We start from the raw sequence: 115,343 nt of genomic DNA on the forward strand, positions 1-115,343 counted from the left end.
TTAACCAGATTAATACTCATGTTCGAGGTCACCTCCTTCCCACATCAGGCGAAGCAGCTTCGTCATCCGTGGCTTTCGTTTTGATTCTACCTTTTCTACGCATGTAGCGCCCAACAAGTTTCAGAGAATTTTGGCGAAACGTATAAAGATTTTATAAAGGGAAGAATGTACTGGATTAACATGTCATTTATTTAGAATAATTGTTTTTCTTTCGCTTCTTTAAGCCATGTCGGAAACTCAACAAGCAAGCTGTCATACAAATCGTCATCGGAAATTTTATCGAGGTTTTTCACCTTGAGGAAATTTGCATTGTCGATATAACGACCATCCAGATTGTCCAGCTCGTCCAAGAAATAGAAACGCTCATTGCCTATGCCGACAAACTGAAAGAAGATCCCAAGTCTTGACAAGCCGCGAATCAGCTCGCGCGTCTCCTCTTTGTCGGAGTTGTCCCCATCTGTGAAAAATAGGACATACACGGGCGGGTCATTTTTAATCTTGGATGCATCAATTTCATATTCCGTCCGGCCGCCCAAGCCGAGAAAACCGCCCTTGCGGGTAAGCTTCAGCGCCCCTGGATAATAAAAATCTGCGATCTGCTTCATGACACCCGCATATTGCGTGCCCATCTCAAGCTTATGCTTGCTCGTAATTTCCCGCTCTACAAATTGATAAAAATTCGCTTGATAAATTTCCCCAATTTCATGATTGCTCAGTCCAAAAGCGAATACATCCGCCGCACCGTTATCATCAAAATTCATCGCAAGCGCAAGCGCGCGCTCCGCTGTTTTTTGAATAATGCCGCTTCTGTACAAATTCGTCATCGAACCGGAAATATCGAACACGGCTGCTACTCGGGCAACCTGCCCATTCAGCCCCCGCTTGGTTAAGGAAATCGTTGCTTTCTTCTTCAAATCGATCAAATTATCTTCCGCTTGCTTCCTTAGATCAATACTCAAAGAGATCCCTCCTTAGCTTGATACTGTTAACTATATCAAATCTAATATAAAATGACAAAAATCCCAAAGTGCATTGCTAGTTTTTTACTTTTTTCGACATAACGCATACCCGCTATCATTACCCATTTTTTGCTTCATTTAATCAGCTCAAGCGAATACTTTGCCCCGCGAATGGCGATACAGCTCTTCGTAGTACCCATGCCGTCTCACCAGCTCTGCATGCGTGCCCTGCTCGGCAATTTCGCCCTTGCGCATCACAATAATGCGATCAGCCTTCATGACGGTAGAAAGGCGGTGTGCGATAATAATCGTCGTCCGTCCTCGCGAGACGATCGCAAGCGCCTGCTCCAGCAGCTGCTCGCTATACGAATCCAGATTCGCCGTCGCTTCGTCAAGAATGAGAATTTTCGGCTGAAATACGATAATTCGTGCAAAGGAAATCAACTGCCGCTCGCCAGCAGACAAGCCGCTTCCCCGCTCGGACAACCGCGTATTATAGCCCTCGCTCATCCGCTTGATAATAGCATCTGCCCCAACTAGGCGGCACGCCTCCATAACCGTTTCCTCATCAATGTCCATATCGAACAGCCTCACATTATCCAGCACGCTGCCAGAATAAAGATAGGGCTCCTGTTGAACGAGGCCGACAATGCGGTGCAGCTGCGCTTGCTCGATATCGCGTACATCCGTGCCGTCGATCCTCACGCCGCCAGAGCGAACATCGTAGAAACGGCAGAGCAGGCTAATCAGCGAGCTTTTGCCTGCCCCTGTCGTGCCGACGATGCCAATTCGCTCCCCTGACCGGATATGCAGCGACAAGCCCTGAATGACAGGCGTCCGATCGCCGTAACCAAATACAACATGATCAAATTCAATATCGCCACGTACTTGCGCTTTCGCAAGCGTACGCGGCTTCGCCTTGTTTTCCACCTCCGGCTTAAGCGCAAATATGCCCCAGATACGGGACACCGCAACCGTTGCCGATTGCAGCGTATTCCACTGCTGCGTAATCGTATTAAGCGGCTGGAAAAACTGGCGAATATACGTAATGAATGCGTAAAGGACGCCGAACTCGATTTGCTTGTTCAGCACCGCCATGCCGCCAAGCCACGTAACGAAAGCAATAGACAGATTACTTAATATATCGAAGGAGCAGCGAAACCATACCTGCGTCTTTACTTCCTTCATATTAGCCCGGAAATAACCTTCATTGCGCTCCGTAAATTCTCGCTGTTGCTCCTTCTCCTGATGAAAAACCTGGATCAGATTCATTCCGGCTAAGTTCTCAGCAGTAAAAGCTATGAGCCGGGAGAGCTGCGTCCGCGCCCGCTGATAGGTCCGGCGCATATAAGAACGGAAACCGATGGCGATGCCCGCAATAATCGGCAGCAGAAGCAAGCAATAAAGCGCCAGCTGTGCGTCCAATTGGAACATCAAAAATATAATGAACACCAGCGTCATGCCATCGCGCAGCACGCTCATCAGCACTTGGCTGAACAGCTGATTCAGCGATTCCGTATCGCTGGAAACGTGGGTAATCAAGCTGCCGCTTGAGGTGCGGTCAAAATAAGACATCGACAGCTTTGAAATGTGCTCGAACAGCTGCTTGCGGACCTTCGCCACAATGCTTTGCCCTGTGTATTGCAGCATATTGTTTTGCAGGTAGGTAAACAGCAGGCTCATAGCTGCTAAGCCCAAATACAAGGCTCCTATACCGATAATGGAGCGATACTCCCCCTTGCCCGCCATCAAATGATCGTCAATAATCACTTTCACTAGATAGGGCTGGAGCAAATCCGCCGCTATAGCAAGCAGCGTACAGAAGAAGATTAGCGTAAAGCTCCATTTATGGGGTTTAGCAAAGGCGGATAATGCCCGAAATGCCGACATATATTTTATATCTGGCTTCGGCTGGTTTGGACCCATTTGCTGATCAGCCCTCTGGTCAGCTTCCCAATTGCGAATGGAATTAGCCATCTGCTTCTCCCTCCTCCTGAATCGCGCACAGCGATGCGTATAAGCCCGGCTTCGCCGACAGCTCGGCATGGGTTCCTTGCTGTGCAATCGTCCCTTCCTTCATGACGATAATTTGATCGGCATGCTTGATCGCACTAATTCTATGGGCTACAATAATCGTCGTTTTCCCTTTGCGCATCCTGCGTACCGTATTCATAATTTCCGTCTCGGTTACAGCATCGACAGCGCTGACACTGTCATCCAAAATCATAAGCGGCGCCTGCTTAATGAAGCCTCTCGCAAGACTCGTTCGCTGGCGCTGCCCGCCGGACAGCGTCACCCCGCGTTCCCCAAGCTTCGTCTCGAACTGCTCGGGAAATGCCATAATATTTTCAAATATTTGCGCCTGCCTTGCCGATTCCTCAACAGCGTCCATTTCACGCCCCCGATCCGAAAAAGCAATATTATCGCGAATGGAGGTGCTGAATAAAAAGCCATCCTGCGGCACGTAGCCAATTTGGCTGCGCAGGCTCTCAAGCGTAATGTCGCGAATATCGGTCCCATCAAAACGAATGGTGCCCATCGGCGCTTCATATGTGCGCAGCAGCAGCTTCATAAGCGTCGTCTTGCCGCTGCCGGTCGCTCCCACGATGCCAATCGTCATGCCTGGCCGAATGTCCAGCTGAATATCGCGCAGTGCCGCTTCGCGAGCCCCCGGATAAGTAAAAGACAGTCCCGCAACATGAATGCTCTTGCCATGCAAATCAAGCGAAGCAGCCGCCTTGCTTTCCTGAATATCCGGCGTTTCTGACAGCAGCTCGTTCAGCCGCTCCAATGAGGCCCGCGAACGCTGCATCGTATTAATCACAGTGCCGATTTGCTGAAGCGGATTCATGAGCATCCGTATGTAAAGCGTCAATGCTACAAAATGCCCCAGCGACAGCTCGCCATTCACCGTTAAGTAGCCGCCTAACGAAATGGCTATAATTAAAGACAAAGCGCCGAGAAAGGGGATAATCGCCTGAAAAATCGAAGAAACCCGGACCAGACGAAGCTGGTTGTCCTTGATTTGATCTACGGTTGTGAAAAATCGCTCATTCATTACCGATTCAACAGCAAACTTCTTCGTGACGCGTATGCCCCCGAACTGCTCCTCCGCTGACTCGGTCATCGTAGCGAGCGAGGCCTGCACTTTTTTGGAGCGCTGCATAATAACTGGCCCGAATCTCGTTACGATGAACGGGATCAGCAGCAGCGGCACGATGGACGAGGCTAGCAAGAACAGCGGAATGCCGCTGTAAAGCATCATTGTCACGACGGCGAAAAACAGCGTCACCGCACTAGCCGTCTGATTGACGCCCATCGAGATCGACTCCCTCACTCCAGTGACGTCATTGACGACATAGCTCAGCAGCTTGCCGACGCCATTTTTCGAATAAAAACGTTCGCTAAGTCCGGTAAAATGCACAAACAGCTTGCCGCGTGTCAATCGCTCAAAACGTCTGCCAATGTACATAATGAGAAATTGCGCCACACAAGCCAGCACAACATAGCTCGCGCCAATGGCGAGCAGCAGCAGGCTGTAGTTTTGAATAAGCCCGCTCGATAAACCGTTATTTTGCAGCGCATCCGTAAACCTTCCCAGCACCTGCGGGAAGAACACCTGAATGATACTGGATGCGACATGCAGCAGAACGGCAACTGCATACAAAGGCCAGCTTTGTCTTAGAAAATCGACTAAAATCCGCCCTTTTTTCATTCTGCACATCACTCCTTTGCCGGCTAACTATTTACTGCTATAGTATCCATTGTAACAGTTTATTCCCCTTTTGGGTCGAAAATGACGAAAAGACGGCTCGCTTGAGCCGCCTTCGCTCTGCGCTCAGCCTCTGCCTGCCGCCTACAGCAGCCCTTTGCGATACAGCACAGTCAGCACGCGATAAAAGTCTAGCGATCCGCCTTCCGGCGTGTCGATGACTCCAGCTGCTGCCGCAGCCGCAACCGCTGCTTTCGCCCATGCTGGCACCGCCATGCTGTGCTTTGCTTCTAACTCGGTTACCCGCTTCACCACCGCATCAAACTGCTGGCGCTCCGCATCTGTCATGGGCTCCCCCTCCTCTTCCGGCTTTTCCGGCTCTGGTTCTGGTTCTGGTTCTGGTTCTGGTTTTGGCTCCACTGGATCGCCCAGCAGCGCTTTAATTTGCTGCAAAAAGCTTTCCCAACCGCCCGGCCGGCTCCGAAACGTATGCGGACAGTTTTTGCCGCTCCAGTGGTTATGCTGGACGACTGCCGTAATCGGCAGTCCGAGCTGGCGCAGCAATCCGACAATGAGTGCCGCTGCATTCGCCTCCGCCTTGCTGCGGATGCCATCGGCATTTTCACAAATTTCGATGCCGATTGAGCTGCGGTTGCCCGGCCCATTGCCATCGCCTGCATGCCAGCCATGCTCGGCCACTGGCAAATGCTGCACGACCCTCGTATCATCCACCGTAAAATGCCAGGACACGGGCAAAGCTGCGGCGGCACTGCCTTTTAAATATTTGGCATGCGAAAGCGCATCCGCTCCCTTCGAGCTGTTCGCTGTATCATGTACCGTCACATATTTCGGACCTTGAATGGCGATGCCGGGACGATTGTTCCTGCCCGCTGGAATAAAATCCTGTATCCTTTCAGCCATCGTTCACCCTCCCTTCGGGTGCAAGCATCATTCGCTCGCTCCTATTAGGAAGTGCAGCAGCACCACAATTGGTTTGTACACCTGCCTGAGGACGACAAAAAAAGGCGGGGAGAAGAGTGCTGCTCTTCCCCGCCTCGTTATTCAGCCACAAGCTGGCTCTTTATTTGCCAAGCAATATTTTCGCATATGGCGAGTCGATTGGCAGCATGATGACCGGCTCATTTTTGAGCGTCGTCACATAGCTGTCCAGCGTCCGGTAGAAATTATAGAACGCCGGGTCCTGCCCGTATGCTTTATTATAGATTTTCGCCGCCTGCTGCTCACCCTCGGCAATGATTTTTTTCGCGTCAGCCTGTGCTTGCGACATCAGCTCGCTTGCGGTACGGTCGGCCTTCGCCGTAATTTTGCGCGACTCCTCATCGCCCTCGGACAAATAACGCGCCGCGATGGATTGACGGTCGGAAATCATCCGATTGTACACGCTTTGCTTATTGCCTTCAGGCAAATCCGTACGCTTAATACGCACATCGATTACCTCAACGCCATAATCGTCACGCTTCAGCGCCTCGGCTACGTCGCGCGTAATCTCATCATTAATATTGCCGCGCTCCGTCTGCTCGCTAATAATATTATCGTAATTCACCTCAGACAGCTTGCGTCGCACCGAATTGTACACCGCTTCATCAATACGCTGGACACCAGCGCTTACCGTCTGTGCCGTTTTCAAAAACTGCTCCGGATTCGTAATGCGCCAAACGGTATAATTGTCCACGATGATCGGCTTCTTATCCTTCGTCAAAATCGACGTTGGATTGCTCTCGTACGTCATCTGGTATTTCGGCAATGGCGATACATTTTCGATAAATGGAATTTTCAGCTTGAGGCCCGGCGTTTCGGCAACCCGTACCGCTTCGCCAAACTTCAGCACGACCTTGTATTCGCCTTCCTTTACGATATACATCGAGCCTGCGCCCAAAATGACGATGAGCACAAGGCCAACTAGCAGCATCAACTGGTTTTTCTTCATGGCGTTACGCCCCCTTCCGCCTGCGGAGCAGGGGTTTGCGAATTGCTGGAGCTGCTAGAAGCGCTTTTGCTGCGGAGCAGCTCATTAAGCGGCAAGTAATTCACCGTATCTCCATTGCTGTTTGTAATGAAAATTTGCGCGTTCGGCAATATTTTTTCCAGCGTCTCAAGGATAAGACGGCTTTGCGTAACGTCTGGATTATTTTTATATTCGGCAAAAATCGCATTGAACTTCGCCACGTCGCCCTCGGCGTTCAAAATCCGCGACTTTTTCTCTGCCTCGGCATTTTCGAGCAGTGCCTGTGCTTCGCCGCGCGCCTTCGGAATGCGATCGTTTTCATATTTTGCCGCGTTGTTGATCTTTGTATTTTTCTCCTCGCGGGCATTCGTGACTTCGCGGAACGCTTCCTCTACCTGGCCGCTCGGCGGCTCAATATCCTGGAACTTAATGTCCATAATTTGAATGCCGGTTTGATATTTCGTCTGCAGCTCCAGCAGCTTCTCCCGCACCTTATCCTGAATAACGGTTTTCCCGTCCGTAATCGCATAATCGAGCTTCTCGGAACCGATAACCGAACGAATGGAGGAGCTTGCCGCATTGCGCAGGAAACGCTCCGGATCATCAATATTGTACAAATAATCATGCAAATTGCTTATTTTCCACTGGACGACGGCGTCGGCCGATACGATGTTTTCATCCCCGGTAATCATAAGCGCTTCGTCGTCAACGGGAGTCACGCTATCGCCATTTTGGCGGTACCCGATATGAATGCGCTGCACCAGCTCAGCTGGCACCGTAACAACTTGCTGAATCGGATATGGAAACTTAAAATGCAGCCCCGCCGTCGACTCCCCCGTATACTGTCCAAATGTCAAAATCGCCGCCCGCTCCTGCTCCTGTACCGTATAAAAAGATGAAAATCCGAGCGTAACGGCTACGATGCCGATGGCTGCTCCGATGATCGCCTTTTTTACCGTTTTTGGATTAAGCGGCTTCTGGCTTCCTTGCGGTCTGTTTATTTCAGTGTTCAATTAAACCTCTCCCTTCTATTTATATGAACAAAATGAGAACAAACCTAATCTGTTCATACGTGAAGGGAGCCTATTAGGTGACAGTTTTTTCCCAGCGATTATAAATCCGCACGACGATGATCTTCACAAGCAAATAAACCGGGATCGCAACCATGATGCCGATGATGCCGCCGAGCGCCCCTGAGACGAGAATAAGCAGCAGCGTTGTAATGGGATGAACGTCCAGCTTTCGCCCATAAATATACGGGGACAAAATGTTGCCTTCAATCTGCTGGGCCAGCATAATGACGACGACAACCCAAATGACCGACGAAGGCTCATCGATAAACGCCACGATCACACAAGGGATAAGCCCCAAAATTTGCCCAATATACGGAACCATATTCATGAAAGCAATGAGGAGCGCGAGAACAAGCGGATACGGCACGCCGATTAGAAGGAAGCCAACGAGCACCATTCCGCCAAGCAGCAGGCAAAGCGTAACCCGGCCGACAATAAAGCCGCTCAACGCTTTGTCCATCTCCTGAAGCGTCTCTTTCAAACCGTTTTTATATCGCCCAGGGACCCGATCCAGCAGCTTATGGACCGCGGCCCGGTCATCCATCAGCATGTAATAAAGCAGCAGTGGCGCCGTAGATACGACAATTATAAAATTGGAGAGCACAGAAAAGGCATTTTTCATATAGTCGGTTGCCGATGCAATGCTTTTCGTTAAATAGGGCCCCGCTTTATCCATTAAATTAAAGCCAGCAAAATCAAATTTCGACAGATCAATCCCGAACAAGATTTGATTTTTCTGAAGCTGGTCCAGCTGCCTTCGAAAATCATCCGCCAGCTTTGGCAGCTGCTCAAGCAAACCCGTCAGCTGGCGCTGCAATATCGGCCATACGACGATGCCGAGCAGCGTAATGAGCGCAGCCGCGAGCACATATAGGAGCAAAATGCATAGCGGCTTCGGCAGCTTCCAGCGATGCAGGCGCGCGACCAATGGGCGGAGCAAATAATACAAAAATACCGACAGCACGATCGGTACAAAGATGATTTTCAGCGCTAGCATAATCGGGTCAAAAAAGGCGGAGTTGCGCGCAAACAAATACAAAATAAGCAGCACCAATACGATGCTGACAAAAATTTGATTCAATCGGGTTAAACGCATAATAAAGCTTCCCCTCTGTCGCTTAGTCGTGCCTATCATCTATGCTTACCCATTCCCCTGCTCCTGAAACCAAATGACAAGCTTGGCTTGCGCGTTCGGTAAATAGACCGTCTATCGAAAAAGCCGCATTTTTCGCGGCTAAAACAACATGTGAGGTAATGATTATTGCTGGAATCGCTTTCATTCCTTACGATGTGTCCAAGGAGGTTAATTGGAATAAAATACAATTTAAGCGATTACAAAGGAGGAACTTAATGTAATGTCCACTACTATGCTATTTAAGAAAAAGGGGATCAAACCACTCGCCTTCCTGCTCTGCTTCTGTCTCGCGCTTCCTTTTACATCCATGCTCGGTAAAGTTCAGGCGGCTACGCTTTACAGCGCTGATTTTGAAACGGGCACAGCATCCGGCTGGACGTCGACAAGCGGTACATGGTCGGTCGTACAGGATAGCGGCTCCTACACCTATGCCCAAACAAGCTCCGAAGAGGGCCGCACTTCCGCAGGAAATCAGGCCTGGACGGATTACAGCGTTGAAGCCAAAGTGAAAATTGATAATTTTAATGGAACAAACCGTACTTATGTAGCCGGACGCTACCAGGATGGCAATAATTTTTATGCGGCATCGCTTTATAACAGCGGCAGCGGCAAGCTTGAACTGCGCAAAAAAGTAAGCGGTTCCACAACTACTCTTGCAACCGTCGATTATCCCATTGCTGCCGGTACATGGTATACGGTTAAACTCACGATGTCTGGTTCAGCAATCACCATGCATGTGAATGGCACGCAGGTGCTGACGGCTACTGACTCCAGTTTGACCTCAGGTGCTGTTGGTCTCGTCAGCTTTAAGACGGCTGCTAAATTCGACAATGTCATCGTGTCGGATTCGGCATCGACGCCAACACCGACAGCAACTCCAACTCCAACGCCAACACCAACAGCTACAGCAACTCCGACACCTACAGCTACACCAGCACCATCCGCTACACCAACGCCAGCTACGGGCGATCTATTCGTAGCAGCGAATGGCTCTGCTAGCAACAGCGGCACGATCAGCAGCCCGCTTACGCTTGCAGCAGCACTTACGCAAATTCAACCGGGCAAAACGATCTATATGCGCGGCGGCACCTACGCTTTTTCCGAAACGGTAACAATTGAGCGCACGAATAGCGGAAGCTCTGTTAGTGCACGCAAAGGACTTGTCGCTTATGGCAGCGAGAAGCCTGTGCTGGACTTTTCCGCACAAGCTTTTGCCTCTACGAACCGCGGTCTGCAAATTAACGGCCATTACTGGTTTGTGAAAGGACTTGAAGTGAAGGGTGCTGGCGATAACGGCATCTATATTGGCGGCAATTACAACCGCATTGAAAATGTAGAAACCCATCATAACCGCGATACGGGTCTGCAGCTTGGACGATATGTATCCACGGCCGGCTACAGCGAGTGGCCAGCTTACAATGAAATTATTAATTCTTATTCCCACGACAACTATGATCCGGATAACGGGGAAGATGCAGACGGCTTTGCCGCGAAGCTGACTGTTGGCCCGGGCAATGTTTTCGACGGCTGTATTGCGGCGAATAACGTGGATGACGGCTGGGACCTCTACTCAAAAACCGATACTGGAGCCATTGGCGCTGTAACGATTCGCAACAGCATCGCCTATCAAAATGGCCAAACGTCCGACGGTACATCGACAACTGACAGCGATGGCAATGGCTTCAAGCTGGGCGGCGAAAAAATTGCTGTAAATCACATTGTAGAAAACAGCATCGCTTTCCAAAACAAAAAGCATGGCTTCACCTATAACAGCAACCCAGGCTCCATTTCCATGAAAAACAATACTTCGTGGAGCAATGGACAAAGCAATTTCGCTTTTGATTTAGGCACACACACCTTCACCAACAACTTGAGCTTCAGCGGCAGTTCTAGCGATAAAACTAGCGGCACTGACGTTTCCAATACCAATGTTTGGTGGAAAAGCAATGCAAGCGTGAACGGCAAAGGTCTGCTCGCAAGCGCTGCTGACTTCGTGAGCTTGACCCCAACCGTTACCCGAAATGCAGACGGATCGCCGAATCTTGGCAACTTCCTCAAGCTGGCCACTGGCAGCGATTTAATCGGCTCCGGCACGCCGTCTGGTACAAATATCGGTGCCCGCTAGACATAAATAAGAGCAGGAATTTACGGCCGCCCCTTGCCTGAATGCTTCAAAACCGCTACCATGGTAAGGGTGCATAAGTGAATGCTGCCCCTTGTGGCTCCTTATGTGCGATTAACTTTTTGCCTAAGGAGACTTAACATGTTAAAGCCAGGAAGAAATGATGTATGCCACTGCGGCAGCAGCCGTAAATATAAAAAATGCTGTATCGAGCTTGATCGCGAGGAAGAGCGCCGCTTGGCGGCGGCGCAAGCTTCCGGGGGGTTGCAATCGTACGCGGATATCGAGCGCCTGCTGGATCAAGAGCTCGTGTGGGAAGCACCGTCCTATGGAGAGCTTGCCCGTGAGCTGGCTGGACAAATGAAGGACGGCTACACGCCTGCCCAAATTAGCCTTGCTCTGTTTATGTGGAAAGAGTATACGGATGCGAATAAACCTTCCTTCCGTAAATCCGGCGTTTACTGCGCGGCTTTGGAATATTTGATTTGCGAAATTCAAAGCATTCCAAGCTCGAAAGCCGAGCTTGCCGAGAAGTACAGCGTATCCGTATCTACTCTATCGAAAAAATGCACCGAGCTGACCAGCTTCTTTATGGAGCAATATGCAGAGCTGCAAGCGGAGCAGCCTGAAGCTGCAGCCGCTGGCGATGCTGAGCGCGCGGAGCAGGCGCAGCAGGAAGAGCTTGTGAAGGCTTAAGCAAGGGCCCCCGGATTTCGGCTTAAGCAGCCAGCTTTTTCACTTCTAGCTACGGATCGTCTATTGCAGCAAAAGAGCCCGCCGCCTTCACATGAAAGTGAAAGCAGCAGGCTCTTTTCGTTTGTTTTTTTCCTGTGCATAGCCTAGTTAATTGCTCGTGTTATTTGATGCTATTGCAGCCACACCTTGGTCTCGCCACCGTCGCTCGAGTATTCAATATACTCCGGGAACGCTTCTATAATAATGTATTCCGGATCGTGAGGTCCATCAAACCACTGCTTAAAGTTTTCATTCCATAGCTTCTCACGCAGCTTGTCGTCCGCACATAACTCGGCACGAGCCTGAATTTGAACAATATCGGTAGATGGCTTGCCATCGTATCCGACAAGAATGTGAACATTCGGGTTAGCCCGCAGCTCATCAACCTTGCTCGTATCGCGATTTGTCGCCAAATATAAGTTAAGTCCATCATGGAAAAGTGCCATATAACGCACCATCGGCTTATCGCCATTTACGGTAGCAAACGAGCAAACATGGTTCGCTTGCAGCACATCAATAATTTCCTGCTCCAATTGTTTTGTTGTATTCGGCATCGGTATCTCTCCTTTAAAGGTTCATCTTTTGCCAGACTTTCTGGCATCGCGCTTGCCATAGATTACCCCTTTTGCCGTTTTTTTAATCGGAGCTCTGTTTTGGCATGGCACCGTTAGATAAGCTGCTTTTCTTTATCCTCCAACCAGCGCCAGCCGTATAGCAAACGTGCAGAAAACGTACATCAATCGTAAAGCAGACGCATGAATACGCCTGCTTGTTTTTAATCAAGAATATTTATGTTTTACTATTATTTATATTTCAACGACATCATTTGCCGTGAAGCGGTAAGGCTTCTTGGAATGCCGATTCGCATAGGAAGAAGCGACAATTGCTTCCGGTTTCAGACGAGCTTTCATCCCCATAGCTTCCACACGCAGTACCATTTCCGCCACATAGGCAGCTGTCTTGCTGACAGCCGGATCGGTTCCGGCATCGACGTCAATATACGCTTCAAAGGACGCGCCCTTGTAAACAAAAGGAAGCACAATATCCTCCATTTGCGCCCTGCGTTCGCCACCGAAAAACAGCGCTACCTCCTCGCTATATGACGTCTCCAGCGACAGCTTCTCCTTAATGGATTTCAGTTCCCGCGGAATGACGACCTGCCGATAGCAGGCCCATGCCCCTTTGCCCTCACGCTGGATAACGACGCCGGTAATCATCGTCGTATGTCCTGCATGCACCTGGCAGTCGGTACCGATCATGAAATTGTAATTTGCATGTGGATCAAGCGACATAAAACGGACAATGCGATCATGCACCTGCTCCAGATTTAGGCGTCTTTCCGATACATTGTGAAACTCCATGTCGTGAATCAATTGAAGATGTTTTCTTATTTTCATCATCGTCACCTGTAAAGCAATTAGGCTTCTTCCCTTCTTTAGTTGGATTAGTGTGCTTCAAGGGACTCGAACCCTTAGTTGTCCAATGAACAGCGGATTTTAAGTCCGCCGCGTCTGCCAATTCCGCCAGAAGCACAAAGTGATGGTGACGCATGGGGGATTCGAACCCGCCGTATCCACGAGTGAAAGTCGTGTGGCTTAGCCGCTTGCCGAATGCGCCTTAATTAAATAATCGCTTTAAAACAAGGGGCGCGGGTATCGAACCCGCCTCATTCGGATTTGGACTCCGAATCGCCTGCCTTGGACATGTCCCCCTCTATCGAATTGGCTGCCCCTCTTGGAATCGAACCAAGACGCACGGTGTCAAAGACCGTTGCCCTACCGTTAGGCGAAGGGGCATTATTGGGGAGATTAACCGGACTCGAACCGGTACTTATCAGGACCACAACCTGACGTGTTTGCCTTTTCACCATAATCTCCATGGTGACGCATGGGGGATTCGAACCCGCCGTATCCACGAGTGAAAGTCGTGTGGCTTAGCCGCTTGCCGAATGCGCCTTAATTAAATTACTACTGAATCAAACCAAAAAAGGAACGTTTGTTCTTGTTTTTGCAATAAAAAAACTACTTTCTCCCTCTCGGCTCCGCCTTGCCTCCTCGACTTCAGCCTACTTCAGCTAAGTTACGAGAAAACACAAACGGACCACTCACCAAGGGTGCAAGTAGTCTTCACGTATACAGATAATGAATCATCGGAATTATTCTACCCCGTGCTTCAAGATCAGGCTGCCACTTCTCCCCCTTTGTTCAGGATGGAGCAGTCCGGCTGCGATACGCAAAAACAACGAATATTCGGTTCGATGCAGGCAACATGTAGGTTTTCATTCATCTCTTCTAAAGCTGGATGCTGCTGTTCATCCGCCTGATGCTTAACTGTTCCGCTCTGCACTTGCTCATACTGATGTAAATCAAGCTCCGCTTGCCAATTCATAAGCTGTTCTGCTGTGTTTTTCATTTCCTGCACCTTCCTTTCCTCTTCGTTATTGGTCTCGCAATGGAATCGGCTTACCGATCACGCATTTCACTTCAATGCTTTAACGCTTTAATTCATGTTCGACTTGATGCTTCTCATACTAGCATATCGACTTTTAACAAGTCAACCCTTTTTATTTTAAAAAATGAAAATAGTTTATATTATTGATTTTATTACCTTATATTCATGAATGACACACGGAAAATCGAATCATTTTTCGTTAATGAATGATTTTCTCCATCTGAAATATTCCTTTAGCAAATAAAAAAAAGGACTACTGCTCAGCGGCAGTAGTCCTTCATCTCCCCTTCAATAGCCTACCCATCCAGGGGCTCAGGCGAATACCTGGTTCCCTTCCGGTTGGCGTCGAAAGCATATAGGAGAAAGGCTGCTGCACGGGCTGTTCGCATTTTCGGCCTGCACAAAAAGATGGCTGCTCTGTTCAGAGCCCCACGGTTGTTCAAGCTTGCTATCATGATTGAATAATAAAATGGTTAACATGCGCCGTGCACTTCCTTTCCTTCGATTGATTATGTTAAATGGATTAAGTTAATATGGAGTCAACAACATCCGTTAATATTGCATTTAATCCTCGTCAATTGTTTCCCATCTTATAGCAAATAATCCTATGCTGTCAACAGTAAATATTTATTCGACTGTATAAAGGATATCCGCTGCTTACAGGGTATATTCAACGAAAACGCAAGTAAACTGCCGCAATCGAACGAAAAAACGCATTTCACAAAAAAATATAAGGCATTCTACAGGTGTTCAGCTGATTCGTTTTTATATCGGAAAAGTTTTTTGCAACCTTTTTGGTCATGTCTCGTCTGATACGGTATAAACGGCAACAAAAATTTCACATAGAGGTGATATACAATGAGAATCAAACATAAATTTGTGATGTTATCCGCTACTGCTCTGCTGGCTCTGTCTTTTGCTGGCCATAGCTTCGCGGCTTCCACTCCGTTCACCGACGTTAATCAGTCTTCTGTTAAAGATAAAATCGCTTCACTCCAGGAAAGGGGAATCGTTAAAGGCGTGAGTAACGACGAGTTTAAACCGGATGCATCCATCACAGCTGCCCAAGGTATTCAATTGATTGTGAATGCACTGAATTTGAACATCGATAACATCAGATTTTTCAAAGCGCCGCTAGCGACTGACTACTTCGCTAAAGCTAACAATGACGCCTGGTATGCAGACGCTTTAATCATTGCTGCGAATAATCGACTTGAGCTGCCAGCCGATCTTGACCCCGCCAAGCCATGGACAAAAGAAGAATTTATCCACTATTTGATGAAAGCCGCCGAAGTGACAAACAACCTGCCGCTTATCAACATTAAGCCTTTGGAATTCGCCGATGAAGCCGATCTGGACGTACAGTATCAAGGAACTGTTCAACGGGCGCTTGTGTTGAAAATCGCGGATCTTGATGCGGACGGCAAGCTCAATCCAAAGGAGGAAATTTCTCGCGCAGAAGCAGCGGTTTTGACCTATAATGTGCTAGAGTATATTGCTGCGCATCCAGCTCCAGCTCCAGTCGAGCCGGAAACGGGAGCCGCCGAGTAGACGCAAGCCCGCTACCCGCCCATCCCGTTAAATTCCTGGTGCCTGCCACAATGCTGCATCGAAACAAACACAAAAGCAGCCCACTCTTCAAAGGGAGTGGGCTGCTTTTGTGTTTGTTTGAATAGTTGATTATAGCAAGTCAATATTGAAACATTTCCTCCAGTTCAACAATTAGGAAAAAAGATATATACTCTTATTCGTATATCCTATATAATCAAAAACAGATAATAGTTCTTTATAACTGCATAATTAGGATTAAATTCTCATTATTCTTCGTCATATAGTTCTATTTGTCTATACATTCATATTTAGGGGGATATAAAGTGTATATTAAAAAATCTTTTTTTGTATCATCTTTAGTAGCATGCGGCTTGGTATTTGGAACAGTAGGTATTTTTGCAGCAAGTGGTGTCGAGAAAATCCAAGTATTTCTCAATCACGATATTAAATTCCTTGTTAATGGTTCTTCTTGGACACCTAAAGATAACAATGGCAAAGTAATGGCTCCTATTGTGTATAACGGCTACACCTATTTGCCGGCAAGAGCGGTATCCGAGGCTGTAGGTGCCAGCGTCAAATACGAAAGCAGTTCACAAACGATTCAAATTACAGCTAGTGGAACTTCTTCTTCAAACGAAGGTGTTCCATATAATGACGATACTGACAGTACAAGTACTAGTCCAGCTGCTACACCTGCTCCTACTGCAAAACCGACTGCAACGCCTGCTCCTACTGCGAAGCCGTCTACAACGCCTACTCCTAGCAGCACATCGTCATCCAGCTTTAAAACAAATTGGCCAGCAAATGTGACTCTGAGCAGTGTAAGCAAAGAAAACAAAACACAAGTAGTGCAGCTACTCAAATATTTCTCAGCTGCTTTGGAAACAAATGATTACAGTCAGTTTAATAGCTACGTAGATAAATATGTTGAAGATAAAACCGAAACTAACAAGTACTTCGAGGGTAAAGATTATTCAAAAAAATTATTCAAGGAAACAGTAGAAGGTCTTCAAAAAGCCAATGATAAAAACACGATCAAAAAATATGCAGCCGCTCTGAAAAATGCAACTGTTTCTGATATTAAAGATGGTATTTCTCCTTATAAAAGCGTTTATAGTATGGATGTAAGCTTTAACTTTATACCCGAAGATTTTTCTGCATACAGTAGCACCTATGTATATTTTAAATATCAAACTTTCGCTGACGGATCGTTTGGCTTAAGCAGCATTGATATTCATTAAGATTTTACTTTAAGATTAGCTAAAAACTGAGCCTGGATGATTGACACTCCTTTCCTTTTGATAAGGAATGTCAATCACCCAGGCTTTTTTCTGCTTAATATTAATAATGTTGTCTTCGCAAAACGATGTCTGGCTCCACCGTAATTTCAAAAGCGCGGTCCCAAATAAATTTTGGATTATCCCGCTTCAAAACGACACGGGTATATGGCGCAAGCGACCATCTTCCATCACAGATTTGACGGATCGCGCAGGCCGGGGACGCTGAGCCAATGCCGAAAGCCTTTTGCTGGGCAAGAGTTGTCGTATTCGTCTGCATGCGGCCCTGCAAAAGCGCAGTCAACAGCTCAAAATCGCTGGTGGAATTGAACAGCCGCATATTTTGATCCGCAGTCACATTCGTATATGGCGAGCGTCCGCGAGACTCCGTGCGTACTTCCGCGATTGTAACAACCTTGTAATAATAGTCCTTCAGAAAACGCTTGAACAGCAGCGAGCCGTGTGCATCCATGGCCGCATCGAGCACAGCCGCATGCGTCTCCATCGTCAGGCAGGCATAACGTGACTGAGCCATGCCAAGTGCCATGCCGATTTTATTGCCGGCCGTATTCCAGCCGCTATAGCCAAGCAGGCTGCCCGTGTATTTGCTGCCTAGCAGCGCCGTCGTAACAGCCGCATTTGCCGCGCCGCCGCCTGTAAAATCAATCACAATCGTCGGCCGCATATTCGCCGCATTTTCAGCCTCACGGCTCACCGCATTTCCCGCTTGGTCAACCGCCGTAATCGCAATGATTTCTATATCGCTCTCGATGCCTTCGCAGCTGTCCACCGCTTCCCCGCCCACAATATCGATATGGCGCAGCAGGTTTTGATGAACATCCATATATTCATAGGGATTCACAATCGCCCGGCCATCCGGGCCAAAATATCGGATTGCAAAGCGCGGCTTGCCGTTCACACAATATAGTTTTTTCGCCATGCGAGCCAGCAAGGAATGTCCTAATCCATCAGCATCCGGCAAAATAATAGCCCGCTCTGGGTTTTGTCCATCCGTGCCGCCAAGCCACTCATTAATCCGATTTTCCACAAAAGCGATCTCATTCGCCTGAATCCCGTCAATATAGGCATCGTCAACGCCAATGGCGACAAAATCAATATAGCCCTCCCTTGCGAGCTGATTCAGCATGTAATACGTCGTCGTCAATTTATGGCGCTTCGCATTATAATATTGCTCCTTATCCACGTAGACGGTATCAGGGAAGCTCGTTCCATCCGGCTGAATATCGTAGCCATTCAAAATAGCCAGCAGCTCCGTCTCCGGCTTACGCGGCTTTTGCATGAGCGTACGCGTCTCGGTATAGGCTGGCATCGCCAGACCGTCTACGAAGACGGTAGAGGCAAGCCGCATAATCGTATCGAGCACATAAATAGGCTTATACGGATAAGCCTGCTTGACCTCGCGAATAACATCAAGCAGCTCAGTCGTCTGCGAGTCATATGCAGGATATGTACCTTCAGCAGTAGCGCGCAAGCGCCTGCTCCCAATAAGCCCGCCATACACAAGCATATCCAGAGAAATAATAAAACCGTCCACCTTGGAAGCATGATGAAAAATAAAACGGCGAATATGCTCCGGCTTGCCGAACGTCGGGCCAGAGGTACCGGTCACAAGCGTTCCATCTGTCGTCATGTGGAAATCGAGGCGGTTGCGAATATCTCCTACTGGCGGCACAATTACTTGAATACCAGCGGCTTTGCCTTGCAAAATAATATCGTCCAAATTCGCTGGACGGTCGTCGAGCGGAATGTATAATACTTTTTTCATTTCAATCACTCCATGAAGTAAGGGTAGGCACTTCTCATTGAAATATCTTGTACCTTCACTTATGTAGGTAACCTTTTCGTTAGAATAACAACCATAAAAATATTTTAATTCTTCAATACAGTTCTCAATCACCTCGAGAGGACACTTGAAAACCCGCATCTGAAAGTGCGGCTGCTCCAAAAAGTAGAAGAGCGCGCGCCTTTTGCTGCGTTTGAACAGCCATCTGATGTTAATGTGAATGAGATAATCGTCAGGCCTAAGGCAAGCTTGGCTTAAGTCAAGCCATTTTTAAATTTAACTTAGGGCGTGTATGCAACGAAAGCGAGCCAGATTAGGATAGAAGCCAGCATCAATTATATTCCTTCTATATAATGGGAATGTCACAGCTCATAAATGTGAACATATGTGCCAAAAGGCTGTTCTATGTTCTTCGTAACAGGGGGTAACCCGTTACCCCATCATAAAGATAAAATTGGCGGACTCAGGAGCCGCTATTTTAACAAAATCATGTTTAAGACATAGTCTGCGGACTCAGGAGCCGCTAATGCGCAGCAAATAGCCATTTTGACGGGATAATGAGAGCGATAACGGTTTTCCTGTCCGCTTACGGCATGAAATCGATTTAAAAGCCAGAATAGCGGAACCTCAGTCCTCCAAAAAAAAGAAGTGAATGTCCCTCGTTTCCTGGCCTCACCAACAATCACAGACTGCGGTTCCCCTGCCCTTGTCAGATGAAATTGCTTTCGAATATGCACTATGCAAGGTGCAGCAGACCGATTCCAGCTTGCTTACACATCCCCTAAATAACTGTAAAATAAAAAAGCTATTTTCCCCTAACGGAAAAAGCTTCATTATTTCATTGAAAACCTTTATAATTGCAAAAAAAAAGAATTGATCATAAAAAAACAACATCCTCTTGGACATCTCGAACCAATAAGTTAGTTAAAATAAAAAGAAGCCTTGAATATCAAGGCTTCTGGAAGTTTTAAGTTATGGTGCGGTAGACAGGATTTGAACCTGCACGTCCATTGGACACTACCCCCTCAAGATAGCGTGTCTGCCGTTCCACCACTACCGCACATTTAGGGAAGTCTTAAAAGAAAAGATGGTGAGTCATGTAGGATTCGAACCTACGACACCCTGATTAAAAGTCAGGTGCTCTACCAGCTGAGCTAATGACTCGCACTAACAAAAAAATAAATGGTGACCCGTAGGGGACTCGAACCCCTGTTACCTCCGTGAAAGGGAGGTGTCTTAACCACTTGACCAACGGGCCTTAAATGTCGCACACTGTGATATTAGGCGTAAAAAAAAGACCGGCATGTTGAACGGCCTTCCGTTACAATCACTTTTGAGAAAAAATATGGCGGAGAGAAAGGGATTCGAACCCTTGCGGCTGTTACACCCTAACGCTTTAGCAAAGCGCCCCCTTCGGCCTCTTGGGTACCTCTCCATGTGTGGCTCCCCGAACAGGACTCGAACCTGTGACAACTCGATTAACAGTCGAGTGCTCTACCAACTGAGCTATCAGGGAATATTTTGTTTTTTCTCAGTGTTGCCTGTGAACCGCGGCGACAAGTAATAATTTATCATGTATCTGAATTTAAGTCAAGCGTTTTTAAAAATAATTTTCCACGACATTTTCCGCACGCATATTTTGCAGGATTTATCCGCCTTTTTCTCATGTATTCCATCCCGCATTCCTTGCATACAAGCTTGTACCGAAATGGCTCTACACGGCGCTCCGGCAGCGATTGGCAGTACCTCGAACCGCCCACCTGAGCAAGCAGCCGCTTAAAATCCTCATCCCGGTGACGATAGCCTCTTTTCAAAATATGTAGATGATAATGGCACAGCTCATGCTTAATTATTTTTTCTGTTTCGTCCACTCCGAACGTCGATAGTTGATAAGGGCTAATTTCAATATTATGCGACTTCATAAAATATCGTCCGCCCGTTGCCTTCAAACGACCGTTAAAAGTTGCCAGATGTTTGAATGGCCGTCCAAAGCTTTCCAAGGACACCCGCTCCACCCATTGCTGAAGCTCCTCGTCTTTCATCGTCTGCACCATAAATCTTGATTCTCCCTTGTTCATTTGTTCTCTTGCACTCTAGTTTGCCAAATAAAATAACAACCGTAAAGAGGGCCAAAAAAGTGCAGCAAATTCCGACTCGTTTTTCTGGCATTTTTGCAGCCCATACGCTACACTGTCAAGTAGTGATGCACTTTTATGGCACAGCAGCAATAAACAGCTGCATGATGCAGCGAATGTTTTGAGGGGAGAATCCAATCATCTTATGCCAACGATGCGTTTTGTACTAATGAAAAACAATGATCAGGTCTTCTTTGTAGAAATGCCTGATACGCATGCCTATCAATTAAGCGCCCTTAACTTGCGCCTGCACAAGGAGCTGGACAAGCTTACTGCTGAGCAGGTGCCTGCGCTTCCATATGCGATTGCTGAATGTGACCGCGTAGAGCTCCATGACAGCTCGATTCGCATTGCTTCGGGCTTAGACTACATTAACGAGTTGGAACGCGAATTTGCGGCTGTTAAAGAGTCTGCTTACCCGCTTATTGCGCTGCTCACGGAAATTCGTGCGCTGCAAGCTCAGCTTGAGCAATGGTACGAAGATGAAATCGGCTAAATAGGACCTGCACGGACATTCGCCCTTCCCCATATGGTAGTAATACATCAGGGATGACCGGGAGGAGGGCGATCCACTATGCCGCAGTGGCTGTGCAATCAAATGATGCGTGCGTTTCATAAGAAAGATCGCAGGCAAATTAAGCTGCTAAATGAATGCTGGTATTTTTATCGCAGCAAGCAAAGCACCAAGGATACGGACAATAACAACGAATTGACGATTCGCCATTGAGCGTCATAGCAAGCGTAAACGGCTGTCGCTGTCCTCTGGCGGCAAAGCTGCCGTTTCTAGGGTGAAAGATAAGAATTTATAAGGGTGCAGCTTATACATTCTTATCTTTTTTTAAAAAAAGAAGCCTCCGGCTCCCACTAATTGCAGTGGCTGCCAGAGGCTTCTTCGTTTATGATTATGAATTACATTTTGTTGAAAAATGCAATGTCGTTGATCGGCAGACGCGTACTCGGATGTCCGGTTTGGGAAGCTTTGCCGATTGGCAGCAAAATGTTCAATGCATAACGCTCTGGAATGTTCAGCAGCGCTCTTACTTTATCGCGATCGTAGCCGCCCATAGGCACGGTATCATAGCCTTTGGCTTTTGCTACTTGCATAATTTGCATCGATACGAGGCCTGCATCAAATACAGTCACTTCATGCAGACGTTCCTTTGGAATGGATGTGTACAGCTTTTGCGAGTTGGCAGCGAACGATTCGCTCATCTCTTTGGTCATAAGGCCAGCTTCCGCCATTGAACCGTAAATCTTTTCAGCATTCTTATACATTTCCAGGTCGCCCAACACGACGATAACAGCTGCTGCGTCCACAACCTGCTGCTGATTGTTCGAGATAGGCAGCAATTGCTGTTTGAGCTCCTCGTCCGTTACAACTAGAAAACGCCAAGGCTGCATGTTCGACGATGACGGTGCTTTAGCGGCAATTTCCAAAATTTCCGTAATTTCCGCTTCTGTCATTTTTGCAGTATTGTCATAGTGGCGCACCGAGCGGCGATCGCTTAATACTTGATAAAAAGATTGATCCAGCTGTGTTTGTACAGTCATGATAATTCCCTCCGAATATCGTTTATATAAGTGCAATTCTTACTGTGCGTAATATAACACAGTTGATTTCAAAAAAAACATCTGCTACACAAGCAATAGTATAGTCCTCCATCTACTCACTTGTCAATCGTATATTTCTAACTATTTTATAGTTGGTTATCTGTTACCTTTTTAAGGTCGCAAACCCGTCTCGTCAGCTGTTCAATTGTCCCTTGACCAAGCATTTCGAGCGCGCTATTTTTGACTCCTTCAGAAATTTCACCAAATGCCTGACGCATTTCCTGTCCAAATTCATGCTCTCCAGTCGTCTGCTCCAGCCCTTTGCATAAAGGCTCGCCTAGTTGAAGCGCTAAATACACATCTGCGAGCGTAATTGCGCCTGCAGAACGGCTTAGCTTGTAGCCTCCGTCCTTGCCTTCCTTCGTTGCCAAAAGCCCCTCGCGGGCAAGCTCCGCCATCACGCGACGCAGCAGCGTTGGCTCGACCTGGAGCCGTTTTGAAATTTCTGCGCTTGTGCATGGCTGATCCTTATGAGCAAGCACAACGAGCGCCTGAAGCGCTATGCCAAACCATTTATGATGGGGAAAAGTGCTGCATTTCTCGGCTTGCATAGATAGTCATCCTCTCTGTCACATAACAGGGTCATTCATTATATTCCCTGTTAAGTATGACGGACTTGCCGGCAATCGGCAAGTCCGTCTTTCAAGCTTTTATTAACCTGGCTTGCGCATCGTAAGGCCAACGCGCCCTTTTTTCACATCTACGGTCAGTACCCAGACGGTAACGGTATCCCCTACAGAAACAACGTCCATCGGATGCTTCACGAATTTATCGCTTAATTGGGAAATATGGACGAGCCCGTCATTTTTAAGCCCAATATCGATAAAAGCGCCGAAATCGATGACGTTGCGAACCGTGCCCTGCAGCTCCATGCCCGCTGTCAAATCCTCCAGATTCAGCACCTCGGTATGAAAAATAGGAGCGGGAAGCTCCTCCCGCGGATCGCGTCCGGGACGCAGGAGGCTGTCCACAATGTCGCGCAGCGTTGGAACCCCGACGCCAAGCTCAGGAGCAACGGAAGCCACATCAAGCTCTGTCAGCTTCTGCTTCAGCTCTTCCGAGCCAAGCTGGTTCAGCTTAACGCCCAGATGGGCAAAAAGCTTGTCCACGACCGCATACGACTCGGTGTGGATTGGTGTCGCATCCAGCGGATTGGCCGCTTCAGGAATGCGCAGGAAGCCGATACACTGCTCGTACGCTTTCGCACCAAGACGCGGCACCTTTTGCAGCTGCGCCCGCTTCACGAAACGGCCATTTTCCTCGCGGTATTTGACGATGTTGCGAGCTGTTGTTGCATTAATGCCTGCCACATAGGACAGCAGCGACGCTGAAGCCGTATTAACGTCTACACCAACATGGTTAACCGCTGACTCCACGACAGCGCCCAGGCTTTCATCCAGGCGCTTCTGGCTCACGTCATGCTGGTATTGGCCGACGCCGATTGCCTTTGGCTCAATCTTGACCAGCTCGGCCAGCGGGTCCTGCAGCCTGCGTGCAATGGACACGGCGCTGCGCTCGGCAACGTCAAGCGAAGGGAATTCCTCGACTGCCAGCTTGGAAGCCGAATACACGCTCGCCCCTGCCTCGCTGACAATAATATATTTCAGCTCGAGACCAGGCGCAGCTTGGCGGGCTTTAATCAGGTTCGCAATAAATTGCTCCGTTTCCCTTGAGGCCGTCCCATTGCCAATGACAATCAGCTCGACTTTATATTTATCAATCAGGCCATTAATTAAACGCTCCGCTTCCACTACTTTATGATGCGGGGCAGTCGGATAGGATACAGCCACCTCCAGCAGCTTGCCTGTATCGTCTATGACCGCCAGTTTGCAGCCTGTGCGGAAGGCGGGATCGACGCCAAGCACGACATTGCCGCGAACAGGCGGCTGAAGCAGCAGATTGCGCAGATTTTCCGAAAAAATCGAAATCGCGTGCTCCTCCGCTTTATCCGTCAGCTCACCGCGAACCTCGCGCTCAATGGACGGCGCTATCAAGCGTTTATACGAATCCTCAATGACGGCAACGAGCACGCTTCGCACCGCTTCAGCTGTATGTTTCCGTAAAATTTTACGACCAACATGCTCATGAATCCGCTCTGTGGACAATTCGAATGCTACCTTCAGCACATCCTCGCGCTCGCCGCGATTAATCGCCAGCACGCGATGAGGAGGCAGCTTGCGCAGCGGTTCATTGTAGCTGTAGTACATTTCGTATACAGACTCCGCTTTCGCATCACGTGCCTCGGTACGAATAAGCGAATGATCAAACGTATGCTTTCGCACCCAAGAGCGAATCGACGCGTCATCCGCTATATTTTCAGCCAAAATATCCATTGCCCCTTGCAGCGCTTCCTGAGCGCCGGGAACACCTTTGGCCTCATCGATATATTTAACTGCCTCGGCGAGCGGCTCTCCTTGACGGGGCTGCGACCAAAGCCACTGGGCAAGCGGCTCTAATCCACGCTCCTTTGCCACGCTCGCCCGCGTCTTGCGCTTCTGGCGATAAGGCCGGTATAAATCTTCGATCTCCTGCAGCTTTACGGACGCATTGATGGCTAAGCTCAATTCCTCGGTTAGTTTGCCTTGCTCGTCGATAAGCCGGATTACCTCACGCTTGCGCTCTTCCAAATTACGCAAATATTGCAATTTTTCCTCAATCGCTCTAAGCTCGGTTTCATCCAGCTCGCCCGTCATTTCCTTGCGGTATCTGGAGATAAACGGAATCGTATTGCCTTCATCCAGCAAGGCGACAGCCGCTTTCACTTTAGTAACCGGGATAGACAGCTGGGCAGCTACGCCTTTAATAATCCGTTCATTTTCCGCAGCTATTTGCTCCGCTGTCCGTTCCACCTTGCCAGTTGGTTCATCGAGCGCTTCACTCGTTATATTCGTCGTCGTATTTGCCAAGCGGTACGCACCGTCCTTTTGCATTTTCATAGCCTGCTTGTTTTGCCGCAGGTGGGCTTCTCCCTATTTTACCATTATGTTGGGCAAGTGTTCAAAATCATTGAACCGCCTATACATTTCAAATGTGCACAGCTACCGGATTCAGCACAAAAAACCGCCAGCCGCAGGCGGCAAATGCCACGCTGGCTGACGGTTATATTGCTTGTAAAAGCCTAAGCGATTATCGCGTAAAAGGATTATTCGCCTTCTCAAAGCCAATCGTCGTCCGCGGGCCATGCCCCGGATATACTTTAACCTCATCAGGCAGCTTGTAAAGCTTGCCCTGAATAGAATCGTATAAATCCCGCTCGCGGCTGCCCGGCAAATCCGTACGTCCAACGGAAAGCCTGAACAGCACGTCGCCGGAAAAAAGATCGTTGCCGCGCAAAAAGCTCACGCTGCCTGGGGAATGCCCCGGCGTATGCATAACGCGAAATTTCTCGCCCAGCAGCTCCAGCGTCATTCCTTCATCCAAGGCGTATTCCGCCGGATCGGTCGTCAGCGGCGGCGTTACTTCCTGCCAGCGCATGGAACCATTTTTCCCAGCATCCGTCAGCCAGTCGGCCTCCAGATCGTGAATATAAACTGGGCAGCCTGCCGCTTTGCGAACCTCATCCACACCGCCCATATGATCGAAGTGGGCATGCGTCAGCAAAATCGCCTCAATATGCGTATCGGCAATCCGCTTCAGCACACCTTTCGGGTTCATGCCCGGATCAATGATGAGGCCCCGTTCCTTGCCTGTTTCCTCATCCTTTACCGTGAGCAGGTAACAATTTGTCTGGAGAGGTCCCAGCGCAAATGACTCAACTCGCATTTCACTCATGATCAGCGCTCCTATTCTTCTGTTTAGAACGACTCCAGCAGATCGCGCAGCTCTTTCACAATAACCGAATGATAGCCTGTGCCTTCGCCGTAACGGCGGCCCATTTCTTGGCGAACAAGTCCAAGCTTGTCTTGATAATCCGCTGCTTCACGGTCTGGATTTTCCAGCTTGAATGCGGTCATCGCTTCTTGAACATGCTTAGGACGCGGTCCCCATTGTCCGAGCACATGGCCGCCTGTATCTGCAATAATAACGATCGGCACCGCGCGGCCGCCCATGGTCAAAAACTGCTCCATCGTATCGAGATGCTCCTCCATAATGAGCACCTCTGTTGGAACGCCGCTATTTTCGAGCGCACGGAATACAACCGGAATATTGCGAATGACATCGCCACACCATTCTGCCATTAAAATCAAGCAGCGCAAATCGTCGCGGTTGTTCAGCGATTCGAAAAATTCACGATCGCTTTCATCCGTCCATGCAAACTGATTGTACCAGTCTTGAAAAGCCTCTTTATTTTTCTCCATGCCGTCGATGAATTGCTGCGGGCTAATGCCTTTATTCAATTTCTCTGCTACGCTTTTGCTCATAATTAATTACCCTCTTTCTCCTGTTATATGTATCGTAGGTTCATGCGGATCAGGCTGCATTACGCCGATTTCTTACGTGATTTTCTAAATTTATAAAGCGAATAAACAATGATTAACAATACTGCGAGAATAATAGCTGGAAGCACATAATCCTTCGCCTGCTCATGAATATTTTCCCAATTTTCGCCAAGCGAGCGGCCCAAATGGACGAACAATAGCGCCCATGGCAGGGAAGCAGCTGCGGTAAGTGCAGTAAACAGCCAGAAATTCATCTTCGCCATGCCTGCAGGAATCGAGATGACCTGACGCATGACGGGAACGAAACGGGCTGTAAATACAATGCCGGAGCCATATTTTTTGAACCATTCTTCGGCTAGGTCGACATGCTTCTTTTTAATTTTAATATATTTTCCGTATTTCTCCACCAGGGGACGTCCGCCGAATCTGCCGAAAGCATACAAAATCCAGTTTTGCCCAACCGCGCCGAGCGTTCCAAAAAAGACGGCGCCCGCGTAGGAAATTTCGCCTTTGTACACCAAGTAGCCGCCAAAGCCGAGTACAATCTCGCTTGGAATGACCTCCATCAGCAAACCGATCAAAATCCCAAAGTAGCCAAGGCTTTCAATCCATAAAAGCAGGGTATGCAAAATCTCCGAAATGCTATCCATCACGCTTGCCTCTCACATCCTCTCTAAACTACTGCTTCGTTTGTTATTCTACCACACCGAAGGAAGGCTCATCCAGTCGAAACCGTGCAGGTGACGTTCATGCGGGCGGAAGCATACATATAGAGGAAAGAGAGGAGCGGGTCTGCCATGAAGCCTACTGCCCAGAAGCATGACTCAAGCCTGCCTACCGCTCGCAAAATACGGCGTGCCTGCAGCAATGAGCTGTACCGTACGGCCAAACGTTTGAAGCTGTGGGTGTCCAAAGAAAAGCTTGATCAGGCGGAAAATTTGTATTTTAAGAAGGTAGCAGTCAATCTGCTGTGGATTCACGAGCATAAAAGCAATCGCAAGCTGCTCGCGGATTGGTGGGATGAGAACGTCTCCGCTGAAATCGCCGAGCTATGGGAGACGGACCGAGCGAAGCTAAGCGAAGCCTTCCGCGAGTCGTTTGGCGGGTAAGATGCCCGGCCTGTGGGCATACGAAAAAAGCAGGGTTTTTCTATGGGCCGCTGGCCTGAGAAAATACCCTGCTTTTCATGATATGCTTAGGCTGCGCCTCTTAAAGCGGGAATTACTCTTCCCGCAGCCGCTCCACCGATACCGTTTCCGTATTTAATGGATTGGAGCCCACCTGTACGGTTGCCATGCTGTTCGCTACGTCTACATGCTCGATCCATACGGCTTTCCCATCGAGCTGCACTCTAATTGTTTGCGATGAATCATAGATCTGCTTGGCGCGCGAAACGTCCATCAGGATCCCTCCTTAAGCTTAATTGCTATCTGCCCTCTTCCTCCATCGTATCGGTCGTCGATTCATCAATAAGGCCGTTATGAGGCGTTACATTGCCTCCTCCAAGCCCTTCGTTCACCATACGGTCAATATCCATAAAATAATCGGAGCGCCCTTCATGCTGGGCGTCAACGCCTGTACCATTAGTTATGTTTTCGCCTGCTGGTTGATCATTCATATCTGTCATTGCCATCCCTCCTTTCTTTAAACAGCTCCTTGCCTACTTGCAAAATATGCCCGATCGGACACTTGTTCATTCATTCCTGCCGTTCAAGTGCCCGCTTATAATAATGGAGACAGCAGATGCGCAGCAGCTTCCGCCATTTTCTGAAGGACTGGCCGCTCCGAAAAACGGTTCAAGCTCAGCTCCTCGCTATCCCGCTCATCCTGCCGAAAATCCCGCTTCAACTGCGAAATAGATCCCGCATCAAATAAAAGCGCATTTTGCTCATAATTGTTGTAGAAGCTGCGCATATCCATATTCGCCGTTCCCACTGACGCCAGCATGCGGTCAATGATGAGCACCTTGGCGTGTATAAATCCTTTTCGATAGCGAAACACCTTAATCCCCGCCTTAAGCAGCGGCTCTACATAGGAGAGCGTAGCCCACAATACAAGCTGGGAATCCCCTTTGCCCGGAATAATAATTCGCACATCGACGCCGCTCAGCGCCGCTACGCGAAGCGCCATCAGCAATCCCGGATCAGGTATAAAATAGGGCGTCGACAAGCATATGCTTTCTTTCGCAGCCATTACCGAAGCAACGACTGATTCCAAGATCGGCTCCCCGATTTGATCAGGGCCTCCAGGCGTAATCAATACGGGATCGTTGCCTTCACAATGATGCAGCGGCATATAGAGCGCTTCGCTCAGCTCTTCTTTTGCAGCAAAAGCCCAATCGCTCCTGAACAGCTGCTGTAAAAAATAAACCGCATCTCCCTCCAGCTGCACATGGGTATCCCGCCAAAACCCAAGCTTTGGATTTTTACCCAAATACTCATCGCCAATATTAATACCTCCAACGAAGCCGATTTTGCCATCGATGACTACGATTTTACTGTGATTGCGGTTGTTCAGCCTCCGCTCGTACCAGGCATGGCGCGGCGGCAAAAAACAGCTTGTCTGAATGCCAGCCGTATTAAGCTCGTGAATATAGGCCTGGCTTAGATTCATGCTGCCGATGCCGTCATACAGCACGCGAACTTTTACCCCCGCCCTTGCCCTCTCGATCAAAGCTTGCTTGAAGCGCTGTCCGATTCTATCATCCCGTATCGTATAATAATCAAGATGAATAAAGCTTTGTGCCCGGCTAATCGCCGCCAAAATCGCTTCGTAGGTATCGTGCCCATTTTGGAGCACATGGACCTTGTTGCGCAGCGTAATACAGTGGCCTTTCGATGCCGTCAACAGCCGGAATAGCTGTTCTTGCCCACCAAGCTCCGGACTTGCCTTCAAATCAGCAAAGCTTTGCGCATTGTGTGTCAGCTCCCCGGCTTGGAGAAGCTTCTCTTGAGCCAGCCGTTTATGTGTATGGCTGCTTTGGCGATTAACTGGCCGCGCAAGCAGCAAGTAAAGCGCAATCCCCAAAATCGGCAGCAGCATCGTAATCGTCAGCCAAGCAGCTAGGCGTGCAGGCCTACGATATTCCATTGTGAAGATAAATACAAATTGCAGTAAATAAAGCCCTAGAACGACGGCTAGAGCAATTATAATCAACCAAACGGACATGAAGGTCCCCCTTGTTGTGACGCGTGCTGAAAGCGCCACATAACCTACTATTTTTTGCAATGTCATGCAAACAAGCAACTTGCGGCTAGAAACCTGCTTATCTAGTGTCCGCGGTTCATCGTTCCATTATGCGCATGTTTCCTTATAGGCAAGCTGATTTGATATGCAGCAGATTAAATACACATAACAAAACAGCATGTGCCCCCGAATCGGGAGCACATGCTGTTCATTGCTTAACAATGCTGTATGCTTGAAGGTTTACAAAGTAAGCTACAATTGCCACCATCATAAGCTACAACATCCATAATTATAGAATATCTTCATCTGCTAATTAGGCTAGCCTGTACGTTTCATAGGAGTCGACGAATCGTTAACACGATGCATTCGGTCCCAAATCAGCTTATGCATGCTAAAATACCTGCATAAAAACACCGGAAGTCGTTTATGTTTGATACCCAGCTTGTAACCGATAAGCTTCGCTGCCGATTCTGCAAAAAGCACAGGAATTAAATGATAACGACGCTCCTTCAGCAAGCATTGGAGCTGGGTTTTGACCAGCTTAAAGCCGGGTTTTCCTACTTTGCTAAAAGGGATAATCCATTCATTACGGCACATCGATACTCCATTGTCAAAAAAACGCCTGAACTGCTGCATCAGCGTATAATCATGGGAATGATAAACGCCTGCTTCCGCCGCATAAGCAATGCTGTATCCGTTCATGACACAGGTTGCGGCCATAAACATATCCTCATTAAAAATAACAGGAGCATCAAAGCTGCCCATCTCATAAAAGGTTTCTCTGCGATAGGCCGCGCATACATTCGAACAAATAAACGTTTGAATGCCCATTTGATCAATATCTGCTTTAGATTTCAATCGCGGCTCAGGCGGATAATTGGATGCTCTTGCCAGCCGCTCTAATATGCCTGCATGGGGATACGGTATTTGCCTTGCGTAGGAGCAGGCAGTTCCGGGATCATCAAGCAGCGGCTGGACAAGTTTTTCAAGCAGCTGTTCATCATAGGGCAGCGCATCCTGCGTCATAAATACGAAAAAATCGCCTTTTGCCTGGGAAGCAGCCGTATTGCGCGTACCGCCATGATCAAATTCACTGCGCAGCACCGACAGCACACGCGTTCCGAGTTGACGCGCCCGCTCGGGTGTACCATCCTCCGAGGTGGAGTCCATAACGATAATTTCGTAGGGCAGCAGCGTTTGTTTCTGCAGCCTTTGAATAAGCTCTACGAACTCCAACCCTGCGTTTAATGTAGGAATTATTACCGAAACCTTCACATTTGTACTGCTATCAGTAAGCATTTTTATTGACAAACCCTCTCACAATCGTCATTACGATGATTTTCAAATCCAAAATAAAAGTCCAGTTTTCAATATAAAATAAATCATGTACGATCCGATCCTCAATGGAAGTATCACCGCGCAGCCCATTCGTCTGCGCCCAGCCAGTAATGCCGGGACGAATCTGATGCTTGATCATATACTTCGGAATCTCTTCTTTGAACTGGCTAACGAAATACGGACGCTCTGGGCGTGGCCCGACAACGCTCATATGTCCGAAAAGCACATTAAAAAACTGCGGCAGCTCGTCAAGGCTCGTGCGGCGCAGGAAGCTGCCAAACTTCGTACGGCGAGGATCATTTTCCACCGTCCACTGGGTATTGGATACTTCACCTGTCGAGACGCGCATCGAACGGAATTTATACATGAAGAAATTTTTGCGGTTCAACCCCATCCGTTCCTGTTTAAACAGAACTGGTCCAGGCGAGGTCAGTTTGATGCCAATGACCGTCGCGAGCATAATTGGTGAAGTAACTAGGATCGCAATAAGCGAAAAAATAATATCAAAGCCGCGCTTCAGTACACGATTACTCAGCTCATCTAGGGGAACATCCCTTACATTTATAAGCGGAATACCGGCAAAATTATCAAAAAATGGCCTAGCAGGCAGCAAATCAAAAAAGTCCGGGATAATTAGCGTCTTCACGCCTGTTTTCTCGCAAGTCTCAATGATCTGCGCATATTTCTTATGCGCTTCGAGCGGCAATGCGATAATAACCTCGTCAATCGTAAGCTCATTCAACTTCGCTTCAAGATCGTCCAGCTTGCCGATGATCGGCTGCATGAACTGATGCTCCTCCGCGTGCTCTCCCTGATAATCGTCAAGAAAACCGACTGCTTCATACCCCAGCTCAGGACGCTTCTGCAAATTATGATAAAAGCTGCGCCCCACTGAGCCCGCCCCGACAATTAGCACATAACGCTTGTTGTACCCACGTCGACGGAAGGAGAAAAGCATTGATTTTACAATATAACGATAGAGAGCTATAGCTGCAATATTCATCAGGAAAAAGATTAAAAGTAATTCCCGGGAAATATGTACTTCACCTGTGAAGTAAAATAAGCTGAGCAAGAACAGGAAGCTGATCGTCTGAATCTGTATAATCTTCAGTACTTCATAGGAATAATTTTTACGCCGCTTAGGCGAATAAAACTGCAAATAAAAACCGACTACAACAGCTGAAAATGAATAGACGGTTCCCCAAACCAAATAGGTGGAGAAAGGCACGGAATTTACATAGGACAGCCAGTCGCTATAAAATTTAAGCCAATAGGCGGCAAGAAATACAATTAACGTACATAACAGATCCGCAAGCATATATAACTGGGACAATATCCTCTGGTTTTGCCGGATCATAAATGCAAATTCACCCACATTCTATCAGATTTCGACTCTACTAATATTGTATCAAAATAAGGATGCAAAAAGAACCCCATATGTTTCCACATGAGATTCTCATTAATTTACTCATTAGCTAAGCTTTTCCTTCATCTTGCGATTAACCTGCTTGCGCTTGCGCAGCATAGCAGGCAGCATTTTGAAAATAACGGGCCAAGAACCAAGCAGGCCCGGTTCTCTAAGCAGAATATAAGCAAGCTTCGCAGCTTCCACGAAAGTCAGCAAGGGAATCAACCAGAGCAGCTGCCAGCTGATTGGCTCATTTTTAATAAGCGTGAACCAGCGGTTTTGATAGGAGTGCCTACGGATGAACAAGGGGACAGAACGGCGGCCTCCCTGCTTCCATCCTCGGTGATGCAGCGCACCAGCCGAAGGTACATAACTGGCTTTCCAGCCTAGCTTCTGCGCCCGCCACGCCACATCTACATCCTCTTTATAGGCAAAATAGTCCTCATCAAAAAACTGACCGTCAATTTGAATATCACGAATCATAGCCATGCGATACACTGCGGCTGCTCCGGATACCCCGAATACTTCCTGCGGCTTGTTCCAATTCGCGGCAGGCTCATCGGCGGCCAAATCATAGGCTTGGCGTGTGGGTCGAATGCCAAGTCCCGCACTGTCCATTTTAGTAGGATCGGAGCCGAGTACTAGCTTCCCTGTCACGCTGCCGACTTGCGGATTACTTTCCATGAAAGCTACCGCTTCCAACAAAAAATCCTGACCCAACGTCACATCGGGATTAAGAACCAGAACGTAATCAGCTTCGGTTTGAGCGATCGCCTGATTTTGCCCGCCAGCAAATCCATTGTTTAAGATATTGGCGCTAAAATGAATATTTCCTTTCAAGCCCTCATTTGCGGCATAACGCTGCACAATCGCTTGCGTTCCATCACTGGAAGCATTATCAATAACAATAACCTGCTCTGGCCGCAAAGTCTGACGCAGAGCTGCATGTAAGCACGCTTCAATATCCGAAGCACTATTGTAGGTCACGATACAGACGCTTGCTGTAGCCATTGCAACACATCACTCACTATCTTTCAAATAATGTTGCAGCGCTTCCCTCCATGGACGCAACTGCTGTAATTCATTGCTGCGGATAGCGCTGTGATCCATGACAGAATATGCTGGTCGAGAAGCGGGACGAGGAAACTCAGCAGTTTTACAAGGCTCTACCTGAATCTTTAACCCGCTCTCCTCAAATATCGCCTGAGCAAATTCATGCCAAGAACAAACTCCCGTATTAGAAGCATGATAAATACCATAGTTTTCTGTCTGTACAAGCTCTAGTAAAAAATGGGCCAAATCATACGTATACGTTGGCGAGCCTAACTGGTCTGAGACGACTTTCAAGCTGTCGCGTTCCGTTCCTAGTTTCAATATCGTCTTGACGAAGTTATTTCCGTACTTGCCAAATACCCAGGAAGTGCGAACAATAAAAAAACGATTATGCATCGTCTGGACAGCATATTCCCCTGCCAGCTTAGATTTCCCGTATACCGTTTGCGGATTCGTATTGTCATATTCATTATAAGGCACAGCACCTGTACCATCGAACACATAATCTGTACTGATGTAGCAAAGCTTAATTCCCGCCGCAGAAGCTGCAACCGCAAGATTGCGAGTTCCTGCTCCATTTACGCGAAAAGCCTCATCCGGCTCGGATTCGGCTTTATCAACGGCTGTATAAGCACCGCAGTGTATAATTGCGTCAGGGCAATGCTTCGCGAGAACGGCACGACATTGCTCAGTGTCTGTAACATCAAGTTCAGAGCGGCTAAGGGGGATAATCTCTATTCCCTCAGCCTTAGGCAAATGCGCCAGTTCTGCCCCTAACTGCCCTCCCGCTCCGGTAACCACAATTCGCTGCGGCTTCTCAGGCTGCTGGGTAATCATGCCTGATCACCCAAACGATCCTTATACTGTGTATCATAATATTGCTGGTAAGAGCCGGACACAACCTGCTCCATCCATTCCTTGTTGTTCAAGTACCACTGAATCGTCGCTTTAATCCCGCTCTCATAGGCAAACTGCGGCTGCCAGCCCAGCTCGTTGCGAATTTTATCCGCATCAATCGCATAACGGCGATCATGGCCTAGTCGATCTTGTACATAGTTAATGAGAGACTCTGGCTTACCCAGCTCTTGCAAAATTGTTTTTACAACATGAAGATTGTCACGCTCATTGTTGCCTCCAACATTATAAACCTCGCCATTGCGTCCTTTATGCAATACGAGATCTATGGCACTGCAATGATCTTCGACGTAAAGCCAATCGCGAACATTGAGACCATCTCCGTAGACTGGCAGTTGCTTATCCTGCAGCGCATTTTGAATCATTAGTGGAATGAGCTTTTCCGGAAATTGGTACGGTCCATAGTTATTGGAGCAGCGCGTAATATTAACTGGTAGGCCAAACGTTTCGTGATAAGCTCTTACAAGCAGATCTGCTCCAGCTTTACTCGCCGAATAAGGGCTGTTTGGAGCAAGCGACGTTTCTTCTGTGAAGAGGCCCGTCGCACCAAGCGTACCATATACTTCATCAGTGGACACTTGAACGAATTTAGAAATCTGGTATTGCTTAGACAAGTCAAGCAGCGTCTGGGTACCCAAAATATTCGTCTGCACAAAAATTTCTGGTTGCAAAATGCTCCGGTCCACATGCGACTCCGCTGCAAAGTTCAGCATGGCATCTATACCAGCTGCAAAAAGCGGCTCAAGCGCTGACTTATCCGTAATGTCCGCCTTCACGAATGTATAGTTCGGATGCTGCTCAATACTGCGCAAATTTTCTAAATTGCCCGCGTAAGTTAGCGCATCTACATTAATAATGTGGTACTCCGGATACTTATTGATCATATAAAGTACAAAGTTGCTGCCAATAAAGCCAGCACCGCCGGTAACTAATAATTTCACGAGTTAAGCTCACCCTTCATATACAAAATTAATTTCCGCATTGGCAAGAACAGGATGCTTGCCGTCCTTGTCAGAAAGAATCGGGGCAGAGGTCGGCCAATCAATACCAAGTGCCGGATCATTCCAGGCTATGCCTCTGTCATGCTCAGGGGAATAAAGCTCATCTACTTTGTATTGTACTTCACTATTGGGCACGATTGTACAGAAGCCGTGGGCGAATCCTTGTGGGACTAGAAGCTGACGCTTATTAGCTGCACTTAAAATAAAGCCCTGCCAATGACCAAAAGTAGGTGAGCCTTTGCGAATATCGACAACGACGTCGTAAATGGCTCCGGCGGTTACTCGTACCAGCTTGGTTTGAGCCTTTGGATTTAACTGGTAATGAAGGCCACGTAAAACGCCTGCTTCAACAGATAGGGAATGATTGTCTTGAATAAATTTATTGTTAATCCCTACTTTTTGAAACGTTTCGACATTGTAGCTTTCATAAAAAAAACCACGTTGGTCGCCATATAAGTTCGCTTCAATTATTTTGAGTCCTTGAAGAGCTTCACTCGTTACTTTCATTAGTTACTCACCGCCAATTACAGTTTCAAATTACCAAACTCCTCACCATAAATAATGTCTTTTGCCAATTCGTTAGCTCTATGGTAAGAGTTATGAGTACCAGCATCAGTCCACCAGCCAGGTAATACATCATATGTTAGTGAATTGGAGGAAATGTATGCGTTATTAACGTCAGTTATCTCTAGTTCACCTCGGTCAGAAGGTTTTAGAGAACGAATTATATCAAAAACTCGACTGTCATACATATATATTCCAGTCACAGCGTAGCTACTTTTTGGGGTATGCGGTTTTTCTATTATAGAAGCAATCTTTCCTTCACTTAATTCTGGCACTCCATAACGATGAGGATCATCAACCTCTTGAATCAGAATTTTCGCACCATGCTTCTGTTCATGATAATTTGATACAAATTCGCTAATTTTTTCAGAAAAAACATTATCTCCAAGAATAACAATCATCCGGTCCTGATTAACAAATTTCTCGGCCAAACCTAGAGCCTGTGCAATACCACCAGCCTCATCTTGAACCTTGTAAGTGAAAGACAAACCAAACTCTGAACCACTCCCAAGTAGACTGACGACATCGCCCATATGTTCTCTTCCTGTTACAATGAGGATATCCACAATATTCGCTTCTCTCAACTTTGCAATAGCATGAAAAATCATCGGATATTTCCCAATTGGAAGAAGATGCTTATTCGTTACTTTGGTTAACGGGAATAGGCGTGAGCCATTCCCCCCAGCCAGTATGATTCCTTTCATATTTATTCCCCCATTTATTCAAATAAACAATTGACTTTTTCTAAATCGAATAAACAGAACAATGAATAATAAAAAAAATGCTACATTTACAAAAAATATAAATGGATGTTTTTTTACAGGGGATTTTATTGTTGATATCGCCCGTTTTAACGAATCCTCATTCATAATAATCTCTTCTGTAGACAGCTTCACCTTCGGATTAGTAGACAACCAATAATTGTTTTTCACGTCAACTACATCGAATCTTACCTTAAGATGATTAACCTCTGCTTGACCTAAATTAGCACTCACATTCAAAAGAAGATTTATATTCGCGACTCCTTCTTTATTTATTGTTAACGGAAAGCGCTGTCCCTCCCATAACAATTCGGTACCCCTTTCATCGTATATATGATAGCTTAAAAAGGTTTGATTATTGTACAGATCGGTATTGTGAAACTCAACAGTTACATCCATATCTATTTCTTTATCGTACTGCTCTTTATCTGAATTAACTATAATACTCACATCACTTGCTTCATTCGCGCTCACCGCTAAACCATTTACAACTAAAAAAACAAGCAATAATGATGTAACCATCCATTTTTTTTTCATATATCCACCTTATTTAGGACATGAATTTTTCAAATACAGCATTGTATTCTCCTACAACTAGTTTCCAATCTCGTTGTGCAAATTTTTCATATAAATCTGCTTGCGCTTTAAATAACTCATCTTCATGCTCCATTGCATACTCAATTTTTTGCGCCATAGAATAAGGATTATAGGGATCAAATAACATCAGTTCCCTTAATTCTATGCTCTCAATCTCCGCTTCTACAACAGGTATGCTGCTCATGACCGAAGGGGTACCTACAGAATAAGCCTCTGAAAAAGTAAACGGGAAGCCTCCCTCAAATAATGTTGGATTTACTGCACAAACAGCCATTTTATTAAATGCTGCTAGCACTTCTGAGGAAAGTCCGGTCATAACAAAAATATCGTTCTCCAAATGATGTTCTTTAATATAATCCTGCATGTATTGCAAATGAGAGATATCACCTGTCACTATAAGTTTAATGTTTTTAAACTTCTCCATATTTATAATTTTAATCGCTTTTATTAAATTAAAAATATTTTTATGAGGTCTTGCTTGAGATGAATATATAACATAGTCAATCTGGCCAATATCAGAGTTAAACAAGACATTATTAGGAGAACATTTGGATTGAATATAACTATTTATTATTAGTTTCGCATTTTGTACATCGCTCATGTACTTAGAAACGCTATCAGACAATTTCAAATGTTCCCTCATATTGATATTTGCATGCTTGATTACTGTTACTTTACTTTCATCAACACCACATTTATCAATTAAATGACCATATTTCACATAATTACTATAACAAATTAGATGATCTGCACTATCTATGCTTTTTCTGATGCGTTTATGAGTTGCAATAGTGCCCGGATATTGTGTAGGAAAGTCATAAAATATTATATCTGGCGCTGCCAACACTTTGCTACAATGAATCGACTTTACTTGTGGCCATGCCATTGATGGAATAAAACATACCTTTACATCTTTACGACTATTTATTAGCTTTACTATTCTATTCAACTCATTTTCCAGGACAGTATTGTAAAACCTCCCCCGAACCATAACGCCAAAAGAATTTACCTTTTCAAATAAAGAATGAATAAAAGAGATTCTTCTAACTCTCTTCAAGACTTTTTTTACTATTAAATTAACTGACTTATATATGAAAAAAAACACTAAAAAAGAAAGGATGATTGGAGAAAAAATTAAGCCAATTAGTAAATATAAAATCGATTTACCAAACAACGACACCAAAGAAGAAGTACTCATATATTCTATAAAAAGTTTTTCTAATACTTCATATACGCTCTGTTTAATCTTTAATAACATTCTTTTAAACGGAGATACTTTGGGGAGATTTTTTTTCTATTTGTTAAATAGTTTTTGATTTTTACTCCTATTGGAATTTTTTCCGTGGAAACAATTTCATATTTTTCCAATGGTATCTTGTTATCTTTTAATAAAGATTTAACTGAACTAATTAACCACTCAGGGCAAAATAAAACGATACTAAAATTATTAGACTTTTGTTCTTTTAAAATAAAAGCCAACAGCCTGCCAATACCTTCAATTGAAAGATTAGAACCTGGTTGAAAGCCTACAAACACACCTAATTTTTTCACAGCAACTTCCTCCATACTTGAGCTATTTCATTGATTGCATCCATATGGATATGCTCAAGCTTAGCATCTACCTGTTTATCTTCTGTTGACTCTGAAAACACTTCGAATAGCACATTATCATTTGAAGTAAAGTTTTTATAAATGAATGTACAACCAAATGTATGTTCAAAATCTTTATAGAATGGAAATTCCTGAAGTATCGTCTCTTTTCTATATTGCATTGCCTTCGCCAGTTTAAAGTATATATGCTTCAGATCGTGAGGAATAATAATCTTCTTGGCATTCGAATATAAAGCATTGTACTCATTAATCTTTAAATCATAATACAACGTTACTTTATTTCTTAAAAATTTCGATTCTTTAATCATATTGTTTAAAAAAACACTTGCTTCATAAGCATAATCATCCTCAAGCTTATAATTATTTAAATGTATTTTCACTTTTTCCGTTCGTCCACTTAATCTATAATATTCCTGGAGATCAGTAAGTAATCGTTTTATCTGATTTTTTTTCTTACTATCTACCTCGATAAGATAATATGATTTAATGCTTGGACTTTCTTCTGCATGACTATTAGAAAAAACAAACGGTATAATGCTTATCTTTTCTTCTGCTATGCCAACATGTTTCACTAAATCTATTTTCGTTTGTAGAGAACTAGTTAATAAGAATGATGCATTTTTATAATTCGATATTCTATAGTCAGTAATCGTTTTATAGAATCGTTCCCCTAAATTATCAATATAAATACCATATGGTTTGATTGGCGCAATAGGCTCATCCAACTGGTGATTTAAAAACAACCAGTAGTCTGCATCTACAAAATTTCTTGCATAATCAACCGGCATTATATAACTGCTATACCATAACTGTTCATTTTGGAATAAGAGTGCTAACGAATCCATTGTACTGCTCAATGAAAATTCCTGAAGTTTAAAATCTCTAACTGATACACCTTCTTGTAGTAACTCCATAAAATCGCGACTCGCATCAAATTGATTACCCGAAATGTTAAAAGTAATAGAATTCGTTTCATCCAACTTCTTCAACCCTGCATTTAACATCTTAACTACTTGAACATAATCTTCTTTGTAAATACTCCACTCACCTTCTGTTAGAAATAACGCAATTTTTTCAGCGCTTTTCTTTAAAACAGGAACTGAATCATTTACTATCGGAATGAAGTTTTGTTCCCACATGAGTTTATTATATTCATACGAGAACTTATACAATATTTCTTTCTGATCATTAATAATATTATTTATTAATTCATTATCTCCATCAATAATTCTCTTTATTTTCATTCTAGCTTCTTTTATATTTTTACAACTGCCCGCTTGTTGTGTATCTTTAGCTAGAATACTAAGTAAGCTACCTTCCATATAAACAACAGGCATACCTGCAATCATGGCTTCTAACGGGTGATAATGCAAGTGACGAGGATCCGTCGAGTGATAATACATAACTTTGCAATTTTTATACAGCTCATTTAATTGATCTCTTTCCAAGAAACCAGTAACTTTTTCATCTTCTACAGGAACTGGTTGATTACCCGCTATAATATAATCAAAACCTGAAAAATCCTTTTTAAACTGATTATAAACTTTTTCAGATTCCGGAATATACTTTATTCTTGTACAAAAAAACAAAACCTTATCATGTTTGCCCATCCATTGATTCTCTATTTCATAAAATTCATTGGGCAAGCCCAATGGCATATAAACAGCATTTTTTTTATAAAAATCATCTTCTACCTCTACAAGGTTAGAGTAACACTGAGAAAACCAAAATCGTTTACTGATTTGCTTGAGTTTGTGAAGATCATTTTCAGTAAAATAAAGATTTATTAAATCTGTATAATTTTTAAAATTTGAAGGCCCTATTCCAAATGCACGTAAAAAGATTTGTCCATTAAAATTATGAATCAACTTCCGTAACAACACGAAAGCAGTATCGATATATGTAATCACCGTTCCAAAGTGCTCATTAATAATCTTTTTAATATAAAGAGGCATATTTGCTGTAGAAAAAAAGTCATATTCATTCAACAATTTCAAATCTTCTTCTGGAATAGTTAATGTATGGTCGTACTCAAATGTAATAGAACCGCTTGACTGTAAAATTTCTTTTATTGTACTTTTTGGTGTATAAATTTCAAAACCTAAATTTTTAATAAGCGGCAGTTCGAACTTGCTCAGTGTGTCATGATTTAATAGCCAAAGCAACCTTCTTGCTTTCATGCCAACTATCCCCCTGAACTTAACTATATTGAACTTTTATAAAAACTAATCACTTCATCAGGTGCACCATCTTTAATAATTTGTCCTTGTCGAACAAGAATTACACGATTACAAACATCTCGTATTGTGGCAAGGTCATGTGAAACCAATACTAAAATCTTTGCCCGGCTCATAAGCCCTGTCATTCTTTCTTTTGCCTTTAATGCAAAGGATGCATCTCCAGCCCCTATAACCTCATCCAGCAATAGAATTTCCCCAGAAATTGAAGTAGAAATCGCGAATGCAAGCCTAATCAACATTCCTGATGAGTATGATCTTATAGGATAATCAATGAATTCACCTATTCCTGCAAAATCGATAATTGCCTGTTCTTGTTCCTTAATACGTCTTGGGACCTCCCCAAGTAACAATCCACGATACATAATATTCTCTCGGCCCGTAGATTCGAGATCAAAACCTAAGGCTAAATCAAATAAGGATCGTATTTCTCCCTTTACTTCTAGCGAGCCAGATTTAATTGGATATATTCCTGCGATAGTCTTCAATAATGTACTCTTTCCCGCACCATTGTGGCCAATAATTCCGAGTTTATCTCCCTCTTTCACTTCTAAACTGAAGTTTCTAAGGGCATGTACATTGTCTAACGTTTCTTTTTTTTTCTGCAACTTTAATAAAGAGAATACTTCTTGCTTTAAAGTAGTTGCATTATATATGTGTGATGGGTAATAAAGATTGACATCATTGAGCCTTATATAGCACTTTTCCATATTTATTATCCCTCTTATTTCTTATAGATAAAATATTACTTTACTATGATTGTTTTTATTAACCCACACTGCTATTCCTGCAAACAAGATAATCGTTCCAATTGTAAAAGTGTAGTTGCTAACTGTCGGCATTGTTCCATATAAAAAGGGCTCTCTAACAAGAGCCAAAATATGTGTTATAGGATTGAGATTAAACAGAACACCTAAAGCAGGATTAGAAGTAAACATTTCTTTTCTTAAAAAGACAGGCGAAACATACCACACTGCTTGAATTACGAGAGCCATTACTTGTGGGTAGTCACGATATTTCGCATTAGTAAACCCTGCAATCGTTGTAATCGCCCATGACAAGCAAAAATACAGCATGATTGTTAAAGGTAATGTCATGATTCCAATTAATACATGCTCCGGCCTAGTGAATAACATCCAAACAGCCAATGAGGTCATCGCCAATATAAACGTAACTGTAGTCACCAAAGCTGATCTAAGAGTATAAATAATAACAGGATGATTAAATTGACGAATGTATTGCTCTCCTGTCATAATCGAATAGCCCCCACCAATAAAAGAGGCACTAATTAAATCCCAAACAATTAATCCTGACAATACATATGGAGCATAATCGGTAAAAGACATATTAAATACCGTGCCGAATACGGTTGACATCAATAAAGTAAGCAACAAAGGATTCATAAACGTCCACAAAATCCCCAATTTTGAACGCCTAAACTTATTTTTAAGTTCAGCATTTACAAGATGCATCCAAAAGTATCTTGTTTGATATATTTTCTTCATATAGTCACTCACCATTTAACCTCCACAAAGCAAACTTAAAGCTACTTGCCAGAAAGTTATCCATTTGCTTTACAATGAAAAACAAGTCTCTCACAAATATAATTCATATCCATCTCACTAAGTAAAGCATTTGTTGGTATATTAATTCCTCTAACAGATACAGCATCTGCTACTGGATAGTGGTTCGTTTCATAGTATGGCGGCATTTGATGCATAGGATAAAAGAGTGGTCTTGTTTCAATTCCATCTTCGTCTAATAATTTCATCAATTCATCTCTGCTAATGTTAACTTTATCTTGAAGTAAAATCGAAACCATCCAATAAGAATGTTTTGCCCAAGACAGTTCTGGTTGAAGAGTAAACCATTCTGAATAAGGCGCAAAAAGCTCAATATAAGTATTTGCTACACTCCTACGCTTACCCAAATGCCACTCTATATTTTCTAATTGACCTAAGCCAATTGCCGCTTGCATGTTTGTCATGCGGTAATTATAGCCCACGACTTCAAACCAATATCTTCTCTTAGGATCCATTCCTTGTCCTCTAAGCAATCTCATTTTATCAGCAAGTTCCTTATTATTGGTCGTAATCATGCCACCTTCCCCTGTAGAAATAATTTTGTTACCAAAAAAGCTGAATGTTCCAACATCCCCTATAGAACCAACAATTTGTCCGTTACATTCAGCACCATGTGCTTCCGCAGCATCTTCAATGACAAACAAATTATGTTTTTTAGCAACTTCCATAATTTGATCCATATTTGCAGGATGTCCATATAAATGAACAACAATAATCCCTTTCGTGTTCGCTGTAATTTTTTCTTCAAGCTTTTGCGGATCCATATTCCAAGTATCTGGTTCGCAATCAACTAAAACAGGAGTAGCGCCACAGTACTTAACAGCATTTGCTGTCGCTATATATGTAAAGGTTGGTACCAGTATTTCATCACCAGTCCCTATTCCATAAGCAAGCAAGGGTAAATGCAACGCTACAGTCCCATTCGCACAGCTTAAAGCATGATCTACACCACAAAATTGTGCAAACTTTTGTTCAAATTCATTTACGTATTTTCCATTTGAAGAAATCCACCCAGTATCAATACAGTCCATAACATATTTTTTTTCATTGCCATTCAGGACTGGTCCTGCCAAAGGAATACTTCTAACTGCTTTCATATTTCTTCATCCTTTTATATGAATTTTTTTGCGGGTACACCTACAACTTTAACATTTGAAGGGAGATCAGAAATAACCGTTGATCCCGCTCCAACTACTGTCCAATCACCTATGGTTATTTCCGGAATTACATTGCATCCAGTACCTATAAACGTGCCCTCTCCTACAGAAACACTACCTGCTAAAGTAACACCAGGAGCAATATGAGCATGCGCACCTATTATACAATCATGATCAATCCCAGCCCGTGTGTTTATAATGACATTATCATTAATTTGTGAAAAAGAGTTGACGACAACTCCTGGCATAATTGCAACTCCTTTGCCTATCTGGGCAGAAGAAGATATTATGGCGGAAGGACTTATCGCATTCACAGGTGTAAAACCAAGCTCAAGCATTTTATAATATAGCTTTCTGCGTAACTTATTGTCACCAATGGCAATAATAAATGAAGTAATACCTTTTTCCAAAAGAGCAGGCAATACGGAGTCATCACCAAGATACGGAATACCGTACAAACTTAACATATTACTCTCTTGTGCAGTAAAACCTACTACATCTATATTTTCAATAGTATGCAAAATGTCCAAGATAACCTTTGCATGGCCCCCGCCACCTACAACGACCACTTGATCACGTTCTAGGATATTCATCTTTATCATCACCTACTTGAGCTTGATAATCTCTCCAATAGTCAAGCAAATCCTTCATCGTTTCTAGGAGCTGGAATTCAGGTTTCCATCCCGTATGAAGCCTAAGTTTTGTATTATCTCCTGCTTTAATAGCAACATCTTTGGCTCTTAGCCTAACTGCTTCTATTTCAATAATTGGGTCTTTGAGAGACGACTTTGATAGCAGCATATCTAACAGCTCTGAAATAAAAACAGGCTTATTGGAAGATACATTATATGCTTCTCCATTTTCCCCATACTTCATTAGCTTTAAATAGGCATTCACTACATCTCTAACATCAAGAAAATCACGTTGTACATTAATATTTCCGACGGAGATGCAGTTACTTCCACTACCTTCCATCTCAGAAATCTGCTTTGCGAAATTAGAGCAAACAAAATGCGGCGATTGTTTAGGTCCGGTATGATTAAATGGACGAGCTCTTATAATTCTCATACCGAAGGTTTTGAAATATTGTTCACTAATTAAATCAGCACTAGCTTTTGCCCCTGCATACGGATTGCTTGGCTGCAATAGATCCCTTTCGTTGTAGGAACTTCTTTTATCCTCGCCATAAACCTCTCCAGAGCCTACGAATAATACTTTGCAATCGATATCCAATTTACGAATCGCTTCATATAAAACTAAAGTCCCGTTAACAATAGTTTCATACGTCTGCATCGTATTAGTATACGAGGAGGGGATAAAAGAAGAGCCTGCTAAATGATAAATTTCATCAGGCTGTATTTTTCTAATAATCGCTTCTACATTGGAGCTATCAGTAATATCACAAGGATAATATTCAATATTTTTATGGCTTGTTGCCCTCCTTGAAAATCCAGAAACCTCATATCCATTTTCAATGAGCTTCTCACTTAATAGAGTTCCAACAAAGCCGCTTACTCCAGTTATAAGAGCTTTCATTTAAACCTCTCTTTCATTAAACTTTGGGCCCAGCCACTAATATGTCGCTATGTTTGTGTTTTTCTTTTTTCAGGTCAGTATCCACCATTAACTGCACAAGCTGCTTGAAGGTTGTCTTTTGTGGATTCCAATCCAATTTGCTGATCGCTTTAGCCGGGTTGCCTAGCAATAGGTCTACTTCAGCCGCTCTGAAGAATTTAGGGTCTGTAACGACATAATCTTCATAATTCAAACCTACATAGCTGAATGCTATTTCACAAAACTCACGGACAGAGTGCATTTCCCCAGTAGCAATAACATAATCATCTGGCTGCTCCTGTTGAAGCATCAGCCACATACATTCAACATAGTCCTTGGCGAATCCCCAATCGCGCATAGCATCAAGATTGCCCAACCGCAGTTCTGTTTGCAGCCCTAACTTGATTCTTGCGACAGCATTCGTTATTTTCCTTGTTACAAATTCAATACCTCGACGTGGTGATTCATGATTAAACAATATGCCTGAGCATGCAAACATATTGAAGCTTTCGCGATAATTTACAGTCATCCAATGACCATATACCTTTGCTACACCATAAGGGCTTCTCGGATAAAAAGGAGTAGCCTCTGTCTGGGGAGTTTCCACTACTTTACCAAACATTTCACTGCTCGATGCTTGATAATAACGGGCATCAGGCTTAACGATACGCACGGCTTCGAGCATATTACTTACGCCAATAGCAGTCACTTGCCCTGTTAGAATAGGCTGATCCCAAGAAGTTCCCACAAAAGACTGCGCGGCCAAATTATATACTTCATCCGGATTTGAAATTTTCATCGCGTGAATAAGTGAACTCAAATCAAGTAAATCGCCATCAATAATTTCAATTTTATCTTGAATATGATCGATGTTCTCTAGTACAGGTACACTAGTTCTTCTTCTTAGTGCAAACACCTTGTACCCTTTTTCTAATAATAAATCCGCCAGGTACGATCCGTCTTGTCCAGTAATTCCTGTAATTAGTGCACGTTTTTGTGTCATTCTTATTTCCCCTTATTAATAATGTTTAAGTTGCTTCTTATATAATTTCATTATAAGTATCGCTCTAACTTTTGAATTTTAAGCTCTTTAATTAGAGATTTTATCTCTTGGGCCTTGTCTTTCTTACAAATCAGGGTCACATCTTCAGTCTCCACAATAATTAAATCCTCAACACCTAAAGTAGCAATGAGCTTACCGTTACTTTCAATAATACATCGTTTGGTATCGATATTTAATGTGTTGCCATTGGTCACATTACCATTATCATCAACATCATTTATACGTTCCAATGCGGTCCAACTGCCTACATCATCCCAGCCGAAAATGCAGGGAATCACATGTATATCGCTTGCTTTTTCCATAATCCCGTAATCAATTGACTGATCAGGCATTTTTGGGAATTCGGCTTTAATAATCGTATTTCTATCATTTTCTTTAAACGCCATTTTCATTGTCTCTAATAAATCATGCATTTCAGGCATGAGCTTTCGAATATAATCTCTGACAACAGCTACTCTCCATACGAAAATGCCGCTATTCCAATAGTAATTTCCTGCTTTTAAATAATCATTCGCTTTTTCTTCATTTGGTTTCTCTACGAATTTGTTCACTTTATGAACATTCAAACCATTTAATTCGAAAGTTTCATCCGTACTCTCTATATACCCGTACCCTGTTTCTGGATAAGTAGGAGTAATTCCTAAGGTAATTAAGTTTTCTCCTTCTTTGCTGGCCAACACTGCTGTTTGCAATATATTCACAAATTCAGTTTCGTTTTTAATGATATGGTCCGATGGTATTACAATCATCGAGCTGTCAGGATACTTCTCTTCAATAATAATTGAAGCAAGCCCTACACAAGGAGCAGTATTGCGTCCGATAGGCTCTATAATAATGTTATCCGCAGGTAGATTAGGAATTTGAGCCTTAATTAATTCAGCATATAACTCATTCGTAATAATAAAAATTTGCTCAATAGGTATAAAAATTTGCAACCGATCAATGGTTTGCTGAATCATCGATTTGTTGCCCGATATATTCAGAAACTGCTTTGGCAAGTTCACCCGACTTCTAGGCCAGAATCTTTCGCCTTTTCCACCCGCCATAATCAAACAAGTTGTTGTCATCTCATCCTCCAAACTGCCAGTTATAAATATAGTCCAGTCTTTTTTGAATTAGCTTCCCAATTACAATTGGAGAGTGAAACTCTTTTATGTACCTTTCCCCTCCAGCAGCAATCCTCTCATAATATGGTTGATCGTTCACCAACTTTTTCATATATTCTGCGGCATGGTGCACGTCAGGCTCCGCCCAATGCTGCTCCGACTTATATGGCCCATAATCTTGTCCTAATTGCACTAACTCATAATCGACAAGACATGCATTTTTTTCATTCATGAAATCTACATTAGAGGACCAATTCGTGCCAATCACTGGTTTACCGAGATACATGGCCTCTGCGAAGCCCAGACCAAATCCCTCGCTGCGATGTAACGAGATAAAACAATCTGTTATGCTAATTAAAGCATTGACATCATTTCTACTAATCGTTTCATCTAATAAGTAAATATTTTGATACTCGCCAATCAACTCTTTAAGCAAAATCAAATCGTTGTCATTGCTCTTATAACGGTTGATTTTAACTACCAATCCAACCTTCAAATTATTTGGTTCAAAAGCTAATTTGAACGCAATAATGGACGCACGGGGATTTTTACGTTCCTGAGAGCTTTTCACATCGTACATTGTAAGAAAAAGAAAGGCTGCCTCTGGTAATTCGAAATATGAACGGTCCCGATCTTCCTTTATTTTCACTTCTATAGAGTGCGGAATTTTCACAACCGGAACAGGACTTTTTAGTGCTATGGCATCCCCAACAAAGGTAGAGGGAACCCAAATCTCATCCACATATCTAAAGCTATTAAGCCACTCGTCAGGAAACTCCGACAACTCCCAGTGCCAATAACCAATATTGTATTTTCCCTCAAATAATGTATTACCGTATAACACATTTATCTCAGGCATCTGTTCCGCATTAATATGAAACACATTAACATTGAAGGTTGGCTCTGATACTTCTTTATGCATCCAGGTTGTGTCAGCCATCCTTGAGCTGCTAGTACCTGTAAAGTTAAGAATTCCAAACGGTATATTGGCTGCGTTTAAGCTGTTTGCAGCTAATCTGCAAGATTCACCAACTCCCATTTCAGCTCTAGCATAACCAAGCAGATTAACTCCCTTGAGAGACCTCATATCTCGCACCATAAGTTGGCTTCTATTAATAGGCTCAGCTAGCGTTAATAGTTTCCTCTTAGCAGATCGTCTAAGATTAGCAGGAACCAGACGAACCAGAACTGGCTTGAAGAAACTGGACATTTTATATAAAGCACGAAAGATTATTCTTTTTATTACAGACACCACCAGAAATTGAATTTCACCCCATTAAATTGCACAAAACTTGCATCTTGTCGTATTTACAGGTAATACAACGAACACTTTGTCGAAATAAGTATACGGTATATTAGGCTCTACGTCGAGCTTTGCCGAATAAAAACCAACTCTCTCATTTGTGTTTTAAAATTGATAAATACTTAGTTTAGCATCTATAATTGCCTAAGAGGCCTACCTGCTCCCCCGTTGTTGAGTAAATAATCTTGAATTTGCTGCGAGAACTTATGAGAATTTGCTTGAAACGACTTCGTTTTGCCATCTGATTGAATATTTGTTCGCATACTGTAAGATCGTCTTGATTATTTTTCACCTCATTTGCTATATAGACGGAAGTAAGCTTCAGTGGGAAAGCATGGGTTAAGACGGCATTTGTAATGTCGTGGATCCCATCACACCCTTACAACTTCATGTGAAGAAAAAGCTTGAAGTAGGCGAGCATTGTTAGTTTCTTTACATACATATCTTGACCATTTTCGCTCACACAATCTATGAACGTTTTCTTACAAATTGGAGTTAACCATTTACCAAATGAAGAAAATAGAGTATTCTTTTCCATGCGCTGATCCTTTTCAGTGGATTATGAATAGGAACTACCTACCATAACCATTGTATTGGGTCTTTTCATGTTTACATACCAAATAAGAACATCAACACAACGCTAGTACTAGTAGACACGGAGAGGTGTAAAGTTAAGTGAACAAATTAAAAACCAGTAGCGATAGAATATGGTTTGTTAAATGCTGAGGGGGATTGCCGCTTTAATTGTTGTTTATGCTCACATGTGGGAATTGTTTTGGAGAGACAATGTGACCGCCTCTCTTATTTCATACTCCACTCCCATAGAAAATTTGCATCATCTTCCTCATTTAAATCTAACCACATGGCTATACACCCTCCATTTTAATTTTGGAGCAATAGGAGTCGCCTTATTTTTCTTAGTTAGTGGGTTTGTAATTCCAATATCTTTAGAAAAACTAGGAAGCTCACAATTCTTATTCAGAAGATTTTTCAGATTATATCCAACGTATATATAATAGGCTTAATGCTTACATTTCTAGCTTTATTTCTAAGTGCAAAAATCAATAATATTAATTTTAATTTTAATCTTATTGATTATTTTAAAAATGCCTCTCTATTTAGAGATTGGTTCTGGGTTTTGAGCATAGACAATGTAAACTGGACCCTGGAAAACGAGGTTAAATTTTATATTTTATGTGCCTTTCTATTCTGGGTTTCAAGTTTAAAAAGCATAAAATCAATAACTATAACTACAGGAATATTAACTGTTTTTACATATCTAGCTTCCAACAGTCTCTCATTCCTTTTAAATGCTAATATGATAAATATCTATAGACTGTTTTACATTATCTCGAACGTATCAGTCTTTGTTACATTTATGTTTATAGGAGTATGTTTCTATAATCTATTCAAAAAATACTGGAATATTAAAAAATTCATAGTGACCATTCTCTTTTTGTATCTGCAATTTCTATTTAATGTGTATAACGTTTTTGGTGTCGCTGGAAAAGAAAATTTAGTTAATTACACATGCATGATCATTGTTTTTGCAATAATATATTTTTATAAAGAAAGAATTAGATATTCAGCAATACTCAACTTTTTCGCTGAAATTAGTTATCCAATGTATATTATTCACGGAGTCCTTGGTTATGCGATGATATCCTATTTATACAAATACCAACCATACCCTTATATCGTTATTATTGAGGTTTTTCTGTTTGTAATTGGTCTTTCTTACTTACTCCACAGATACGTAGAAAAGCCATTTAATAAGCTGGGTTACAACTTATCTAGGAAGTATACGCAGACCAAAACTAACCAAACTGTTATGGAAACCATCGTTAAAAATTCTTGAAATTACAGACTTATTTATTAAAACGTTTCACCAACCGGCGGTATTTCGTGATCTTGCTATGCAGTCATCTCCAAACGATAGGGATTACCACAGCGCCAACAGCTTCATAGATTTTGTTCGTCAATACGTTTTAAGAGCATCCCATAGTTTGAAAATGTCGTCACCTTTTACCCTAGCTTATTGCTGATAAACAGGTACATGCGTGGTATTAATTATCACATTTGCAAAGTCAGCGTCGCTGGGAACATGCTCTAAAATGTGATCCCAGAGGCCGGATTTATGCAAGCATCGAAAGCGTCTGAATGCTCCGGAGCAAGGGTTATGTAATGCTAAGTCTCAAATTATGGGCAACTTTGATCGATTGTCTTTCGGTGCCTTTCCTCCTTGAGGTTTGTGTTCTACCTGCGACCTTTCTTGGATTCAACCCCACTGATCGTCGTGTTTCGTATCTTGACTTCAATTCCTTCTTTTACAACTCCTTCATTCAAAGGTTTAGATCATTTAAATAGTTCGCATACATACCGTAGTGATATTAAATTAAAATGTGGTTATTATGGAATCAGCCTCCATCATTTGTTAAAATAGTTCTATGAAGAAATCTACTACGAATACAAGGAGTACATATTAATGAGTGCAAGGAAAAAAGCAACACAAAATACAGCGGAATTGTCTAAAGAGCAGCCGCTGTTGCAAGGGTTACTGACACTTGGCTTGGCTTTGTTCGTCCTTATTTTCCCATACGAGCGCGGATTGTTCAATGGCTACGAGTATGGCTTTGAGTCTCCCATTTACAACGCGGCCATCTATGGCTACGTTCTACTCGCCGCAACCGCCTTGTACGCTTATCTTACGGGCTGGAAACTGAACAATCATCGCAGCGTGCTGTCGATTGCAGTTTTGCTGCTTCCGGCCATCTATTGGCTCTCATCGATGCAGGCCGTCTCCAGCTATTATGCCAAATTTATGACGTTTGTCTTTTTCCTGCTCGCTGCCCTGTTTCTGACCAGTCTATATGCCGCTGGAAAAGTGCAGATGCGAAAATGGCTGGAATATGGCGTTGTGCTCTCTGCCTATTTAATCGTATTTTTCGGCCTGCTGAACTTGTTCGGCCAGCAATATTACAAGGATGCGATGTGGCTCGCCCACGATGGCTACCGGCTTAGCTCAGTCTTTCAATATTCCAATACATATGCCGGCTTCCTAATTGCCATCTTTCTGATCGCCGCTTATTATGCCGCAACCTGTGAGCGCTGGTATATGCGCCTAGCTAATTCTATTATGCTCGTACCAATTTTAATTTCTTTTTTTCTCGCTTATTCGAGGGGCGCCCTCGTTATTATTCCAGTAATGCTTATTGTACTTCTGCCTTTCCTGAAGCTGGCTAGGCAATTTGCCTATGTCGTCTATGCTGGTCTATCCGCTTTGCTGACGCTCGTTATTTTGGGCAAAATCACGGCTAATACAGAAGCGATTTCCGCAATTGTCCAGCCGACCGAAACGAAAGTGGCGACGACGATTTCGATGTTCGACAAGCTGCCGCTGCAAAGCTGGGCATTGCTTGCAGGCGCAGCCCTTGTTAATGCAGGACTGATCATGCTTATTCACAAGAAGCTGTTCCCTTGGATCGAAAAGAAAAGTGCACGCCTTGCGCAGCGCAAATGGGCGTTTGCTGCTTTTCCCGCTGCTATTGTCGTTGTCGGACTATTGGCAGCCGTATTGCTTATTACAAGCGACGGCATCCGTGATCTGCTGCCTGAGAAAATGGCTTCCCGATTCGAAAACATCAACTTGCAGCAGCACAGCGTTCTCGAACGCTGGACCTTCTATGAGGATGGCCTTAAGGTTGCCAAAGACTATCTGCTGCTCGGAGCTGGCGGAGGCAGCTGGCAGGCTCTATATGAGCAATATCAAAACAATCCATATTGGAGCAGACAGGCGCACAGCTTCTTCATTCAAACGCTTGTTGAGGTAGGCTGGATTGGATTTGCTGCACTTATCGGGCTGCTCGTTTATGTCTATTACTTATACATTCGCTCGTACATCCGTTTCCCTGAACGTCGGGGCAGCCACTTGATCTTTTTTATTTTGGCAACGACGCTGCTGCTGCATAGCGCTATCGATTTTGATATGAGCTACGTCTATTTGAGCGCTTTGCTGTTCATTAGCTTGGGCGCTATGATTGCGCCATATGGCAAATCACTTGCGTTTAAACAAGAGGCAGAACAACCCGTACAGGGCAGCGCAGTAAAATGGATCTATCCATCTGCCATCGGCGTGCTGGCAATTATCCTGCTAGTCGGCTCCGCACGCGCGAACGGCGCAAACAGCACGTTTCAGGATACGTATAATACTGCTGCTGCTGGGAAGGCGCAGCTCAACCAACTGCTGCCTTCACTCAATAAAGCCATTAAGACTTCTCCTGATCATTCTGTGTTTAGCCTGACTAAATACGAATGGCTGATGCAGGCCTATGAGCAGACGCAAAATGCTTCAATGAAAGACGAAGCGCTGCAGACGCTTGCAAGCGGCAAAGCCAATGATCCTTACAACCGTTCGTTCATTATGGCCCAATATCAAACTGACAAAAAGGACGGCAAAACAACAGAGATGCTCCAAGTGCTGGAAGAAGGCATTAGCAAATTCCGTTGGGATATCGAGTTTTATGATCATGCCATTGTTGAATATGTTGCGGCCATTAGCAGTGATGCCGGAAATGCAGAAAGCTACCACAAGCGTGTGCTGGAGCTTAAAGCGGAAGTGGAGCGGCGTATCGCCCAGCTTGCGACATTGCCTCCAGAACAATCGCAGGGACGCGACTTCAGCTTCACACCTGCGATGCAGCAAGCACTAGCTTCTATTGAAACCAAATAAGCAATTGCCACATGAATAAGCGCCTTTCTGGCCTCGTCTTTAAACGGTTGAATCTATGCATGCGTTGCGCATAAACCCGTTTTAGGGCGTTCCCTAGGAGGCGCTTTTCCTATTTTTCTGACATGTTTCCCGCCGCGGCAGAATAAATTGCATTAGAACGTTCTAAATTCTCATACCGGCCGGAAGGAGAAACCTCTATTGAATCGATCGTCTAATTCAAAGTGGTCGTTTGTAGTCATGCGCGGTGCTGACAAAACCGTCAAGCAGTTTCATGTCTCAAAGCGATCCGTCATTGCGGCCCCTGCCGCAGCTGCACTGGCCGTGTCGGGCTGCTTTGCCGCCCTCCAGATCAAATCGGTCTTCGAGCTGCATGAGCTTGAGGCGCAGCTTCAGGAGCAGGCGACGCAGCAGGATGAACAATCCCAGCAGTATCAGCATACCGTCGCCAATAAGGATGAGACGATCCTCGCCCTACAGCAGCAGCTGGCAAGCCTTGCTCAGCAAACCGAGGACATGCAGACGCGTGTAGATGAGCTGCTTGCACTGGAAAACAAGCTCAAACAGTTCATCGACAAATATGGCAGCTCTGACTCTGGGATAGACACGAGCAGCCACAAGCTTGGGCAACAATCTGAACAGTTGTACAAGCGCGAGCAGGCTTTGGCACAGCAAGCCGGTTATGATACGAGCGGTTCCTTGCAAACGAGCGGGATGTCCTTTCGAGCTTTGGCTTCCTCTACCTCGTTTGACGTTCAATCGTTAAGCGCAATGATCGACTCTTTGGAGGAAACGATGGCGCAGACGCTGCGGCAAGCACAGATAAGAAGGCAGCAGGTTGATTCCTATCCATCAGGCTGGCCTACCTATTCGAAGAAGCTGACGTCCAGCTTCGGCTACCGCAAAGATCCTTTTACAGGGAAAGCCGTCTTTCATGCCGGCATTGATATTGGCGGCAAAGCAGGCGATCCTGTTTTCAGCGCGGCGGATGGAACGATTAAGGAAGTCGGTACTGGAGGCTCTGAGGGCAACTATATCATTATCGACCATCATAACGGGCTGAACAGCGTTTATATGCATATGCAAAGCATAGAAGCCAAGGAAGGAGAACAGGTCGTGCGGGGCGAGAAAATCGGCCTGCTGGGCTCTACAGGCAGAAGCACGGGGCCTCATCTTCATTTTCAAATTATGCAGGGCGACGAGGCCGTCAATCCTTTGCCCTACTTGCTTCAACCATCCTAAGCTGCGAAACAAGGAGGTTTTTCCATGTCTATTTTTAAGGAAAACAAACGAATATCCCCTACGGATACACTAATTGGACAGGGTACCCATGCGGAAGGCAAGCTCATATGTGAAGCAGGCCTGCGTATTGAAGGCGAATATCGTGGAGACATTGAATGTGTTGGAGATGTCATCATTGGCGAATCTGGAGTAGCTCGTTCAAATATAACGGCGAAGGATTTGACTGTAGCAGGCAAACTTTTCGGGGATATTACGACAAAGGGGCGGCTCACGATTACTGCAACCGGGCAAATCACAGGAAACATTTATGCCCATTCCTTAATTATTCAAGATGGCGGAAGCTTTAATGGCAGCTGCCATATGGAACGGGGTCAGGCCCCGCTCACACGCCCGCTTTCGGAAACAGACAGCGCAGGGAAAGATAACGCTGCTAAAGACGGCAGCAATCGGGATAAGGCCCGTCAGGCCGTCTAGCAAGCGTCCAGTGTGTGCCAATGAACCATATATAAGCATATAAGCAGCAGCTTGAAGCACTCAGCTGAAAACACATAGAACAAGCAATCAGATTGGATTAGGGGAAGCAGCCTGCTAACAGCATTCGGGAACATACTGTGCAAAAAGCTTCACTTATATTTGAACATACAAAAGCAGGGCAGGCGAATTATCGCCTGCCCCTTTGCTTATTTCTTGCTAATCCAGCTGTGCACCTTATTCAGGAGTCAGGCTGGCAAGGTTCCTTTTTTTCTACGAATTAGAACTAAGCCGGGGCGAGCTCCCATCTCCCATCATGCTTATGCGGCTTCACTACGCGCCAACGTCACGCTTAGAGAATACAAACCAGGTGAGCGCTGCGAATATTGCATAATACACAGCAAGCACGCTTATCGCGAAGCCGAGCGTCCGATCGCCAACGTTTCCGGTCAAATAAGGCACCAAATCCAATTGGACGAAAAACAAGTAGTCCACCCATTTATAATTCATCAGCCCGATAAATGGACCGATGGAAATGGAGGAAAATACGAGGAAAATGGATAGCCCGATAGCAAGCCCGCCGCTCCGGAATACCGTTGACAGCATAAACGCTATCATCGAGGTCACAAGCAGGGCAATAAAGCGCATCAAATAATATTTCATATTATATACTGCCGCTGAGCCTTCAAATTGGCCATCAGCAACTAAAAAACCGTGAATTTCTGCAGCCGTTACATTCGTATGGTCAAAAAACAAAAAATTGAACGCAATAGTAAATGCATATAGCAGCACAACCTGTAACACCGCGAACAGCACGACTGAAATATATTTGGACAATAAAATTTTCCATCTCATCCACGGGCGAATAAGCAGCAGCTTAATCGTTCCGCTCGTGAACTCCTCAGCAACGCTCCCCGCCGCAACGACGGATGTGAACATGGCAATAAGCATATAACCTACTGCTGATTCATATTTTACAAGTGTCCACATCGATACCGCACTGTCTTTGGACATAAAATAAACGGGTACGGTCATAAATACAACCAATGCCAGCAGCAGGCCCGTCATAATCCAAGTTCTTGTGCGGAGGTATATTTTCATATTTTCATTCAATAGCAGCTTGCTGAAGTTATACAATATGACCGCCCCCCGTCTTCTCGAGGAACCGATCCTCTAAAGATTGATGCTGTGCCTGAATGCCGTATACTTTAATGCCTGCCGCTACGAGCTTTGCATTAAAGCTAGCGACCGCTTCCTTATCCGCCCCAATGGCAATGGCGTGGCCAGCCCGTTCCCCCGCTATTCCCTCATTAGCCGCAACAGCCAGCGCCGACTCTAAATCGTCCACTTCAAAAACGACCCGCTGCGTTGCATTCTGTTCCGACTCTCTGTTCTTCTCGACCTGGACGACCTCCACTAGCTTGCCCTGCTGGATAATGGCTACCCGGTCGCACATCAGCTCCATCTCGGCAAGCAAATGGCTGGAGACGAATATCGCCAGTCCCTCCTGCTTGGCCAGCCTTTGCAAATAATCGCGAAGCTCACGAATGCCCATGGGATCCAGTCCGTTCGTCGGCTCATCCAGAATGAGCAGCTTGGGCCGATGCAAAATCGCCTGCGCCACACCAAGCCGCTGCCTCATGCCAAGCGAATAGGTATTCACTTTATCATGTATGCGCGAGCCAAGGCCGACGAGCTCCGTCACCTCCTGAATACGTGAATGCTCAACACCCGGAACCATCCGGGCAAAATGAACCAAATTTTGATAACCAGTCATATATTTGTACATCTCTGGATTTTCGACAATGGCACCGACATGGCGAATCGCTTTCTCAAATTGCTTTGAGATGCTGTGACCATCAATTTTGATCTCGCCTTCTGTTATTGAAATGAGGCCGACCATCATTCGGATCATTGTCGTTTTGCCGGCGCCATTGGGACCGAGGAAGCCGAATACTTCACCAGCCGGCAAGTCAAGACTGAGATGATCAATGATCGTCCGTTTGCCGATGCGCTTCGTTACATTTAGCATTTGTACGATTGGCTGCTCCAATTTTTATTTCCTCCTTCTCCAGTGGATCGCATGTCCTGTCACATTTCTAATAGCGATCTAATAATGATCTAACATTAATCTAACTACAACTAACCTTACCTAGTATAATCGAATTAGGAAACGATTGGAATATGTACACGAATCATAGAAAAAGCCTCCTGCTACACAACTTCTGTAGTCAGGAGGCTTTGGGATGCAGGATAAAAGCTCGTTTGATAGGGATCAAAATCAGATTTAGCAGTTAACGGGATCACTCCGCCTGTTGCGCCTTGCATTTGTGCCTCCAACTTGTTAGCATGGCCAGCTTGGGCCTGAGCACAGGCTCTACAACAACCTAGCCGATTTACTACACGGAAAAATCCGGTTCGGAACAACACATTCGCTTGCCCAGTAGGTATCATGTTTTGGCATCCGACGCAATAGAACTGCTCCTGAGGCTGAATCACCTAATCACTCCTTGTATACTTAATGTATCATAATTTATGTAAAATGTTACGTAATGTATCTGTTTGTTTATATTTTATGGTATTTAGCGAATAATGTCAACAGAAAACTCAAATTTTGTCGCCTTACAGAAACATCGAACCCTGACAGCGATATGTCAGGGTCCTTATCCTCTTTTTTATAGAAGCCGAAAGCTTTAAACCGCATCCGTTTCTATGCTCATTTGTTTTTTCAGAAGCTCATGAATTCGATTCCGCTCCTGATCGCCGACGATGTAATACCATACTTTATCAATCATCGTTCCGCTGCCGCTTATTTCAATGCTATCCACCTTTTCGATCCCGGTCCCATATTCTTTAAAAAAGGTTTTCATCTCGTCAAACGATATATTCGTTCTTACATTGTCACCCATCTCCGCAAGCAGATTGCTTATTTGCGTAGCTCCATATAAGGTAAATACATTGGAAATGAGCTGCTTTAGGACGGCGCGCTGGCGGTCATTTCTGCCCCTGTCCCCCTTCGGGTCCTCATATCGCATGCGAGAATAAAGCAGCGCCTGCTCTCCATTCAATTGAATAGGCCCTTGCTCAAACGTATGACCACTGAAATCAAAAGCATAAGGATTGTTGACGGTTACTCCGCCAAGCTCGTCTATGATTTTTGAGAAACCTTCCATATTGACCCGAATATAATAATCAATCGGATAATCAAGAAAATGCTCTACCGTCTGCTTTGACATTTCTACCCCGCCAAAAGCGTAAGCATGGTTTATTTTATCCGTCGTGCCATGTCCAATAATAGCCGTTCTCGTATCACGCGGAATGTTGAACATAAAGATCGAATGCTTGAGCGGATTCACCGCCATGACAATCATGGTGTCTGTTCGTCCCCGATCATTCGTTCTTTCATCTACACCCATTACTAATACGGTGAACGGCTTCTCCGCAGTTATTGCTTCTTCTATGCCGGATATTTGCAGCTCCGAATCTGAGCTGACGTATGGTGTAGATATGATGGGCTCGAACATATCAGCAGCCGTTTTTTTAAATTTTCCATAAAGATACCAGCTGTATAGGGCCGTTCCCAAGCCAGCGACCAGACATACGGTGCTGACGATAATAAGTGAGCGTTTCACCCATCGTTTCACCCGAAGAGCCTCCTCATTTGACAAAAGTGCTTCCTGCGTTCAAACTGCGATATAGCTGATGGATTTTCCGCTGCTGCGGCTGTTGGGCGAGTAATTCTTCGTTTAATAGGCGGGTAATAATGGATTTGATAAGCAGTGGGGGCTGGAAATGCATACCGTACTCGAAAACATTATCCGTTCGTTTACGCCAAACGACATTTCCCTGAAGCCGGATGTTTTTGCCTGAAAGCTTCATGCGGACTTCTACCATGTACATCCGATGTACGGGGAGCCTTAAGGAAGACCAAAAGCATAAACCCTCCTGGCTTAAATTCAGCACTAATACCGTTCCAGTAGATGGACTCATTAAATGGCCATGCCGATTGAGCAGCCTCAATCCTGCTTTAATGCCTGGCCTCAGCTTTAAACGCACCTTGCTGCGTGAGTTTTCCTCTTTACCGTCCATTTATTTCTCCTTATAGGTATAAAGTGATAATGACTTGGAAATAATTTGATACGTTATGTATCAAGCTTTTCCTTCACTTTAAGATACAAATTGTATCATGTCAAGCAAAAAAAACGTCTAACAATATTTTTTGCGACATTTCGTTGCAACAAATGCAAATCTAACGTTTCCGTATTAATATAGGTGTAGCAGTTATAATCCAATAAGTGTGTATACAAACTAGGTTTTGCATAGCAAAACCTGCCGTTTATATGTTGTAAGCAAGTTTATGCTTACAAAGTTGGTTTGCTGAGCAAACCTAAGACTATGCTTACGATGCTAGTTTGCTTCGCAAACTCAAGTTAATGCTTACGAAGATGGTTTGCTGAGCAAACTAAAGTTAATGCTTACGAAGATAGTTTGCTTCGCAAACTTTTAGGAGGGGTCATATGAACATAGGCAGCAGAATTGCTCAATTGAGAGATGACAGACACTGGACACAAGAGCAAACCGCAGCAAAGCTAGGCATTTCACGCGCTGCTTTATCTCATTATGAGAAAAATCGCCGGGAACCGGATTCCGAGACATTGAAAAAATTTGCCGATCTATACCAAGTATCCGTTGATTTTCTGGTTGGACGCACCCTTCATCCGCAAACGGTACTTAGTGACGATGTCCGCAATTTTGCCGAGCATTTGGAATTATCCGATGATGAAATATTGGAGAAGTTTAATTTGAGTATTGATGGGCGTAAGTTGACAGTGGAAGAAACGAAACGGTTTATTGCTTTTGTACGAGCGGAGAGAATGATGAATTAGACTATTTATTTGGATGGTGAATTCACTAGCGGCGGCCATTTCTCTGGAGGAATTCCCATTTGCCTAAGTATATCCTTTACATCTAGTTCAATACGGCCTGAATTTTTCTCTGCCATCTTCGTATCCTACTCCTGCCTTATGTATAGTTTGAACAATACTGTTATTATACCCAATACCTTACTGGGAATTTGTCGTAAGGTGGGAGCACGATTGTTCTTTTTTTGTTGTTTTTTTGTCGAATTACGTAGATTTAAGGTAAATATTTTTTGTTTTTTGAAATACTTTTCATTTTTCCTAAATTAGTGAACAGTGCTTGTACGAAAAAGCAAATATTAAAACCTGCCCGCATAAGCAAATGCTTATAAAGATGCAGCATAAAAATAATAAAAAACGGCCCTCAGTTAAGTTTTATTTCTCGACAAATAATCGTTCGAACAAATATAAAAGTAATAATGTCTGTTATGTTGTGACGCCATTAGCCCATCTGAACTTCTGTACCGTTCAGGTGGGTTCTTATTTTATAAAGCTATACCGATTAACCATTAATTTAACGGGCACCATAGTTTAATCATAAAATTGAAAGAACGACTGGACAAGCACATCCAACTGACAAAGTGGTGGGTCATCTCGTTGCTTCCTTAGACGGATTACGTTCAGCCGCTGCCATCAGGCTCTCGCTCCTTCTTCAGCCCATCGTTCATCTTAATATTAATTTATGTAATCATAACTGAAAGAGTGTTAGATTTTGTGGTATAACACTACCCTAGCATAAGCCCAAATTTTTGGAAATAGTTTCTAGTCTAGCCGATTGCAGGTTATTAGTCTATACCTAAAAAAAACGACTCACGTACACTGAACAATCTTTACAGGGAGGTGTCGTGATTGAGTTGTTCCGATATAAAAAAACGGTGTAAAAATAAAACCATAGTGGTGTGCCATCCAAAAGGAAAAAAAAAGAAACGTCGTCATCGCGTAATTAAAAAGCTTGTTTGTAAAAATTGTCCCCCGCCTGAAGGACGGCAATTACTTCAAGGACTTGCGGGAGCGATTGCAGAAGCTGGACCTCAAGGACTTGCAGGAGCACTTGGACCCCAAGGATTAGCCGGGCTCGTGGGAGCAATTGGCGCACTTGGACCCGAAGGAATTGCAGGAGCACTTGGACCCCAAGGAGCAGCAGGAATTGTAGGAGCGATTGGCGCACTTGGACCTCAAGGACTCGCAGGAGCACTTGGATCCCAAGGAGCAGCAGGAATTGTAGGAGCGATTGGCGCACTTGGACCCCAAGGACTCGCAGGTGCACTTGGACCCCAAGGACTGGCTGGACTGGCAGGAGCAATTGGCGCAGCTGGACTGGCAGGACCTGCTGGTCCAGCAGGAGCAGTAGGTCCAGCTGGAGCAGTAGGTCCAGCGGGTCCAGCAGGAGCAGTGGGCCCAGCGGGACCTGGAGGGCCAGCAGGTGGAGTATTAGGCTTTGCAGATTTTTTCGCCTTGATGCCACCTAATAATGCAGCAACTGTTGCTCCCAACACGGATGTAAGTTTTCCGCAAGATGGTCCAATTAGTGGGACTGCAATTACCCGTATAAATGCGAGCTCATTTAACTTGTCTGCAATTGGCACATATCAGGTTTTGTTTCAGGTTAATGTAAACGAAGCGGGTCAACTGATTTTAACACTAAATGGCGCTGATCTGGCCTATACGGTGGTCGGGCGTGCAACAGGAACTACTCAAATAGTAGGAATGGCACTTGTGCAAACAACGGTCATTAATTCAGTACTCACAGTTCGAAATCCTGCTGGCAATTCCACAGCACTCACAATCACTCCATTAGCTGGAGGAACAAGGCCAGATTCCGCACATCTTGTTATTATGCAGATCGCATAGAGGGGAAAATATAATATTTTTCGATAAAATGCCAAATATCAAATAGAGGCCGCCCTCTTGTTTAATGTGTAAATGATTAAGCTAATGGAGAACCATAGTGCAATGAATTCTGTAAAGACAATCACACTGCCTTATTCAGAGGTTAGTGATTGTCTTTTCAGTGTTCTAACGCCTTCTTGAAGCCTCGACCAGACTCGCTCAAATCCGCGTTCCATATTTACCCATTCGGATATTCGTTGTTGCTTTATTTTTCGCCTCATGCTTCTCGTAGCCCAGATATGTGTCCATCTCCGCTTCTAGCATCTCTTGAATGGCCTCTGCAAACAGCTCTTTAAGCGCATTTTGCGCATCCTGTGCTGTCACCTATTTGTTCCCCTTAAAAAGAGGCAAAAAAAAGCATCCTCAATGAAAATGAGAATGCTTGTTAAAGATATAATGTGATACTTCATTTGTAGCTTTTAGTGGCGATAGGGATTAACCACATACACAACAGTTAAGTTTACATATCGGAGAGCCGTTTTTCATTTATCTATTGGGCAACATGGATCAGCCGCCTGTACGGGCAAGCTCTTTCATGCTGGCTTCAAATGCTGACAGCAGCGCTGCATCTTCCTTCAAACCGGAATCTTCAGCTTTGCGGATATACTCCAGCATTTTCTTGTAATCTTTCGGAATGACTTTTACGAATTTCTCAAGCGATAGATCCCAGTCATTCAATACACGGCCGCCAATGGCGCTATCCGTATAGTCAACATGGCGTTCAATCAAGCCGCGTAATTCAGCCATATCCGCTTCCTCTTCAAGACGCTCAAGCAATACCATTTCGATATTGCAATGCTTGTAGAAGTCGCCTTGCTCATCGTAGATGTAAGCAACGCCGCCGGACATACCAGCTGCAAAGTTACGGCCAGTCTGACCAAGAATGACGACTCTGCCGCCCGTCATATATTCGCAGCCATGGTCGCCTACGCCTTCAACTACAACGCTCACTCCGCTGTTGCGAACCGCGAAACGCTCCCCAGCAATACCGCGAATATAAGCTTCGCCGCTAGTTGCTCCGTATAGTGCCGTGTTGCCGATAATGACATTTTCCTCAGCGGCAAAGGTTGCTTTCGATGAAGGAGCAACAATGACCTTGCCCCCGGAAAGTCCTTTACCTACATAGTCATTCGAATCGCCTTCCAGCGATAGCGTAATGCCTTGAGGAACGAAAGCGCCAAAGCTTTGGCCTGCTGAACCAACGAAGTGGAAGGAAATTGTATCCTCTGGCAAGCCCTTCGCGCCATAACGACGAGTTACTTCACTGCCAAGCACTGTTCCAACAACGCGATTCGTATTCAAAATTGGGAATGTACCGCGTACTTGCTCCCCATTTTCCAAAGCGGCTTTCGCAGCTGGTACCAGCTCCTGAACATCAAGCGACAAATCCAAACCGTGGTTTTGCTCTTGTGCACAGTAACGAATAGCATCCTGAGATACTTCCGGTTGATACAACAGCGGCGTCAGGTCAAGACCTTTCGCTTTGTAATGCTCAGCCAGATGCTTCGCTTCAAGAATATCTACGCGGCCAACCATTTCCTGAATCGTACGGAAACCAAGCTCAGCCATAATTTCGCGCAGCTCTTCACCAACGAAACGCAAGTAGTTGACTACATGGCTCGGATCGCCCATAAATTTCGCGCGCAGCTCTGGATTTTGCGTGGCTACGCCGACCGGACACGTATCCAGCTGGCAAACGCGCATCATTACGCAGCCAAGTACGACAAGCGGTGCTGTCGAGAAGCCATATTCTTCAGCGCCGAGCAAAACAGCGATCGCAACATCGCGTCCGTTCATCATTTTGCCATCTGTTTCAAGCGTAACGCGATCACGCAGATTGTTGATCATCAGCGTCTGGTGCGTCTCAGCCAAACCAAGCTCCCACGGCAGTCCGGCATGACGAATCGAGTTCATCGGAGATGCGCCCGTTCCTCCATCATAACCGCTGACCATAATAATATCGGCACGGCCTTTGGCAACACCTGCTGCAATCGTACCAACGCCAACCTCGGATACGAGTTTTACGTTAATGCGCGCGCGCGGGTTAGCATTTTTCAAGTCATGAACAAGCTCAGCCAAATCCTCGATGGAATAAATATCATGATGAGGCGGCGGCGAAATCAAGCCTACGCCCGGTGTGGAGCCCCGAACCTCAGCAACCCAAGGGTATACTTTACGTCCTGGCAGTTGTCCGCCTTCTCCTGGCTTCGCGCCTTGCGCCATCTTGATTTGAATTTCATCCGCATTGACCAAATAATTGCTCGTTACGCCGAAACGTCCCGATGCCACCTGCTTGATTGCACTGCGGCGGGAATCGCCGTTCTCATCCGGAATGAAACGCGCTGGGTCCTCGCCGCCTTCTCCCGTATTCGAACGTCCGCCAAGGCGGTTCATCGCAATCGCTAGGCTTTCGTGCGCTTCCTTGCTGATCGAGCCGAAGGACATAGCACCGGTCTTGAAGCGTTTCATAATCGATTCCAGCGGTTCAACCTCTTCGATTGGAATCGCCGTTCTGCCATCCTTGAACCTTAGCAATGAACGAAGCATCATATGCTTCTTGTCCTCGCCTTGAACAAGATTGGAGAATTTTTTGTAAAGCTTATAATCGTTGGAGCGAGCCGCCATTTGCAGAGTGTGGATCGTCTGCGGACTAAACAGGTGGTCCTCGCCGTCTTTACGCCATTGGTATTCGCCGCCAGACTCAAGCTCCGTTACACGGCCTTCTTGGTCAGCGTAAGCCAAGTTGTGATATTTAAGCGTTTCTTCTGCAATTACATCAAGTCCAATACCGCCGATACGCGAAGGTGTCCAAGTGAAATATTCATTTATGAGTTCCTCTTTCAAGCCAAGCGCCTCGAAGATTTGAGCGCCACGGTACGACTGAATCGTGGAAATACCCATTTTGGACAATACTTTCGTTACGCCTTTAGTAGCAGCTTTAATGAAGTTTTTGACCGCTTTCTCATGCGAAATATTTCTCAGCAAGCCTTGGCGAATCATATCATCAAGCGTCTCAAATGCCAAATACGGGTTAACCGCACTCACGCCGTAGCCGAGCAGCAGCGCAAAGTGATGAACCTCGCGCGGATCGCCGGATTCAAGCAAAATTGCTACTTTAGTCCGCGTACCTTGACGAATCAAATGGTGATGCAATGCGGATACGGCAAGCAATGCCGGAATCGCTGCATTTTCCTTATCGATACCGCGGTCGGATAAAATAAGAATGTTATGCCCTTTGTCGATAACGCGGTCTGCTGCTTCGCACATTTGCTTCAGTGCTGCGCGCAGTCCCTCTTCCCCTTCACTTGCCGTGAAGAAGATCGGCAGCGTAATCGACTTGAAGCCCGGACGGCGAACATGGCGAAGCTTCGCAAACTGTTCATTGGAAAGGAGCGGTGTCTCCAGCTTAATGTGGCGCGCACTTTCCGGCTCCGGATTCAATAGATTGCGCTCAGGTCCGATTGTCGTACCTACTGCAGTAATGATCTCCTCACGAATCGAATCGATTGGCGGGTTCGTTACTTGCGCAAACAGCTGTTTGAAATAGTTGTACAAACGCTGAGGACGATCCGACAATACAGCAAGCGGAGCGTCATAGCCCATTGAAGCAATCGGCTCCATGCCGCTGCTTGCCATAGGCTCAAGCACTTTGCGCAAATCTTCAAACGTATAACCGAAAGATTGCTGGCGCTGCTGTACCGTCGCATGATCAAGCTCAGGCAATTCAGGCGCATCCGGCAAATCTTCAAGATCAATCAAATGCTCGTTCAGCCACTCGCGATACGGGTGCTCTGTCGCAATTTGCTTCTTCACTTCCTCATCGGAAATGATTCTGCCTTCCTTCGTATCGATCAGCAGCATCATGCCTGGACGCAGACGGTCTTTGTATAAAATGTCCTCTGGCGGAATGACAACGGTACCCGCCTCGGAGCCTAAAATAATATGGTCATCCTTCGTCACGTAATAACGAGCTGGACGCAAACCGTTGCGGTCCAGGAAAGCGCCGATCTGCACGCCATCTGTAAAGGCCATTGCAGCCGGTCCATCCCAAGGCTCCATTAAGGTGCTGTGGTATTCGTAGAAAGCTTTCTTGTCATCATCCATGCCTTCGTGGTTGGACCATGGTTCAGGAACCATCATCATTGCCGCATGCGGCAATGAACGCCCCGACAAGTATAGGAATTCCAGCGTATTGTCAAACATCGCTGTATCCGAGCCATCTGGATTAATAATCGGTTTAATTTTGTCCATATCGCTGCCGAACAATTCCGTCTCGAACAGCGTTTGGCGCGCATGCATCCAGTTCACATTGCCGCGGAGCGTATTAATCTCACCGTTGTGAATTAAATAATGGAACGGATGGGCACGTTCCCAGCTTGGGAAAGTGTTCGTACTGAAACGGGAGTGGACAAGCGCCATCGCTGTAACGACGGACTCATCGTTAAGCTCCACATAGAAGGAGCCAACCTGTTCAGTCGTAAGCATGCCTTTGTATACGATTTTCTTCGTGGACAAGCTCGGGAAATAGAACATTTCTCCGCCTTCTTTGCCCGAGAAGCGAATGGCGATTTCCGCCCGTTTGCGAATGACATACAGCTTGCGCTCGAATGCCAAGACGTCCTTCAAGCTTTCGTTCTTGCCAATAAATACTTGGCGGACAAAAGGCTTAACCGACTTAGCAGATTGACCGAGCTTTGCATCATTCGTCGGCACGGTACGCCAAGCGATGAGCGACTGGCCTTCTTCACGAATAATAGTTTCAAGATCGTTCTCCAGCGAACGGCGAACGTTCTCATCCTGCGGCAGAAACACCATACCTACGGCATATTCGCCTTCGCTTGGCAGCTCCACTTCCATACGCTTCAGCTCATTTGCAAAAAACGTATGTGGAATTTGAAGCATAATGCCTGCTCCATCTCCCGTATTTGGTTCGCTGCCTTGACCGCCGCGATGCTCCATATTCTCCAGCAACGTCAGCGCCTGGCGAATAATCTTGTGCGACTTTCTTCCTTTGATGTTCGCCACGAATCCCATGCCGCATGCATCTTTCTCAAATTGAGGATCATACAGACCTTGTTTCGGCGGTAATCCAAAAATTTTCTCTTTCATTGTGTGCAACCTTTCTATCAGAAGATTTTTGGGGCGTGCATAACGGAACCAAGCCGATCGCTGTGAGAACAAGCAGTAATGCTTCATCAAACAGGCTTGTTGCTTGATAGCAAAGCGGTTAGCAGAGCCAAACCGCCAGCTTATCACTTTGCATAATTACTCAAACGACTGTATCCGGCAGCGCGCCGAATAGGTGTACACAAACTTTTTAGCTGCACTCGCAGGGAAACGTTCGTGTTATGTTGAATAAAATTAAGCAGCGCTGCGGGGATCGTTTGAGGTTGACCATATTCCGGGCTGTATTCCGCCACTTGCGATTATTACAGTATTTTAACATCAGGCCAAAACGGAATCAATTTAATATTTTCATAATTGGGAGCAGAACGGCAATGTTCGTGTTCTTACTGCAAACTTTATACACAATTATGCAAATGAATGAAAACCCGCTGCTACTATTTTATCAAAAGGAAGTGTCTATGTTGTCTGGAAAGTGGAGGAAAGTGTCGTTTCTATTTATAATTATCGGTTTATTGGTGGCTTCACCTGGCTGGAAAACAGCTGCCGCTGCAGAAGAAGCTGCGGCTGCAACCTATCAAATTGTTGCGCTTGGAGATTCACTTACGGCCGGCTATGAGTATGGCTTTGATGCAAAATCTGTGCCCTATGGCTATGTGGAGCATGTATATGAGCAGGCCTTGTTCCAGGGGCTTCGCGCGGAATATGTCAATTATGGCCTGCTTGGGCTGACGTCAACAGGCTTTAGCCACTTACTTGGAGCGGTTAAAGATGGCAAAAGCGTCTCTGTGAGCGATGTGCAGCCTAGCCTGAAAGATCCGCGTGCCACTAGCATTATTGGCGATACTGCAAAAATCGGAGGCAGCATCCGCGGTGCCGATCTGATCGTCATGACGATTGGCGGCAATGATCTGCTTGGTGTAGCTGCACAAATCACTTCCACAACGACAGATGAGGAGAAGGCACAGCTGCTGCAAGCCTCATTGACTCAATATGAAACGGGACTGACTGCAGGACTGCAGGCGGTAACGTCACTCGCGCCAAAAGCAAAACTCGTGATCGCCGATCAATATATGCCGATTCCGGCAACGATTACGGTTGGCAGCCTAAGCTTTCCTCTGCCTCCAGATGCAGCACGCCTGCGCGAATTTGAATTACAGGCGCTGAGCCAGCTAAACGAAAAGCTAAAAACGATTGTTGCCGCTATAAAAGCGGAAGGCATCGATATTTCCATCACTGAGGTCAGCAAGCCTTTTGTCGGCAAGGAGCTGGAATATACGTCAATCTCCAACAGCGATGTCCACCCGACTCGCCTTGGGTACGCTGCTATGGGTCACACTTATTCTACCACAATATGGAATAAATATTTGAATGTTCGCACTCGCCCAGCGAATGTGCCCGTTTCGGTAGTTGTGCGCGGCAAGGAACTCCCAGCTGCATCCCCTGCCACCATGAAGAGCAATCGCACCTTCGTACCGATGCGCGACATTACAAATGCCATTGGAGCGAAGCTTGTATGGAACAAAACGACCCAAACGGCAACCGTTTCCTACAATAAACATACGGTAGCGTTTACGATTGAATCGTCAACTATACTCGTCGATGGCGTGAAGAAAAAACTGAACAGTCCTGCTGCTTATTTGCAAAAGAACGGCAAAGAGCAAAAAACCTATTTGCCGCTAGCGGTCCTCTCCGAGGAACTTGGCTTGCAGGTTACCTACCGCAGTACGCTTCAAGCTGTCTTCATCAACTAGCTTTAAGCTGGGAAAGCAGACAGGCGCAAGACTAGTCATAAATGAAACAAATGGCAGCCGTCCTAAGTGAACGACTGCCATTTGTTTTATCCGATTGGCGCAGCCCAATCCAGAGGCTCCATCAACGGCTACTTGTATTGCTTTCCAAGCTGCTCAAGCAAAGCAAGCCCCTGCTCGGACCAGCGCTTTAACCGGTCAAGCGTAGCCACTTCGGCTGCCAAAGCCGCATGCAGCGATTCGCGGTAATCCGGTACATGGCCGCTAAAGGTCTGCAGCTGGCGCAGCGGAATCATCGTCTTCTCTGTATAGGCCAGTGCCGGCCGCTCATGAAATAGCGGTACATCCGGCTCATACGGATGGTGCAGGTCCCCTTGCTGTGGATGCTTAAGGACAGCCAGCACCTTGAACAAGGCACGGGGCCCATGCAATTCCATTACTTCTCCTACATATAGTCCCGATCTTACTTCCGCTTTTACAATGGCTCCGACTTCTAACGCGCTCCTTGCTTCTTCCATTAAGCATGCCTCCTACTTGAATGCCCATTATAAGTGTAATACTTATAACTGCTTATATTTTAAATGAAACGATCCTAATGAATAATCTGCTTCCGGTTAATGCCATTCTAATCATAAAGGACAATAGCGCCGGCAGGCAAGCTCTGAACCCCGCTGCTTGCGACAGGTTGCTGCATCAGCATATTGAGCAAGCAGCTACTAATGAACGCAACAGGTGTGGCCACTTGCATTTTAATAACCTGGAATGACTTGTGTTCCCAACCTTGGCGACGTATTATGGAATTAGAAAAGTAGGTGACATTATGCGTAAGAAAAGAGTGCTGCTGCTCTCCGAGGGCTTTGGCTCGGGACATACGCAAGCCGCATATGCTTTAGCGGCGGGACTGCGCCAAATTAACCCCGAGATTCAAACCCGCGTTATCGAGCTGGGCAAATTTCTTAATCCGGTTGTCGGGCCATGGATTATGTCTGCTTATCGCAAAACCGTAAGCAAACAGCCAAAAATGGTCGGCCTGATGTATCGCAGCAATTACAAGAAATCGCTTAACCGCTTTACGCAGCTTGCTCTTCATCGCATGTTCTATACACAAACGTCGCAGGTTATTTCCCAGTTGAAGCCGGATCTTATCGTATGTACGCATCCTGTTCCCAATGCAGTCGTAGGCAGGCTAAAGCGTCTTGGACTACATATTCCGCTTTACACGCTTATTACCGATTACGATGCTCATGGCGCATGGGTCAATCCGGAAGTCAGCAAATACCTGGTATCTACCCCGCTTGTGAGAAACAAGCTGATGGAGCGCGGCGTAATACCCATGAAGATAGAAGTGACCGGCATTCCGGTACACCCGAACTTCTGGACAACCTACGATAAGCAGGAGCTGCTGCAAAAGTTCAACTTAAAGCCTATGCCTACCGTGCTTATAATGGGTGGCGGGTGGGGATTAATGTATGAAGACAATCTCCTCGAATATATGACCAAGTGGCGCGACAACATACAGTTGATATTCTGCGTAGGCAGCAATGAGAAGGTAAGGGAAAAAATGCTTTCGAGCACGAAGTTTCAGCATCCGAACATTCAAGTGCTCGGGTTTACGAACGAGATCAGCAAGCTGATGGACATTGCCGATCTGCTCGTGACGAAGCCTGGCGGGATGACCTGTACCGAAGGCATGAGCAAAGGAATGCCGATGCTCTTCTATGAACCGATTCCGGGACAGGAAGAAGAAAACTGCGAATATTTTATCCGCAATGGCTTTGGTGAAATGCTTGATTCTGCTGCAATGGTAGATAAGTGGTTTGCCATGATTCAGGAACCGTATACCTCAGGCCAATTCCGAGAAAGCTTGCTAACGAAGCGCAACCAACAATACGACCCGAAGAGCTGCCCGAATGCCGTCCTGCGTTTAATGCAGTGACGGCGTTTTTGTCAGACTCATCGGCCAATCGATAAGGAGTGGAAAGCGAATGAAGGAACGCAGCATGGACGGTAAAACGATTATTTTACGGGTGGAAATCGATATTCAGCAAGCACAGTTCGGCAAGGCCGCGACGGCTATTGAGACTGCTGGCGGCGATATTATAGCGATTGACGTCATTCATACCGATAAAACAACGACCGTACGGGACTTGACCGTAAAGATGACCGAAGCAGGCACAGCCGATCGTATTTCCTCGGCTCTTGGCACGCTGCCCGGCATCCGCCTTCAGCACATTTCCGATCGCACCTTTCTGCTCCACCTTGGTGGCAAAATTACGGTTCAGCCAAAAACGCCGATTCAGAACCGCGACGATCTCTCGCGCGTTTATACGCCAGACGTCGCAAGAGTATGCCAAGCGATTGAACAAGATCCGTCCAAAGCATTTACACTAACGATTAAACGCAATACCGTCGCTGTCGTCTCTGATGGCAGTGCCGTGCTCGGGCTTGGCAATATCGGGCCATATGCGGCAATGCCTGTCATGGAGGGCAAGGCGATGCTGTTCAAGCAATTCGCAGACGTTGATGCGTTTCCCATTTGCCTCGATACCCAAGATACGGAACAGATTATTCAAGCCGTCAAACAATTAGCGCCGGGTTTCGGCGGTATTAATCTAGAAGATATTTCCGCTCCGCGCTGCTTTGAGATCGAACGCCGATTGCGCGAAGAGCTTGATATCCCTGTGTTTCACGATGATCAGCACGGTACAGCCGTCGTCCTGTTCGCCGCTATGCTGAATGCGCTCAAGCTGACGGGCCGAAACATTTCTAATACCCGCTTCGTTATATGTGGTATTGGAGCAGCAGGTACGGCTTGCACCAAGATGCTGCTTGCCGGCGGCGCAAAACATATTATTGGAGTCGACCGTGAAGGGATTTTAACCGCTGACCTCCATTATGACAATGGCATGTGGCAGTGGTACGCCGAACATACAAATGCCGAGAAGAAGACGGGCCATTTGTCCGAGGCGCTTGCTGGTGCAGATGTATTTATTGGCGTATCGGCGGGCGGGATTTTGACCAGAGCGCATATTGAATCGATGAATGCAGAGCCGATCGTATTTGCTATGGCGAATCCCGAGCCTGAAATTCGTCCAGAGCTGGTCGAGGATATCGTTGCTGTGTTTGCAACAGGGCGATCCGACTATCCGAATCAAATTAACAACGTTCTGTGCTTTCCGGGCATTTTCCGCGGGGCACTCGATAGCCGTGCAACTACTGTAAATGAAGAAATGAAGCTGGCTGCCGCCGAAGCGATTGCTTCTGTCATTAGCGATGACGAGCTCAGCCCGATGTATATTATCCCTAGCGTTTTCAATGCCAAAGTCGTAGAAGAGGTGCGAAAGCGCGTCATCCATGCTGCTATCGAAAGCGGTGTAGCTCGCAGACATCCGCGCGAATAGCCTCACAGAAAGGAAGAAATGCTACATGTCTACAGCATCCTTGCAGCGCCGGGAAGCGATTCCCGAGCTGCAGATGGTTCGTGCAATGGCCATATTAGGTGTATTATCGGTCCACTCGACCTCCTACGCTACGCTGAAAATGGTCAATTCCGGCTACTATTTCTTATATAACTTTTTTAATATTTTTATGAAATTCGGCACGCCGACCTTTATTTTTCTAAGCAGCTTTGTGCTATTTTACAATTATTATACGAGGCCGCTGGACGCCAAGCTGATTGGCTCCTTTTATAAACGCAGAGCGCTTTATATCATTATTCCTTATTTGGTTTTTTCCATTATTTATTTCACCCTGCTGCATTACAACTACTATCCAAACAGGCCGCTTGATCAAACGCTAAGCAGCTTCTGGGACAAGGTGCTGACGGGCAACGCCTATACGCATTTGTATTTTGTATTTATCAGCATCCAGTTTTATTTGCTTCTTCCGTTGTTTCTATGGCTGTTGAAGAAGTTTCCAGCACTAGTCAAATGGGCGATACCGGCTGGCTTTGCCATTCAATGGGCATTCGTTCTCATTAATAAATACGCGCTGACGACGCCGATACCGAATAAGGGCAGCTACTCGCTATCCTACTTCTCCTACTATTTGATGGGGGCAGCAATCGGTATCTATTTTCCGAAAATCAAGCATTGGATCATTATAAACAAACAAAATGCGAGCAAAACGCGAGTTGCGGCATGGCTTGCATTATGGTGCCTATGGCTTGCCGCTGGGTTATGGCATGTAAGCATTTGGTATGATACGAGACTTAAAATCGAGAGCTACCACTCGCTGCTGTATGAATTTTTATGGAATATGCATACTTTCTTCTCGGCGCTCGTGCTGCTGCAGCTTGGCTTTCTGCTGTACCGCAAGGCAGCGCCTTGGCTAGTTTCGCTGCTTTCTAAGCTTGGCGCTTTATCGTTCGGCATTTACTTGGTTCACCCGTTCATCCTGTTCTACTACCGCGAATATCCACCTGTGACAGGCAATTCCTTGCTGCTGCACAGCTGGTATGTGGGCGGCTATGTAGCTGCGCTCGTCGGCTCTTGGATTATCGTTTCATTAGCCGCACGGTTTTTGCCTTTCTCCTGGGTGCTGTTCGGCAATTTGCCCAAACCAGGGAAACGGCGGCAAACGCCAATCGCACCTCAGAAAGACTTTACAGCTTAACCTCAGGCTTGCTCAATGAGCAGCCTCCAGCATCATTGTCGCTTAGCGATGAATGCTGGAGGCTGTCTTTTTTTATAGCAGATGTTTCAAAATTGGTGGTTGTCCCTTGCCCGGCCTACAGCGCGCTGCCTCCATACAAGAATCGATATTCCCAATGGGTGCCTGCTATGCTGCTTATCGTTACGCCGCCAGCCTCATTGGAATATGTATGCAAAATTTTGCCGTCCCCTAAATAAATCCCGTCATGCGTAATCGTTGCTGATGCTTTGTTCGTGCCTGCATAAGCAGAAGCTTTACTTCCCTTATAAGACATGAAAAACATAAGATCGCCACGCTTAAGCTGACGCCAGTCCGACACCGCTTTCCCTCGCTGCGTAATATACTCCCCTTGTCCCCTCGAATCAGCTGGCAGCTTAATGCCTACCCCATCCAGAAAAGCTTGCCTTACAAAATCCGAGCAATCAAATGTGGATGTCGTGCTGCGGCTTGAGCCATATTCATAAGGTGTACCTAAATATTTAAGCCCCGCCGCAATGACGCTTTCCACAGAACCGGTCGATGGTGCTGAGCTGCCTGAACCGCTGCCACTGCCGCCACTTCCACTGCCGCCTGATGAAACGTTTCCTGAGACGCTAATATATTGGGATTGCGAGCTGACAAAGCCAGCTTGTCCAGAAGAATCTTTAATTTCATACCAACTGCCGTTTGGCTGGGATACAATCGCTACCTGCTCACCAGCCTGCAAAAACCGGATACGGCTAGCCGATAGAGAAGCGCCCGTCCGAAAGGCTACCGACTTTTGAATCGTACCTGTTGCCGTGTTTGGCTTCGCTACGGATGATACTGAAAAATAGGAAGGCGAAGCATAGCCTGTCCGTCCAGAAGAATCCTGCAGCTTATACCAATACGCATTGGAAGCATCCAGAATCGTTACCTGTTCTCCTTTTTTAAGCATGCGAATAACGGGAGCCGATGCCGCTGGTGCGCTGCGGAAGTTCACGCCTGCATCTACGGTTGCGCTCTGAGCAGCCATCACTGTGGGAATTGAAGCCGAGACAGAACCCAGCAATAGGGATGCAGTGAAAGCGGCGGTGATCATCCTTTTTTTCATGGTGTGTTTCAAGCTGTACGCCTCCTTGGTTGTTTGAAAATAAATAAATGGTGCTTCAACCATTGTAGGGTCGCCATCTTGCCGCCAGCATCAACCTTTTATCCTATTTGCCAATTTGCCAAATTGGTAAATTGGAAGCATTAAAAATTCGCATTAAAAAACGAAGAGGCCTTCGCATTTGCGAATGGCCCCTTCATATAAAGCGCTGCAGCTACTGCTGTTACTCACTTTATTGCTTTTTTAACCCAAGTCAGAAAACAAGACTTTAGTCGCGATAATCAACCAAGACTAAAGGACTAGTTAAATTGGTTTATTTTACCTTGGGAACAATTACATCCCTTTTATTCGACATCTCACTCGACATTTGGCTCGCGTTGCGCAGGCTCCAGCTCATGAGGCTCCACATGGACATGCACACTCATAATATTATGCTTGCGCTCCATGCGATGCTCAATATTATCACAAATGATATGGCTTTCGATTAGCGTGAGCTCTGGATCCACCTGTACAATGACGTCAACCAGCACGTTGCTGCCATGAACGCGGGCTTTAATATCCTTAATGGATTTCACCCCTTTCGTACGTTCAATCGTCGCTCTAAGCGTCGTCAGCTCCTTCTCATCGAAGCCGTCCGTCAGCGCATGGGTCGAGCTGTAGAAAATTTCCCAAGCCGTCTTGCAAATGATAAGACCGACCGCAATTGCCGCTACTGGATCAAGCCAAGGCAGGCCGAACTGCGCGCCGATAATGCCAATCGCTGCTCCCGTACTGACTAGCGCATCGGATAAATTATCTTTTGACGCCGCCATCAGCGCCTGATTGTTGATCCGCTTGGCCAGCCGCCGATTGTAATAATAGACGCTCAGCATGACGACCGCAGAAAATAAAGCGATCCACGCCGAGCTAAGCGCTGGAGCAGCCTCCGCATCTGACCAAAGTGCTCCGACCGCTGTAATCAGTACTTGAATGCCGACCGTTGCCATAATAAAGGACGCAATCAGCGCGGCAATCGTCTCTGCCCGAAAATGTCCATACGGATGATCTTTATCCGGCGGCTTCTGTGAAATTCGCAAACCGATAAGTACCGCAAGCGATGCCACGATATCCGTTAAATTGTTAAAGCCATCCGCAACGAGCGCTCCAGAAGCAAAATAATAGCCGCCTCCAAGCTTTAGTGCGGTAAGCGTCAAATAGGTGGCAATGCTAAGCCAAGCACCCTTCTCGCCCTGCTTAATTTTTTCATACTGATCCAAAGCGTCCTTACCTCATTTCCTAATGATCTCCAAGTAAAGGTATCATACCCGACTAAACCAGAGTGGGTCTAGAGAAACAGTGTTGACCTTATGCGTACTTTTATGCAGCAGGGCAACACTTTACCTTGAAAATCGCATAACGGCAAGGGCTGAGGCGGATCGCTTTAAAACGCTATTTCAGAAAAAAAATTTCGCGAAACGGTTTTATCGGCTCGGCTTGCTCCAAATGAAATGATCCTTGAACCATTTTGGACGTAAGGGCATTCCAGCGGTTGCAAGCATCGCTTTTTGCAATATAGGCAAAGGCCGCTGCCACATCATCGCACTCAAAGCAATAGAAAAACTGCGTGCCATTTTGAAAAATAGAATAGTTGGAGATGCCGGCACTGCGATGCTCTTCCATAATTTCCGGCCACGGATCAAGATGCATCCGGACATATTCCTCCAAGCATTCCTCCTTCACCTGCCAGCTCCAGGCATATTTATTGCTGAGTGCCATGATGCTTCCTCCTTTTTAACCCGGCCCTGTTTTAGTAGACTTCCTTCCACTCTGCAATGTTTGCAGCATCAAATTTGAATGGATCGCCGAGCATAATTTGCGTGCCGCCGACGTCAACGATCACTTCTTTATCACCGAGGCGTCCTGCTGTAAACTTGTCACCTACCTCGCCTTTAATGGTGCCATTCACCAGCGCGTCAGCCGCATAGCCGGACAAGTAGCCCACATCAAGCGGATTCCACAAGTACATCCATTCACTCACGCCGCTTTCAATATATTCCGCCATTTCGCTTGGTAGGCCCAGGCCCGTCAAATGAACTTTGCCCGTCAGTCCTTTATCGGTAAGCACTTTGCCTGCAGCAGCAATCCCTACTGTCGTTGGCGCAATGATTCCTTTCAGGTCTGGATATGATTTGAGCAGCGCCTCTGTTTCCGATACGCTTTTGTCCCGCAGATCGTCGCCATAAGCGACCTTCACTAGCTCGATGTCTTTATATTTCGGGTCCTCCAGCTCTTTCTTCATCCATTCGATCCATGTGTTCTGGTTCGTCGCCTGCGAAGTTGCACTGAGAACTGCAATTTGCCCTTTACCGCCGATCATATCGGAAATGGCCTGTATCTGCACACGCCCAATACGCTCAGGGTCTGCTTGGTTAATGTGCACCATCCGGCTTTCCCCATTAACTGCGGAATCAAGCGACAGCACCTTGATGCCTTGATCCATCGCTTTTTTCAGTGCAGGCTGCAAGGCGTCGGGATCATTGCCGACGATGGCGATAGACGCAACCTTTTGCGAAATGAGCTCCTCGATCATTTGAATTTGCGCTTCCGCAGTCGGCTGATCCGGCGCCTTCAAAATCGCCTCATGCCCCAGCTCCTCAATCGCCTGCTTAAAGCCTTCCATTTCTTTCTCGCCATACGGGTTGCCCGTATTTTTAAAGATGATGGCAAATTTCTTCTTGCCGCCGCTCGCACCGGTATCGCCGCTGGACTCCCCTGCTGGCTTGTTCGTTGAAGTGCTGCATGCAGCTAAAACCGTTAACATCATGATTACTGTCAAAAATGTCACTAAAACCTTTTTCATCTGTATTGCCTCCCTTTTATCATTTGTATATAAAAAGCTGCATCTTTCCCGGATGAGCCGGGCAGGCTGCCGCAAACGAAACGCTTTTCTCTCTCTGCTGCCCGCTCCTGTTAAAAATGCAGCCGTTTACCGTGCATTGCGCTTAGCGGCTTGGCTTCTTTGCAGGAGAAGACAGCTTAAGCTTCGGCAGCATAACCGCTACGATGAGCAGCAGACCGAGAATAATAAGCAGCATTTGCGCAGGCACATTGACGAGCCCAAGGCCGTAGCGCAGGAAGCCGATCAGGAACACGGCCAAAATCGCGCCAATCATTCTCCCTTTGCCGCCCGCTGTGCTAATGCCGCCAAGAACAACCATCGCAATAACATCCAGCTCATAGCCTGTCGCTACATTCGGTCTCGTGCTGCCCATGCGCGAGGTGAGAAACAGCGCCGTAACTGCCGCCATCAAGCCCGCCAAGGTGAAGACGATAATTTTCATCCGATCGACGCGAATACCCGAGAAGCGGCTCGCTGTCAAATTGTTGCCCATCGCATAGATGCGCCGCCCGAAGGTCGTGCGATGCAGCAGCACGATGAACGCCGCCGCGAATACGGCGAATACAATGAGAATAAAGGGAACCGGGCCAACGTAGCCCCAGCCAAGAAAGCTGAACCACTCTGGAAACTTGCCTGCCGCTTGATCCTCCAGCAAAATATAAGCGATGCCGCGATAAATAATCATCGTTGCCAGCGTCACGATAACCGAGGAAAGCTCCTTGAACTTGACGATTAACAGGCCGTTAATAAAGCCGCATACGACGCCGACGCCAAGGCAAATCAGCATTGCCAGCGGCATGGGAACGCCCGAGTTATATAAGTCCGCCATGATGACGGAGGATAACGCAACAATCGATGCTACAGAAATATCAATGTCCCCAAGAATGATGATAAGCACCATCGGCAGAACGATAAACGCTTTATCAAGAAACGTCATCGTCGCATCCCGCAGGCTGTCAAAGCTCCAATAATACTCGGACAAATTCATATTCATAATGTTTACGGCAATAAATATCAGCACCAGCATCCATTCCCATTGCATAAAAAAGCGCTTCCATGAAAAGGCCCGGCTGCCCGAAATGACTCGTGTTTCCATCGTTAAATGTTCCTCCTCATGAGGTTATTGCGGTCAACGCCCCGTTTAACGAGCGCATTCGTAATAACGGCGATCAATATAATCGAGCCTTGAATGCCCGTCTGCCAAAAAGGCGATACATTAATAAGCGGCAGCGCATTATTAAGAATGCCGAGCAAGATCGAGCCAAGGATAACACCGGAAACTTTGCCCGAGCCGCCCGCAATGCTCACGCCGCCGAGTACACAGGCCGCAATTACGCTTAGCTCATATCCCATAGCTGTGTCGCCTTGCGCAGAAGCGAACTTGGATACCCATAGCACACCGGCTAGACCAGATAAACCGCCCATAATCGAATAAACGAGCCATAAAATGCGATCATTGCGGATGCCGCTGATTTTCGCCGATTCCGGATTGCTGCCCACCGCGTAAATCTGTCTGCCGGTACGGGTGTGATTGATGAAATAATAAAATACGATGTAAATGACGACCGCAATGACGATCAGCGTATTGATGCCGAAAATCGAGCCTGTTGCAATCGCTTTGAAGCTGACCGGCATTTGATGGGCGCTTACCCATTTGCCGCCGCTGGCCATAAAGGTCAGTCCGCGGAACACGTTCATCATGCCGAGTGTGGCGATAATCGGGAGAATGCCCATTTTTGCAATGAGAAACCCCAGTACGACGCCGCACACTAGCCCGACAGCCGTTCCAAGCACAATTGCAAACAGCGGATTGACCTCCGGGAACGCATTTACCGTCAGGGCAGCAATCATGCCCGACAGCGCAAGCGTCGCTCCAATTGACAGGTCAATGCCTCTCGTAATGATGACGAGCATCATGCCCGCCGCCAAAATGCTCAAAATCGCCGTATTCGTAATCATGTCGTTCATATTTTCCAGCGTTAGAAAGCTTGGATTGCGCAGCTGCACGATAAGTGAAAGCACAATAATAAACCCGAGCAATCCCAGCTCGCGAAACTTCGCGACCACAGCGCTCAGCGACTGCTTCTCTGCTGGCTTGTTTACTAACCCCTTGGCAGCCATTTTTGTCTCGGCCATTGCCGTCCCACCCTTTTCGTTCATAATGGAATATTCCCCGTTCAAAAATAACGCTTGCGTATCGTCCCGTCTTAGCAGCAGACTGTTCTTGCTTTAGCTCACCACCGCTACGCCAGCACAACACCCGGGCTGCGACTTTCCATCGCCGCCTGCAAAATATTTTCCTGCGTCACCTCATCCTTGCCGAGCATCGCCGTCATTCGGCCCTCACGCATAACGGCGACCCGGTCGCACATCCCGATGATTTCCGGCATTTCCGAGGAAATCATAATGATGCCGTAGCCTTGCCCCGCCAAGGTGCTAATAATTTCATAAATGGCTGATTTCGCCCCAACATCTACACCTTTCGTCGGCTCGTCGAGTATGAGAATATCAAGATCAGCCGTCAGCAGCTTGGCAAATACAACCTTCTGCTGGTTGCCGCCAGATAGCGAGCTGACCAGATTGTAAATGCTTGGCGCCTTGACGTTCATTTTTTGCGCCAGCCTGACTGCTTCCGCCTCTTCCTTCCCCGTATCAAGCGAGCCTTTGCTGACGAAGCGATCCAATGCGGGCAGCGTGATATTGCGTGAAATTTCCCAGTCCAGCACCAGCCCCTGCTTCTGCCGATCCTCCGGCAAGTAGCCAATGCCAAGCTTCATCGCCTGCTGCGGATTATCTACTCGCACCGGCTCGCCCTTCACGAACACACTCCCTTTGTCATACGCTTCAATGCCGAACAGGCTTTGAAATACCTCTGTGCGTCCTGCGCCTACAAGTCCGGTAAAGCCTAATATTTCTCCGCGCCGCAGCGAAAAAGAAATATCCGCAAAATAGCCTGTTCTGCCCAGCCCCTCTGCACGGAGCACTTCCTCCCCCAGCTTTGCCTCCGTCTTCGGAAACAGCTGGGTAATTTCCCGGCCTACCATGGCGACGATTAAATCTTTATTGTCAATTTCATCGACCTGCCAGCTGCCGATATATTTGCCATCGCGGAACACGGTCACCTTGCTCGCCAGTCGATACATATCCTCGAAGCGATGGGAGATGAAAATAATCGAAGCTCCCCGATCGCGAAGCCGCTCCGTAATTCGGTACAGCTCCTCGCTCTCCCGCTTCGTGAGCGCCGCTGTCGGCTCATCCATAATGATGATTTTCGCATCGGCGGATAGCGCTTTCGCAATTTCGACGATTTGCTGCTCCGCTACGCTGAGCGAGCCCATCAGTGTACGCGGGCTGAATTTTGCGCCAAGGTCATCCAACAGCTTTTGCGCTTCCTTGTGCATCTCGCTCCAGCGGATGCGGCGCGTGCCTTTTTGCACCTTTTCATGCCCCATAAAAATATTTTCCGTCACGCTAAGATCCGGATAACAGGTGACATGCTGGTAAATCGCAGCGATGCCGAGGCGCTTCGCGTCATTCGGGTTTTGAAACTTCACCTTCTGCCCATTCACGTACATCTCACCTTCATCGGGCGCGTGCACGCCGGTAATGATTTTAATGAAGGTCGATTTGCCTGCTCCATTTTCACCCATTAGCGCATGAATTTCGCCGGGTCTCAACTGGAACAAAACATCGCTCAGCGCTTTAACGCCGGGAAAGATTTTTGTAATCGCTTTCAATTCCAAAACATATGGCTCCATCGGCTTGCTCCTATTCATCAGCTTATTTAAAGCAAACATGAAATAGCTTTTTTGTGACGCTTTAGATGTTTATTTACTTTCTTTTGTGATTATTCATGTTCGTTGATTTATCATTTCGACATGTTGTGCGCGATTCCTTTTTTTTAAATCGGTTTTTTTGGAAAAAATTTTTGAGTTCGCTAGACCGAAATTGGGTAAATATGAGAGGATATAAGGATGAGATTGCGAGACTGCCCGGCGTTACATCACCGTTGTCCGCATAATTTAAGGAGTGAACCGCTTGATTTTGTATCTATTTTTAATTATTGCCTTCTTTCTTTTCCCAATCAGCTCCATTGCTCTCATGATTCGCAGCTGGATTATAGATGAGCGTACATCCGTTAAAAAGGTGCATGTAAAAATAATGGAGCTGCTGTCCTTCATCGCAATGGTAGTGTTTCTATGTGCAGGCTTTCTTCTAAACGACCACGGTGTAGCAGGTGGATTGCCGCTGCATCAATTGGAACGGACATTACACTTTCGGGATGCGTACGCTACCCTTTCCAATGATTATGTTGTGACCATTATTTGCAGCATGATTTTGAGCGCCTTCGCTTACTGGGGGTTGAAAAGTAACAGAGGAGCATTGTCACCGCTTCTATACACAGCAGCATCTGTCCTCTTAATTGCCAATGTTATATTTGCTATCGTTTATTTTTCGCATACTGGCTTCGGCCATTACGGCGATGATTCCGCTGGAGCCACTCCTATTATTTTGCTGCATTTAGGCTTCGCTTGCTTAATCGGTTTGTATGCAGCTGAGCTTAAGCATTCCGCCAATGCGTTTATGCACAGCGCCCAGCAAGAAGAGATTGTGTACAGCAGCAAATGGCTGCGGTTCATGGACTATTTTCGCCAAAAATATTACCGGCTGCCGCTGCTCTGGTCGATTGCATTTTTCCCTGTCATGCTAATCGTCCAGCTGCCGCTTGTCCTGTTCGGACAGCGTCCAGATAGCTTCATCCGTGTATTTCTCGAAACGAGCAGCTTTCATTATTCGCAATTGCCAGCCCCTCCGCCGATTCTCGTGCCGGGAGACGGTCATTATTTATGCACCGTTTCGGTGAGGGGGCATCGTAAAATCGTCAAGCCACTGCGTGCCGGGCTTCGGCACGGCAACAGAATCGTCGTCAACCGCCAGCTGCTGGTTGCGAATGCTTTTGAAAATATTATTGAAGAGTACGCGCCGCGAACGCACAAAATCATCCGCCGCTGCTATGACAAATACGGCTATCCGCTCAGTAAGCACATCAATCAGCCGTGGTCTGCCGATGTCGTTTACCTGCTGATGAAGCCGCTGGAATGGATTTTCCTCGCCGTATTGTATACGGTCGATCGGAACCCAGAAAACCGTATTCATCGGCAATACAGCGAGCTGCGAAAATAGCCTTTTGACAATAAAAAGAGCAATGAAAAAGAGAGATTAGCTTTGCTTAAAAAAGCAGGCTGATCTCTCTTTTTTTAAAACAAATAGGTTGGATTCATTGGACATATGCTGTCATTATGCCTGGTACGGCACACTTCCAATAAACTCCAGCTGTGTGGATGTATCTTGATAGCTCCCCCGTTCGCCACCATACTCGAAGTTGTACAGAATAATGACGGTATTAATTTCATCCAAAGTCATGCCTTTTAGTAAAGCGGCAAACTTCGGAATCAATTCCTCCTCATAGGAGAAGCCTGCTAGCAAATTCGCTGCATCGCCACCTCGATCTTCCTCTGCGAAAAATTCAGCTTCCCTGAAACCATCGTCATACCACTCGATCCCAAAATGCCCCGCGAAGACAGAAGGAACCGAATCTCCATCATCGGTATAATTAATTTCAAGCAGAACATCGAGCTGCTCCTCCGAGTCCAGCTTCCCCAGCCATAATGAAGCATAACCTGCTTTTTCCATGATAGTCCCTCCTGTAGCTTCTCGATAATATTTTCTTCTTTGAAATCCATAAGCACTTCTTCCCTCCTCATCCTTCAAATCATGAATGATTAAAGCATTTGTTAAAGATAAAGTTGTTGATTTTTGTAATGTGAGATCATAAACATTATGATATCTAATTTTAACTCTGAATGGCTCTTTTGTTTCTAAAACAATTACATAGAAAGATATAACAAGTGTCCCATGTAATCATCCTCATAATCGAGTTCAACCTCGTACTCCATTTTAACAAATAGTTGTTGTACACCCACGATCCATGAGCATTTAGCTTGTCAGTTATTATTTCATGATTTTTTATAGCCGCTTTTTTATACTAAAAAACTACGAAGTATCAAGGGGATTGTCTAAAGCACCTGGATCGTCGCCGGAAAACCAATCGATTGATCTGGTTCATCCTTCGCAAGCGGCCATGGAGCAAATCGCGCAGAGATTGTATGCTGCGATTTCCGTTCATCCTCACCATTCCGAAACCGCACACCGAAACAACCCCGGCCGAAAGACAGGAATCCGCACATTACATGCCGTTTTCTGCGCCATCGTCGCGCAACCTTACAAGAGTGTAAGGCAATTGTCATCTAGATCAATGGCATCAACCTATCTGCTCCTCTATACTAATTCATTGATAGGACTATTTTTAAGGGGGAGTTGGCGTGAGGTTTTTTGAAATGCTGTTATTCTTTTCAAGTGCTTGTTTGTTGGCACTCCTGTTCATTTTCAATCAACGTATCCGAAGATCAGCTTTGCTCCTGACAAGCGGAGCAGGCTCCATTTTTTTAGTGATACATTTGCTTGTCGAAGGATACAGGGTTCAGCTTTTATTTTTATACGGATTTACGATCCTGATGCTTATGCTTTCGCTTATAGACGTTTTCATAACGCCGAAAGTCGTTCGGACTGCCTCGCGAATCCGTAGGGTGCTGGGCCGCCTTTTTATCGTGATTGGGCTAATCGCAACGGGGTGCTTCCTCTATGTGTTTCCCGTATTCGACTTTCCGGCGCCAACCGGCGAGTTGAAGGTAGGCACGCAAGTCTTTCATTTCATCGATCCAAGCCGGGAGGAGACATTTGGCAAAACCGCGACAGGCAAGAGGGAATTGATGGTTCAGGTATGGTATCCGGCTGGCACCGGCAAGTACGCTCCCTTTATTCCCGATACCCAGATTTTACGTTATATGGCCGCGAACTATGGCCTTCCCGGGTTTACTTTTCAACACCTGAAGTACGTATCCAGTCATGCTTATTCGGGGGCCGAAGTCTCTTCGGCACAGACTTCATACCCGCTGATCCTTGCGAATCCCGGCAATGGCTCTTCCAGGTTCCTCCACACGTCGCAAGCCGAAAATCTCGCGAGTCACGGATATATCGTGGCAGTGATCGACCACACCTACAATACATTTGCAACCGAGTTTCCGGACGGTCGAATCACGACCAGCACAACCAACGACTTATTCTCGCCCGACCATGATTACCGGACGAGTAGAGGAAATCGCGACAAGTTGGGAAAAGTTCTAACCGACGATGTGGCGTTTGCGCTGGACCAATTCGAGCTCATCCAATCGGGGCAGATTCCAAGTCATCTAAAAGGGAGGATTGATCTCGGTCATGTCGGGGTATTCGGTCATTCCATCGGCGGAGCGACGGCCTATGACGCTTCTTACGATCCGCGAATCGCGGTTGGAATAGACCTTGATGGAGGGCTTTATCGATTGCGTGACAGAGAGGGTCTGCGAAAGCCGTTTTTGTTCATCAACTCGGAAAGCTATTCTGAAAAATTAAAAATGGTGATGGATAACCGGGTCTACACGGATGCAGAGCTTAACCGTATGGGCTCAACAAGAGAGTGGGAGGATCAAGTAACGGAAGATAAAAAGTTGGAGCTTGAACGGATGCGCGAAACGGTCGACGAAGGGGGACAAGTCCTCTATATCGAAAATACGGAGCATTTGAATTTTGCCGACGTACAGTTCATTTCTCCGATTTTCAAAATGCTGGGCATTACAGGAAAGATTGCGCCCGAAAGAGCGAACTCCGTTATCAATGCCTATATGCTGGATTTCTTCGATATGCATCTGAAAAATCAAGGCGGAATCTTAATGAAAGGACCGGATAGCCGCTTTCCGGAGGTGAAGTTCTTAACCTCACTATAAATTACGGAACAGGCTACCGATTTTGATATGCTCTCCTTCAAGTAAACAGGTTTAATAAATAAACCGCTACTTGAAGGGGAGTTTTCCTTTGTCTAAGAAGAACGAATACAATGCGATTGAGAAACTAGCCATCATACAGGAGTTAAAAGCAGGGCAGAGCAGCCGTGTGGAAGTAGCAAAAAAAACATAACATCAGCGTTACCACCTTTAGCAAAGGGCGATCTACCAATCATCAGGAACGAATAGACATTGTTCTTTACTGTCATGCCCACGATCATGACTACGGGAAGACAGCGGAACAGTATCATTCGCAAATAACCAGTTCTTTCTCCCGATTACGAATGGCTTGATCGAGCGCTTACTGCGATTATTATCGATCTCGAGCGGACCATCCTTCAGGAAGGAAGTCAATTTCCCCCACTGATTCAGGCTGTACGCAATCGCTTTTCCAAACAGACTCTTCAGCAGTGTTTGAGAGCGCTGTTGCTTGAGCCATATTAGAGAAGGAGAAACGCTGCCAGGTGGATCTACAGTGGCAAGAGGTACAAACTATACGGGGGAAGTCTTTGGATCTGGAATAGCTGAGGATGATACACGCTTTATTTTGTACAGCCAATATTTCAATTGTTCGACAGAACAATGATTTGCGGAGCACTAAGCTTTCATCGTGAGGCCACTTGCCCGATAGGCAGCGATACGTGTGTGCCAATCTTGTCTGCGTTGTTCTTTGGCATTCATGAGTTACCCTCCGTATTCAGGTTAATCTCATGATCTCATAGCTAGGTTAGTAGTTGAAGGGGTGGAGAGTTTGACGCTTACGTATTAGGAAGCGTGCAAAAAGGGTGCCCCGGCCATATATCGGCTTCAGGCACCCTCTTTTTGCTATCTAGATTGTAATATCATTTTATTTTAGTATATCGTTTGCAATTTGTTCAAGCAGTGCTTGTTTTCCTAGTGCGGTAAAAGCCTCATTATAATTCTGTCTCGTAGAAAGATGATAGACTTGAGATTCCTTTACAGCTTTTAATCCGCTCCAAATCTTGCTGTCCTTAAGCACATTTTCTTCACTCTCTGACATAAGAATAATGTGATCCGGGTTTAAAGTGGACAATCCTTCAATACTTGTAACTTTGCCTCCCCATTTGTCCGGATCCGGAATACCCGGTGCTTTGGGCAGCTTCAAGTCGGAGTAAATAATATCAGCAACTCCAGTTGTGGAATAGATTCGCACTTCCTTTGCTGTTGCTTCAATGATGGCAAAAGTCTCATCAGGAATAGCCTTATTAATCTCGTCATGCAGTTGTGCAGCCCGAGCATCGTACTCTTTCAGCCATGCATACATTTCATCCTTTTTATCAAGCACATCCGCCACGAACGCAAATCGTTCCCGGAAAGAGCTGAAATTATAGGGCACTAATACTGTAGGAGCAATTTGGGACAGTTTATCATAGATCGGTGCCTGAGGGGGACCTGCCAAAATAAGATCAGGAGCCGCCTCCATAATGATTTCTGGATTGGTCTCCGTATTGTACCACCCTGTGTTTAAAGTTTTGCTATCCAGCTTCGCCTGCACAATAGGGGTAAAGAGCGAGGGATCAGCCATATCTGTATTTCCGCTAGCAATCGGCTGGAAACCTAAAACCAGCAGTTCCTCTGTTGCTCCTGCAATATCCACAATTCGTTGCGGATTAGCGGGAATCGTTATCTGCTCCCCCCTTGCGTCAGTAACAATGCGTGTTGCAGAGCCCTCACCCTGTTGTGACACGGACGGTGAAGCAGAAGCGGAGGCTGTTGGTTGCTGTTGCTGAGTATCTGCAGCCTGCTGATTGCCTGTTGCTGAGCCCGAACTACTGCACCCAGCCATTAGCAAGATCATGACAATTGAAGTTAGTTGCACAAAAAAGGATTTCCTTAACACAAATATGCCCCTCTCGAATGATAATCATTTTCAATCACCGATTAAGCATATATCGACAACCGCAGACAAGCTACCAGCCGACGGAGAAAATAACGGTTTAACGGATTTTTTCAGGGCTTTATCACGATGTGTTGCTTATGCCGTTCCCTCCTTACGTCCGACGGAGAGCAGTCAAAAGATTTACGAAACACTTCAGCAAAATGGCTGAAGTTGCTGTAGCCCACAATTTGCGCGGTCTGGCTAACACTCATATTTTCAAAACGCAGCAAGCTCCAAGCTTTTTCCATCCGTTTATCCCGCAAATAGGAAAATACACTTTTACCAAATTGCTCTTTAAATCCGATTTTCAGCTTAAAATCATTTACCCCGCACATCCGCGAAAGCTCGATCAACGAAGGGGGATCAGCCATATGTGATAGTAGAAGCTCTTCCGCTTTCTTGATTTTATCGCGATCACTTCTAGAGAGTCGGCTCGGTCTATATTTTTGGTCTCGTTCAAATAATAAAGATTCAAAATATAAAGAGAACAATTCCAAGGCCTTACTCTCGACATACATTCTGCGCATGGATGAGCTACTAGGGAAATTACGCAACTGGTTGAGAATCTGCAACGTTTCCGGACCTATACTTGTTCGAAACATTCGGAAACTACGGGTTCCTAAAATGTCTGCAAAACTTGTTTTCGTTCTCCCTCCCACTTCCTGCATATAGCTATCGAACAAGAACAGAGGGATACCGATGGCCATTGTCTGCAACTTCGACTGACTTCCATAATCGAACGATACCTGAAAATCTTTCATAAATTGCAGTGTGCAGCAGTTCGGTTCTAATTCATAGGCTGAATCCGAGACACATACCTCTGCATTTCCTTGAAAACAAAAACTAAGCTCTACCATCGCCGCGTTGGATTGAAAACTTACAATACGCCGTTTATTAAAATTTAAATTTGATTCAATGCATTCAATGCCAGAATGGGTAATGAGACGGTTTATTTTTCCTTCTCCAATCACTGAATCGAGCCGTATTTCATCCATTTTTTCATCGTAACGTTGTGGTGAGGATAAGACATTAAAATAACGATTAATGATGCCATGATGTTCAGCTCTCATAATAAACCCCGTGTGGTCGCGCCCTGACCGTCAAACAGTCTGGAAAAATTGTGAATGATCGAGTTTGCCTTTATAAATAATTCATTTTGGATGGGTACAACAATAAGCTCTGTTATTGAAAAATTCATGTTAGCTCCTTTCTTCGATTGCAATTCATATATAGTTAAATTTTCGGAATATGCCGCAGTCTGTTTTTTAACTATATCAGACGAAATTAATTACAGACTAATGCTACATTTCTTACAGAAAATACTTCCTTTAATTGTTGAACAAAACTATCTTTCTCCCACTTACTATTAACATTAAGCAGATAAATAACAAATGGTGGCGCTGCACCGAAACCTCCACAAAGACAATCCTCAAGACTTTTAATATCATAACCATAGTAACCACCTGGGCCGTTAATAGCCTCACCAAGTGCACAGAAGAAATCAGAAGAATTTGTTACATTGGCTGTATCAATATAATACTTTCCATTTTGTTGATCTTGAGAATTATGGCTTGTATTGTAATGTAATCGGGCAACTTCTATCCATCCTATTCGCTGTTCTTTTGATAACGTTGTCCATACGTTTTTTTCTGTAAGTGACGATCTTCGCATCTCCCAAATCGCTAAATCTTCTTCCGCTGCCACTTGTAACAATTCCCCAATTAATTCAAGCTCAATCCTACCATCACTAAACTCGGACCTGAAATAATATTGAGGCTCTTTTAAAATTAAATAGTAAGATCCTATTGGGATCCCCTCATTATTTAGTATAGTGAGATACAAATTATTTATATATGTTTTGTTTTTCTTGCAATATTCCTTAAACTCATCATTAAATCGAAAATTTCTCAGAATTATTTTATGAAAAACCTCACTATCCATTTTCTCAATACAGTTTCCAGTCAGGCCAATAAGTTCAGAAGAGTTTCCAATAATTAAGTCACTCTCAGCATCTATTAAAGAAAATTTATAAAACATATAGCCTCCATAAGCTTTGACTTATTTCTTCCCACCTTCTAGATACAATGGGCCTGGAAATAGTCTAGATATCCTTTACTCATGATTTAATGCAAATTCAAGCGAGCCATCCATCCACTCCCTTGCTCTTCTGTCTCTCAAAGATACTGAGGGGACTGCCTCCTTAGGGCAGAGAACTAATAGAATTTGCAGATCAACTCACTAAATGAATTACAAACATGTACTTCTTCTATTCCACTATCTGAATCAGACTTACATAAAGATACCGAAGGTATACTGCCTGCCCGATAATCGAAGCAAAAAAGGTGTTCGTCCTCCCCTAGCCCGAATGGTACTAAGCCATATGGAATATGTTTTTTCACTGAATTATATTTCTCAAGAATATCGAATTCATCAAATACCAAGAACGTCAATAAGCAAATAAATTGTATACTACCTCTTCCATCCACCATAATATTTGAAGGAGATGGATAGCCACCTTGATATTTGATTGTATAATTCAGATAGTCTTGAGGAAAATGTATAGCAAGTCTCTCCTCAACAATCTTAACATTTTCAATATCTGCTTCCTTATAAACTGTTGTCCAAGTGACCATTAAGAATCCACTCCAACCGTTATAAAATCCGTTAATTATATATTCATTTTCTTCAGTTAATATCGTTTATAGATCATTCTGCTTTGTTATTCAAAATCAATCATTTCATCTATTGCATCTTTAAACCAATCCCAAAATGTAATATATGACTTGCGCTGTTCGTAACCAGGGGATGAAAAATCATGAACAATCTGTACTTCTTCAGTTTTTCCTACTTCAAAACAAGCAATATCATCATTATCAATCCTCCGGGCGAAGGGGATTAATAATCTATTTGGATATCTCTCTTGCACTCCCTTCAATCTTTGAAGAACTTGATCCTCATTCATTACATTCCATATATCAAAATCCACTAAATTAAGTCTAACTGTCATTAAAAAAGCATCCGGATATTTAAAATCCTTTGGCAGTTGAGAAGTATTTGGTAATTTTATTTGCATGATATAGTTACCATCCCATCCAGTAATATTTGCTCCCAAAGATACATAGTTCCAAACGAAAAAGAATACAAACTTCTATGTCCTTGTAAACGCTCCAAAAAATTCATCATCAGCTACTTGCCCATATTGAATGTCTTGGTAATGAGCTGCTACAGTTAGGGCAATTAACTCTTGGTGTTTTATGAGCCTCATCCAATGCCTCCCATCTATCCGGACAACCATAATACAACTCTGGAATTGTCGGGTTCGCAATAACTCCGAACCAATTACACTCTTGGCACTGCACATTCTCAATTTGAACCCTTTGTAGTTTGATATTCATATTGAGTAATAAACAAAACATCCACTTGTTCTGATCCCCTAATGGATAAAATGCAAGAGAAAACAAGCTATATTTTTGTACGAAATTCATCATGTTAAAAACCATGTCTAATGCACCAATCCTCTGCCCCTCAATAACAGAATTGTTTACCAGAAGTTTAAAAGCTTTTGTATCTAAAATATATATTAGTTGATTATCAATCTGTTGCTGAGCAATTAACTCATTATTAAGGTTCACTTTGGAATAATACCTCCTATACCAAATTTATTTAAGAACTCATTTTCTGTAGACCCCGGTATTGTTTGAGGTAGTAACTGGGATTTCGGGATTTAGCCTCGTATACTTTTCCATCATTTGCAAAATACTTGGCAATCTTCTCATCAGTAGTGACAGACATCAATGTCCTATCCATTTTAAAGGCTTTTGGCAAATCTGTGCCGAATGCACCATGAGCTTGAATATAATCATTCATATTGTTGTACCATATTTTGAGCCATTCATCATGTATAGCTTTGGAAGCTTTGTATGCATTATCTAAACTACCAGTTTCACTATATGCTATTCGGGTGGCGTCACTTAATAAATGTCCTGTTTCATCATATATTAAATTCTCTAAATAGTTATCTGTCCCCGATATACTGTAACTAGTTCATCCGCTTCACCAAAAATATTCTTCAGCTTCGAACCCGCCAAAATGACACCCTTGGTACCATACTTACCCGCATGCTTCAGACCCGGAATCGGAATAATGCTCAATGTTGCTCCGATTCCTTCGCCCCAACGATCTCCCGCCGAGAGATGTTCGCCAGTAATATAATTGTTACCCGTAAATGCCTGCTGGAAGCCTTTCACCGTGCTTACCCATGGCACGAGATCAGCTAGGCAGCTTCCGCCTTGCATGTTTGCCGCATCCATCACTAGCCATTGAACAATTGGAAAAAAGCTACATCCGCTTGATTTCCGGAAACAGCCTTAGTCCTTGCTATTTTTCAGTGACTAATAAATAAGGGCATGACCATCGGATAAATCTACATCTTTTTTAATTCCCACTATAAGGACACCTTAGCCTAGATACTTTTTCTAAAATCCAATCTATGAGTACAAGTTAACAATCGAGCCCTTTCATCATTAAATTTTTTCAATTATTAACTCACAAGAACCGTCTTCCAGAGAATTAAGATCATCGTAATGCATATGATTTCCTGACGGAACTTCTGGTTGTGCAAGGGTTAGTAACTGCCTAGCTAAGGATCGTAGACCTGCTTCATTCGCTTTAATGGTAATAATGCTACCTTCAATTGAAGACTCGATTGTAAAGTTGTCGTCCCAAACAAACTTTATACCTTCTTCTTTCCGATAATTTGGTATGTTAATTTCAATATTCACATTATTCCTCCAGATAAATATGCAGATTTTGAACAACCATCATTTTCCGTGGCTTACTAGGATTAAGAGCAAGGGTTTCAAAGTTCATATGCGGCCCTCCACCATGTTTGCCTAGAATATCTGTATCCCCCATTCTAACAACACGTATACCATCTTCGGACATAAGACGTCCATTCCCCAAATCTTTATAACCTTTTTCTAAAAACTCTTCAGCTGCTGATAACACATCATTAGTTTTCATTTTCATTCCATCTATAAGTGTGTAGCTAGCAGTTTTAACAAATTCGCAAGTTCCGCCACCAGTATTATGCACCCATATCCCAAAATCACTAACAAAATAGGTATGGAACTCATCCACCGTCATATTGAAAACAGTAGCCTGCCTATGTTCCAATACAATGCGATCTATCTTGAGTGTATTGCCATCGCTCTGAACAAGCAAGTCTCCAACTTTTAAGTCTTTGACAAACGTCCACCCTTTACCTTCTACATAGAACGGATGGTTAAAGAGCAATAGCATTCCAGCTGCATCATACGCATAGACGGTTTTTTGTCCCTCCGTATCAATTACGGATAGGAGACGGCCCTGATTTTCGTACGCATACGTCACCTGTTTATGTCAACTGGTCGTCACCAAATTGTTCGTTCACAATAACTATCGCGGCAAGTAGCCCATTCGTTGTGGACAATTTGCAGATAAGTCCTAACAATATTAATGGTCAGGCTATCTATCTCAAAAGATGCTTTGCCTTTTCATCCTCCCTATCGGGGCGGCTTATTCTACAATTGTGTAGCATTTTGAATATCCTATTAGAAAACGAAGTTAACAAAAAACAGGTCAATCATGGTAGTATCTCACCATGTTCGACCTGTTTGATGTATCGGTATAGGGTATAGCGTTATTAAGGTTAAAAAAGTAAAGTATTGATGTGCTCACAACAATTTCAAGAAATCTTTATGCGTGTATTACATGGGTTAGATGTGTTAGCTGTGTTAGCTGTGTTAGCTGTGTTATTGGTTGAATGATGCGTTCATTCGGCACTGGGTAGCCCCATCCAAAAAGACCTCCGAGAGATTAGTCAAATTAGAACTCTTCCAATGAAATAGCTTCAATGGAACTACAGTGAAAATTGATGAAGTTATACCCATCGTTTTCTCCATATCCGCTATCATCATGAACATGATATCTTTGATTACTATCCCAACCTTGTTCTTTTTTATCATGTATTATCAAACTGTCTGTTAAATATATATTTGTGACTTTTCTTAATGAAAGTTCGGAAACATTATGATACCTAACTTTCAATCTGAAACGTTGTTTCGTTTCTATAACCGATAGAAAGAAAAACAAATCAAGTGTCGTAATATGATTATCTTCATAATCAATGTCAATATCATAGTTAACCGCAATTATTTCCTCATACATCCAAGAACCAAGAGCATTCAACTTTTCAGTAACTATACTGTAATTATTAATATATTGCAAATAGCATCCCTCCTTGTTAGTCAATAAATTCTATTTTATTTGTTGATTTATTAATTTTCCCCAATCTTAATCTCTCTGTTGATTTTTCTACAAAATATTTAAGTTCCTTAGCATTTCTCCCTGCATCTTGATAGATGTACTCGTGCATATGTGGATTTGTGTGGTGAGCAGAGTTACCATGATCACTATAATCAATTCTATACTTTTGTTTCCCTGCTTGGTCATAAATGACTCTAGAATTCTCAATCTGTCCACTAGAACCTAAGCGGCTAAAATCAATTCTAGTCCCCGGAGCCCCTTGCGTTGGAGCATAATTATTTTTATAATACTCATCAGGTAAAAAAGGCTCATTAGCAAAGTCATCAGCTCCACCCATCCTTGGAATCTCACAATTATGAACCCAAATCCCCAGATTCGATACAAAATATGAATTAAAGTCCTCAACCTCAAAGTTATAAACCGTTGCATCACGCGACTCTTTCTCGATCTTGTCTATTGCCAGTTTAGTGCCGTCACTCGAAACAAGCAAGTCGCCGACTTTCAGGTCTTTAACAAACGTCCATCCCTTGCCATCAAGCCAGAATGGATGCTCTCCTGTGGCCTCGATAATTTCATCCCCGATGTGGACATAATAGATTTCGTCAGCCTGTTTCTGGAACAGCCCCACAACCTCTTTATAGGCCACTTCTCCGGTCTCGTCATCCTTAGAGAGAACCTTATCCCCTACCTCGATTTCCTCGATAGGTTTCTCCCCTTCGTCGGTGAGAACCTTGGTTCCTGCTGTAAAGCAGTTACATTCGTAGACGAGTTTTTTCGTTGTTTTAACCGTACCCTCACCAAAAATATTCTTCAGCTTCGAGCCCGCCCAAATGACACCCTTGGTGCCATACTTACCCGCATGCTTTAGACCCGGAATCGGAATAATGCTGAGCGTTGCTCCAATTCCTTCTCCCCAACGATCTCCCGACGATAGATGTTCACCGGTAATATAGTTGTTACCTGTAAATGCCTGCTGGAAGCCTTTCACCGTGCCTACCCATGGCACGAGATCGGCTAGGAAGCTACCTCCTTGCAGCCATGCAGAGTCACCATCACGACTTAAGCCAAATGGATCGACATAGGATATTGGGTTGCCATTCACATACGCGTAACGGTTCAGCGTTTGCGAATCGCTGATCGAACCTGTCAGCACATCCCGGTTAATGACACGTTACCAGGTTGTCCTTACACCCTAAAAAATCGTTTCATATGTACAGGTAGTTGCGGAGAAAAACAAGATTTAATTTTTCACTCCCCCCATAGTAAAGGAATATTATACGGGGCAGATGAGGATTACGTTCGTTTAGACTCAGCCTCCCGATTCATTAGATACCGGGTGGGTTAAAAAAAGACCTCGAAGGAGATGTTCCCCTCAAGGTCTTGTCAGTAATAATTAATTCAGTTTAATAAGATTAGCCAATTTAATACGAAGTTCTTCGCTTTCAACAAAGTAAAAATCATCTACATCTGACATTCTAAAATATACACCTAAATTCTCTATTTCCTGGATATAATTTGAACCGTTGATTATTTCATAAAGTCTTTCTTTATTTAGAATGCGAGAATTATTAAAAAATACCTTGTCACTAGGTAGTGTAAATAAACCCTCTGAAATATCATTTAGCGAAGAGACACTTCTCTCAACTCCTAAAACCCCATATATCGGACCTAGGCATCTAAATAAAATTAAAGCAATTTTCTCAATGAAGTCACATCTTTCCTTTTTTAACTTCTCATCTTTTTCTTCTTCCAATAGTTCAGTAAAATTAAACGATATCGAAACTTCATATGATTTTCCATCCAAGAACATAACATTTATCCTAGCAGGAATTAGATTCTCAAACAACAAATCAAGAGATGAAAAAACGTAATCATTTAATAAATCGAATGAAAAATCTACTGTAGTATCTTCTACCCCTTCCCAAACCACTTCATAATTCACTAAATCAGGAGCTATTTTCAACAAAGTCATTTCTTTATACTTTACAGAGTAATTCATCGTTATTTCCGTTAGAAATGTTATTATCCCATCAACCTTATATGGGCTTCTTAGCGATGTGCTAATCATTAAATACTCACCACTACCTAAATTCATAGTCCACCTCAATTCAATCCAAATTTTATCATTTGTTGATCGCCTAATTTTACTACAGTAGCAACTTGTCCGGCATTTGGCCCATTTTTATAAATGTAAACTGCCATGTTATAACCGTTTGAATCAACACTAAAATAACCTTTAACTGCATCTTGACCAAGCATATTATCAAATGATTTGGTTGAGTTTGATAATAGACCGCTGACATAGTTTCCAAATTGCTGTCCCACCTGTTTATTCCAATTGCTTGTCCACCCAAAATCTTTTCCGTGCTTGTATGCATGTTGAAGCCTACTTGTATTACTAACTGCGAAATCTATCATTTGCGAGTTTAATACAGGTGGTAGGTCACAACCAGTATTATGCACCCAAATCCCAAGATCACTAACAAAGTAGGTATGGAACTCATCCACCGTCATGTTGTAAACAGTAGCCTGCCTATGTTCCAATTCAATGCTTTCTATCTTGAGTGTATTTCCATCGCTCTGAACAAGCAAGTCTCCAACTTTTAAGTCTTTGACGAACGTCCACCCTTTACCTTCTACATAGAACGGATGGTTAAAGGTCGATTCAATCACTTGGTCACCTACATGGATCTGATAAATCTCATCTGTTTCGTGATTGAACGTAGCCGTTACCTCTTTATATGTCTGTTCTCCAGTCTCCTCATTCCTAGAAAGAACCTTATCTCCGACTTCAATGTCTTCGATATTCTTCTCCCCTTCGTCTGTGAGAACCTTGGTTCCCGCTGTAAAGCAATTACATGCGTTAATCATTTTTTTGGTTGTATTAACCGTACCTTCACCAAAAATATTCTTCAGCTTCGAGCCCGCCCAAATGACACCCTTGGTACCATACTTACCCGCATGCTTCAGACCCGGAATCGGAATAATGCTCAGCGTTGCTCCAATTCCTTCGCCCCAACGATCTCCCGCCGAGAGATGTTCGCCGGTAATATAGTTGTTACCCGTAAATGCCTGCTGGAAGCCTTTCACCGTGCCTACCCATGGCACAAGATCAGCAAGGAAGCTTCCGCCCTGCAGCCATGCAGAGTCTCCATCACGGCTTAAGCCAAATGGATCGACATAGGATATCGGATTGCCATTCACATACGCGTAACGGTTCAGCGTTTGCGAATCGCTGATTGAACCTGTCAGCACATCCCGGTTAATGAAACGTTTGATTTCTGGATTGTAATAACGCGCACGCATATGGTACAAGCCGTTTGCATCCGTGGCAACGCCATCCCGTCCATTATACTGGAACGGCTGCTGGATCGTCCCCATATGACGGATTTGTTCACCATACGGTCCGTATTCATACGTATCCGTTATCACGCCGTTGTCATCCGTCAGAGCGACTGTGCTTCCACGACGGTCATAATGATACGTCGCATAGCTTCCATCCGCTGCCTCGCGGCCAATCAATCCGAGACCGTACACATAATACGCCGTCGGATTGCCTTGCCCATCTGTCTCCATCAGCACCTGGGATAATACGGCTTGCGGATTTACGACATAACGAGTCGTTACCCCGTTTACGGTGACGGAGGTACGTACGTTTTCGCTATTGTAGCCATAGCTGATGCCGCCTGCTTCCATTAGTCGGTTGCGCGAATCGTAGCTGTAGCTTTGCATGCTGCCAGCAAGCGGACCGGTGATCATGTTGCCATCCTGATCATACACGACTGCGCTCCCGTTATAGGTCGCCAGACGATTGTCTGCCGTGTACGTCATTTCCGTGTTGCTCATGCCCGGCGGAAGCTGCATCTCTGCTGGATCCGGCTGCAAGCCAGCAGCATCCCCCGGTACGTATACACTGCCCAACACATTGCCGTATACGTTCTCGCCTACACTTAATCCGTCCAAATATACACTGTCAGTGACGGTTGGACCGCCATTTTCGCTGATGACATTACCCACCGCATCATAGCCATACGTATACGAAAGAATAATGCTGCTGTCCAAGCCAATGTCGTTAATCGTCAACAATTGACCCTTCGCATCGTACGTTCTGGTTTCCGTTGTGCCATTAGGTCGAAGCGTTGATGCAAGACGGCCATTGGAATCATAGCTGTAAGCTGTTACGCGGCCGTTCCAATCGGTGACGCTCGTCATGCGCCCCGCACGGTCATACGTGTAGGTAACGGTTTTGTTATCTGGATAGGTGAGCAGCGTCATATTGCCTGCTGCGTCATAGCTGTATTGGATGACATTGCCAAACTCATCCGTATATTGCACGACACGGTCCAGCTCATCAAATACACGCGTTAAGGCTTTGCCTTGCCCATCCGTTACCGCGGTTATATTGCCGTTCGCATCATACGTATAGCTGACTTCACCAGCCTGATCAACGAACTTGCTAAGTCTTGATGCTGCGTCATAGTTATAGGTCGTCGAAAGTCCGCGACCATTGGTCTCCACATCCGGCAAGCCTAAAGCATTATACGTGTAAGTCGATGTTTCGCCAGCTGCATTCGTTTCGCCAATTAATCTTCCTGCCAAATCATACGTATACGCTGCCGCATTCTGATTCGGATCGGAGTAACCGATGACTTGGCTTAATGAATCGTAGCTGCGACTTGCTTCACCTTTAAGCGCATCGCTTACGGTCGTCAAACGACTCAGGTCGTCATACGCGAAAGTAGTAGAACGATTCATCGGATCAATCGTTTCAACAAGGCGATTGAGTTCATCGTACACATAAGTTTGCGAATGATTCAGCGCATCCTTAATCGTGACCGGGTTACCCTTCGCATCATAGACAACCTCGTAGACCTTGGTATTGTCCGCATTATAGGCTTCTACAAGACGATAGAGGGAATCATACACATAACGAACACTTTCTCCTTCTGCATTCGTCTGAGTCAGCACATTGCCGACTGCATCATAAACGAGTTCACACTCCCTCATCATCATGAGTTCTACACGAAAAAGAAACCTTGAAAGACATGAAGTCAATCAAGGTTGATGTGTTGTCAATAATTTTCTAATTCTTTTATTTGGAGCATAGCCATTTTTCTAAATGGTTCGTATAAACGGGATATTTTTTTTTGAAAATCAGTGTCCTCCAAAAGTATTTTATCCCTTTCTAAAGCATTAATAATTGCATAAAACTCTTCACATTCAACAGATGCACCTTCCCCACCATCTGCCTCATCACCAGACTTCAACAATAAATCTTGAAACGATAACTTGCCGTCTAGATACATTAGATAAAAATACCCAATTATTGCATCACTAGAAGGAGTCCTGTTTTCCATCTTGTACCTCTCTAAAATTAATAGATCACTAAGTGCGTTGCTTAACATTCCGATACTATTTGCAAATGAAATATTAATTAACCAATCTTCTACTGGCGTATTTCTTAAAATTCGTTGGTCAGCCCAGTTTTGCCAATCCTGCTTCTTGTAATAACCACTAAAAGATATTGCAAAAAGATAGTGAGCAATTGGTATCATACTACCACCTCGGAGTATCAGGATGAAGACCCGGAATATTAGGACCGTGTTGTGTAGGATTTTTCCATGGGTTTGGATGATGGTGAGGACTTGCATGGTGATGTGGTTTCCCATGGTTTGTATAGTCGTTATTACCAATCCTTCTTCCAAACTGATCATAAATCGTTTCTCTCTTGTATAACTCGCCTGTATTACTTAGTTTTTGGTCTGTAATGCTCCGCGTGCTAGGCACAGTATATGTTCTTTCTCTTGTGTTTGGTGCTCCCTTATACACTGGATTTATATCCTGCTCCCAATACCTTTGATATCTAGCCGCTTCTGATGCATCCATATCATCAACAAAAGTCCTACTAATTTCACAATTATGAACCCAAATCCCCAGATTCGAAACAAAATAAGAATTAAAGTCCTCAACCTCAAAGTTATAAACCGTTGCCTCACGCGACTCTTTTTCAATCTTGTCTATTGCCAGTTTAGTGCCGTCACTCGAAACAAGCAAGTCGCCGACTTTCAAGTCTTTAACAAACGTCCAACCCTTGCCATCAAGCCAGAATGGATGCTCGCCTGTGACCTCGATGATTTCATCCCCGATGTGGACGTAATAGATTTCTTCAGCCTGTTTCTGGAACAGCCCTACAACCTCTTTATAGGCCACTTCTCCGGTTTCGTCATCTTTTGAGAGAACCTTATCCCCTACCTCGATTTCCTCGATAGGTTTCTCCCCTTCGTCTGTGAGAACCTTGGTTCCTGCTGTAAAGCAGTTACATTCGTAGACGAGTTTTTTCGTCGTTTTAACTGTATCTTCACCAAAAATATTCTTCAGCTTCGAACCCGCCCAAATGACACCCTTGGTACCATATTTACCAGCATGCTTCAGACCCGGAATCGGAATAATGCTCAGCGTTGCTCCGATTCCTTCTCCCCAACGATCTCCCGCCGAGAGATGTTCGCCGGTAATATAGTTGTTACCCGTAAATGCCTGCTTGAAGCCTTTCACCGTGCCTACCCATGGCACGAGATCAGCAAGGAAGCTTCCGCCTTGCAGCCATGCAGAGTCACCATCACGGCTTAAGCCAAACGGATCGACATAGGATATCGGGTTGCCATTCACATACGCATAGCGGTTCAGCGTTTGCGAATCGATGATCGAACCTGTCAATACATCCAAGTTGATGAAACGTTTGATTTCTGGATTGTAATAACGCGCACGCATATGGTACAAGCCGTTTGCGTCCGTTGCAACGCCATCCCGTCCATTATATTGGAACGGCTGCTCTGTCGTCCCCATATGACGGATTTGTTCACTATACGGCCCGTATTCATACGTATCCGTTGTCATCCGTTAGAGCGACTCTGCTTCCACGACGGTCATCAGGCTTTAAAATGATTGGGAATGAAAAAACCGTTTCCGTTTGAGTACCGGAAACAGCTTTAGTTTAGGCTCTTATTCAGTGTCTACTAAAAGGGACTTAGCTACATAAATTTTAAGGCAAAACTTTTGTATAATTAGGTATATGTGATGTTTGATCAGGCGTTGCTCCAAATGGGATCACTGTAGCTTTCTCAGGAATTTCAATTCTTGAAATGAGTATACCTTCTAAACATTCATTACACCATATTAAAAAATAGCCCTTCCTCCTAATGGCATCTCCGATATATTCAAAATTGATATTTCCACTACTACAGCTTGGACATTTGAATTTAGGAACATTAGGATATGTCTCTTTAACAATCGCCGCCAGTTGCAACCATTGTTTAAACTTGGAATTTATCAACTATATCCTCAACTCCAAAGCATCCTTTTTCAAACTTGCTTAAAATGGACATATTCTTTGCCTCTGTGCCCCCATCTAATCCTATACCTCCTCTTAAATAATCCTATTTGATAGTTTCAAAACCGATTTCAGATATATTTTCCAAAATCAAATTACTTTTTGAGTTAAAAATTGATTTCATTGAGATAATCTGTAAATTCTCATTTTTTGGGATCGAACCATTTATAAGTATTATTTCTCTTGTAGAAATCCTTATCCATCCAGTTCCAAGTCTTTTATTCCCAATATAATAATCGCTAGGTACCCAGAATGAATTGAACACATCTTCCCAGAATTCCTTCGTGCTAATTCCTTCAAAAATGTATCTCTTTACATCTAGAATATTTTTATAAATTACAAAAATCTCATCACATTCAAGTTGAACTGCATCTTCGCTTAAAGTAGCCGGAATTATGTTGCTTATGCTGTATGCATCTCTTAGTTCAGGAGCAGCGATAAGTCCGCTGCCTCCGATATTAATAACTGTTACTTTTTTTCCACTTTTTACTCCTACATACTCCCCCTCTAATAATAAATTTTTACTTAAGGCCGATATAGTGGAGGGTACCACTTTTTGCCCTCTTAATTTTATTGGTTTTCTCTCACGCTCTAATAATATAAATGACATTTCTCCACTCCTATTTACTGTATATATTCCCCATTTAGTACTCTTTGTATATCGTGTAACAATTCCTTTTTCAATCCGATATCTAAATTATAATTATTTATTATTGCTCTTTTAGCCATTAATTCTAATGCCTCTGGAGAATATCCTGCACTTTGCAGACCATTCTTATATTGTTGCCAATGGTTTACTTCCTCAAGCATATCAACCGTCCTAAGTTTCTGAGGATTCCAGCGGAACCATACTCCACTTTCAATAGAATGACCACCAAACACCGCATATGTTCCTCCCATATCAGCTTTTCTTATAGTCCCCCCTGATGCTCTTACTTCCTTTAACATTCGTGCAAACTTTATTCGCATCGGGTCCCACTTAGGTAAATCTCTAATTAATTGCCCAAAACCTTCACTTGGTAGACCAAAATCACTTCTCCAAGGATCAATATTTTGGCAAGGTTCGTCTTACCTGAACCAAAAAGCTTCGAACCCGCCCAAATGACACCCTTGGTACCATATTTACCAGCATGTTTCAGACCCGGAATCGGAATAATGCTCAGTGTTGCCCCAATTCCCTCTCCCCAACGGTCCCCCGCCGAGAGATGTTCGCCGGTAATATAGTTATTACCTGTAAATGCCTGCTGGAAGCCTTTCACCGTGCCTACCCATGGCACCAGATCGGCAAGGAAGCTTCCGCCCTGCAGCCATGCGGAGTCACCATCACGGCTTAAGCCGAACGGATCGACATAGGATATTGGGTTGCCATTTACGTAAGCGTAACGGTTCAGCGTTTGCGAATCGCTGATCGAGCCTGTCAGCACATCACGGTTGATAAAACGTTTGATTTCTGGATTGTAATAACGCGCACGCATATGGTACAAGCCGTTTGCGTCCGTTGCAACGCCATCTCGTCCATTATACTGGAACGGCTGCTGGATCGTACCCATATGACAGATTTGTTCACCATACGGTCCGTATTCATACGTATCTGTTATCACGCCGTTGTTATCCGTTAGAGCGACTGTGCTTCCACGACGGTCATAATGATACGTGGCACAACCGATGAAACCTGCTCCGATTTGTCAGTTACATGCCTAATAACTATGAATTTCAAAATTTCTCTAAGTATATCGTTTGCCACACCCATCACTATCCATTGAACAATTGGAAAAAAAGCTGCTTCCGCTTGATTTCCGGAAACAGCCTTTATTCCTTGCTATTTTTCAGTGACTAATAAATAAGGGCATGACCATCGGATAAATCTACATCTTTTTTAATTCCCACTATAAGGAACACCACTCCCACAACCGGGACATTTGTCGGTTCCATATCTCTCGCAATGAAAGCACTATTTCTTGCCACATGATGTGCATTGATTAACAGTAACGGACTTATATGGTCAGGATTTTGATTGCAACTTGGACATTTTGCCATGTTCTTTCCTCCAATGGGTATGGTTCAGTTAAAACGGCTTCATCGCAGCGATTCAGATACATAAGGACTCGACCAAGTACAAGGATAACAGCAAGGGTAATGATGACCCTCACAATATGAAAACTAATTCCTGGTTCTTCTTCCAGATTGGCTCCACAATTCGGACAGTTTGTTGCAGATGGGGCAACGGAATGATTACATTCCGGGCATGGTTGTAGATTCGACATGTAAGGCACACTCCAAAACTTAAAATTATAGCTTTCGATTAGGCATAAGCATCGCCAAAATGAAACCGCTAATAACGGTTGCCCCCATAACGAATTTGAAACGGGTTCGCCGTTCATCGCCGTTTTGCCAATCGTCCAGTTCCCTTTCAAAAGATTTGTTGCATTTTTGCCTCGTTGTTCAGCACTTCCATTGTCAGTTTAGGTTCAGCCGGCGCTTGCAAATAGAGCATGTAATAAGCTAGTTCTAATACGATGATGATGGCCAGCAAGGTCATCATCAGTTTTCTTAGGGTCACAAAGCATCTCCTTCCATATCGAATGATTCAAAATGCTGGATAAACTTTTTGATCGTATCACACTTCATCATTCACTGACATCCAAACACTCACTTCTTTATGTCACGAATTTACGTACCAGTTGACAAGAGTTTACACGATACGCTTTTGCGTAATAAACGTGTGTAAAGCAGGGATATGCATTGACTAAGAAGATCGTGTTGAAAATAACGGACTTGTTACAAGAACATAATATCAGCCTTCACAAGTTGTCTATATAAGTTGAATCAAAGTTCTTAGCAAACCCTAGCAAGGAAAAATGAACCATTTGTCGAATAAGAAACAGATCAATAAACGGACAAGTGGGGACTGCCATGGAGAAGCATACCGAACTGGAAAAAGTAACAATAGCCATGAAACAAGCCAAAGAGCGTCGCATGTATGAACGCTACCAAGCCATTTATTTGCACTTAAAGGGTACTTCGATGTCGGTGATCGCTGACATTCTAAATCGAAACCGAATGACGGTGAGCAGTTACATTCATACCTATGAAAATGGTGGATTGGCAGCCTTGCAGCTCAAGCACTCATCTGGCGCACCTACTCGGTTAACGAAGGAACAGCAAGAACAATTGATACAAACCATCGCCTATTCGGTTCCCGATGAGGTCGGCTTTACGGCCAAGCATAATTGGACGCTTGAGCTCATTTCTGCGTATGTGGAACGAGAATGGGGTCACCGCTACTCGCTTCGAGGCATTTCCAAGGTCATGGAACGATTAGGACTTAGCTATACAAAACCAACCTACACGCTCGCGGCGGCAGATCCCGAAAAGCAACGCCAATTTGCCGAAACGACCTTTCCTGACTTGAAAAAAAGGTACTGAACGACGAGATTGATCACCTGCTGTTCGAGGATGAATCTATGATTCGGGATTATCAAGCGATTCAGAAAACCTGGTTTCTTCGCGGAAAACAACGAATCATACCAACTACAGGTAAACATCGCGGGGTCAAACTACTCGCGACGCTTGACTATGAAACGGGACGAATCGTTTGGCAAGAAGACGAACTCTATACCGCTGAAACCTTTTTGACATTTCTTCAAAAGGTCCTCACGGCCTACCCTGCGGGGAACATCGTCATCGTATTAGACAACGCCCGAATTCATCATGCGAAGCTGCTACTACCTTTTCTGGACGAACAGAAAGATCGGCTTGAACTGGTGTTTCTGCCACCTTACAGTCCTCAGTTGAACATTGTGGAAGGACTCTGGCAATGGCTTAAATCCAGTGTGATCAACAATGTGTTTTATTCCACCGTTGCTCAAATTCGACTGCGTGTCAGGTAATTCATGGAAGAAATTATGAAGCATCCTCATGTAATCATTGATCGCCTATGTGTTCGGCTTTGATTGCTAGTTTCTTTCGTTCAACTTATATAGATTAACAGACATTCGTCATGCCGCGCTTAGTGAATTGTCCAACTGTAAAAAGCAGAATATAAACTTTGGCCATATTGAGAGGATTGCCGGGGCTTTAGAAATTGAAGATATTCGTAAAATCATTGGTTTAATAGATACTGAAAATGAATGAAGACCGCCCTGGAAAGGCGGTCTTCATTTTGTTTATGAAAGGAACTAGGTTCTATGGCTGTGCCGCCCGATTCATCCGGCACTGGGTGGGGGTTAAAAGAAAGACCTTGAGGATTGCCGCCCCCAAGGCTCTTGTAAAAGTCATACTAAATTCCTGTTTTCTCCTCTTCCAAAGGTAATCTTACTGCATCCAAAAATTCAAGGGATATTGCACCATAATCCTTAAAATTACTCTTTGCTTCTCTCAAACATATGGAGTTAGCCCCACCTACTCGATCCGGTTCGGCATACTGTAAATTATCATCTTCCCAATAACAAACAGGACATATTTCAAAAGTTCCCGGCGGTTCTTCTGACAATGTTAAGTATTTACAACAAGGACATGAATATTTTTCTGTCATACTTAGTTTCCTCCGTATGTTGTAACTTGATCTTTCCAGTAACTCATCCCATCATCTGGTCTAAATAAAGTTTCAATAGTTCCGTCAGGTTTTGCTGTAGCAAACTCGTTCGTTTTTGAATTATATCGAAAAACATAGCCATTTTTCGATGTGAATCCGTGTATATCTCCACCAATATTGCTATTTAATAAATTTTTGGCTCTATTCAAGTACCCTTCTTTTGTAAGTGAAAAGCCTAAGTCAGCCCATTCTTGTTTCTTAACAACATGTTTTTGGAAATGTTTATCAAGCTTTCCAGAAACGAAATTACCTGCCGACCAATTAACTTCACAATTATGAACCCAAATCCCAAGGTTAGACACAAAATAAGAATTAAAGTCCTCGACCTCAAAGTTATAAACCGTTGCTTCGCGCGACTCTTTTTCAATCTTGTCTATCGCCAGTTTAGTGCCGTCACTCGAAACAAGCAAGTCGCCGACTTTCAAGTCTTTAACAAACGTCCATCCCTTGCCATCAAGCCAGAATGGATGCTCGCCTGTGACCTCGATGATTTCATCCCCGATGTGGACGTAATAGATTTCGTCAGCCTGTTTCTGGAACAGCCCCACGACCTCTTTATATGCCACTTCTCCGGTTTCGTCGTCTTTTGAGAGAACCTTATCCCCTACCTCGATTTCCTCGATAGGTTTCTCCCCTTCGTCTGTCAGAACCTTGGTTCCTGCTGTAAAGCAGTTACATTCGTAGACGAGTTTTTTCGTCGTTTTAACCGTACCCTCACCAAAAATATTCTTCAGCTTCGAACCCGCCCAAATGACACCCTTCGTACCATACTTACCCGCATGCTTCAGACCCGGAATCGGAATGATGCTCAGCGTTGCTCCAATTCCTTCGCCCCAACGGTCTCCCGCCGAGAGATGTTCGCCGGTAATATAGTTGTTACCCGTTAATGCCTGCTGGAAGCCTTTTACGTCATATTCTTAATATCCTATCTAAACGGTAACTTTTTTGATTAGCGGTGCCGCTAAAAAAAGACCACAAGAACGAGCGGCTAGCTCGCATTGTGGCTTATTACTTGGGTTATATGTGTTATTGGCTAAATCATGGGTTCATTCAGTACTGGGTAGCCCCACATAAATTTGAGAAATGCAAAACCAATCGAGTCTTATTTTTCACATATCTGAATAATTTCTCTGGGTACGGATTCAAAGACCAACACTTCTGGCTTTGTATAAGTCTTCTTTGAAAAATACTCTTCAAGCGTCATCATACTATCCCAATATCTTTTAATCCAATACTCCAAAGTTTCACCAGTGTCAAAATCTAACGCTTCCTCAAATGTAAACTTATTTTCTTCATAGAATGCTTGATCATAAATATTCATTGTAATATTTCCATCAAAAACTAAGATTTTATCCGTAAAGATAGGAAAGTAAAATGATTTCGGAACGTGTGGTTCTAAATTTGCGCCTGAAGCCTTCTTAAAATTTGCCCACATAGGAGCTTTAAGTGGTCTCACCTTATCAGTTATAAGCGGCTTCACCTCACCACCATTCCCATACCAGTTATTAGATTGTGTTGAAAAGCTTATCCCTTCTTTCATGATTTCTTCAATTGAAACATGATGATCATGGTCTTCAGGCAATACTGCATGGTAAAGAAATTTTGTCATTTTTGTACCTGCTTTCTATTCTTTGTTTCTAGGGACATATGGAAAATGAGAACTACTTTTCGGATTATCCACATTTTCAAAGACTCTGTGACTTCCTGTCGGCGTGTCAGGTGTACTAATATTCCCATCAAATTCTTTATAATATTTCGTTATTCTATTTGAATTTGGATTGTTCGGATTAGGCCAATTTGAATAAGCCTTGTCTGGATTGATCATGGTATCTGTTCTCAATGCATTCACATCAACATCCTGACCGTATTGAGATTTATTCTTTGTAGAAGGTCTGCTAGGGTCATACATGTGTTTTTTCGCGTGTTCATTTACGAAATTATTAGGATCACTACCCCCACCAGATTTTGTAGGTACAGGATTACCATTAATCGAACAGTTATGAACCCAAATCCCCAGATTCGACACAAAATAAGAATTAAAGTCCTCGACCTCAAAGTTATAAACCGTTGCTTCGCGCGACTCTTTTTCAATCTTGTCTATCGCCAGTTTAGTGCCGTCACTCGAAACAAGCAAGTCGCCGACTTTCAAGTCTTTAACAAACGTCCATCCCTTGCCATCAAGCCAGAATGGATGCTCGCCTGTGACCTCGATGATTTCATCCCCGATGTGGACGTAATAGATTTCGTCAGCCTGTTTCTGGAACAGCCCCACGACCTCTTTATATGCCACTTCTCCGGTTTCGTCGTCTTTTGAGAGAACCTTATCCCCTACCTCGATTTCCTCGATAGGTTTCTCCCCTTCGTCTGTCAGAACCTTGGTTCCTGCTGTAAAGCAGTTACATTCGTAGACGAGTTTTTTCGTCGTTTTAACCGTACCCTCACCAAAAATATTCTTCAGCTTCGAACCCGCCCAAATGACACCCTTCGTACCATACTTACCCGCATGCTTCAGACCCGGAATCGGAATGATGCTCAGCGTTGCTCCAATTCCTTCGCCCCAACGGTCTCCCGCCGAGAGATGTTCACCGGTAATATAGTTATTACCTGTAAATGCCTGCTGGAAGCCTTTCACCGTGCCTACCCATGGCACGAGATCAGCAAGGAAGCTTCCGCCTTGCAGCCATGCGGAGTCACCATCACGGCTTAAGCCAAATGGATCGACATAGGATATCGGGTTGCCATTCACATACGCATAGCGGTTCAGCGTTTGCGAATCGCTTATCGAACCTGTCAGCACATCACGGTTGATGAAGCGTTTGATTTCTGGATTGTAATAACGCGCACGCATATGGTACAAGCCGTTTGCGTCCGTTGCAACGCCATCTCGTCCATTATACTGGAATGGCTGCTCTATCGTCCCCATATGACGGATTTGTTCACCATACGGTCCGTATTCATACGTATCGGTGATCACGCCGTTGTCATCCGTCAGCGCGACTGTGCTTCCACGACGGTCATAATGATACGTGGCATAGCTGCCATCCGCTGCCTCGCGGCCAATCAATCCGAGACCGTATACATAATACGCAGTCGGATTGCCTTGCGCATCTGTCTCCATCAGCACCTGCGATAATACAGCTTGCGGATTTACAACATAACGAGTCGTTACCCCGTTTACGGTGACGGAGGTGCGTACATTTTCGCTATTGTAGCCATAGCTGACGCCGCCTGCTTCGGTTAGTCGGTTGCGCGCATCATAGCTGTAGCTTTGCATGCCGCCACCGCCAGCAAGCGGACCGGTGATCATGTTGCCATCCTGATCATACACGACTGGATTACCGTTATAGGTCGCCAGACGATTGTCCGCTGTGTAGGTCATTTCCGTGTTGCTCATGCCAGGCGGAAGCTGCATCTCTGCTGAATCTGGCTGCAAGCCAGCAGCATCTCCTGGTACGTATACACTGCCCGACACATTGCCGTATACGTTCTCGCCTACACTTAATCCGTTCAAGTATACACTGTCGGTGACGGTTGGACCGCCATTTTCGCTGATGACATTGCCAACCGCATCATAGCCATACGTATACGAAAGAATTATGCTGCTATCCAAGCCAATGTCGTTGATCGTCAGCAATTGCCCCTTCGCATCATACGTTCTGGTTTCCGTTGTGCCATTAGGTCGAAGCGTTGATGCAAGACGGCCATTGGCATCATAGCTGTAAGCTGTTACACGGCCATTCCAATCGGTTACGCTCGTCATACGCCCCGCACGGTCATACGTGTAGGTAACGGTTTTGTTATCTGGATAGGTGAGCAGCGTCATATTGCCTGCTGCGTCATAGCTGTATTTGATGACATTGCCGAATTCATCGGTATATTGCACGACGCGGTCCAGCTCATCAAATACACGCGTTAAGGCTTTGCCTTGCCCATCCGTTACCGCGGTTATATTGCCGTTCGCATCATACGTATAGCTGACTTCACCAGCTTGATCAACGAACTTGCTAAGTCTTGACGCTGCGTCATAGTTATAGGACGTCGTCAGTCCGCGACCATTCGTCTCCACATCCGGCAAGCCTAAAGCATTATACGTGTAAGTCGATGTTTCGCCAGCTGCATTCGTTTCGCCAATTAATCTTCCTGCCAAATCATACGTATACGTTGCCGCATTCTGATTCGGATCGGAGTAACCGATGACTTGGCTTAATGAATCGTAGCTGCGGCTTGCTTCGCCTTTAAGCGCATCGCTTACGGTCGTCAAACGACTCAGATCGTCATATGCAAATGTAGTAGAACGATTCATCGGATCAATCGTTTCAACGAGACGATTGAGTTCATCGTACACATAAGTTTGCGAATGATTCAGCGCATCTTTAATCGTGACCGGATTACCCTTCGCATCATAGACAACCTCGTAGACTTTGGTATTGTCCGCATTATAGGCTTCTACAAGACGATAGAGGGAATCATACACATAACGAACGCTTTCCCCTTCTGCATTCGTCTGAGTCAGCACATTGCCGACAGCATCGTAGACAATCTTCACACTGTCGCCAAGCGGATTAACAGCTTCAATCAAACGGCCCTCCGCATCATAAATGAGCTGCGAAGCTTGATTCCGTGCATTTACAACCTGTGTCAGATTGCCGTTGTTATCATAGGTGTAATGTGTCGTGTTGCCACGCGCATCAACCTCTGACGCAAGGAAGCCTTGCTTGTCATAAGCATACGAGTACGCATGTCCCAGCGCATTCGTATCGCTTAACAGCTGATCATCTGCATTGTACACAAGCTGGCTTGTATTTCCTGCCGCATCGGTTACGCTTGCCATTCTTCCGGCAGCGTCATAACCATACGTCGTAACCTCGCCCGCCGCATTGTTCATGCTGACCAGTCGGCCTCCATTATACGTATAGGAGGTTTGTGCACCTTTTGGATCAGTAGCCGACAATAACATTCCAGCTGCATCATACGCATAGGTAGTCTTTTGTCCATCTGTATCCGTTACGGATGTCAAACGGTTCATATTATCGTACATATACGTAATCGTATTGCCATCAGGGCCTGTTGCGGTTAACAGATTATCGTGATTGTCATAGGTCATATTGACCTGCGCACCCGTATAATCGGTTGAACGAATCAGATTGCGTCTGTCATCATAGGTATAGCTGATCGTCTGATTTAGCGGATTAGTCGCGGTTAGGCGATTGCCCTGCGCATCATACGTAAAGGTCATTTTATTCCCTAAGCTGTCTTCCGTTTGAAGCAGCTGGTACTGCGCATCATGCGTTAGCTTCTGCACATCACCATTACGATTGGTAATCGTCGTAACTAACTGCTTGTCCTTCTCTTCATAGCTAAACGTAGTTGGAGCATGTCCAGCAACAGCATCCTGCTGCTTGATGACGCGACCTTCATCGTCATACATATTCTCGAACAGCTGGACGCCCTCGCTCGATGCGCTGACAATCCGATTGCTGCTGTCGTAGCTGTACGTCGTCACATTTCCTGCTGCATCGGTTATTTCGTTCAAGCGACCGGCTGCATCATAAGAGAATTGGACGGAACGCGCTGCCGGATCAGCAACCTCAGCCACTCGGCCAGCTGCATCATAACTGATTGTCAAAGCCGCTCCTGTCAATGGATCGCTGATTGTCGATAAAGCACCATCCGCTGCGTAACCAAATGCCAGTTTCAGCCCGCTTTTCTCCTCAATTTCAGTCAAACGCCCTGCGGCTGTGAAACGATACAATGTACCGTCATTGCGTTCAAGCACATAGGTACCATCCGAATTTTTCGTCAAATGATCCAATCTAGTTGCTTTATCGACTGACGAATAGCTACCGTCCGCTGCTTTATTAAATACATTTGAGCGGAAGGCATTCCAGTAAACGGTTGCGTTGTTCGCGCCAGCCTCCAGCTTCATCTCAAAATTATGGCTCCAGCCGACTCCCAGATCACCAGTACCCGTTAACAACGAATGATATTGAGCCTGAAAAGGAATCGGAACCGCGCCATGTGCCGTAAGCAAGGTGCGATTAATAATTTGCGCTCCCGTTGCCGTATCGATCGGGTCCGCATGGAACGTCTGTGGATCATAATCCGACGGGTCCAGCGTCTTCACTTTGTCCGCTGCACCGATGCCCGATATTGGTGTGCCATCTGCTCCAGGGAAGCTCAGATCAATGGCGCCAAATGGTGCAAATACGATATATTCCGCACCGCTTGTATTCGTAAGCAGCAGCGTTGCTCCCGCGTTTACATTTAGCGGACTTTGTCCTGGCTGCTCATTGCCCGAACCGCTACGATACGTAAAGGAGCCGCCGGCTTTTAACGTTTGAGTTGACGAGGTCAGATTTTTAGCCTGAACCGTTTGATCAGCTTTCAGCGTTTCCTGCTCAAGTGCCGGATCAGTACGATCTACATAGCTGAAAGACTCATAAGGCCCCCAAATACTTAACGATTGACTAAGAGGGCTCGTTACAACCATCTTTTCAGCTGGAACAAGCTCGTGCGTTGCTGCTGTATCACGAGAAGCGTAACCAAGCACTGTTCCCGTGCTATTATACGAAGCCCAGTCCATTGTGCCGCTGCTCGTAAAGGACCAAACCTTCGGGCTGATATTTGTCAGCTCGACCGTATTTTTGAACGAAACCGGAACAATTCGCAGGGCTGGCTCTTCCTGCTCCGTTACAAGGAAAGCAAGAGCGCCACCTGTAACAACGGTTCCAGTACCAATGCGGCTCGTGATGACTAGCTTATGACCTGCCGGTACGCTTATAGCTGTATTAGTTGCCTCTCTCAAATAGCGTACAGGTGCTCCTGCGCTATCATACAAAGCGTAATCATATTTGCCGCTAAGGTTGATCGTAGACGCGCCGCTCGATTGATTTTTCACTGCCAGCGTTTCGCCTATTGCCAAAGCTTTCACAAACTCATTAGCATTGCCGCCGTCGGTTACGTTGATCGCGTCGGTTGGAGCCATAACCGTTATAGGAGCGACATCCGCGTTGGTAATCAGCATCCGCTCTGTTGAATCGATAACACGCGGGTTCAATAAGCTGCCGTTGCCGAAACGCTGCATATTTCCCCATAAATCATAAATCTGATAGTCATATTTTCCAATGATCCGCAGATTGAAAGAATCAGGTGAAATATTGCGCAGCGAATAAGAAGCTCCTGGATCAAGCGACTTAATCGTCACGGCCCGAATCATTCTCGGGGTAATGTCGAAAGCATCATAAGCACCGCTAACGGTGACCGTATGCGTAACAGATGGGGTCAGCACAAACTTCGCATCAACCGCAATAATCTGCTCCTTCTGCGTTGCCCCAGCCCCATAGCTGTTAACGGAGCCATCTGCTGCGTATTCTGCATGATCATATGTGCCATCTAAATACAGGCTCATTCTTTTATTCGTTTTTTGCTTAATTTCCAGCGTCCCATCTCCGGAGAGCGTACGGACAAAAGAAACGGGATTCGCCCGATTGCTAATTTGGAACAAATCATATGCCCCATAAGCAACCATATTGCTGGTGCCGCTGTTCATAATGGCTGCTTTTTCGCTTACAGCGACAGCCTGTCCAATAGAAGCGTTCCGCTCGCGATAGTAGCTTTTAATCTCGCCTGCTGCATCGTACAGCGCCAAATCATAGACGCCTGTCATTTTCACATTGGCATCCTTTGTACCGGTGTAAGCAGCCTCAAAGCTGCTGCCCGGCTGAAGCGTACGCTCGAATAAAGCAGGGTTCGTACGATTCGTCAATTGGAAAGCGTCATAAGCGCCTTCAACCGTAATGGCTTGGGAATTCGCATTCGTTAGCGCGATGCGGTTTCCTGACGAAATAATCTCAAGCGCCGCCGTTTGATCCCGTCCGAGTTCCCTGACATCCTGATCCGCAGCAAACTCAACGAAATCATATAGTCCGCTCGGATAGACCTCATAAGGAGTCAGCTCCTTGTTTGTCGCTTCAAAGCTTTCGCCTGGAGCGAGCGTACGCTGAAACGTTACGGGATTCGTACGGGCATTGTTGTCAAAAACATCATAAGCACCGTAAACGACAATGGACTGAACATCCGTGTTCATCACCGCAATTCGCTGCCCCGTATTTACCAATTTATTTTTAATGATGTTTTGCTGCCTTGCATAGGTTTTTAAACCATTTTGATCAAAAAGCGAATAATCATATTTGCCCGTCATATAGACAGAGGCATCATCTACTCCTTTAAAAACAGCCTCCATGCTTTGGCGAGGTGCAAGGGTTCGTTCAAAAAGAGCAGGATTCGCCCGGCCTGTCAATGCGAATACATCATATGGCCCTTCAATAGCCATAGAAGAAGCCTGTGCATTCGTAACCGCCAAACGATTGAGCCCAGACACATTTTTGACCGTTGTACCATGCTCACGCTCGACATCGGTTACATCATTAGCAGAATCATATTGCGCCAGATCATAAAGTCCTGTCGAATAAACCGGGAACAGCTTGCCCGTCTGATTTCGCAGCTCCATGCTCTCATTCGCCGTCAATACCCTGCTGAACGTAACCGGATTAGCACGGCTCGTAATCGCAAACAGCTCATAAGGGCCATAAACCTCCATCGCCGTTGTACCGGTATTCATAACGGAGACATGTTTACCTGCATCCACATCGCGGTAAGCGATCGTGCGCCCGCGTGCATAGCTGTCTGGATTGCCGGCGGCATCATAATCCATAACATCGTGCTTGCCTGTCAGATCCACTCGATCATTATAAGTGGACGTATTTTTCGCCTGGGCGCTTTGCCCAACTGCAAGCTCCTTCACAGCCAAGGCTGGATTCGTGCTCGATTGCACAAGCGTCACATCATTAGGCGCAAGAATTTGCAGCACGGAGCTCCCGCTGCCAGTCAACGTTATCCGTTCCGAGTTATAAAGGATTTGTCCGAGGGAGGTTTCCTTGCGCTTTGACGAGCGCGGCTCTCCTGTCGTTTTATAACTGGCCTGATCGTACGTTCCTGACATATTTAAATGGAACAGCGTCGGGCTGATATTCGTCAGGCGCATGCTCTGTCCATTGGCCAAAAAGCCCTTGTAAAGCGCAGGAGCTGATCGGTCCGTTAAGCGAAAAGCATCATAAGGGCCCGATAAAACAATTGGCGCCGTACCGCTG

The 115,343-nt window shown here is 45.0% G+C and carries 97 protein-coding genes, 11 tRNA genes and 10 pseudogenes (2 of these 118 cut by a window edge); 22 read left to right on the top strand and 96 right to left on the bottom strand.

The window, feature by feature from the left end:
• The 8 genes from AC6B99_RS03140 to AC6B99_RS03175 all read right to left on the bottom strand — a co-directional run.
• Positions 1 to 20: the beginning of a TerD family protein gene (locus tag AC6B99_RS03140; protein ID WP_056034039.1), read on the bottom strand. It extends 583 nt beyond the left edge of the window; only the first 20 of its 603 coding nucleotides appear in the window; its start codon is at positions 18 to 20; its stop codon lies off the left edge, out of view.
• Between the two features lie 171 nt (positions 21 to 191).
• Positions 192 to 959 carry a VWA domain-containing protein gene (locus AC6B99_RS03145; RefSeq protein ID WP_056034043.1) on the bottom strand — a complete coding sequence of 256 codons (768 nt, stop codon included), beginning with the start codon at positions 957 to 959 and terminating at the stop codon, positions 192 to 194.
• Positions 960 to 1,106: 147 nt separating this feature from the next.
• The gene (locus AC6B99_RS03150; RefSeq protein WP_496662728.1) at positions 1,107 to 2,936 is read right to left on the bottom strand and encodes an ABC transporter ATP-binding protein; all 1,830 of its coding nucleotides are present in this window, start codon (positions 2,934 to 2,936) and stop codon (positions 1,107 to 1,109) included.
• On the bottom strand, positions 2,929 to 4,674 hold the full coding sequence (locus AC6B99_RS03155) for an ABC transporter transmembrane domain-containing protein (protein ID WP_494859578.1): 1,746 nt from the start codon (positions 4,672 to 4,674) through the stop codon (positions 2,929 to 2,931). Before AC6B99_RS03155 ends, AC6B99_RS03150 begins: the two co-directional genes overlap by 8 nt.
• Positions 4,675 to 4,815: 141 nt before the next feature.
• On the bottom strand, positions 4,816 to 5,592 hold the full coding sequence (locus AC6B99_RS03160) for a peptidoglycan recognition protein family protein (protein ID WP_496662729.1): 777 nt from the start codon (positions 5,590 to 5,592) through the stop codon (positions 4,816 to 4,818).
• 160 nt (positions 5,593 to 5,752) lie between these two features.
• Complete coding sequence (gene hflC, locus AC6B99_RS03165; RefSeq protein ID WP_496662730.1) at positions 5,753 to 6,619, bottom strand: protease modulator HflC; 867 nt, start codon at positions 6,617 to 6,619, stop codon at positions 5,753 to 5,755.
• The gene (gene hflK, locus AC6B99_RS03170; RefSeq protein WP_496662731.1) at positions 6,616 to 7,650 is read right to left on the bottom strand and encodes an FtsH protease activity modulator HflK; all 1,035 of its coding nucleotides are present in this window, start codon (positions 7,648 to 7,650) and stop codon (positions 6,616 to 6,618) included. The genes hflC and hflK overlap by 4 nt, the downstream gene beginning before the upstream one ends.
• 73 nt (positions 7,651 to 7,723) lie before the next feature.
• Positions 7,724 to 8,806: an AI-2E family transporter gene (locus AC6B99_RS03175; protein WP_056034056.1), complete on the bottom strand. Its 1,083-nt coding sequence runs from the start codon at positions 8,804 to 8,806 to the stop codon at positions 7,724 to 7,726.
• Between the two features lie 346 nt (positions 8,807 to 9,152).
• Here AC6B99_RS03175 and AC6B99_RS03180 point away from each other — a divergent pair.
• The 3 genes and pseudogenes from AC6B99_RS03180 to AC6B99_RS03190 all read left to right on the top strand — a co-directional run.
• Positions 9,153 to 9,677 (top strand): annotated as a pseudogene (locus tag AC6B99_RS03180) (LamG-like jellyroll fold domain-containing protein); the annotation flags it as partial.
• 120 nt (positions 9,678 to 9,797) lie between these two features.
• Positions 9,798 to 10,970 (top strand): annotated as a pseudogene (locus AC6B99_RS03185) (right-handed parallel beta-helix repeat-containing protein); the annotation flags it as partial.
• A 138-nt stretch (positions 10,971 to 11,108) separates the two neighbouring features.
• A complete protein-coding gene (locus tag AC6B99_RS03190) occupies positions 11,109 to 11,663 on the top strand; it encodes an SEC-C metal-binding domain-containing protein (protein ID WP_496662732.1) in 555 nt (184 codons plus the stop codon).
• Between the two features lie 170 nt (positions 11,664 to 11,833).
• Here the strand turns inward: AC6B99_RS03190 and AC6B99_RS03195 are convergent, their stop codons facing one another.
• From AC6B99_RS03195 to AC6B99_RS03235, 9 genes are all read right to left on the bottom strand, one after another.
• Complete coding sequence (locus AC6B99_RS03195) at positions 11,834 to 12,256, bottom strand: pyridoxamine 5'-phosphate oxidase family protein (RefSeq protein ID WP_056034063.1); 423 nt, start codon at positions 12,254 to 12,256, stop codon at positions 11,834 to 11,836.
• A gap of 252 nt (positions 12,257 to 12,508) precedes the next feature.
• Positions 12,509 to 13,102 (bottom strand): ribonuclease H-like YkuK family protein, encoded by a 594-nt coding sequence (locus AC6B99_RS03200; protein WP_155973055.1) that lies wholly within the window; start codon positions 13,100 to 13,102, stop codon positions 12,509 to 12,511.
• Between the two features lie 48 nt (positions 13,103 to 13,150).
• A tRNA-Leu gene (locus AC6B99_RS03205) sits at positions 13,151 to 13,235 on the bottom strand.
• A gap of 7 nt (positions 13,236 to 13,242) precedes the next feature.
• Positions 13,243 to 13,319: transfer RNA gene (locus AC6B99_RS03210), tRNA-Glu, on the bottom strand.
• Positions 13,320 to 13,342: 23 nt separating this feature from the next.
• Positions 13,343 to 13,415 (bottom strand) — tRNA-Trp (locus AC6B99_RS03215).
• A 9-nt stretch (positions 13,416 to 13,424) separates the two neighbouring features.
• Positions 13,425 to 13,498: transfer RNA gene (locus tag AC6B99_RS03220), tRNA-Gln, on the bottom strand.
• 4 nt (positions 13,499 to 13,502) lie between these two features.
• Positions 13,503 to 13,578 (bottom strand) — tRNA-His (locus tag AC6B99_RS03225).
• A 2-nt stretch (positions 13,579 to 13,580) separates the two neighbouring features.
• A tRNA-Glu gene (locus tag AC6B99_RS03230) sits at positions 13,581 to 13,657 on the bottom strand.
• Positions 13,658 to 13,880: 223 nt separating this feature from the next.
• The gene (locus AC6B99_RS03235) at positions 13,881 to 14,114 is read right to left on the bottom strand and encodes a hypothetical protein (protein WP_496662733.1); all 234 of its coding nucleotides are present in this window, start codon (positions 14,112 to 14,114) and stop codon (positions 13,881 to 13,883) included.
• 897 nt (positions 14,115 to 15,011) lie between these two features.
• On the opposite strand from AC6B99_RS03235, the gene AC6B99_RS03240 reads away from it, so the two are divergent.
• Positions 15,012 to 15,704 (top strand): S-layer homology domain-containing protein, encoded by a 693-nt coding sequence (locus AC6B99_RS03240; RefSeq protein ID WP_496662734.1) that lies wholly within the window; start codon positions 15,012 to 15,014, stop codon positions 15,702 to 15,704.
• 323 nt (positions 15,705 to 16,027) lie between these two features.
• A complete protein-coding gene (locus AC6B99_RS03245; protein ID WP_056034070.1) occupies positions 16,028 to 16,945 on the top strand; it encodes a stalk domain-containing protein in 918 nt (305 codons plus the stop codon).
• A 100-nt stretch (positions 16,946 to 17,045) separates the two neighbouring features.
• Here the strand turns inward: AC6B99_RS03245 and AC6B99_RS03250 are convergent, their stop codons facing one another.
• The 7 genes from AC6B99_RS03250 to AC6B99_RS03280 all read right to left on the bottom strand — a co-directional run bounded on the left by AC6B99_RS03250 (position 17,046) and on the right by AC6B99_RS03280 (position 20,839).
• Positions 17,046 to 18,767, bottom strand: a complete 1,722-nt coding sequence (locus AC6B99_RS03250) for a DUF4127 family protein (protein WP_496662735.1) — start codon at positions 18,765 to 18,767, stop codon at positions 17,046 to 17,048.
• 993 nt (positions 18,768 to 19,760) lie between these two features.
• Positions 19,761 to 19,845 (bottom strand) — tRNA-Leu (locus AC6B99_RS03255).
• A 28-nt stretch (positions 19,846 to 19,873) separates the two neighbouring features.
• Positions 19,874 to 19,949, bottom strand: a tRNA-Lys gene (locus AC6B99_RS03260).
• A 19-nt stretch (positions 19,950 to 19,968) separates the two neighbouring features.
• Positions 19,969 to 20,043: transfer RNA gene (locus AC6B99_RS03265), tRNA-Glu, on the bottom strand.
• Between the two features lie 88 nt (positions 20,044 to 20,131).
• Positions 20,132 to 20,220, bottom strand: a tRNA-Ser gene (locus AC6B99_RS03270).
• A 5-nt stretch (positions 20,221 to 20,225) separates the two neighbouring features.
• A tRNA-Asn gene (locus AC6B99_RS03275) sits at positions 20,226 to 20,301 on the bottom strand.
• 55 nt (positions 20,302 to 20,356) lie between these two features.
• Positions 20,357 to 20,839, bottom strand: a complete 483-nt coding sequence (locus tag AC6B99_RS03280) for a SprT family protein (RefSeq protein ID WP_442952525.1) — start codon at positions 20,837 to 20,839, stop codon at positions 20,357 to 20,359.
• 226 nt (positions 20,840 to 21,065) lie between these two features.
• Here AC6B99_RS03280 and AC6B99_RS03285 point away from each other — a divergent pair, with 226 nt between their 5' ends.
• Positions 21,066 to 21,416 (top strand): hypothetical protein, encoded by a 351-nt coding sequence (locus AC6B99_RS03285; protein ID WP_056034079.1) that lies wholly within the window; start codon positions 21,066 to 21,068, stop codon positions 21,414 to 21,416.
• Positions 21,417 to 21,494: 78 nt separating this feature from the next.
• Complete coding sequence (gene cmpA, locus AC6B99_RS03290) at positions 21,495 to 21,647, top strand: cortex morphogenetic protein CmpA (RefSeq protein WP_099516750.1); 153 nt, start codon at positions 21,495 to 21,497, stop codon at positions 21,645 to 21,647.
• A gap of 182 nt (positions 21,648 to 21,829) precedes the next feature.
• Here the strand turns inward: cmpA and AC6B99_RS03295 are convergent, their stop codons facing one another.
• From AC6B99_RS03295 to uptA, 6 genes are all read right to left on the bottom strand, one after another.
• Entirely contained in the window at positions 21,830 to 22,471 is a 642-nt protein-coding gene (locus tag AC6B99_RS03295) for a nitroreductase family protein (protein ID WP_056034082.1), read from the bottom strand.
• A 146-nt stretch (positions 22,472 to 22,617) separates the two neighbouring features.
• Positions 22,618 to 23,082: an RrF2 family transcriptional regulator gene (locus tag AC6B99_RS03300; protein ID WP_056034085.1), complete on the bottom strand. Its 465-nt coding sequence runs from the start codon at positions 23,080 to 23,082 to the stop codon at positions 22,618 to 22,620.
• Between the two features lie 102 nt (positions 23,083 to 23,184).
• Positions 23,185 to 25,461, bottom strand: a complete 2,277-nt coding sequence (locus tag AC6B99_RS03305) for a Tex family protein (RefSeq protein ID WP_496662736.1) — start codon at positions 25,459 to 25,461, stop codon at positions 23,185 to 23,187.
• A gap of 196 nt (positions 25,462 to 25,657) precedes the next feature.
• Positions 25,658 to 26,293 (bottom strand): MBL fold metallo-hydrolase, encoded by a 636-nt coding sequence (locus AC6B99_RS03310; protein WP_081418765.1) that lies wholly within the window; start codon positions 26,291 to 26,293, stop codon positions 25,658 to 25,660.
• Positions 26,294 to 26,325: 32 nt separating this feature from the next.
• Positions 26,326 to 26,892, bottom strand: a complete 567-nt coding sequence (locus AC6B99_RS03315) for a thioredoxin family protein (protein ID WP_056034092.1) — start codon at positions 26,890 to 26,892, stop codon at positions 26,326 to 26,328.
• A 59-nt stretch (positions 26,893 to 26,951) separates the two neighbouring features.
• A complete protein-coding gene (gene uptA / locus AC6B99_RS03320) occupies positions 26,952 to 27,560 on the bottom strand; it encodes an undecaprenyl phosphate transporter UptA (RefSeq protein WP_056034095.1) in 609 nt (202 codons plus the stop codon).
• Between the two features lie 147 nt (positions 27,561 to 27,707).
• On the opposite strand from uptA, the gene AC6B99_RS03325 reads away from it, so the two are divergent.
• Positions 27,708 to 28,019 carry a hypothetical protein gene (locus AC6B99_RS03325; protein ID WP_056034098.1) on the top strand — a complete coding sequence of 104 codons (312 nt, stop codon included), beginning with the start codon at positions 27,708 to 27,710 and terminating at the stop codon, positions 28,017 to 28,019.
• 112 nt (positions 28,020 to 28,131) lie between these two features.
• On the opposite strand, the gene AC6B99_RS03330 is transcribed toward AC6B99_RS03325, so the two are convergent.
• From AC6B99_RS03330 to AC6B99_RS03435, 22 genes are all read right to left on the bottom strand, one after another.
• Positions 28,132 to 28,311, bottom strand: coding sequence for an H-type small acid-soluble spore protein (locus tag AC6B99_RS03330; RefSeq protein WP_496662737.1), 180 nt, complete (start codon positions 28,309 to 28,311; stop codon positions 28,132 to 28,134).
• A 25-nt stretch (positions 28,312 to 28,336) separates the two neighbouring features.
• Positions 28,337 to 28,537, bottom strand: a complete 201-nt coding sequence (locus AC6B99_RS03335) for a hypothetical protein (RefSeq protein WP_496662738.1) — start codon at positions 28,535 to 28,537, stop codon at positions 28,337 to 28,339.
• A 95-nt stretch (positions 28,538 to 28,632) separates the two neighbouring features.
• Positions 28,633 to 30,078, bottom strand: coding sequence for a cardiolipin synthase (cls, locus tag AC6B99_RS03340; RefSeq protein WP_496662739.1), 1,446 nt, complete (start codon positions 30,076 to 30,078; stop codon positions 28,633 to 28,635).
• 336 nt (positions 30,079 to 30,414) lie between these two features.
• Positions 30,415 to 31,395, bottom strand: a complete 981-nt coding sequence (locus AC6B99_RS03345) for a glycosyltransferase family 2 protein (protein WP_496662740.1) — start codon at positions 31,393 to 31,395, stop codon at positions 30,415 to 30,417.
• The gene (locus tag AC6B99_RS03350; RefSeq protein ID WP_496662741.1) at positions 31,385 to 32,791 is read right to left on the bottom strand and encodes an undecaprenyl-phosphate glucose phosphotransferase; all 1,407 of its coding nucleotides are present in this window, start codon (positions 32,789 to 32,791) and stop codon (positions 31,385 to 31,387) included. The genes AC6B99_RS03345 and AC6B99_RS03350 overlap by 11 nt, the downstream gene beginning before the upstream one ends.
• 114 nt (positions 32,792 to 32,905) lie before the next feature.
• Positions 32,906 to 33,853: a glycosyltransferase family 2 protein gene (locus tag AC6B99_RS03355; protein WP_496662742.1), complete on the bottom strand. Its 948-nt coding sequence runs from the start codon at positions 33,851 to 33,853 to the stop codon at positions 32,906 to 32,908.
• 9 nt (positions 33,854 to 33,862) lie between these two features.
• Entirely contained in the window at positions 33,863 to 34,732 is an 870-nt protein-coding gene (rfbD, locus tag AC6B99_RS03360) for a dTDP-4-dehydrorhamnose reductase (RefSeq protein WP_496662743.1), read from the bottom strand.
• Positions 34,729 to 35,751, bottom strand: a complete 1,023-nt coding sequence (gene rfbB / locus AC6B99_RS03365; RefSeq protein WP_496662744.1) for a dTDP-glucose 4,6-dehydratase — start codon at positions 35,749 to 35,751, stop codon at positions 34,729 to 34,731. Before rfbB ends, rfbD begins: the two co-directional genes overlap by 4 nt.
• 9 nt (positions 35,752 to 35,760) lie before the next feature.
• Complete coding sequence (rfbC, locus tag AC6B99_RS03370; protein ID WP_496662745.1) at positions 35,761 to 36,318, bottom strand: dTDP-4-dehydrorhamnose 3,5-epimerase; 558 nt, start codon at positions 36,316 to 36,318, stop codon at positions 35,761 to 35,763.
• 17 nt (positions 36,319 to 36,335) lie between these two features.
• The gene (locus AC6B99_RS03375; RefSeq protein WP_496662746.1) at positions 36,336 to 37,079 is read right to left on the bottom strand and encodes a sugar phosphate nucleotidyltransferase; all 744 of its coding nucleotides are present in this window, start codon (positions 37,077 to 37,079) and stop codon (positions 36,336 to 36,338) included.
• Between the two features lie 18 nt (positions 37,080 to 37,097).
• Positions 37,098 to 37,673 (bottom strand): hypothetical protein, encoded by a 576-nt coding sequence (locus AC6B99_RS03380; protein ID WP_496662747.1) that lies wholly within the window; start codon positions 37,671 to 37,673, stop codon positions 37,098 to 37,100.
• Positions 37,674 to 37,686: 13 nt separating this feature from the next.
• A complete protein-coding gene (locus AC6B99_RS03385; protein ID WP_496662851.1) occupies positions 37,687 to 38,913 on the bottom strand; it encodes a glycosyltransferase in 1,227 nt (408 codons plus the stop codon).
• 68 nt (positions 38,914 to 38,981) lie between these two features.
• Positions 38,982 to 39,284 carry a hypothetical protein gene (locus AC6B99_RS03390; RefSeq protein ID WP_496662748.1) on the bottom strand — a complete coding sequence of 101 codons (303 nt, stop codon included), beginning with the start codon at positions 39,282 to 39,284 and terminating at the stop codon, positions 38,982 to 38,984.
• Positions 39,281 to 41,524 carry a glycosyltransferase family protein gene (locus AC6B99_RS03395; protein ID WP_496662749.1) on the bottom strand — a complete coding sequence of 748 codons (2,244 nt, stop codon included), beginning with the start codon at positions 41,522 to 41,524 and terminating at the stop codon, positions 39,281 to 39,283. Before AC6B99_RS03395 ends, AC6B99_RS03390 begins: the two co-directional genes overlap by 4 nt.
• Positions 41,525 to 41,547: 23 nt before the next feature.
• A complete protein-coding gene (locus tag AC6B99_RS03400; protein WP_496662750.1) occupies positions 41,548 to 42,291 on the bottom strand; it encodes an ABC transporter ATP-binding protein in 744 nt (247 codons plus the stop codon).
• A 21-nt stretch (positions 42,292 to 42,312) separates the two neighbouring features.
• Positions 42,313 to 43,098: an ABC transporter permease gene (locus tag AC6B99_RS03405; protein ID WP_496662751.1), complete on the bottom strand. Its 786-nt coding sequence runs from the start codon at positions 43,096 to 43,098 to the stop codon at positions 42,313 to 42,315.
• Positions 43,099 to 43,142: 44 nt separating this feature from the next.
• A complete protein-coding gene (locus tag AC6B99_RS03410) occupies positions 43,143 to 44,261 on the bottom strand; it encodes a DegT/DnrJ/EryC1/StrS family aminotransferase (protein WP_496662752.1) in 1,119 nt (372 codons plus the stop codon).
• 14 nt (positions 44,262 to 44,275) lie between these two features.
• Positions 44,276 to 44,914: an acetyltransferase gene (locus tag AC6B99_RS03415; RefSeq protein WP_496662753.1), complete on the bottom strand. Its 639-nt coding sequence runs from the start codon at positions 44,912 to 44,914 to the stop codon at positions 44,276 to 44,278.
• Complete coding sequence (locus AC6B99_RS03420; protein ID WP_496662754.1) at positions 44,895 to 45,857, bottom strand: GDP-mannose 4,6-dehydratase; 963 nt, start codon at positions 45,855 to 45,857, stop codon at positions 44,895 to 44,897. Before AC6B99_RS03420 ends, AC6B99_RS03415 begins: the two co-directional genes overlap by 20 nt.
• 16 nt (positions 45,858 to 45,873) lie before the next feature.
• Positions 45,874 to 46,878, bottom strand: coding sequence for a GDP-mannose 4,6-dehydratase (gene gmd / locus AC6B99_RS03425; protein ID WP_496662755.1), 1,005 nt, complete (start codon positions 46,876 to 46,878; stop codon positions 45,874 to 45,876).
• A 50-nt stretch (positions 46,879 to 46,928) separates the two neighbouring features.
• A complete protein-coding gene (locus AC6B99_RS03430) occupies positions 46,929 to 48,005 on the bottom strand; it encodes a mannose-1-phosphate guanylyltransferase (protein WP_430160080.1) in 1,077 nt (358 codons plus the stop codon).
• Between the two features lies 1 nt (position 48,006).
• Entirely contained in the window at positions 48,007 to 49,143 is a 1,137-nt protein-coding gene (locus AC6B99_RS03435) for a glycosyltransferase (RefSeq protein ID WP_496662756.1), read from the bottom strand.
• A 923-nt stretch (positions 49,144 to 50,066) separates the two neighbouring features.
• Here AC6B99_RS03435 and AC6B99_RS03440 point away from each other — a divergent pair.
• The 4 genes and pseudogenes from AC6B99_RS03440 to AC6B99_RS03455 all read left to right on the top strand — a co-directional run bounded on the left by AC6B99_RS03440 (position 50,067) and on the right by AC6B99_RS03455 (position 55,789).
• Positions 50,067 to 51,205 (top strand): annotated as a pseudogene (locus tag AC6B99_RS03440) (acyltransferase family protein).
• A gap of 627 nt (positions 51,206 to 51,832) precedes the next feature.
• Positions 51,833 to 54,076, top strand: a complete 2,244-nt coding sequence (locus tag AC6B99_RS03445; protein WP_496662757.1) for an O-antigen ligase family protein — start codon at positions 51,833 to 51,835, stop codon at positions 54,074 to 54,076.
• 198 nt (positions 54,077 to 54,274) lie between these two features.
• Entirely contained in the window at positions 54,275 to 55,315 is a 1,041-nt protein-coding gene (locus tag AC6B99_RS03450) for a M23 family metallopeptidase (RefSeq protein ID WP_496662758.1), read from the top strand.
• Positions 55,316 to 55,339: 24 nt separating this feature from the next.
• The gene (locus AC6B99_RS03455; RefSeq protein ID WP_063892545.1) at positions 55,340 to 55,789 is read left to right on the top strand and encodes a bactofilin family protein; all 450 of its coding nucleotides are present in this window, start codon (positions 55,340 to 55,342) and stop codon (positions 55,787 to 55,789) included.
• Positions 55,790 to 56,119: 330 nt separating this feature from the next.
• On the opposite strand, the gene AC6B99_RS03460 is transcribed toward AC6B99_RS03455, so the two are convergent.
• The 4 genes from AC6B99_RS03460 to AC6B99_RS03475 all read right to left on the bottom strand — a co-directional run bounded on the left by AC6B99_RS03460 (position 56,120) and on the right by AC6B99_RS03475 (position 59,875).
• The gene (locus AC6B99_RS03460; RefSeq protein ID WP_496662759.1) at positions 56,120 to 56,923 is read right to left on the bottom strand and encodes an ABC transporter permease; all 804 of its coding nucleotides are present in this window, start codon (positions 56,921 to 56,923) and stop codon (positions 56,120 to 56,122) included.
• The gene (locus AC6B99_RS03465) at positions 56,916 to 57,818 is read right to left on the bottom strand and encodes an ABC transporter ATP-binding protein (protein ID WP_056034307.1); all 903 of its coding nucleotides are present in this window, start codon (positions 57,816 to 57,818) and stop codon (positions 56,916 to 56,918) included. Before AC6B99_RS03465 ends, AC6B99_RS03460 begins: the two co-directional genes overlap by 8 nt.
• Positions 57,819 to 58,479: 661 nt before the next feature.
• Complete coding sequence (locus tag AC6B99_RS03470) at positions 58,480 to 59,430, bottom strand: LCP family glycopolymer transferase (RefSeq protein ID WP_056034152.1); 951 nt, start codon at positions 59,428 to 59,430, stop codon at positions 58,480 to 58,482.
• Positions 59,431 to 59,443: 13 nt separating this feature from the next.
• A complete protein-coding gene (locus tag AC6B99_RS03475; RefSeq protein WP_056034155.1) occupies positions 59,444 to 59,875 on the bottom strand; it encodes a PilZ domain-containing protein in 432 nt (143 codons plus the stop codon).
• A gap of 428 nt (positions 59,876 to 60,303) precedes the next feature.
• Here AC6B99_RS03475 and AC6B99_RS03480 point away from each other — a divergent pair, with 428 nt between their 5' ends.
• Together AC6B99_RS03480 and AC6B99_RS03485 are read left to right on the top strand one after the other, a co-directional pair.
• Entirely contained in the window at positions 60,304 to 60,672 is a 369-nt protein-coding gene (locus tag AC6B99_RS03480) for a helix-turn-helix domain-containing protein (RefSeq protein WP_046228883.1), read from the top strand.
• Positions 60,673 to 61,782: 1,110 nt separating this feature from the next.
• Complete coding sequence (locus AC6B99_RS03485) at positions 61,783 to 62,556, top strand: collagen-like protein (RefSeq protein ID WP_496662760.1); 774 nt, start codon at positions 61,783 to 61,785, stop codon at positions 62,554 to 62,556.
• A gap of 216 nt (positions 62,557 to 62,772) precedes the next feature.
• Here AC6B99_RS03485 and AC6B99_RS03490 read toward each other — a convergent pair.
• Both AC6B99_RS03490 and gltB read right to left on the bottom strand, forming a co-directional pair.
• A pseudogene (locus AC6B99_RS03490) lies at positions 62,773 to 62,919 on the bottom strand (transposase); the annotation flags it as partial.
• A gap of 183 nt (positions 62,920 to 63,102) precedes the next feature.
• Positions 63,103 to 67,704: a glutamate synthase large subunit gene (gene gltB, locus AC6B99_RS03495; RefSeq protein ID WP_494879775.1), complete on the bottom strand. Its 4,602-nt coding sequence runs from the start codon at positions 67,702 to 67,704 to the stop codon at positions 63,103 to 63,105.
• A 389-nt stretch (positions 67,705 to 68,093) separates the two neighbouring features.
• Between gltB and AC6B99_RS03500 the strand changes: the two genes are divergently transcribed.
• On the top strand, positions 68,094 to 69,473 hold the full coding sequence (locus tag AC6B99_RS03500; RefSeq protein WP_496662761.1) for an SGNH/GDSL hydrolase family protein: 1,380 nt from the start codon (positions 68,094 to 68,096) through the stop codon (positions 69,471 to 69,473).
• A gap of 128 nt (positions 69,474 to 69,601) precedes the next feature.
• On the opposite strand, the gene kapB is transcribed toward AC6B99_RS03500, so the two are convergent.
• Positions 69,602 to 69,988, bottom strand: coding sequence for a kinase-associated lipoprotein KapB (gene kapB, locus AC6B99_RS03505; protein ID WP_496662762.1), 387 nt, complete (start codon positions 69,986 to 69,988; stop codon positions 69,602 to 69,604).
• 302 nt (positions 69,989 to 70,290) lie between these two features.
• Here kapB and AC6B99_RS03510 point away from each other — a divergent pair, with 302 nt between their 5' ends.
• Genes AC6B99_RS03510 through AC6B99_RS03520 form a run of 3 tightly spaced genes read left to right on the top strand, consistent with a single transcriptional unit; the run spans position 70,291 to position 74,084 of the window.
• Positions 70,291 to 71,406 carry an MGDG synthase family glycosyltransferase gene (locus tag AC6B99_RS03510; RefSeq protein ID WP_056034172.1) on the top strand — a complete coding sequence of 372 codons (1,116 nt, stop codon included), beginning with the start codon at positions 70,291 to 70,293 and terminating at the stop codon, positions 71,404 to 71,406.
• Positions 71,407 to 71,455: 49 nt separating this feature from the next.
• Positions 71,456 to 72,871 (top strand): NAD-dependent malic enzyme, encoded by a 1,416-nt coding sequence (locus AC6B99_RS03515; protein ID WP_496662763.1) that lies wholly within the window; start codon positions 71,456 to 71,458, stop codon positions 72,869 to 72,871.
• A gap of 25 nt (positions 72,872 to 72,896) precedes the next feature.
• Entirely contained in the window at positions 72,897 to 74,084 is a 1,188-nt protein-coding gene (locus tag AC6B99_RS03520; protein ID WP_496662764.1) for an acyltransferase, read from the top strand.
• Positions 74,085 to 74,199: 115 nt separating this feature from the next.
• On the opposite strand, the gene AC6B99_RS03525 is transcribed toward AC6B99_RS03520, so the two are convergent.
• The 7 genes from AC6B99_RS03525 to AC6B99_RS03555 form a co-directional block, all read right to left on the bottom strand.
• The gene (locus AC6B99_RS03525) at positions 74,200 to 75,207 is read right to left on the bottom strand and encodes a C40 family peptidase (RefSeq protein ID WP_235533125.1); all 1,008 of its coding nucleotides are present in this window, start codon (positions 75,205 to 75,207) and stop codon (positions 74,200 to 74,202) included.
• 341 nt (positions 75,208 to 75,548) lie between these two features.
• The gene (locus tag AC6B99_RS03530; RefSeq protein WP_056034179.1) at positions 75,549 to 76,448 is read right to left on the bottom strand and encodes a cation diffusion facilitator family transporter; all 900 of its coding nucleotides are present in this window, start codon (positions 76,446 to 76,448) and stop codon (positions 75,549 to 75,551) included.
• A 172-nt stretch (positions 76,449 to 76,620) separates the two neighbouring features.
• On the bottom strand, positions 76,621 to 76,947 hold the full coding sequence (locus AC6B99_RS03535; RefSeq protein ID WP_494859479.1) for an L-rhamnose mutarotase: 327 nt from the start codon (positions 76,945 to 76,947) through the stop codon (positions 76,621 to 76,623).
• 31 nt (positions 76,948 to 76,978) lie between these two features.
• Entirely contained in the window at positions 76,979 to 78,031 is a 1,053-nt protein-coding gene (gene rhaS, locus AC6B99_RS03540) for a rhamnose ABC transporter substrate-binding protein (protein ID WP_496662765.1), read from the bottom strand.
• Between the two features lie 142 nt (positions 78,032 to 78,173).
• A complete protein-coding gene (locus AC6B99_RS03545) occupies positions 78,174 to 79,166 on the bottom strand; it encodes an ABC transporter permease (RefSeq protein WP_056034188.1) in 993 nt (330 codons plus the stop codon).
• Between the two features lie 2 nt (positions 79,167 to 79,168).
• Entirely contained in the window at positions 79,169 to 80,230 is a 1,062-nt protein-coding gene (locus tag AC6B99_RS03550) for an ABC transporter permease (protein ID WP_496662766.1), read from the bottom strand.
• 83 nt (positions 80,231 to 80,313) lie between these two features.
• On the bottom strand, positions 80,314 to 81,828 hold the full coding sequence (locus tag AC6B99_RS03555) for a sugar ABC transporter ATP-binding protein (RefSeq protein WP_496662767.1): 1,515 nt from the start codon (positions 81,826 to 81,828) through the stop codon (positions 80,314 to 80,316).
• Positions 81,829 to 82,099: 271 nt separating this feature from the next.
• Between AC6B99_RS03555 and AC6B99_RS03560 the strand changes: the two genes are divergently transcribed.
• The gene (locus tag AC6B99_RS03560; protein ID WP_494879754.1) at positions 82,100 to 83,254 is read left to right on the top strand and encodes a DUF6688 domain-containing protein; all 1,155 of its coding nucleotides are present in this window, start codon (positions 82,100 to 82,102) and stop codon (positions 83,252 to 83,254) included.
• 114 nt (positions 83,255 to 83,368) lie between these two features.
• On the opposite strand, the gene AC6B99_RS03565 is transcribed toward AC6B99_RS03560, so the two are convergent.
• Positions 83,369 to 83,764: an immunity 22 family protein gene (locus tag AC6B99_RS03565; protein ID WP_496662768.1), complete on the bottom strand. Its 396-nt coding sequence runs from the start codon at positions 83,762 to 83,764 to the stop codon at positions 83,369 to 83,371.
• Between the two features lie 383 nt (positions 83,765 to 84,147).
• Positions 84,148 to 84,279 (bottom strand): hypothetical protein, encoded by a 132-nt coding sequence (locus AC6B99_RS03570; RefSeq protein ID WP_496662769.1) that lies wholly within the window; start codon positions 84,277 to 84,279, stop codon positions 84,148 to 84,150.
• 174 nt (positions 84,280 to 84,453) lie between these two features.
• On the opposite strand from AC6B99_RS03570, the gene AC6B99_RS03575 reads away from it, so the two are divergent.
• Complete coding sequence (locus AC6B99_RS03575) at positions 84,454 to 85,950, top strand: alpha/beta hydrolase family protein (RefSeq protein WP_056034198.1); 1,497 nt, start codon at positions 84,454 to 84,456, stop codon at positions 85,948 to 85,950.
• A 306-nt stretch (positions 85,951 to 86,256) separates the two neighbouring features.
• Here the strand turns inward: AC6B99_RS03575 and AC6B99_RS03580 are convergent.
• The 22 genes and pseudogenes from AC6B99_RS03580 to AC6B99_RS03685 form a co-directional block, all read right to left on the bottom strand.
• Positions 86,257 to 86,445, bottom strand: a pseudogene (locus tag AC6B99_RS03580) (IS66 family transposase); the annotation flags it as partial.
• A gap of 409 nt (positions 86,446 to 86,854) precedes the next feature.
• The gene (locus AC6B99_RS03585) at positions 86,855 to 87,868 is read right to left on the bottom strand and encodes an ABC transporter substrate-binding protein (protein ID WP_494879748.1); all 1,014 of its coding nucleotides are present in this window, start codon (positions 87,866 to 87,868) and stop codon (positions 86,855 to 86,857) included.
• A 110-nt stretch (positions 87,869 to 87,978) separates the two neighbouring features.
• The gene (locus AC6B99_RS03590; protein ID WP_056034205.1) at positions 87,979 to 88,977 is read right to left on the bottom strand and encodes a helix-turn-helix domain-containing protein; all 999 of its coding nucleotides are present in this window, start codon (positions 88,975 to 88,977) and stop codon (positions 87,979 to 87,981) included.
• A 214-nt stretch (positions 88,978 to 89,191) separates the two neighbouring features.
• Positions 89,192 to 89,944 carry a barstar family protein gene (locus tag AC6B99_RS03595; protein WP_496662770.1) on the bottom strand — a complete coding sequence of 251 codons (753 nt, stop codon included), beginning with the start codon at positions 89,942 to 89,944 and terminating at the stop codon, positions 89,192 to 89,194.
• 176 nt (positions 89,945 to 90,120) lie between these two features.
• Positions 90,121 to 90,540, bottom strand: coding sequence for an SMI1/KNR4 family protein (locus tag AC6B99_RS03600; RefSeq protein WP_496662771.1), 420 nt, complete (start codon positions 90,538 to 90,540; stop codon positions 90,121 to 90,123).
• Positions 90,541 to 90,626: 86 nt separating this feature from the next.
• Positions 90,627 to 90,980 carry a hypothetical protein gene (locus AC6B99_RS03605; RefSeq protein WP_496662852.1) on the bottom strand — a complete coding sequence of 118 codons (354 nt, stop codon included), beginning with the start codon at positions 90,978 to 90,980 and terminating at the stop codon, positions 90,627 to 90,629.
• A gap of 109 nt (positions 90,981 to 91,089) precedes the next feature.
• On the bottom strand, positions 91,090 to 91,539 hold the full coding sequence (locus AC6B99_RS03610) for a hypothetical protein (RefSeq protein ID WP_496662772.1): 450 nt from the start codon (positions 91,537 to 91,539) through the stop codon (positions 91,090 to 91,092).
• Between the two features lie 375 nt (positions 91,540 to 91,914).
• On the bottom strand, positions 91,915 to 92,202 hold the full coding sequence (locus AC6B99_RS03615; RefSeq protein WP_162241891.1) for a pre-toxin TG domain-containing protein: 288 nt from the start codon (positions 92,200 to 92,202) through the stop codon (positions 91,915 to 91,917).
• A gap of 228 nt (positions 92,203 to 92,430) precedes the next feature.
• Positions 92,431 to 92,688: an Imm32 family immunity protein gene (locus AC6B99_RS03620; RefSeq protein WP_056034219.1), complete on the bottom strand. Its 258-nt coding sequence runs from the start codon at positions 92,686 to 92,688 to the stop codon at positions 92,431 to 92,433.
• Position 92,689: 1 nt separating this feature from the next.
• A complete protein-coding gene (locus tag AC6B99_RS03625; protein WP_235533127.1) occupies positions 92,690 to 93,208 on the bottom strand; it encodes a polymorphic toxin-type HINT domain-containing protein in 519 nt (172 codons plus the stop codon).
• 564 nt (positions 93,209 to 93,772) lie between these two features.
• The gene (locus AC6B99_RS03630) at positions 93,773 to 94,174 is read right to left on the bottom strand and encodes a hypothetical protein (RefSeq protein ID WP_494879731.1); all 402 of its coding nucleotides are present in this window, start codon (positions 94,172 to 94,174) and stop codon (positions 93,773 to 93,775) included.
• 16 nt (positions 94,175 to 94,190) lie between these two features.
• Positions 94,191 to 95,366: a polymorphic toxin-type HINT domain-containing protein gene (locus AC6B99_RS03635; RefSeq protein ID WP_496662773.1), complete on the bottom strand. Its 1,176-nt coding sequence runs from the start codon at positions 95,364 to 95,366 to the stop codon at positions 94,191 to 94,193.
• 240 nt (positions 95,367 to 95,606) lie between these two features.
• Positions 95,607 to 96,308 carry a hypothetical protein gene (locus AC6B99_RS03640; RefSeq protein ID WP_496662774.1) on the bottom strand — a complete coding sequence of 234 codons (702 nt, stop codon included), beginning with the start codon at positions 96,306 to 96,308 and terminating at the stop codon, positions 95,607 to 95,609.
• Between the two features lie 8 nt (positions 96,309 to 96,316).
• Positions 96,317 to 99,226, bottom strand: coding sequence for a polymorphic toxin-type HINT domain-containing protein (locus AC6B99_RS03645; protein WP_496662775.1), 2,910 nt, complete (start codon positions 99,224 to 99,226; stop codon positions 96,317 to 96,319).
• A 59-nt stretch (positions 99,227 to 99,285) separates the two neighbouring features.
• Complete coding sequence (locus AC6B99_RS03650; protein WP_496662776.1) at positions 99,286 to 99,768, bottom strand: hypothetical protein; 483 nt, start codon at positions 99,766 to 99,768, stop codon at positions 99,286 to 99,288.
• Position 99,769: 1 nt separating this feature from the next.
• A complete protein-coding gene (locus tag AC6B99_RS03655; RefSeq protein WP_496662777.1) occupies positions 99,770 to 101,107 on the bottom strand; it encodes a polymorphic toxin-type HINT domain-containing protein in 1,338 nt (445 codons plus the stop codon).
• A gap of 145 nt (positions 101,108 to 101,252) precedes the next feature.
• Complete coding sequence (locus tag AC6B99_RS03660) at positions 101,253 to 101,543, bottom strand: hypothetical protein (protein WP_155973082.1); 291 nt, start codon at positions 101,541 to 101,543, stop codon at positions 101,253 to 101,255.
• Between the two features lie 103 nt (positions 101,544 to 101,646).
• Positions 101,647 to 102,210, bottom strand: coding sequence for a hypothetical protein (locus AC6B99_RS03665; protein ID WP_056034262.1), 564 nt, complete (start codon positions 102,208 to 102,210; stop codon positions 101,647 to 101,649).
• A 14-nt stretch (positions 102,211 to 102,224) separates the two neighbouring features.
• Entirely contained in the window at positions 102,225 to 102,548 is a 324-nt protein-coding gene (locus tag AC6B99_RS03670) for a hypothetical protein (protein ID WP_496662778.1), read from the bottom strand.
• Positions 102,549 to 102,595: 47 nt separating this feature from the next.
• Positions 102,596 to 103,201 carry an RHS repeat-associated core domain-containing protein gene (locus AC6B99_RS03675; protein ID WP_496662779.1) on the bottom strand — a complete coding sequence of 202 codons (606 nt, stop codon included), beginning with the start codon at positions 103,199 to 103,201 and terminating at the stop codon, positions 102,596 to 102,598.
• Positions 103,202 to 103,433: 232 nt separating this feature from the next.
• Positions 103,434 to 103,637 carry a hypothetical protein gene (locus tag AC6B99_RS03680; protein ID WP_056034267.1) on the bottom strand — a complete coding sequence of 68 codons (204 nt, stop codon included), beginning with the start codon at positions 103,635 to 103,637 and terminating at the stop codon, positions 103,434 to 103,436.
• Positions 103,638 to 104,010: 373 nt separating this feature from the next.
• Entirely contained in the window at positions 104,011 to 104,160 is a 150-nt protein-coding gene (locus AC6B99_RS03685) for a hypothetical protein (protein ID WP_155973087.1), read from the bottom strand.
• 353 nt (positions 104,161 to 104,513) lie between these two features.
• On the opposite strand from AC6B99_RS03685, the pseudogene AC6B99_RS03690 reads away from it, so the two are divergent.
• Together AC6B99_RS03690 and AC6B99_RS03695 are read left to right on the top strand one after the other, a co-directional pair.
• Positions 104,514 to 105,553: pseudogene (locus AC6B99_RS03690) on the top strand (IS630 family transposase).
• A 22-nt stretch (positions 105,554 to 105,575) separates the two neighbouring features.
• Positions 105,576 to 105,734, top strand: a pseudogene (locus AC6B99_RS03695) (helix-turn-helix domain-containing protein); the annotation flags it as partial.
• A gap of 145 nt (positions 105,735 to 105,879) precedes the next feature.
• On the opposite strand, the gene AC6B99_RS03700 reads toward AC6B99_RS03695, so the two are convergent.
• From AC6B99_RS03700 to AC6B99_RS03725, 6 genes and pseudogenes are all read right to left on the bottom strand, one after another.
• A complete protein-coding gene (locus AC6B99_RS03700) occupies positions 105,880 to 106,134 on the bottom strand; it encodes a CPCC family cysteine-rich protein (protein ID WP_056042665.1) in 255 nt (84 codons plus the stop codon).
• Positions 106,135 to 106,136: 2 nt separating this feature from the next.
• On the bottom strand, positions 106,137 to 106,982 hold the full coding sequence (locus AC6B99_RS03705; protein ID WP_442952567.1) for a polymorphic toxin-type HINT domain-containing protein: 846 nt from the start codon (positions 106,980 to 106,982) through the stop codon (positions 106,137 to 106,139).
• A pseudogene (locus tag AC6B99_RS03710) lies at positions 106,962 to 107,093 on the bottom strand (pre-toxin TG domain-containing protein); the annotation flags it as partial. The pseudogene AC6B99_RS03710 and the gene AC6B99_RS03705, both read right to left, overlap by 21 nt.
• Positions 107,094 to 107,296: 203 nt before the next feature.
• The gene (locus tag AC6B99_RS03715) at positions 107,297 to 107,803 is read right to left on the bottom strand and encodes a hypothetical protein (protein ID WP_056042670.1); all 507 of its coding nucleotides are present in this window, start codon (positions 107,801 to 107,803) and stop codon (positions 107,297 to 107,299) included.
• A 378-nt stretch (positions 107,804 to 108,181) separates the two neighbouring features.
• Positions 108,182 to 108,925 (bottom strand): annotated as a pseudogene (locus AC6B99_RS03720) (polymorphic toxin-type HINT domain-containing protein); the annotation flags it as partial.
• Positions 108,911 to 115,343 (bottom strand): annotated as a pseudogene (locus tag AC6B99_RS03725) (RHS repeat-associated core domain-containing protein); its annotated part runs 1,637 nt beyond the window's last position; the annotation flags it as partial. The pseudogenes AC6B99_RS03720 and AC6B99_RS03725, both read right to left, overlap by 15 nt.

Source organism: Paenibacillus liaoningensis (assembly GCF_059609455.1).

Bases quoted from the DNA above. Each gene is read 5' to 3' on its own strand.
- AC6B99_RS03150 (WP_496662728.1), bottom strand. From the start codon at position 2,936: ATGGCTAATTCCATTCGCAATTGGGAAGCTGACCAGAGGGCTGATCAG.
- AC6B99_RS03155 (WP_494859578.1), bottom strand. From the start codon at position 4,674: ATGAAAAAAGGGCGGATTTTAGTCGATTTTCTAAGACAAAGCTGGCCT.
- AC6B99_RS03160 (WP_496662729.1), bottom strand. From the start codon at position 5,592: ATGGCTGAAAGGATACAGGATTTTATTCCAGCGGGCAGGAACAATCGT.
- hflC (WP_496662730.1), bottom strand. From the start codon at position 6,619: ATGAAGAAAAACCAGTTGATGCTGCTAGTTGGCCTTGTGCTCATCGTC.
- AC6B99_RS03175 (WP_056034056.1), bottom strand. From the start codon at position 8,806: ATGCGTTTAACCCGATTGAATCAAATTTTTGTCAGCATCGTATTGGTG.
- AC6B99_RS03190 (WP_496662732.1), top strand. From the start codon at position 11,109: ATGTTAAAGCCAGGAAGAAATGATGTATGCCACTGCGGCAGCAGCCGT.
- AC6B99_RS03195 (WP_056034063.1), bottom strand. From the start codon at position 12,256: ATGCCGAATACAACAAAACAATTGGAGCAGGAAATTATTGATGTGCTG.
- AC6B99_RS03200 (WP_155973055.1), bottom strand. From the start codon at position 13,102: ATGATGAAAATAAGAAAACATCTTCAATTGATTCACGACATGGAGTTT.
- AC6B99_RS03235 (WP_496662733.1), bottom strand. From the start codon at position 14,114: ATGAAAAACACAGCAGAACAGCTTATGAATTGGCAAGCGGAGCTTGAT.
- AC6B99_RS03240 (WP_496662734.1), top strand. From the start codon at position 15,012: ATGAGAATCAAACATAAATTTGTGATGTTATCCGCTACTGCTCTGCTG.
- AC6B99_RS03250 (WP_496662735.1), bottom strand. From the start codon at position 18,767: ATGAAAAAAGTATTATACATTCCGCTCGACGACCGTCCAGCGAATTTG.
- AC6B99_RS03280 (WP_442952525.1), bottom strand. From the start codon at position 20,839: ATGGTGCAGACGATGAAAGACGAGGAGCTTCAGCAATGGGTGGAGCGG.
- AC6B99_RS03285 (WP_056034079.1), top strand. From the start codon at position 21,066: ATGCCAACGATGCGTTTTGTACTAATGAAAAACAATGATCAGGTCTTC.
- cmpA (WP_099516750.1), top strand. From the start codon at position 21,495: ATGCCGCAGTGGCTGTGCAATCAAATGATGCGTGCGTTTCATAAGAAA.
- AC6B99_RS03295 (WP_056034082.1), bottom strand. From the start codon at position 22,471: ATGACTGTACAAACACAGCTGGATCAATCTTTTTATCAAGTATTAAGC.
- AC6B99_RS03300 (WP_056034085.1), bottom strand. From the start codon at position 23,082: ATGCAAGCCGAGAAATGCAGCACTTTTCCCCATCATAAATGGTTTGGC.
- AC6B99_RS03305 (WP_496662736.1), bottom strand. From the start codon at position 25,461: ATGCAAAAGGACGGTGCGTACCGCTTGGCAAATACGACGACGAATATA.
- AC6B99_RS03310 (WP_081418765.1), bottom strand. From the start codon at position 26,293: ATGCGAGTTGAGTCATTTGCGCTGGGACCTCTCCAGACAAATTGTTAC.
- AC6B99_RS03315 (WP_056034092.1), bottom strand. From the start codon at position 26,892: ATGAGCAAAAGCGTAGCAGAGAAATTGAATAAAGGCATTAGCCCGCAG.
- uptA (WP_056034095.1), bottom strand. From the start codon at position 27,560: ATGGATAGCATTTCGGAGATTTTGCATACCCTGCTTTTATGGATTGAA.
- AC6B99_RS03325 (WP_056034098.1), top strand. From the start codon at position 27,708: ATGAAGCCTACTGCCCAGAAGCATGACTCAAGCCTGCCTACCGCTCGC.
- AC6B99_RS03330 (WP_496662737.1), bottom strand. From the start codon at position 28,311: ATGGACGTTTCGCGCGCCAAGCAGATCTATGATTCATCGCAAACAATT.
- AC6B99_RS03335 (WP_496662738.1), bottom strand. From the start codon at position 28,537: ATGACAGATATGAATGATCAACCAGCAGGCGAAAACATAACTAATGGT.
- cls (WP_496662739.1), bottom strand. From the start codon at position 30,078: ATGTCCGTTTGGTTGATTATAATTGCTCTAGCCGTCGTTCTAGGGCTT.
- AC6B99_RS03345 (WP_496662740.1), bottom strand. From the start codon at position 31,395: ATGCTTACTGATAGCAGTACAAATGTGAAGGTTTCGGTAATAATTCCT.
- AC6B99_RS03350 (WP_496662741.1), bottom strand. From the start codon at position 32,791: ATGATCCGGCAAAACCAGAGGATATTGTCCCAGTTATATATGCTTGCG.
- AC6B99_RS03355 (WP_496662742.1), bottom strand. From the start codon at position 33,853: ATGGCTACAGCAAGCGTCTGTATCGTGACCTACAATAGTGCTTCGGAT.
- rfbD (WP_496662743.1), bottom strand. From the start codon at position 34,732: ATGATTACCCAGCAGCCTGAGAAGCCGCAGCGAATTGTGGTTACCGGA.
- rfbC (WP_496662745.1), bottom strand. From the start codon at position 36,318: ATGAAAGTAACGAGTGAAGCTCTTCAAGGACTCAAAATAATTGAAGCG.
- AC6B99_RS03375 (WP_496662746.1), bottom strand. From the start codon at position 37,079: ATGAAAGGAATCATACTGGCTGGGGGGAATGGCTCACGCCTATTCCCG.
- AC6B99_RS03380 (WP_496662747.1), bottom strand. From the start codon at position 37,673: ATGAAAAAAAAATGGATGGTTACATCATTATTGCTTGTTTTTTTAGTT.
- AC6B99_RS03395 (WP_496662749.1), bottom strand. From the start codon at position 41,524: ATGAAAGCAAGAAGGTTGCTTTGGCTATTAAATCATGACACACTGAGC.
- AC6B99_RS03400 (WP_496662750.1), bottom strand. From the start codon at position 42,291: ATGGAAAAGTGCTATATAAGGCTCAATGATGTCAATCTTTATTACCCA.
- AC6B99_RS03410 (WP_496662752.1), bottom strand. From the start codon at position 44,261: ATGAAAGCAGTTAGAAGTATTCCTTTGGCAGGACCAGTCCTGAATGGC.
- AC6B99_RS03415 (WP_496662753.1), bottom strand. From the start codon at position 44,914: ATGAATATCCTAGAACGTGATCAAGTGGTCGTTGTAGGTGGCGGGGGC.
- AC6B99_RS03420 (WP_496662754.1), bottom strand. From the start codon at position 45,857: ATGAAAGCTCTTATAACTGGAGTAAGCGGCTTTGTTGGAACTCTATTA.
- gmd (WP_496662755.1), bottom strand. From the start codon at position 46,878: ATGACACAAAAACGTGCACTAATTACAGGAATTACTGGACAAGACGGA.
- AC6B99_RS03430 (WP_430160080.1), bottom strand. From the start codon at position 48,005: ATGACAACAACTTGTTTGATTATGGCGGGTGGAAAAGGCGAAAGATTC.
- AC6B99_RS03435 (WP_496662756.1), bottom strand. From the start codon at position 49,143: ATGGTGCGAGATATGAGGTCTCTCAAGGGAGTTAATCTGCTTGGTTAT.
- AC6B99_RS03445 (WP_496662757.1), top strand. From the start codon at position 51,833: ATGAGTGCAAGGAAAAAAGCAACACAAAATACAGCGGAATTGTCTAAA.
- AC6B99_RS03455 (WP_063892545.1), top strand. From the start codon at position 55,340: ATGTCTATTTTTAAGGAAAACAAACGAATATCCCCTACGGATACACTA.
- AC6B99_RS03465 (WP_056034307.1), bottom strand. From the start codon at position 57,818: ATGCTAAATGTAACGAAGCGCATCGGCAAACGGACGATCATTGATCAT.
- AC6B99_RS03475 (WP_056034155.1), bottom strand. From the start codon at position 59,875: ATGGACGGTAAAGAGGAAAACTCACGCAGCAAGGTGCGTTTAAAGCTG.
- AC6B99_RS03480 (WP_046228883.1), top strand. From the start codon at position 60,304: ATGAACATAGGCAGCAGAATTGCTCAATTGAGAGATGACAGACACTGG.
- gltB (WP_494879775.1), bottom strand. From the start codon at position 67,704: ATGAAAGAGAAAATTTTTGGATTACCGCCGAAACAAGGTCTGTATGAT.
- AC6B99_RS03500 (WP_496662761.1), top strand. From the start codon at position 68,094: ATGTTCGTGTTCTTACTGCAAACTTTATACACAATTATGCAAATGAAT.
- kapB (WP_496662762.1), bottom strand. From the start codon at position 69,988: ATGGAAGAAGCAAGGAGCGCGTTAGAAGTCGGAGCCATTGTAAAAGCG.
- AC6B99_RS03510 (WP_056034172.1), top strand. From the start codon at position 70,291: ATGCGTAAGAAAAGAGTGCTGCTGCTCTCCGAGGGCTTTGGCTCGGGA.
- AC6B99_RS03515 (WP_496662763.1), top strand. From the start codon at position 71,456: ATGAAGGAACGCAGCATGGACGGTAAAACGATTATTTTACGGGTGGAA.
- AC6B99_RS03520 (WP_496662764.1), top strand. From the start codon at position 72,897: ATGTCTACAGCATCCTTGCAGCGCCGGGAAGCGATTCCCGAGCTGCAG.
- AC6B99_RS03535 (WP_494859479.1), bottom strand. From the start codon at position 76,947: ATGGCACTCAGCAATAAATATGCCTGGAGCTGGCAGGTGAAGGAGGAA.
- rhaS (WP_496662765.1), bottom strand. From the start codon at position 78,031: ATGAAAAAGGTTTTAGTGACATTTTTGACAGTAATCATGATGTTAACG.
- AC6B99_RS03545 (WP_056034188.1), bottom strand. From the start codon at position 79,166: ATGGAAACACGAGTCATTTCGGGCAGCCGGGCCTTTTCATGGAAGCGC.
- AC6B99_RS03550 (WP_496662766.1), bottom strand. From the start codon at position 80,230: ATGAACGAAAAGGGTGGGACGGCAATGGCCGAGACAAAAATGGCTGCC.
- AC6B99_RS03555 (WP_496662767.1), bottom strand. From the start codon at position 81,828: ATGGAGCCATATGTTTTGGAATTGAAAGCGATTACAAAAATCTTTCCC.
- AC6B99_RS03565 (WP_496662768.1), bottom strand. From the start codon at position 83,764: ATGGAAAAAGCAGGTTATGCTTCATTATGGCTGGGGAAGCTGGACTCG.
- AC6B99_RS03590 (WP_056034205.1), bottom strand. From the start codon at position 88,977: ATGAGAGCTGAACATCATGGCATCATTAATCGTTATTTTAATGTCTTA.
- AC6B99_RS03595 (WP_496662770.1), bottom strand. From the start codon at position 89,944: ATGTTTTATAAATTTTCTTTAATAGATGCTGAGAGTGACTTAATTATT.
- AC6B99_RS03600 (WP_496662771.1), bottom strand. From the start codon at position 90,540: ATGGTCACTTGGACAACAGTTTATAAGGAAGCAGATATTGAAAATGTT.
- AC6B99_RS03605 (WP_496662852.1), bottom strand. From the start codon at position 90,980: ATGCAAATAAAATTACCAAATACTTCTCAACTGCCAAAGGATTTTAAA.
- AC6B99_RS03615 (WP_162241891.1), bottom strand. From the start codon at position 92,202: ATGCAAGGCGGAAGCTGCCTAGCTGATCTCGTGCCATGGGTAAGCACG.
- AC6B99_RS03625 (WP_235533127.1), bottom strand. From the start codon at position 93,208: ATGCTATTGCTCTTTAACCATCCGTTCTATGTAGAAGGTAAAGGGTGG.
- AC6B99_RS03640 (WP_496662774.1), bottom strand. From the start codon at position 96,308: ATGAATTTAGGTAGTGGTGAGTATTTAATGATTAGCACATCGCTAAGA.
- AC6B99_RS03645 (WP_496662775.1), bottom strand. From the start codon at position 99,226: ATGATGATGAGGGAGTGTGAACTCGTTTATGATGCAGTCGGCAATGTG.
- AC6B99_RS03650 (WP_496662776.1), bottom strand. From the start codon at position 99,768: ATGATACCAATTGCTCACTATCTTTTTGCAATATCTTTTAGTGGTTAT.
- AC6B99_RS03655 (WP_496662777.1), bottom strand. From the start codon at position 101,107: ATGACAACGGATACGTATGAATACGGGCCGTATAGTGAACAAATCCGT.
- AC6B99_RS03665 (WP_056034262.1), bottom strand. From the start codon at position 102,210: ATGTCATTTATATTATTAGAGCGTGAGAGAAAACCAATAAAATTAAGA.
- AC6B99_RS03670 (WP_496662778.1), bottom strand. From the start codon at position 102,548: ATGTTAAAGGAAGTAAGAGCATCAGGGGGGACTATAAGAAAAGCTGAT.
- AC6B99_RS03680 (WP_056034267.1), bottom strand. From the start codon at position 103,637: ATGGCAAAATGTCCAAGTTGCAATCAAAATCCTGACCATATAAGTCCG.
- AC6B99_RS03700 (WP_056042665.1), bottom strand. From the start codon at position 106,134: ATGACAGAAAAATATTCATGTCCTTGTTGTAAATACTTAACATTGTCA.
- AC6B99_RS03715 (WP_056042670.1), bottom strand. From the start codon at position 107,803: ATGACAAAATTTCTTTACCATGCAGTATTGCCTGAAGACCATGATCAT.